This window comes from Xanthomonas sp. CFBP 8443 (assembly GCF_025666195.1).
Taxonomy (GTDB): domain Bacteria; phylum Pseudomonadota; class Gammaproteobacteria; order Xanthomonadales; family Xanthomonadaceae; genus Xanthomonas_A.
In genome coordinates this window covers 1,206,595-1,316,773 of record NZ_CP102592.1, presented here as the reverse complement: position 1 = coordinate 1,316,773, position 110,179 = coordinate 1,206,595, and the positions used below count along the sequence as shown (strand labels likewise).

Genomic DNA, 110,179 nt, shown 5'->3' with positions numbered 1-110,179 from the left:
GGCGCGCAATCGAACACCGTGCGCATCGACAGCGCCAGCGCCACCGCGTAGCCGCCGACGTCGCGTTGCACGCCCTTGGGCTTGCCGGTGGTGCCGGAGGTGTACAGCAGGTAGCTGGGTTCGTTGGATTCCAGCCAGGCGACCGGCACCTGCGCAGCGCCCACCTCCGCGCGCAGGTTGGCGTAGTCGACGTCGCGCCCGTCGATGCGCGGCTGCGCCGGATCCAGCCCGCGCGAGACGATCAGCACCTTCGGCGGCGGCGCGGCGGCTTCCGCGCAGGCGGCATCGATCAACGGCTTGTAGGGAATGATCTTGCCGCCGCGGCTGCCGGCATCGGCGGCGATCAGCAGCTTCGGCGCCGCATCGTCGATGCGCAGCGCCAGGTTGTGCGCGGCGAAGCCGCCGAACACCACCGAGTGCACCGCGCCGATGCGCGCGCAGGCCAGCATCGCGAACACCGCCTCGGCCATGTTCGGCATGTAGATGACCACGCGGTCGCCGCGCTGCACGTCCAGGCGCAGCAGCACCGCGGCGAACGCGTTGACCTCCGCGTGCAGCTGCGCATAGGTGAATTCGCGGGTCTGCCCGGTCTCGCTGGAGACCGCGACCAATGCCAGCTGCGCGGCGCGTTCGGGCAGGTGCCGGTCGACCGCGTTGTGGCACAGGTTGGTCAGCCCGCCGCCGAACCAGCGCCGGAACGGCGGGTGGTCGTATTCCAGGATCGCCTGCGGCGGCCGCTGCCAGTGGATGGCCTTGGCCTGCTCCGCCCAGAACTCCTCCGGCTGCTCGATCGAGCGCCGGTACAGCGTCGCGTAGTCCATGCAGCCCCTCCCAAGGCCATGCACCCGCCCCGAGCATAGTCCTTGCGCCGCGCTTGCGTCCTTCCGACCATGGTCGAAGTGGCGCAGGCGGCACCGTGTCCGCCTGCGCCATTGCCTTCCGCTACCGCTTCGGCGGGGTCGCCGCGGCCGCGGCCGGCGCCGCCTGCTTCACGTAGCGGTCGAACCACTCCAGCATCTCGGCCACCACGTCCTCGTTGGACTCGCGCGCGGTGTACCAGTGCGGCTCGAACGGCAGCAGCACCAGCCGCGCGGTGCCGCCGTTGCCGCGGATCGCCTGGAACAGCCGCGGCGCCTGGGTGGTCTCGGTGCCGGGATTGGCGTCGTCCATGCCGTGCACGATCAGCAACGGCTCGTTGATCTTGTCGGCGTGGAAGAACGTCGACGCCTGCGCGTAGACCTCCGGCGCGGCCCAGAACGAGCGCCGCTCGTTCTGGAAGCCGAACGGGGTCAGGGTCTTGTTGTAGCTGCCGCTGGTGGCCACGCCGGCGCGGAACAGGTCGGTGTGCGCCAGCAGGTTGGCCGCCATCAGCGCGCCGTGGCTGTGGCCGGTGACGCCGATCCGCTGGCGATCGACCACGCCCAGCTCCACCGCCTTGTCCACCGCGGCGGTGGCGTTGTCGACCAGTTGCTGCAAATAGGTGTCGTAGGCGGTCTTGGGATCGCCGACGATCGGGAACGCGGTGTCGTCGATGACCGCGTAGCCGGCCAGCAACAGCAGCTGATAGGAGCTCAGGCGGGTGAAGTCGCGCTCGTTGGCGCCGCTGACCTGGCCGGCCTTGGACGGATCGGCGTAGTCCAGCGGATACGCGTACAGGATCGCCGGCACCCGCGTGCCTTCCTTGTAGCCGGGCGGCGTGTACAGCGTGAACGACAGCTCCACCCCGTCCTTGCGCTTGTAGGTCACCAGCCGCTTCTTGATCTGCCGCACCAGCGGCGTCGGGTCGGGGAAACGGGTGACCGGCGCGAGGCTGGAGGCGTAGGCCGCCTCGCCCGCGGCCGCGCCGGGCTGCGCCTGGCCGAGCGTGCGCAGGTACACGTTCGGCGGGTCGGCCGGCGACTGCCGCCAGGTCAGCAGCCGGGTCGCGTCGTCGCCGGCGAACCCGGCGAACACCTCGTCGACGCTGGCGTCGCTGCGGAACAGGCGCTCGCTCTTGCCGCTGGCCAGATCGTAGCGGTCGAGGAAGGCGCGGTCGCCGGCGGGCGTGGCGCCCTGCCCGCTCAGGAACAGCGCGCCGTGGTCCTCGTGCAGCACCGCTTCGCCGTTGGCCAGCACGCGCAGTTCCGGCGTGCCGGGATCGGCGTACAGATCGTCGGTGGACAGGTCGAACAGCACCCGGCCAGGGCTACCGGGGCGATCCGCGTCCAGCAGCGTGGTGCGGCGCCAGTGGCGGTTCTCGTCGAATTCGTCCAGCAGCGCGCGCCCGCCCTCGGCGAACCAGGACAGCCCGGCATAGCGCTGGGTCACCCGCGCCAGTTCGCGCGGCTTGGCGGTGAACGGCGCCGCCAGGGTCAGCAGCTTGTCGCGCGCCGGCACGCTGGCCTTCCAGTCGCCGCCGTCCAGCGCCTCGGCCCAGACCAGCGTGGCCGGCTGGTTGGCCCGCCAGGAATACGCGCGCGGGCCGGTCGGCACGCCATGCACCGGCACCCGGTCGGCGACCGGCAGCTTGGCCAGCACGCGCTCGCTGCCATTGGCCAGGTCCAGCACCGCCACATCGCGCGCGAAGCGCGCATAGGTGGTGACGTAGGAATACGGCCGCTGCAGCCGCTCCACGCGCACGTGGCGGCCATCGGGCGCGCCATCCACCGCGGTGTAGACCGCCGGCGCGCCGATCTTGGCCTGACTGCCGCTGGCGGCATCCACCTTGAGCAGCTGCGAGGTGGCGTAGTAGGTGAACAAGGCCTCGTCCTCAGGACTGGACAGGGTGTCGCGCGCCTCGTAGGTGCTGCTCTCGCCCTTGCCCTGGATGGTTTCCTTCACCTCCGGACCCAGCGGCACCGCCGCCTTGCGCGGCGCCGCGCCCAGGTCCTGCGGCACGGTCTTGAGCAGCAGCGTGTCGCTGCCGCCCAGCCACTGGATCTCCCCGCCCAGCACCGGGTTCAGCTGCACGCCGTCGATCCGGCGCACGCTGCCTGTGGCGACGTCGCCCAACCACAGCTCGACGCGGTCGGCGGCGGTGTTGTTGAAGGCGAAGCGGCGCCCGTCCGGCGACCACACCGGCAACGCCGGGCAGGCGCCGGCCGGCAGGGTTACCGCGGTCTGTTTGCCGCTGGTCACATCGACCAGGGCGAAGCCGTCCAGGCAGGTGCGGATGCCGTAGCCGTTGGACATGTCGTGGCGGCTGTGGCTGCGCGGCTCCACCCGCACCCCGGCCAGCTTCAGATACGGCTCGGCGACGCGTGCGATTGGCGGATACTGATTGCGCTGCACCAGCAGCAGGGTCTTGCCGGTGGGGTCCAGCCGCGGCGACGGATTGAGCGGCGCGCGCATCACCCCCAGCAGCGGCTCGGGCGGCTGCCGATAGCCGTTGTCCGCAGCGACGGCGGCGAACGGCAATACGCTGGCGAGCGCCAGCGACGAGACCCACCGGTACGGCATGACCATAGAAATTGTCCCCTGGCGAATGGCTGCGGAAACGTAGCACACCGCACCAGGCTCCTACCGCTCTCCGAAGCCGGCATCTCTACCTTTCTCCCGATGGGAGAGGAGCTAATGGCTGTTCCCTTCTCCCCTCGGGAGAAGGTGCCCCGAAGGGGCGGATGAGGGTACGGACGCAGTCTCGCACACCCAACTCAGCGAGACGCTTCGCGCCGTACCCTCACCCCAACCCCTCTCCCGAGGGGAGAGGGGCTAGTGCTGTTCCCTTGTCCCATCGGGACCATGGCCCACTTTTCGGGGGAAGGTGGCCCGCAGGGCCGGATGAGGGTATGGGCACAGCCTCGTGCGCCTAACTCAGCGAGTCGCTTCGCGCCGCACCCTCACCCCAACCCCTCTCCCGAGGGGAGAGGGGCTATGGTTCCTTCTCCCACCTAGGGAAGTGGCCCACAGATTTGGAACCCCACAACGCAGAACGCCGGGCAGAGCCCGGCGTCCGGTGACGCGATCGCCGACGCGATCAGCCCAGCAGGTGCGCCACGCCGCTGCGCTCTTCTTCCAGCTCGGCCAGGGTCTTGTCGATGTACTTGCGGCTGAAGTCGTCGATCGGCAGGTCCTTGACCAGGGTGTACTCGCCGTTTTCGGTGGTCACCGCGAAGCCGAACATCACCCCTTCCGGAATGCCGTAGGAGCCGTCGGATGGAACGCCCATGGTCACCCACTTGCCGTTGCTGCCCAGCACCCAGTCGCGCACGTGGTCGATGGCGGCGTTGGCGGCCGAGGCGGCCGAGGACAGGCCGCGCGCTTCGATGATCGCCGCGCCGCGCTTGCCCACGGTCGGGATGAAGCTGCCGGCGTTCCAGTCCTGGTCGTTGATCGCATCGGCGACCGAGGCGCCGTCGGCGGTGGCGAAGCGATAGTCCGGATACATGGTCGGGCTGTGGTTGCCCCACACCACCAGCTTCTCGATGCCGCCGACCGGCTTGCCGAGCTTGAGCGCCAACTGGCTCAGCGCGCGGTTGTGGTCCAGGCGCAGCATGGCGGTGAAGTTCTTCGGGTTCAGGTCCGGCGCCGACTTCATCGCGATGTAGGCGTTGGTGTTGGCCGGGTTGCCGACCACCAGCACCTTGACGTTGCGGCTGGCGACCTTGTTCAGCGCCGCGCCCTGCGCGGTGAAGATCTTGGCGTTCTCCAGTAGCAGGTCCTTGCGCTCCATGCCCGGGCCGCGCGGACGCGCGCCGACCAGCAGGGCGATGTCGGCGTCCTTGAACGCCACTTCGGCGTCGTCGGTGCCGACCATGCCGGCCAGCAGCGGGAACGCGCAGTCTTCCAGCTCCATCATCACGCCCTTCAGCGCGGCCTGGGCCTTCTCCATCGGCAGCTCGAGCAGCTGCAGGATCACCGGCTGGTCCTTGCCCAGCATCTCGCCGGAGGCGATACGGAACAGCAGGGCATAGCCGATCTGGCCGGCGGCGCCGGTCACAGCAACACGTACGGGTGTCTTCATGGGGGGTTCCTCTGCTAAAAAAGGGATAAAGGGGTCAGTAGACGCGGTAGCCGAGCGGCTGCAGGTGCGCGTCCAGGGCAGCGGTGTCGTAGCCGTCGATCACGTGCTGGCCGATCACCGTGACCGGCACGCCTTCGCGGCCCAGCGCGGCGGCGGCCAGGCGGCCGTCCTCCTGCTCCACGTCGAGCACGCGGTAGCGGACCTGGGCACGTTCGAAATCGGCCTGTTGCCGGCGGCAGTAGCCGCACCAGTCGGCGGCCAGCATGACGATGCCGTCCTCGCCGGTGAGCCGCCGCGGGTCGCCGGCCGCCAGCGCTGCCGGCGTGGGCGCCTGGCCGCTGCGCCACCACGTATGCACGCCGCCGCCGATCCCGAGCAGCACCGTGCACAACAGAAGGGAACGCATCGTCATCGGGCTGGGAGCGCGGCAGTCAACCGGGAAATGTTAGCACGCAGGCCATCTGCGACCGGCCTGGACGGCCGGTCGCGGCGGCACTCAGGCGCTGAGCAGGCGGTTCCACTCGGCGACGCGGTCGGCCTTGGCCGCCAGCACCGCATCGGCGTCGCCTTCGATGGTGATCTTGTTGATCGCATCGCCCTGGGCGACGCTGTCCACCACGTCCAGCCCCTGGGTCACCTTGCCGAACACGGTGTGCTTGCCGTCCAGCCACGGGGTGGCGGTGTGGGTGATGAAGAACTGGCTGCCGTTGGTGCTGGGACCGGCATTGGCCATCGACAGCACGCCGCGCTCGTGGCGCACGCCGTTGTCGGTCTCGTCCTCGAAGCGGTAGCCCGGGCCGCCGCGGCCGGAGCCTTCCGGGCAACCGCCCTGGATCATGAAGTCGGCGATCACACGGTGGAAGCTCAGCCCGTCGTAAAAGCCGCGCTTGGCCAGGTTCACGAAGTTGGCCACGGTCAGCGGTGCCTTGTCGGGGTACAGCTCGATCGTGATCGGGCCGCGGGCGGTGTCGAAATGGGCGATCAGGGACATGGGATTCCTTGGAAACGGGGGCGTCATTTGGGGCGCATAGGATACACGGCGGCCTGTTTGGCCCGCTTCAGGCCCCCGCTTCGGCGGCTGAACGGCCCCGCCCCACGGCCGCCGAATCCTGAACCGGCAGGCGCGCCGGGATACAGGTATAATAGGGGGCTTACTCTCCTTCCTTTCTGGCGCCGGTTGGCCCCCTTTCGCATGTCCATCGAAAATCTTCGCAATATCGCCATCGTCGCCCACGTCGACCATGGCAAGACCACCCTCGTCGACTGCCTGCTGAAGCAGTCCGGCACCCTCTCCGAGCGCACGGTGCTGGCCGAGCGCGTGATGGACAGCAACGATCAGGAAAAGGAACGTGGCATCACGATCCTGGCCAAGAACACGGCCATCACCTGGCAGGGCAACCGCATCAACATCGTCGACACCCCCGGACACGCCGACTTCGGCGGCGAAGTGGAGCGCGTGCTGTCGATGGTGGACTCGGTGCTGATCCTGGTCGACGCGATGGACGGGCCGATGCCGCAGACCCGCTTCGTGACCCAGAAGGCCTTCGCGATGGGCTTCAAGCCGATCGTGGTGGTCAACAAGATCGACCGCCCGGGCGCGCGTCCGGACTGGGTGATCGACCAGGTGTTCGACCTGTTCGACAAGCTCGGCGCGACCAATGAGCAGCTCGACTTCCCGATCGTCTACGCCTCGGCGCTGCACGGCTACGCGAGCCTGGACGACAGCGCCCGCGAAGGCGACATGACTCCGCTGTACGAAGCGATCATGAAGCACGTGGCGCCGCCGCAGGTGGATCCGGACGGTGCGTTCCAGATGCGCATCAGCCAGCTCGACTACAACAACTTCGTCGGCCTGATCGGCATCGGCCGCATCCAGCGCGGCAAGGTCAAGAAGAACATGCCGGTCAGCATCGTCGACCGCGAAGGCAAGAAGCGCCAGGGCAAGATCCTGCAGGTGCTGGGCTTCATGGGCCTGGAGCGGGTGGAAGTGGAAGAGGCCGAGGCCGGCGACATCGTCGCCATCTCCGGCGTCGCCGACATGAGCATCTCCGACACCATCTGCGCGCTGGACACCCCGGAAGCGCTGCCGGCGCTGACCGTGGACGAGCCGACCATCTCGATGACCTTCCAGGTCAACAACTCGCCGTTCGCCGGCAGCAAGGAACACAGCGGCGGCAAGTTCATCACCAGCCGCCAGATCCGCGAGCGCCTGGAACGCGAGACCCTGCACAACGTCGCGCTGAAGGTCGAGGAAGGGTCGGACCCGGACAAGTTCCTGGTCTCCGGCCGCGGCGAGCTGCACCTGTCGGTGCTGATCGAGAACATGCGCCGCGAAGGCTTCGAACTGGCCGTGTCGCGCCCGGAAGTCATCGTCAAGGAAATCGACGGCAAGCTGATGGAGCCGGTCGAGCAGCTGGTGGTGGACATCGAAGAGCAGCACCAGGGCGGCGTGATGGAAAAGCTGGGCATCCGCAAGGGCCAGCTGAAGAACATGGAGCCGGACGGCAAGGGCCGCGTGCGCCTGGACTACATGATCCCGGCGCGTGGCCTGATCGGCTTCCAGAACGAGTTCCGCACCCTGACCCAGGGTTCGGGCCTGCTGTTCCACGTGTTCGACCATTACGGTCCGAAGGAACAGGGTGCCATCGCCAAGCGCCAGAACGGCGTGATGATCGCCAACGCCGCCGGCGCCACCCCCGCCTACTCGCTGGGGCCGCTGGAAGAGCGTGGCCGCCTGTTCGCCGCCGAAGGCGACAACGTGTACGAAGGCCAGCTGATCGGTATCCACTCCAAGGACAACGATCTGACCGTCAACGCGATCAAGACCAAGCCGCTGACCAACATGCGCGCCTCGGGCAAGGACGATGCGATCAAGCTGACCCCGGCGATCAAGTACACGCTGGAACAGGCGCTGGACTTCATCGAGGACGACGAGCTGGTCGAAGTCACCCCGAAGGAAATCCGCCTGCGCAAGAAGTTCCTGACCGAAAGCGATCGCAAGCGCGCCGGTCGCGGCGGCTGACCGCAGGCCTCCCGTGGCCCGCAAGAAGGCGTACAACCCGGATCCGCATGCGCATCCGGGCTTGCACCTGATCGCACTGCTGGAGGCCAGCAAGGGCCTGCTCGCGGTACTGGCCGCAACCGGTCTGGAGATCATGGGTCCGCTGCCGCTGCGTGCGGCGGTGGGCCGACTGATCGTCCGCTTCAGCCTGGACCCCGAGCACGGCGCGCTGCCGTCGCTGCTCACCATGATCAATCCCGGCGCGGTGCACCTGGCCGCCGCCGGCATGCTCGCCTACGGCGTGCTGCACATCGTCGAAGCCTGGGGCCTGTGGCGCGCCAAGGCCTGGGCGTCGATGCTGGGCTGCGTGTCCGCGGCCATCTACCTGCCGTTCGATATCTACGCGATCGTGCGCCATCCCGGCTGGGCCGCATGGGCGGTGCTGGCGATCAATCTCGCCGTGGTCGGCATCCTGGCCCGCGACCTGATCCGGCGCCGACGCCGCCCCGCGCTCTGAGCGCAATGCGGGCACGCGCCCGCACACCGGTTTGCCAATCCCCGTAGCGCTGCGTAGCCTCCTGGAGAACCATTCCCCGGGAACCTGCCGATGCGCGTGCTGCCCGTCCTGTTGCTGTGCGGCGCCCTCGCCGGCTGCCGGCACGCCGCCCTGCCCGACACCGCCGCCATCGCACCGCAGCCCGCGCCAGCGGCGTTCGCCCATGCCGAAGCCGACATCGCCACGCTGCAGGCGCAGATGGCGCGCGGCACGCTCGACAGCGCCGGCCTGACCGCGGCCTACCTGCAGCGGATCGATGCGCTGGACCGGCGCGGGCCGGCGCTGCACGCGATCATCGAACGCAATCCGCAGGCCATGGACGACGCGCGGCGGCTGGATGCCGAGCGCCGCGCCGGGCACCTGCGCGGCCCACTGCACGGCATCCCGCTCGTGCTGAAGGACAACATCGACGCGCGGCCGATGGCCAACTCGGCCGGCTCGTTGGCGCTGGCCGAGTTCCATCCGCCGCACGACGCGTTCCTGGTGCAGCGGCTGCGCCAGGCCGGCGCGGTGATCCTGGGCAAGAGCAACCTCAGCGAATGGGCCAACTTCCGCGCCAGCAAGTCCAGTTCCGGCTGGAGCGCGCGCGGCGGGCAGACCCGCAATCCCTACGTGCTCGACCGCAATCCCTGCGGCTCCAGCGCCGGCACCGGCGTGGCCGTGTCGGCGAACCTGGTCGCGGCAGGCATCGGCACCGAGACCGACGGCAGCATCGTCTGCCCGGCGGCGGTGAACGGCCTGGTCGGCTTGAAGCCGACCGTGGGCCTGGTCAGCCGCGACGGCATCATCCCGATCTCGGCCAGCCAGGACACCGCCGGGCCGATGACCCGCAGCGTCGCCGATGCCGCGGCGCTGCTGAGCGTGCTGGCCGCGCCCGACCCCGCCGACCCGGCCACCGCCGCGGCACCGCGCGCACCCGGCTACGACTACGCCGCGCACCTGCGCCGCGACGCGCTGCGCGGCGCGCGCATCGGCCTGCTGCCATCGCCGCTGACCCAGACCCCGGACATCGCCGCGGCGCAGGCGCGCGCGGTCGCCACGCTGCGTGCGGCCGGCGCCATCGTGGTCGATGCGCAGATCCCCACCGCCGGGCAATGGGACGACGCCGAACTGACCGTCCTGCTGACCGAGTTCAAGGCCGGGCTGGAGCGCTACCTCGATTCACGCAAGGCGCCGCTGCGTACGCTGGCGCAACTGATCGAGTTCAATCGCGCGCATGCCGCGCGCGAACTGGCCGCGTTCGACCAGGCGCTGTTCGAGCAGGCGCAGGCCACGCGCGGCCTCGACGACCCGGCCTACCTGCAAGCGCGGGAGAAGGCGAAACGCCTGGCCGGTCCGGACGGCATCGATGCGGCGCTGCGCGCGCAGCGGCTGGACGCACTGATCGCGCCGACCACCGGCCGCGCCTGGAAGACCGACCCGATCGGCGGCGACGACTTCCCCGGCGCCAGCTACGGTGCGGCCGCGGTGGCCGGCTATCCGAGCCTGACGGTGCCGATGGGCAGCAGCGACGGCCTGCCGCTGGGCCTGGTGTTCATCGGCAGCGCCTGGAGCGAGCCGCGCCTGATCGAACTGGGCTACGCCTACGAGCAACGCAGCCGCGCACGCACGCCGCCGACCTTCCTGCCGACACTGCCGGCCCAAGCCCAAGCTGCACGGGCGGCGGATGATCGGTGACGCGGGTAACGCCGCAAGAGCGCGGAAGAGACAATTGGCGAAGAGCACTTTTGTAGGAGCGGCTTCAGCCGCGACCGGGCGTTACCGGTAACGCCCCGGTCGCGGCTGAAGCCGCTCCTACATTCGTTGCCTGCGGCAGATGAGATAACACGCTGCAGCCCAGGCGCCAGCAACGACGCATGCGCGATGCAGTGCAACGCGACGACACGACACGACACGACAGCGCGCCACACCTCGAGGCTACGCCGTATCCGGCTTCTGCTCGCCCGCGTCAGGCGCCACTGTCGCCGCCGGCGCGCCGTCCTCGGCGCCCGGCGAGCGCATCGCCGCCGAGTCGCTGGGGACAGCCGGCGTCCGCGGCGCACGCGCCGGCTCTGACGCGATCTGCGCACGCAGCGTCGGCAAGGCGTAGGGATGCTCGCGGGTCAGGAAGTCGATCATGCGTTCGCGCACGATGCAGCGCAGGTCGAACGCATCGCCGGAGTTGCGCGCACTGACCAGCAGGCGCACCTGGATCGTGCTCTCGCTGGTCTCGGTCACCTGGGTCACGCAGACGCGTCCGTCCCACAACGGCTCGCTCTTGCAGATCCGCTCCAGTTCCGCGCGCAACTGCGCCATCGGCGTGCGGTAGTCCAGCCACAGGAACGCGGTACCGAGCAGATTGGCGCTGCTGCGCGTCCAGTTCTGGAACGGGTTCTCGATGAACCAGGTCAACGGCACCACCATGCGCCGCTCGTCCCAGATGCGCACCACCACGTAGGAACTGCCGATCTCCTCGATGCGGCCCCATTCGCCTTCGACGATGACCACGTCGTCGAGCCGGATCGGCTGGGTCAAGGCGATCTGCAGGCCGGCGATCAGGTTGCCGAACACCGGCTTGGCGGCGATACCGGCGACCAGGCCGATGATGCCGGCCGAGGCCAGCAGCGTGGTGCCGATCTGCCGCACCGCGGGAAAGGTCAGCAGCACCACCGAAGTGCCGAGCAGGATGATCGTGCCCATCGCCACGCGCGCCAGCACCCGGGTCTGGGTCTGGACGCGGCGCGCGGTCAGGTTGTCGGCCACCTCGATCGGATAGCTGCGCAGGATCGCCCGCTCCAGCGCGGCGACGCCGCGCACCAGCAGCCAGGTCACGCAGCCGATCATGCCGATGTGCAGCAGGTGCTGCAGGTCGGCCAGCGCGCGATCGTCCAGCGGCGTGGACTCCAGCGCGAAGCTGAGCATCAGCATCGGCAGCAGGAACGCCATCGGCACGCTGATCACGCCGATGATGCGGGCACGCCGATAGTCGCGCCCGCGCATGCGCTGCGCGATGCGCAGCAGCAACCACCAGGCGAGGAAGCCGAGCACCACCGCCGCACCGATCGGCAACGTGTAGGCCCGCCATGGGATCCAGTCTAGGTCCAGAGTCAAGATGCGCTCCTTGAAGGGGGGAGGAGTCGCGACAGTGTGACAAAGCAAGCATAAGCGCAGTGTCGAGCGCTGCGCCCCGGTACGAAGCGTGGCGTCATCGCGAGGCGTGCGGCACGGCGCGCATGCAGCGCTCGCTCATCGCGGAGGCGCAGCGCGTCGGCCTGGGGCACTCCATGACCGATGTGCGCGATCGCGCCATGCGCGGCTCCTGCCCGGCGGCAAGCAACCCGCACATGGCCCCGCAGCAGCCGCTGCAGACGATGCGTCTTCAGTTACATCCGAAGCTCTACGCAGCAGACGCGGCGCCTGCCGAGACCCTATGCGCCGACATCGCCAACCGGCACACGCAGCCCCCGTCGCGGGCCGCGATACCTGCGCATTGCAGGCCTGCATTTCGCGATGCCCGGCATCGACGACTGCCAGCGCGTCACCGAGACCCATCGCCACCACATCGACGCCCGGCGCACGCAGCGCACCGGCAAGTGCGCTGCGGCGGCCGCGAAGCGCGCGTCGTCAGTCCGTCGTCAGCGGCACGCTGCGCCCGTTCTGCTTGCGCACGATCGCCAGCGCGATCTCCAGCGACTGCTCGTAGTTCAGGCGCGGATCCACGCTGGAGCGGTAGGCGCGCTCCAGGTCGCGCTCGGTCAGCTCGCGCGCGCCGCCGGTGCATTCGGTGACGTCCTCGCCCGTCAATTCCAGGTGCACGCCGCCCAGCCGCGTGCCGACCGCGGCATGGATGTCGAACGACTGCTCCACCTCGCCCAGCACGTTGTCGTAGCGCCGCGTCTTGTAGCCGTTGCTGGTGCTCTCGGTATTGCCGTGCATCGCATCGCACACCCACAGCACGCGGCGGCCGTCGCGCTTCACCGCGTCCAGCAGCGGCGGCAGCTTCTGCGCGATCTGCGCCGCGCCCATGCGATGGATGAAGGTCAGCCGGCCCGGCTCGTCCTCGGGATTGAGCACATCGATCAGGCGCAGCAACTGGTCCGGCTGCGCCGAAGGCCCGACCTTGATCGCGATCGGATTGCGGATGCCGCGGAAATATTCCACGTGCGCGCCGTCCAGCGCGGCGGTGCGCATGCCGATCCACGGATAGTGCGTGCTGAGGTTGAACCAGCCCCACTGCCGCGGCACCTCGCGGGTCAACGCCTCCTCGTACGGCAGCAGCAGCGCTTCGTGCGAGGTGTAGAAATCGACCCGGTTGAGGTTGTACAGCTGCGCGCCGGACAGCGTCTCCATGAAGCGCACCGCGTCGCCGATCGAGGCCACCATCTTCTGGTAGTCCTCGGCCAGCGGCGAGTAGCCGACCCAGCTCAGGTTCCAGTATTCGGGATGGTGCAGGTCGGCGAAACCGCCATCGATCAGCGCGCGCACGAAATTCATCGTCATCGCCGAACGCGAGTGCGCGGTGATCATCCGCTGCGGGTCGGGCACGCGCGCCTGCGCGGTGAATTCCGGGCCGTTGACCACGTCGCCGCGATAGCTGGGCAGGGTCACGCCGTCGCGGGTTTCGGTATCGGCCGAGCGCGGCTTGGCGTACTGGCCGGCGTAGCGGCCGACCCGCACCACCGGCAGGCGCAGCCCGTGCACCAGCACCAGGCTCATCTGCAGCAGCACCTTGAGCCGGTTGGAGATGGTGCCCGACTCGCAATCGCTGAAGTTCTCCGCGCAATCGCCGCCCTGCAGCAGGAAGCGCTTGCCCTCCTGGGCCTCGGCCAGCTGCTTCTTCAGCGCGAAGATCTCCCACGAGGTAACCAGCGGCGGCAGATGGCGCAATTCGCCCAGCGTCGCTTCCAGCGCCTGCGCGTCCGGATACACCGGCATCTGCAGCGCGGGTTTGTCGCGCCAGCTGGCGGGCGTCCAGAGCGGCGGGACGGATTCGGGCGCGGCGGCGGGGACGGACAGGTTCATGAAAGGACTCCTAGGCAACCTGCGATGTTCGCAGAGCCTGGCCGCGACGCAAAGCACTTGCGCGTCGCCGGCGCCGCCATCGCAGCGCCGGTGCCGCAGACATGAACGGCAAGCAACACCGGCATGCCGCCATGACTTCCGGCCTACGCCAGGGTCGCTGCGGAAGCAGATTGTTACTTAATAACAAAACATTCCCCCACTCCCCCCGGTCCGCACTGCCATGACTCCTCGTCCCCTCTCCGCCGCCATCGCCCTGATCCTGCTAGCCGCCCCCGGCCTCGCGCTCGCCGCTGATGCGGCCATTGCCGATACCGGCCCCGAGCGCACCACCGACCTGGATGCGGTCAGCGTCACCGCCAAGCTCGAAGCCGCGCGCAACGCGCTGTCGCCGGATATCGGCAGCAGCCAATACACGATCAACGCCGAGGACATCGAACGGCTGCCGCTGGGCGCCTCCACCCCGCTCAACCAGGTGCTGCTGCAGGCGCCGGGCGTGGTCCAGGATTCCTACGGCGGCATCCACGTGCGCGGCGACCACGCCAACCTGCAGTACCGCATCAACGGCGTACTGATCCCCGAATCGATCTCCGGCTTCGGCCAGAGCCTGGACCCGCGCACGATCAAGAGCATCAAGCTGCTCGACGGCGCGCTGCCGGCGCAGTTCGGCGACCGCACCGCGGCGGTGGTGGACATCACCACCAAGAGCGGCGTGGAACTGGGCAACGGCGGCAGCGTCGGCCTCACCGGAGGCTCCTACGGCACGCTCAATCCGAACGCCTCCTGGTGGGGCAGCAGCGGCCGCTGGAGCTGGTTCGTCACCGGCGACTACGAGCAGAACAAGAACGGCCTGGAGAACCCGGTCGACAGCCGCAGTCCCGAGCACGACAAATCGCACCAGGGCAAGGGCTTCGCCGACCTCAGCTACCTGCTCGACGAGAACACCCGGCTCAGCCTGCTGGTCGGCTTCGCCAACAACCGCTTCCAGATCCCGAACAATCCCGGGCAGGCGCCCGCGTTCGACTACCTGGGCACCACCGATTTCGATTCGTCCAGGCTCGACGAAAACCAGCGCGAGAACACCCGCTTCGGCACCTTGGTGCTGCAAGGCTCGCTCGGCGCCACCAGCTACCAGCTGTCGGCCGGGCAGCGCTACAGCAGCGTGACGTTCTCGCCCGACATCGCCGGCGACCTGATCTTCAACGGCGTCGCCTCGCAAGTGGACCGCAGCAACCGCGCCAACACCGTGCAGGCCGATTTCTCCACCCCGCTCGGCGACACGCACACGCTGCGCTACGGCCTGTACGGCAACTTCGAACACGCTATCGCCGGCAACAATTCCTACGTGTTCCCGGCCGATGCCGACGGCAACCAGACCAGTAACGTGCCGCTGTTCATTCCCGACGCCAGCCGCTTCCACGCCAGCACCTACGCGCTGTATCTGCAGGACGAGTGGAAGATCGGCGACGACTGGACCGTGAATTACGGCGTGCGCGGCGACCGCTACAAGGCATTCGGCACTACCGAAGGCCAGCTCAGCCCGCGCCTGGGCGTGGTCTGGCAAGCCAGCGCCGACACCACCGTGCACGCCGGCTATGCGCGCTACTTCACCCCGCCGGCCAGCGAGCTGATCTCCACCAGCGACATCGCCCTGTACGACGGCACCACCAACCAGCAGTCCACCGCCGGCGGTGCGACCACGCCGCTGAGCGAGCGCAGCGACTACTACGACCTGGGCATCTCGCAGGTGGTCACCGATCACCTGACCCTGGGCCTGGACACGTATTACCGCAAGGCCGACCGGCTGCAGGACGAAGGCCAGTTCGGCGCCGCCTACGTCTATTCCACCTTCAACTACCGCTATGGCCGCATCCGCGGCGCCGAATTCAGCGCCGACTACAGCAACGGGCCGGTCACCGCCTACTTCAACGCCGCCTACAGCAAGGCGGTGGGCAAGCGGGTCATGACCAGCCTGTACAACTTCGACCCGGACGCGCTGGCCTACGCCTACGACAACTGGATCCACCTGGACCACGACCAGAAGTTCACCTCGTCCGGCGGCATCAGCTACGCGATCGACGACGCCAGCCGGGTCGGCGCCAACTACCTGTTCGGCAGCGGCCTGCGCACCGATACCGCCACCGTGCCCAACGGCGGCGAGCTGCCGTCGTACTTCCAGTTGAACCTCAGCGCCGGGCACGACTTCGCACTCGGCGCGCATCCGCTGCACACGCAACTGGCGGTGCTCAACGTGCTCGATCGCAGCTACCAGCTGCGCGACGGCGGCGGCATCGGCGTGTTCGCGCCGCAATGGGCGCCGCGCCGCGGCGTATACCTGAGCCTGCAGCAGGATTTCTGAGGCGGGATGGGAACAGGCCGCGCCCGGGAACACACGGGCCAGCCTGAATGCGCTGGCCGCAGCCAGCATATCCCTGTAGGAGCGACTTCAGTCGCGACGGGCTCTACCGGTAACGCCTGGTCGCGACTGAAGTCGCTCCTAAAGGGAGGCGACCGCCGCCCGCAGCGGCTATTGGCAACAGCGCACAGCGCCCCACGCAACACTCAGTGCAGCGAACGCCGCCTGGTCTTGAATCCGGCATACAGCGCGAACACCGCCAGCAGCACGAAGCAGATCAGGCACCACATCGGCATCGACAACCCCAGGAAGCGCCAGTCGATATTGCCGCAGTCGCCGGTCCCGGTCAGCACCCGGCGCAGCACCTCGAACGGTCCCAGCGTCTCGCGCAGGAAGCTCAGCGGCGGCCCGCAGGAGGCCATCGGATCGGGGAACAGCTGCACCGACACGTGCTTGGTGGAGATGCCGGCGCCGATCGCCGCGGCCAGGAACGTCAGCACCGCATAGATCTTGCGCCCGCCGCTGCGCGCCGGACCGTGCAAGGCGCCGAGCAGGAACAGCAGGCCCAGCGCGGCGAACGCGATGCGCTGGAAGATGCACAGCGGACAGGGTTCGATGCCGAGCTGCACCTGCACATAGATCGCGTAGCCCAGCAGCGCGGCGCAGATCAGAAAGCCGAGCAGGAACTGCGCGCGGAAACTCCAGCGTAACGGGTTCATCGGGTCGGGCTCACATGAACGATCCGGCATTATCCGCCATCGCCCGCCTCGCCACCATGTGCCGTGCGTCCACAGGTGCGGCGTGCCGCCGCGGCGCCCTTCGCGCAAAAACCCGCCGCCCAGACGCAAAAAAGCCCGGACATGCCGGGCTTTCTGCTGACGCGGTGCGGGCCGGATTTACTCGGCCACTTCCTCGGCGATCGCGGTCGGGCGATCGACCAGCTCGACGTACGCCATCGGCGCGTTGTCGCCGGCGCGGAAGCCGCACTTCAGGATGCGCAGGTAGCCGCCCGGACGCGACTGGTAACGCGGGCCCAGCTCGACGAACAGCTTGCCCACCGCTTCCTTGTCGCGCAGGCGCGAGAAGGCCAGACGGCGATTGGCGACGCCATCGACCTTGGCGATGGTGATCAGCGGCTCGGCGACGCGACGCAGCTCCTTGGCCTTCGGCAGGGTGGTCTTGATCAGCTCGTGCTTGAACAGCGAGGCCGCCATGTTGGAGAACATCGCCTGCCGATGGGCGCTGGTGCGGTTGAACTTGCGGCCGGATTTCTGGTGACGCATGGTCTTGATTCCTATGGAAAGTTGAAACTGCTGGAGATCGCTGTCGCCGTCCTGGCGTTGAACAATGGACTGCGGATGGTCCGAGCCGGCCGTCCCTGACCGGACAACGCCGCGGGCTTGAAGACCCGTCGGCGTAGTTGTGCAACTGATGCGGCGCGAGGCGCCGCGAAGGCGCCCCTGCTTCCATCCCTGGCGGTCTTACCCGGGCTCCGTGGAGCCCTGCCCGGCCATCCATGACCGGACCTGCAGCGTCCGTGGCCGATGCCGGTGCGGCATCGGCCAGGTGCGGCTGCTTAGCCGAGCATGCCGTGCTGGGCGACGCCGGCCGGCGGCCAGTTCTCCAGCTTCATGCCGAGCGACAGGCCACGCTGGGCCAGCACTTCCTTGATCTCGGTCAGCGACTTCTTGCCGAGGTTCGGGGTCTTGAGCAACTCCACTTCGGTCTTCTGGATCAGATCGCCGATGTAGTAGATGCTCTCGGCCTTCAGGCAGTTGGCCGAACGCACGGTCAGTTCCAGATCGTCGATCGGACGCAGCAGCACCGGATCCACGCCGTTGCTGGCCGGCTTGGCCGCGCCACGGTCGCGATGGGTGAAGTCGCCGAACACCGACAGCTGATCGCTGAGGATGTCGGCGGCGGTGCGCACGGCTTCCTCGGCATCGATGGTGCCGTTGGTCTCGATGTCCAGGACCAGCTTGTCCAGGTCGGTCCGCTGCTCGACGCGCGCGGATTCGACCGCGTAGGCGACGCGGCGCACCGGCGAGAACGACGCATCCAGGACCAGGCGGCCGATGGTGCGGGTTTCCTCGTCCGGACGGCGACGCGCGGCGGCCGGCTGGTAGCCGAAGCCACGCTCGATCTTCAGACGCATGTTGATCGCCGTATCCTTGGTCAGATGGCAGATGACATGATCGTTGTTGAGGATCTCGACGTTGTGGTCGACCTTGATATCGGCAGCGGTCACGACGCCCGGACCCTGCTTGGACAGCGACAGCGTGGCGCTGTCGCCGGTGTGCATGCGGATGGCCACGTCCTTGAGGTTGAGCAGGACTTCAAGCACATCTTCCTGCAGCCCTTCGACCGTGGTGTACTCGTGCAGCACGCCGTCGATCTCGACTTCGGTGATCGCGAAGCCGGGGATCGAGGACAGCAGCACGCGACGCAGGGCATTGCCCAGCGTGTGCCCATAACCACGCTCCAAGGGCTCGATTACGACCTTGGCGCGGTTGTCGGTAAGGCGTTCGATCTGCGGCCCACGGGGGCGCAGAACCTGGTTGGCGGTAACCGTCATGTTGCGGGTTCTCCTGACGAGCCTCCGTTGCCGGAGGCTCTCCAATGTGATTACTTCGAATACAACTCGACGATCAGCGCTTCGTTGATGTCAGCAGGCAGGTCCGCACGATCCGGCACGGCCTTGAAGATGCCGCTGAACTTCTTCGAATCGACCTCGACCCAGGACGGGTTCAGGTCGTGCGTTTCGGCAACGGTCAGCGCTTCCTGCACGCGAAGCTGCTTCTGGGCCTTTTCCGACAGGGCGATCGCGTCGCCGGCCTTGACCTGGTAAGAGGCCAGGTTCACCGACTTGCCGTTGACCAGCACGCCACGGTGCGACACCAGCTGGCGCGCGGCCGGGCGGGTGACGGCGAAGCCCATGCGGTAGACGACGTTGTCCAGGCGGGTTTCCAGCAGCTGCAGCAGGTTCTCGCCGGTGTTGCCCTTCTTGGTCGAGGCCTTCTTGTAGTAGTTGCGGAACTGACGCTCCAGCAGACCGTAGATACGCTTGACCTTCTGCTTCTCGCGCAGCTGGGTGGCGTAGTCGGACAGCTTGCCCTTGCGGGCGGTCGCGCCGTGCTGGCCGGGCTTCTGCTCCAGCTTGCACTTGGAGTCCAGCGCACGCGCCGGGCTCTTGAGGGAAAGATCGGCGCCTTCACGGCGCGCGAGCTTACAGGTAGGACCGATATAACGAGCCATTTCTTATCGCTCCTTTAGACGCGACGCTTCTTCGGCGGACGGCACCCGTTGTGCGGGATAGGCGTCACGTCGATGATGTTGGTGATCTTGTATCCGACGTTGTTCAACGAACGGACGGCGGACTCGCGACCCGGACCCGGGCCCTTGATGCGCACTTCCAGCGACTTCACGCCGTAGTCGAGCGCAGCGCGCCCGGCCTTCTCGGCGGCAACCTGCGCCGCGAACGGCGTGGACTTGCGCGAACCGCGGAAACCAGCGCCACCGGAGGTCGCCCAGGACAATGCATTGCCCTGACGGTCGGTGATGGTCACGATGGTGTTGTTGAACGAAGCGTGGACGTGGGCGACGCCGTCGGTGACGACGCGCTTGATCTTCTTCTTGGTCTTTGCTGCTGCGGGCTTAGCCATGTCTGTCCCTTACTTCCTGATCGCCTTGCGCGGGCCCTTGCGGGTGCGGGCGTTGGTGCGGGTGCGCTGACCACGCAGCGGCAGGCCACGACGATGACGCAGGCCGCGGTAGCAGCCCAGGTCCATCAGTCGCTTGATGGCGATGCCCACTTCGCGACGCAGGTCGCCTTCGACGATGTACTTGCCGACTTCGAGGCGCAGGCGCTCGATTTCCGGTTCGGACAGGTCACGGATCTTGGTGGTCGAGGTCACGCCTGCGGCTTCGCAGACCTTCTTCGAACGGGTACGGCCGATGCCGAAAATGCTTTGCAACCCGACCCAGACGTGCTTCTGGGCTGGCAGGTTGACGCCTGCAATACGCGCCATGACGCGGTTCTCCAACTGAGTGATGGCCCGACGGCGCACTGCGGCGCCATCCGGCAGGATGGATCAAAAAGTGAACTTGTAAGTCTAGCAAGGTCTCGGGTTACATGGAAGCCCGTGGAACCTTTCGGTTCCGCAGGCCCGGCATGGGGAGTGTGCCCATGCTCCGGCGCCGGACGTCGTTGGCCAAGGTGAGGATCCACCCCGGCCGCCCGCGCTACTCCAGCGCAGGACCACCACGTCGCACCCACGCACGAGACCGCTGCATGGGCCGCCCTTCAAGTCGGAAGACTGCGCCCGGGAACCGGGGCGTCTTCGCGGAAGGAAGTCAAATTATAGCAATCAACCGCGGGCGAAACCGCCGCCGCGCGAGCCACCCTTGAGGTTGGCCTTCTTCAACAGGCTTTCGTACTGGTGCGACATCAGGTGCGCCTGGATCTGCGCGATGAAGTCCATCACCACCACGACCGCGATCAACAGCGAGGTGCCGCCGAAATGGAACGAGGTGCCGAGCTGCGCGCGCATGATTTCCGGCAGCAGGCACACGATCACCAGGTACAGCGAGCCGGCCGCGGTCAACCGGGTCAGCACGCCGTCGACGTAGTCGGCGGTGGCCTTGCCCGGACGGATGCCCGGGATCAGCGCGCCGGACTTCTTCAGGTTGTCCGCGGTTTCCTGCGAGTTGAACACCAGCGCGGTATAGAAGAACGCGAAGCCGATGATCAGCGCGGCGAACACGATCATGTGCACCGGCTCGCCCGGGCCCAGCGCATTGGCGATGCGCTGCAGCCAGCTGCCGAAGGTGCTGTTGGAGGCGGCCTGGCCCGACCACATCGACAGCGTCGCCGGGAAGGCGAGGATGCTCGAGGCGAAGATCGGCGGAATCACGCCGGCCATGTTCAGCTTCAGCGGCAGGAACGAGGTCTGGTTCATGTACGCGTTGCGGCCGCCCTGGCGGCGCGCATAATTCACCGTGATTCGTCGCTGCCCGCGCTCGACGAACACCACGAACAAGGTGAAGGCGAGGATGGTCAGCACGATCAGCAGCAGCGAGATGAACTGCAGGTCGCCATTGCTGTAGGCCTCCAGCGTCTGGATCGCCGCCGCCGGCAGGCCGGCGACGATGCCGGCGAAGATGATCAGCGACACGCCGTTGCCGATGCCGCGCTCGGTGACCTGCTCGCCGACCCACATCAGGAAGATGGTGCCGGCGGTCAACGCGATCACCGCGGTGAGCACGAAGCCCATGCCCGGCGCGTACACCACCGGTGCGCCGCCCGGTGCGGTCTGGTTCTGCAGCGCCAGCGCGATACTGCCGCCCTGCACCACCGCCAGCAACACCGCGCCGATGCGCGAATACTGGGTGATCTTGCGTCGGCCGGATTCGCCTTCCTTCTGCATCGCCTTCAGCGACGGGAAGATGTGCGTGGCCAACTGGATCACGATCGATGCCGAGATGTACGGCATCACGTTCAGCGCGAAGATGCTGAAACGGTGCAGGGCGCCGCCCGAGAACATGTTGAACATGTCCACGATGCCGCCGCCCTGCGCCTGCATCAGCGCAAGCATGGCTTCGGGATTGACGCCCGGCACCGGCACATAGCAGCCGATGCGGTAGACGATCAATGCGCCGAGAACGAACAACAGGCGCTGGCGAAGTTCCGTGAACTTGCCGAGCCCGCCGCCGAGGTTACCCATGCCAGCCTGCGCCATCTGCGTGTTACTCCTGCACGCTGCCGCCGGCAGCTTCGATTGCCGCCTTGGCACCGGCGGTCGCGGCGATACCCTTGAGCACGAACTTCTTGCTCAGCTCGCCCTTGAGGACGACCTTGGCCTTCTTCGCGGTGCTCGGGACCAGCTTCGCAGCGCGCAGCGCGGCGAAATCGATCTCGCCTTCCGGCAGGTTGTCCAGCTGGTAGGACAGCACTTCGGCAGTGTCCTTGGCCATCTTGGAACGGAAGCCGATCTTCGGCAGACGGCGCTGCATGGGGGTCTGGCCGCCTTCGAAGCCGGCCTTGATCTTGCCGCCGCCCTTGCGCGCGAACGAACCCTTGTGGCCGCGGCCGCAGGTCTTGCCCAGGCCCGAACCGATGCCGCGGCCGACGCGGGTGCGCTCGGTACGCGCGCCTTCGGCGGGCTTCAGATCATTCAGATGCAAAGTCATGGTCGCTTACTCCTCAACCTGGACGAGGTACTGAACCTTGTTGATCAGGCCGCGTACCTGCGGGCTGTCCTTCAGTTCACGCACATCGTTGAGCTTGTTCAGGCCCAGCGCACGCACCGACAGGCGGTGACGCGACTGGGTACCACGAAGGCCGCGCACCAGGCGCACCTTCACCGTCTTGTTGGACTCATTAGCCATGGTTGAGTTCCTCCACCTTCTTGCCGCGCTTGGCCGCGATGCGCGACGGCGACTGCATGTCTTCCAGGCCGCGCAGTGTGGCGCGCACCAAGTTGATCGGGTTGCGCGAACCGACCGCCTTGGCCAGCACGTTCTTGACGCCGACCGCTTCCAGCACGGCGCGCATCGCGCCGCCGGCGATGACGCCGGTACCTTCCGAGGCGGGCATCATGAACACGCGCGCCGCGCCGTGGCCGGACTTCACCGGGTGCCACAGGGTGCCGTTGTTCAGGTCGATGTCGAGCATGCCCTTGCGCGCATATTCCATCGACTTCTGGATCGCGACCGGCACTTCGCGCGCCTTGCCGTAACCGAAACCGATCTTGCCGTTGCCGTCGCCGACCACGGTCAGCGCGGTGAAGGTGAACTGGCGACCGCCCTTGACCGTCTTGCTGACGCGGTTGACCGCGACCAGCTTTTCGATCATGCCATCGTCGACTTTCTCTTCGCGGTTGCGGTCGCGATCACGACCCCGCGGTGCACGCTGTTCTTCAGCCATTGTGTATTCCTTGGTAGTTGAAAGATTTACGGCTTGCATGCCGCTTGTAGTTGTTGACTGGAACCGTGTTCCCCGGACGCGCGCAGAAGGCGCGCCAAAGTCCGATGCGGCCCGCATCGGCAGGTCGGGCGCGGCGTGGACGCCGCACCCGCAAGGATCAGAACTGCAGGCCGCCTTCGCGCGCGGCGTCGGCCAGCGCCTTGATGCGGCCGTGGTAGCGGTAGCCCGAGCGGTCGAAGGCGACCTTCTCGATGCCCGCGGCCTTGGCGCGCTCGGCGATCAGCTTGCCGACCTTGACGGCCGCCTCGCTGTTCTTGCCGCTCTTCAGGCCGTCCTTGACGTCGGCCTGCAGGGTGTTCGCCGCAGCGATCACCTTGGAGCCGTCGGCAGTGAAGACCTGCGCGTACAGGTGCTGGCCGGTGCGCAGCACCGACAGGCGGGCGACGCCGAGTTCGCGGATGTGCGCACGGGTCGACTTGGCGCGGCGCAGGCGGGCGATGTTCTTGTTGATGGTCATGATATGTGTCCTACGGAAGCGGATCGACTTTGGGCGAGAGACCTGTCGGATTCCCGGCCATGAATGGCCGGGTTCCTAGCAGAGCAACCTGCCTTATGCCTTCTTGGCTTCCTTGCGAATGATGACTTCACCGGCGTACTTCACACCCTTGCCCTTATAGGGCTCCGGCGGACGGAAACCGCGGATCTTGGCGGCGACTTCGCCGACGCGCTGCTTGTCGGCGCCCTGTACCACGATCTCAGTCTGAGTCGGGGCGGTCAGGGTGATGCCTTCCGGCGCCTTGAACACGACCGGATGCGAGAAACCGAGCGCCAGGCTCAGGTCCTTGCCCTGCATCGTGGCACGGTAACCGACGCCGACCAGCTCGAGCTTGCGCTCGAAGCCTTCGGACACGCCGTGCACCATGTTCGCCAGGATCGCGCGGACGGTGCCGGTGATGGCGATCTGCGACGGGTCGTTCGCCGACAGCGTGGCGACACCGTTTTCCTGCTGGATTTCAACGCCAGCCGGCTTCGGCAGCGACAGGGTGCCCTTCGGGCCCTTGACGCTCACCAGCTCGGGCTGGACATTCAGTTCGACGCCCTTCGGGAGGGAGATCGGCTTCTTGGCTACGCGGGACATTTACTTGCTCCTTCCCTTAGGCCACGAAGCACAGGACTTCGCCACCGACGCCGGCCTGACGGGCCTGCGCATCGGTCATGATGCCCTTGGACGTGGAAATGATGGCAACGCCCAGGCCGCCGAGAACCTTCGGCAGCTCGGCCTTACCGCGATACTGGCGCAGACCCGAACGGGACACGCGCTTGAGCGTATCGATGACCGGACGGCCCTCGAAATACTTCAGCACGATTTCCAGCTCGGACTTGTTGTTCTCGATCGCGTTGACGCGCAGGTCGCTGATGTAGCCTTCGGCCTTCAGCACTTCTGCGATCGCAACCTTGATCTTGGAGGACGGCATTTTCACCGTCGGCTTGCCAACCGCGGCCGCATTCTTGATGCGGACCAGCAGGTCGGCGATGGGATCAGTCATGCTCATGGTGTCTACCTTTGAGTGCACCGATATCCGCTTTCGCGAAAATCTTGTGATGTGTAGCTGTGGAATGACGCAGTGATGTGCAGCGTGAAGCGTCCTGGAGAAGGCCAGGGCCTGGTCCCGCCATCACCCGCTGGGCGCAGGCAAGGAGCGGGATTATACGACAAAAAGTCCGACTTGCGTCGGACTCGTTGACTGAACAGCACGCGGGCGTGCGACCGCCCTGCCCCGGGCTCCGCGAACGGAGCCGGGACCGCCGGTTGTTACCAGCTGGCCTTGCGCAGGCCCGGCACGTCGCCGTTCATCGTCGCCTTGCGCAGCATGTTGCGGCCGAGGCCGAACTTGCGGTACACGGCGCGCGGACGACCGGACAGCTCGCAACGGGTGCGTTGGCGGCTCGGCGACGAATCGCGCGGCAGCTTCTGCAGCTTGACCACCGCGTCGGCCTTCTCGTCGTAGGACGAGCTGTCGGCGGCGATGATCTTCTTCAGCGCATCGCGCTTGTCGGCGAACTTCTTCGCCAGCTTCTTGCGCTTGATGTCGCGGTTGACCATGGAGGTCTTTGCCATCTGTAAATCCTCGGGATTCGAGATTGGGGATTGGAGATTCTCAGGAGCCGGGGCTTGGAGGGCGACGCCCTGCCAATCCCGAATCCCGAATCCCGAATCCCGGTTGTCAATCAGTTACGGAACGGGAACTTGAACGCTTCGAGCAACGCCTTCGCTTCGGCGTCGGTCTTGGCGGTGGTGGTGATGGCGATATCCATGCCGCGGATCGCATCGACGGCGTCGAAGTCGATTTCCGGGAAGATGATCTGTTCCTTCACACCCATGTTGAAGTTGCCGCGACCGTCGAACGAACGACCCGAGACACCGCGGAAGTCGCGCACGCGCGGCAGCGAGATGTTGATCAGGCGATCCAGGAACTCGTACATCTTGGCGCGACGCAGCGTGGTCTTGCAGCCGATCGGCCAACCATCGCGGATCTTGAACGACGCCACCGAGATACGCGACTTGGTGACGACCGGCTTCTGGCCGGAGACCTTGGCCATGTCGGCCACGGCGTTTTCCAGGATCTTCTTGTTCGTCGCCGCCTCGCCCACGCCCATGTTCAGCGTGACCTTGACCAGCTTCGGCACTTGCATCGGATTGGTGTAACCGAACTTCTTCATCAGAGCCGGTACCACTTCTTCCTTGTAGATCTTTTCGAGACGGGAATTCATTGTGTCATTCCTCAGGCGTCGAGCGCCTCACCGCTGGAGCGGAACACACGCAGTTTGCGTCCATCCTCCAGCACCTTGAAGCCAACGCGCTCGCCCTTGCCCGTTGCCGGGTTGACGATCGCCACGTTGGAAATATGGATCGACGCTTCACGCTCGACCACGCCGCCGGCAACGCCTGCCTGCGGGTTCGGCTTGGTGTGGCGCTTGACGATGTTCGCGTTGGAGACGATCACGCGATCGCCGTCGACGCGGACGATTTCGCCCTGCTTGCCCTTGTCCTTGCCGGTAGTGACGACGACCTGGTCGCCCTTCTTGATACGGTTAGCCATGTGTATGTCCTCCGCTCACAGCACTTCAGGAGCGAGCGAGACGATCTTCATGAACTTCTCGGAACGCAGCTCGCGGGTAACAGGCCCGAAGATACGCGTGCCGATCGGCTCCTGCTTGTTGTTGAGCAACACCGCAGCGTTGCCGTCGAAGCGGATCAGCGAACCGTCGGGACGACGCACACCCTTGCGGGTACGCACCACGACGGCGTCGTAGACTTCGCCCTTCTTGACCTTGCCGCGCGGGATCGCGTCCTTGACGGTGACCTTGATGATGTCGCCAATGTGCGCGTAGCGGCGCTTGGAGCCGCCGAGCACCTTGATGCACATCACTTCCTTGGCACCGGAATTGTCGGCGACGTCGAGGTAGCTCTGCATCTGGATCATGATTCAGATCTCCCTTATTCGGCCGAACGGGTGACGATTTCGACCACCCGCCAGTTCTTGGTCTTGGACATCGGCGCAATCTCGGTCACCCGCACCAAATCGCCTTCGTTGCAGGCGTTGTCGGCGTCGTGGGCGTGGAGCTTGGTCGAGCGCTTGATGTACTTGCCGTACAGCGCATGCTTGACCTGACGCTCCACCAGCACGGTGACGGTCTTGTCCATCTTGTTGCTGACGACGCGGCCTTCGACCGTGCGCAGCGTCTTGCTTTCGTTAGTGTCGCTCATGGCGGCCATCCTTACTTCGTGCTGCCGATCAGGTACTTCACGCGAGCAATCTCGCGGCGCACCCGGCGGGTTTCGTGGGTCTTCGGCAGCTGCCCGGTGACCTGCTGCATGCGCAGGGCGAACTGCTCCTTGCGCAGATCGGTCAGGTGGGACTTCAGATCGTCAGCCGACTTCTCGCGGAGTTGTTTGATGTCCATCAGCGTACCGTCCGGGTCACGAAGGTGGTGGTCACCGAAAGCTTGGCAGCGGCCAGGCGGAACGCCTCGCGCGCGACATCTTCGCCGACGCCTTCGATTTCATAGATCATGCGGCCGGGCTGGATCTGGGCGACCCAGTACTCGACGTTGCCCTTACCGGAGCCCATTCGCACTTCGATCGGCTTCTTGGTGATCGGCTTGTCCGGGAACACGCGGATCCACATCTTGCCGCCGCGCTTGACGTAGCGGCTGATCGAGCGGCGCGCCGCTTCGATCTGGCGCGCGGTCAGCTGACCGTGCGCGGTGGCCTTCAGCCCGTACTCGCCGAAGCTGACGGCGTTGCCGCTCCATGCCAGGCCGTCGTTACGGCCCTTGTGCATCTTGCGGTATTTGGTTCGCTTGGGTTGCAACATTGCCGTTACCTCGCTTCACGAGCCGGACGCGACGGACGGTCACCACGGTCGCCGCGATCGTTACGATCGTTGCGCGGGGAATCGTCCTGCTTTTCCTGGCCAACCTGGGAGAAATCGAAGATCTCGCCCTTGTAGATCCATACCTTGATGCCGATGATGCCGTAGGTCGTCTTGGCTTCAGCGAAGCCATAGTCGATGTCGGCACGCAGCGTATGCAGCGGCACGCGGCCCTCGCGGTACCACTCGGAACGGGCGATTTCCGCACCGTTCAAGCGGCCGGCGACGTTGACCTTGATGCCCAGGGCACCCAGGCGCATCGCGTTGCCGACCGAGCGCTTCATCGCGCGGCGGAACATGATGCGACGCTCCAGCTGCTGCGCGATCGACTCGGCGACCAGCTGCGCATCCAGCTCCGGCTTGCGCACTTCGGTGACGTTGATGTGGGCGGGGACGCCCATCATCTCGCTCACTTCCTTGCGCAGCTTCTCGATGTCCTCACCGCGCTTGCCGATCACCACGCCCGGACGGGCGGTGTGGATCGTCACGCGCGCGGTCTTGGCCGGACGCTCGATCAGGATCTTGCTGATGCCCGCCTGCGCCAACTTCTTGCGCAGCATTTCGCGAACCTTGAGGTCGGCTGCCAGGTAACCGGCGAACTCGCCCTTGTTGGCGTACCACTTGGAATTCCAGTCCTTGGAGACACCCAAGCGGATTCCAATCGGATGAACTTTATGACCCATCGTCTTTTCCTTTCCGCTTTACTTGGCGGCGCCCACAACCACAGTGATGTGGCTGGTGCGCTTGAGGATGCGGGTACCGCGGCCTTTCGCCCGCGCCATGAAACGCTTCAGGGTCGGACCTTCATCAACCATGATGGTCTTGACCTTCAGCTCGTCGACATCCGCGCCCTGGTTGTTCTCGGCATTGGCGATCGCCGACTCCACCACCTTCTTGATCAGGTGGGCAGCCTTCTTATCCGAGAACTTCAGCAGGTTGACCGCCCGCTCGGCGGAAAGACCGCGCACCTGGTCGGCGACCAGGCGGGCCTTCTGCGGGGAGATGCGCGCAGTGCGCAGGATTGCTTTCGCTTCCATCGTCATCTCTCCTTACCGGCTCGACTTCTTGTCGCCACCGTGACCCTTGAAGGTCCGGGTGACGGCAAATTCGCCGAGCTTGTGGCCGACCATGTTCTCGTTGACCAGCACCGGAACGTGGTTCTTGCCGTTGTGCACGGCGATGGTGAAACCCACCATCTCCGGCAGGATCATCGAGCGACGCGACCAGGTCTTGATCGGACGCTTGCTGCCGGCCGCGGCCTCCACCTTCTTGACGAGGTGGTGATCGACGAACGGGCCTTTCTTGAGTGAACGTGCCATGGTCGATTAGCCCCTACGATCGCGGACGATGAATTGTTCGGTGCGCTTGTTATGGCGCGTCTTGTAACCCTTGGTCGGCACGCCCCACGGGGTGACCGGATGCGGATTACCCTGACCGGCCTTCGCCTCACCACCACCGTGCGGGTGGTCGACGGGGTTCATGGCCGCACCGCGAACGGTCGGGCGAACGCCGCGCCAGCGCTTGGCGCCCGCCTTGCCCAGCTTCTCGAGGTTGTGCTCGTCGTTGCCGACTTCGCCGATCGTGGCGCGGCACTCGACCGGCACCTTGCGCATTTCGCCGGAGCGAAGACGCAGGGTGGCGTAGATGCCTTCACGCGCGACCAGCTGCACCGCGGCGCCGGCAGCGCGCGCGATCTGCGCGCCCTTGCCAGGCTTCAGCTCGATGCCGTGCACCGTCGTACCGACCGGGATGTTTCGCAGCGGCAGGGTATTGCCGGTCTTGATCGGCGCATCCGAACCCGCGATCACCTGATCGCCGGCCTTCAGGCCCTTCGGCGCGATGATGTAGCGGCGCTCGCCGTCGGCATAGCACAGCAGGGCGATATGGGCGGTGCGGTTCGGATCGTATTCGATCCGCTCCACGCGCGCCGGAATGCCTTCCTTGTTGCGCTTGAAGTCGATCAGGCGGTAATGCTGCTTGTGGCCACCGCCGACGTGACGGGTGGTGATGCGGCCGTGGTGGTTACGACCACCGGACTTGCTCTGCGGCTCCAGCAGTGCCGCGTGCGGCGCGCCCTTGTGCAGATCGGGCGTGACCACGCGCACGGCCGAACGACGGCCGGGAGAAGTGGGTTTGAATTTCATCAATGGCATGGGATGGACCTCAGGCCTTGGCCGTTACGTCGATGGACTGGCCTTCGGCCAGACGCACGTACGCCTTGCGCCAATCGCCGCGACGACCACTGCGCGAACGGAAGGACTTGTTCTTGCCCTTGACGTTCAACACGTTGACCGACTCGACCTTGACGTCGAACAGCTGCTCGACCGCGGCCTTGACATCGGCCTTGGTGGCTTCGCTCGAGATCTCGAAGACGTACTGATTGGAGAGTTCCTGCAGGCGGGCGGTCTTTTCGGAGACACGCGGGGCACGCAGCACACTGAAGATTTTTTCGTTGCTGCTCATGCCAGCCACTCCTCGACCTTCTTGACCGCATCGGCGGTGATCACGACCGTATCGGCCCCGACCAGCGACACCGGATCCAGGCCCTGCACGTCACGCACTTCCACGTAGGGAAGGTTGCGGGCCGACAGGTACAGATGCTCGGACGCCTCTTCGGTCACGATCAGCGGGCGCTTGCCCACTTCCAGACCCTTCAGCTTCTCGATCAGATCCTTGGTCTTGCTGGCCTCGACGTCAAACGCGTCGACGACCATCAGGCGACCCTGGCGGTTGAGCTCCGAAAGGATCGCGCAGATCGCGGCGCGATACATCTTGCGGTTCACCTTCTGCTCGAAGCTGCGCGGCTTGGCCGCGAAGGTCACGCCGCCGCCGACGAAGATCGGAGCGGTCAGCGCGCCGTGGCGAGCGCCACCGCCCTTCTGCTTCTTCGACTTCTTGGTGGTGCCGTTGACTTCCGAACGCGTCTTCTGCGCCTTGGTGCCGGCGCGGCCCGCGTTGCGATAGGCGACGACGACCTGGTGAACCAGATCCTCGCTGAAATCGCGACCGAACACGGCGTCGGAGACCGAGACCTTGTTGTTGCTACCCGTGATAACGAGTTCCATCGTCATCTCTCCTTATGCCTTGCTAGCCGGACGCACGATCACGTCGCCACCGGCAGCGCCAGGCACAGCGCCGCGAATGGCGATGAGGCCACGCTCGACGTCGACCTTGACCACTTCCAGATTCTGCGTGCTCTGCTGCACCGCGCCCATGTGGCCGGACATCTTCTTGCCCGGGAAAACGCGACCCGGGGTCTGGCGCTGACCCAGCGAACCCGGCGCGCGATGCGACAGCGAGTTACCGTGGGTGGCATCGCCCATGCGGAAGTTGTACCGCTTGATGGTGCCCTGGAAACCCTTGCCCTTGGTGACGCCCTGGACGTCGACCTTCTGGCCGACCTCGAAGATGTCCGCCTTGATCTCGCCGCCGATGGCGTAATCGCCCAGCTGCGCGTCTTCAACGCGGAACTCCCACAGGCCGCGACCGGCTTCGACCTTCGCCTTGGCGTAGTGGCCGGAGGCAGGCTTGTTGACCAGCGCGGCGCGACGGGCGCCCACGGTGATCTGCACGGCGCTGTAGCCGTCGCTATCGACGGTCTTGAGCTGGGTGATGCGGTTCGGGGTCGCTTCGATCAGGGTGACCGGAATGGAGCGGCCGTCTTCGGTGAAGACGCGGCTCATGCCGGCCTTGCGGCCCACGAAGCCCAACGAATATTTCTTCGTCATGGTCGTAGTCCTCAGGTCAACTTGATCTGGACATCGACGCCCGCCGCGAGCTCGAGCTTCATGAGCGCGTCCACGGTCTTGTCGTTAGGGCCGATGATGTCGAGCACGCGCTTGTGCGTGCGGGTCTCGTACTGGTCGCGCGCGTCCTTGTCGACGTGCGGAGAAACGAGAATGGTGTAGCGTTCGATCTTGGTCGGCAGCGGGATCGGGCCGCGCACTTGCGCGCCGGTCCGCTTCGCCGTCTCAACGATCTCGCTGGCCGAACGGTCGATCAAACGATGATCGAACGCCTTCAGCCGAATCCGGATCTTCTGATCCGCTTTCTGACCGGTCTTTTGCTCCGCCATGGCGGTGGGTTCCTTCGTTAAAAGAGCGACGGGCAAGGCCTCTGGGATACCTGCCCCGATTATTTCCTGATGTGTATACCGCCGAGCATCCAGCTGGCGAGGGCCATTCCTCCGCCCAAAAACTGAGGCAGACCAGTTACCCGGCCTGCCCAGACGGAAAAGTATAATGCGCAGCTACAGCACCGTCAACAGCGCGAGGCCGTTGAGTGCTCCATGCAACGCGACCTTCCCGGTCTGCGAACACGAGGGGCGTCCTGCCTCTCTTTTCGCGGTGTATCCGGCGCCCTACCCAGGAACGCCGAGCCGCGCATTATAGCGACTGTTTCACCCCCCCGCAACATCCCGCAGCCACGAATCGCACGCTCCGTATTCGTCCGCAAAAACCCACCGGCCACAAACGACGAAAGGCCGGCAGATGCCGACCCTTCGTTGCGACCGCCAGCCGAAGCCGCGGTCATTGTTGGCCGGACGCCCATCGAGGGCGGCCGGGACATCATCGTCAGACGCGCCCGGCGACCGAAGTCGCCGGAGCGGGCATTACTTGATGATCTTGGCGACCACGCCGGCGCCGACGGTGCGGCCACCTTCGCGGATCGCGAAACGCAGACCTTCGTCCATCGCCACCGGGTTGATCAGCGTGACCACCATCTTCACGTTGTCGCCCGGCATCACCATCTCCACACCTTCCGGCAGCTCGCAGGCGCCGGTGATGTCGGTGGTGCGGAAGTAGAACTGCGGACGGTAGCCCTTGAAGAACGGGGTGTGGCGGCCGCCCTCGTCCTTCGACAGCACGTACACCTCGGCTTCGAACTCGGTGTGCGGCTTGATCGAACCCGGCTTGCACAGCACCTGGCCGCGCTCCACGTCGTCACGCTTGGTGCCGCGCAGCAGCAGACCGGCGTTGTCGCCCGCCTGGCCCTGGTCCAGCAGCTTGCGGAACATTTCCACGCCGGTGACCGTGGTCTTCTGCGTGGCGCGGATGCCGACGATTTCGATTTCGTCGCCCACCTTGATGATGCCGCGCTCGATACGACCGGTCACCACGGTGCCGCGGCCGGAGATCGAGAACACGTCTTCCACCGGCATCAGGAACGGCTTGTCGACGTCGCGCTGCGGCTCGGGGATGAACGTATCCAGCGCCTCCACCAGCTTCAGGATCGACGGCACGCCGATCTCGCTCTGGTCGCCTTCCAGCGCCAGACGCGCCGAACCGTGGATGATCGGGGTGTCGTCGCCCGGGAAGTCGTACTTGCTCAGCAGCTCGCGCACTTCCATCTCGACCAGCTCGAGCAGCTCGGCGTCATCGACCATGTCGGCCTTGTTCAGGAACACCACGATGTGCGGCACGCCGACCTGGCGCGACAGCAGGATGTGCTCGCGGGTCTGCGGCATCGGGCCGTCAGCGGCCGAGCACACCAGGATCGCGCCGTCCATCTGCGCCGCACCGGTGATCATGTTCTTGACGTAGTCCGCGTGGCCCGGGCAATCGACGTGCGCGTAGTGGCGGTTCGGGGATTCGTACTCGACGTGCGCGGTCGAGATCGTGATGCCGCGCGCCTTCTCTTCCGGCGCCGCGTCGATCGCGTCATACGCCTTGAACTCGCCGCCGAAGCGCTCTGCGCCGATCTTGGTCAGCGCCGCGGTCAGCGTGGTCTTGCCGTGGTCGACGTGACCGATGGTGCCGACGTTGACGTGCGGCTTGGTGCGCTCGAACTTACCCTTTGCCATGGTGTTTTACCTTCTAATTCGTAATTGGGGGACAAGGGACAGGGATGCGGGACTGGCTACGCCGCGTCCCGAATCCCGTCTCGCTAATCTCAGCTCTTCTTGATGACCGACTCGGCGATGTTGGCCGGCGCTTCGGCGTAATGGTCGAACTCCATCGAGAACGTGGCGCGACCCTGCGACATCGAGCGCAGCGTGGTGGCGTAGCCGAACATTTCGCCCAGCGGCACCATCGCGTTGATCACCTTGCCGGACGGACTGTCGTCCTGGCCCTGCAGGATGCCGCGACGACGGCTGACGTCGCCCATCACGTCGCCCAGATAGTCTTCCGGGGTCACGACCTCGACCTTCATGATCGGCTCCAGCAGCACCGGGCTGGCCTTGTTGAAGCCTTCCTTGAAGCCCATCGAGCCGGCGATCTTGAACGCCATTTCCGAGGAGTCGACGTCATGGTACGAACCGTCGATCAGGCGCACCTTGACGTCCACGATCGGGTAGCCGGCCATCACGCCATTGGCCACCGCTTCCTGGATGCCCTTGTCCACCGCCGGGATGTATTCCTTCGGCACCACGCCGCCGACGATCGCATTCTCGAAGGTGTAGCCCAGGCCACGCTCCTGCGGCTCGATCTCGAGCACGACATGACCGTACTGGCCCTTACCGCCGGACTGGCGCACGAACTTGCCTTCCTGCTTGACCGCCTTGCGGATGGTCTCGCGGTAGGCCACCTGCGGCTTGCCGACGTTGGCTTCGACGTTGAACTCGCGCTTCATGCGGTCGACCATGATTTCCAGGTGCAACTCGCCCATGCCGCGGATGATGGTCTGGCCGGATTCTTCATCGGTGTTGACGCGGAACGAGGGATCTTCCTGCGCCAGACGGCTCAGCGCGATGCCCATCTTTTCCTGGTCCGACTTGGTCTTCGGCTCTACCGCCATCGAGATCACCGGCTCCGGGAACACCATGCGCTCCAGGATGATGATGTTGTCCTGCGCGCACAGCGTGTCGCCGGTGGTGACGTCCTTCAGGCCCACCGCCGCGGCGATGTCGCCCGCGCGCACTTCCTTGATCTCTTCGCGATTGTTGGAGTGCATCTGCAGGATGCGGCCCACGCGCTCCTTCTTCGACTTGACCGGGTTGTACACCTGGTCGCCGGAGTTCAGCGTGCCGGAGTAGACGCGGAAGAAGGTCAGCGAGCCGACGAACGGGTCGGTCATGATCTTGAACGCCAGCGCCGAGAACGGCGCGGTGTCGGTGGCCGGACGGCTGTCTTCCTTGTCGTCCTCGTCGATGCCCTTGACCGGCGGACGGTCGCTGGGCGACGGCAGCAGCTGGATCACGCCGTCGAGCATCGCCTGCACGCCCTTGTTCTTGAACGCGGTGCCGCAGTACACCGGCACCACTTCCACCTTCAGGGTGCGCTCGCGCAGGCCGCTGACGATTTCCTCTTCGGACAGCTCGCCCTCGTTGAGGTACTTGTCCATCAGCTCTTCGTTGGCTTCGGCCGCGGCCTCGACCATGAACGCGCGCGCCTCGACGGCCTTGTCGGCCAGATGGGCGGGGATCTCGCGGTACTCGAACACGGTGCCCTGCGAAGCGGTATCCCAATGGACCGCCTTCATCTTGATCAGGTCGACCACGCCCTCGAAGCCGTCTTCGGCGCCGATCGGCACCTGCATCGGCACCGGGTACGCGCCCAGGCGCGACTTCAGCTGCTCGACGACCTTGTCGAAGTTGGCGCCGGTACGGTCCATCTTGTTGACGAAGGCAAGACGCGGCACCGCGTACTTGTTGGCCTGGCGCCACACGGTCTCGGACTGCGGCTGCACGCCGCCGACCGCGCACAGCACGAATACCGCGCCGTCGAGCACGCGCAGCGAACGCTCGACTTCGATGGTGAAGTCGACGTGCCCGGGGGTGTCGATGATGTTGAAGCGGTGCTGCGGCAGCGACTTGTCCATGCCGCTCCAGAACGCAGTGGTCGCGGCGGAGGTGATGGTGATGCCACGCTCCTGCTCCTGCTCCATCCAGTCCATCGTCGCGGCACCGTCATGCACCTCGCCGATCTTGTGGCTGACGCCGGTGTAGAACAGGATGCGTTCGGAGGTGGTGGTCTTGCCGGCATCGATGTGGGCCATGATGCCGAAGTTGCGGTAACGCTCGATGGGAGTGTTGCGGGCCACAGGGAGCCTCTCAGAATTCTTGGATTGCGGATGGCCGAACGCCGCCTTGCGGCGGCCTTCGGATTTGTGCAGCGCTCAGCGGCGCCACTAGCAGCACATTTAGATTGTGCTGACGGGCCCTGTTTCCAAGGCCCGGAAGGTCACCAGCGGTAATGCGCGAACGCCTTGTTCGCTTCCGCCATGCGGTGGGTTTCTTCGCGCTTCTTGATGGCGCCACCACGGTTTTCCGAGGCGTCGACCAGCTCGGCCGCGAGCTTGCGCGGCATCGAGTTCTCGCCGCGCTTGCGCGCCGAGTCGATCAGCCAGCGCATGGCCAGCGCCATGCGACGGGAGGAACGCACCTCGACCGGCACCTGGTACGTGGCACCGCCGACGCGGCGCGACTTGACTTCGACCGCCGGAGCGACGTTGTCCAGCGCTTTCTGCACCAGCTCGACCGCATTCGGGTTTTTCTCGCCGATGACGTCCATTGCGCCGTAGACGATCTTTTCGGCGACCGACTTCTTGCCGCTCAGCATCACCATGTTGATGAAACGGGCGATGGTTTCGCTGCCGTGCTTGGGATCCGGCAGGACGGTGCGCTGCGGAGTAGAACCTTTACGAGACATTGTGCTTTCCCTTAGCTCTTCGGACGCTTGGCGCCGTACTTGGAACGACCCTGGCGACGCTTGGCGACGCCGGCGGCATCGAGCGAACCGCGCACGGTGTGGTAGCGCACGCCCGGCAGATCCTTGACGCGACCGCCGCGGATCAGGACCACGGAGTGCTCCTGCAGGTTGTGGCCTTCGCCGCCGATGTAGCTGATGACCTCTTCCTGGTTCGTCAGGCGCACCTTGGCGACCTTACGCAGGGCCGAGTTCGGCTTCTTCGGGGTGGTGGTGTACACGCGCGTGCAGACGCCACGGCGCTGCGGGCACTTGTCAAGCGCCGGGGAGGCGCTCTTGTAGGTGGTCGCCTGCCGCGGCTTGCGGACCAGCTGGTTGATCGTCGCCATCAGTGGATTCTTCTGATTGAGGCCGTGGGGCCTGGATGCGTGAAAACGAAGGCAGGCCGAAGGACGGCCTGCCGAGACAGGAAAGTATAGCGGGCAAGTAAAAGCTCCGTCAACTCAACGGAAACTTAACTTGCTGGCCCCTCCTGGGCCGGTACGGGGCGCATCCGCTGCGCCCCTTGTCGCTTGGAACGATCGGCCCCGCGGACGGGGCCGATCCGGCTCACTCTTCGCTGCTGGCAGCCGCCGGTGCGGGCGTTTCGACCGCCGGCTCGGCGTTGCCGCCGGACAGGGTCTGCATTTCCGACTCGGTCAGGCCGCTGGAGTTGCGACGGCGCAGGCTGTGGTAGGCCAGGCCGGTGCCGGCCGGGATCAGGCGGCCGACGATCACGTTTTCCTTCAGGCCGCGCAGCGTGTCGCTGGTGCCGCGGACCGCCGCCTCGGTGAGGACGCGGGTGGTCTCCTGGAACGAGGCCGCCGAGATGAACGACTCGGTGGCCAGCGAGGCCTTGGTGATGCCCAGCAGCACCGGGTCGTACTTGGCCGGCAGCTCGTTGCGGGTGGCCAGGCGGGCATTTTCCTCAATGACGCGCTGGCGCTCGGCCTGCTCACCGTTGAGGAACTTGCTGTTGCCCTGGTCGGTGATCTCGACCTTGCGCAGCATCTGCCGGGTGATGACCTCGATGTGCTTGTCGTTGATCTTCACGCCCTGCAGGCGGTACACGTCCTGGATTTCCTTGACCAGGTACGCGGCCAGCGGCTCCACGCCGAGCAGGCGCAGGATGTCCTGCGGGCTCGGCTCGCCGTCGACCACGGTCTCGCCCTTGGCCACGTGCTCGCCTTCGAACACGATGATCTGGCGGTACTTCGGGATCAGCTCTTCGTGTTCCGAACCATCGGTGTCCTTGATGATCAGGCGCTGCTTGCCCTTGGTGTCCTTGCCGAAGCTGATGATGCCCGAGCGCTCGGCCAGGATCGCAGGATCCTTCGGCTTGCGCGCTTCGAACAGATCGGCCACGCGCGGCAGACCACCGGTGATGTCGCGGGTCTTGGACGCTTCCTGCGGGATCTTGGCGACCACGTCGCCCACGCCCACCGCCGCACCATCCTGCAGGTTGACGATCGAGCGCGGCGGCAGCAGGTACTGCGCCGGCAGATCGGTGCCCGGGATGGTCAGGTCGTTGCCCTTGCCGTCGACGATGCGCACGATCGGGCGCAGGTCCTTGGCCTGGGTGCCGCGACGCTTCGGATCGGTGATCTCGCGCGAGGCCAGGCCGGTCAGATCGTCGGTCTTCTCGATGACGGTGACGCCGTCGATGAAGTCGATGAAGCGGATGAAACCGGCCACTTCCGACACGATCGGGTGGTTATGCGGATCCCAGTTGGCGACCGACTGGCCGGCCTTGACCGCGTCACCGTCCTTCGCGGTGATCGTGGCGCCGTAGGCCAGCTTGTAGCGCTCGCGCTCGCGGCCGTGGCCGTCGAGCACCGACAGTTCGCCCGAACGCGACACCGCCACCAGCGAACCGTTGGCGTGTTCGACCGACTTGAGGTTGTTGAACTTGATCGAACCGGTGGTCTTGACCGTGATGTTGTCCACCGCCGCCGCACGCGACGCCGCGCCGCCGATGTGGAAGGTACGCATGGTCAGCTGGGTACCGGGCTCGCCGATCGACTGCGCGGCGATGACGCCGACCGCTTCGCCGATGTTGACCAGGTGGCCACGCGCCAGGTCGCGGCCGTAGCAGCGGGCGCACACGCCGAACGAGGATTCGCAGGTGATCGTGGAGCGCACCTTCAGCGTCTGCACGCCGGCCTCTTCCAGCTTGGCCACCCACTGCTCGTCGAGCAGCGTGTTGCGGGTGACGATCGGATCCTCGTCGTTGCCCGGCAGGAACACGTCCTCGGCCACCACGCGGCCGAGCACGCGGTCGCGCAACGGCTCGACCACGTCGCCGCCTTCCACGATCGGGGTCATGGTCAGGCCGTCGGTGGTGCCGCAGTCCGGCTCGGTGATGACCACGTCCTGCGCCACGTCGACCAGGCGACGGGTCAGGTAACCGGAGTTCGCCGTCTTCAGCGCGGTATCGGCCAGACCCTTACGCGCGCCGTGGGTGGAGTTGAAGTACTCCTGCACGTTCAGGCCTTCGCGGAAGTTGGCCTTGATCGGGGTCTCGATGATCGAGCCGTCCGGACGCGCCATCAGGCCGCGCATACCGGCCAGCTGACGGATCTGCGCCTGGCTACCACGCGCACCGGAGTCGGCCATGATGTACAGCGAGTTCATCGACTTCTGGTCGATGGTCTCGCCCTTGGCGTTGACCACCTTCTCGGTGCCGATGGTATCCATCATCGCCTTGGCGATGCGCTCGTTGGTGCGCGACCAGATGTCCACGACCTTGTTGTAGCGCTCGCCGGCGGTGACCAGGCCCGACTGGTACTGCTCCTGAATTTCCAGCACTTCCTGCTCGGCTTCGCCGAGGATGCCCTTCTTCTCCGACGGGATCAGCATGTCGTCGATGCCGATCGACACGCCGGCGCGGGTCGCGTAGGCGAAGCCGGTGTACATCAGCTTGTCGGCGAACACGACGCTGTCCTTCAGACCCAGCTGGCGGTAGCTGGAGTTGATCAGGCGGCTGATGTTCTTCTTGGTCAGCTCAGTGTTGGCCAGCGCGAACGGCAGGCCTTCCGGCAGGATTTCGGCCAGCAGCGCGCGCCCGATCGTGGTGTCCACGATCGAGGTCTTCTTGCTGCGGTTGCCGTCCTCGTCGATCACCGTCTCGGTGATGCGGACCTTGACCTTGGCGTGCAGTTCCACCACGCGGTTGTCGTAGGCGCGCTTCACTTCGGCGATGTTGGCGAACACCATGCCCTCGCCCTTCTTGTTCTCCAGGGCGCGGCTCATGTAGTACAGGCCCAGCACCACGTCCTGCGACGGCACGATGATCGGCTCGCCGTTGGCCGGCGACAGGATGTTGTTGGTGGACATCATCAGCGCGCGCGCTTCCAGCTGCGCTTCCAGCGACAGCGGCACGTGCACGGCCATCTGGTCGCCGTCGAAGTCGGCGTTGAACGCGGTACACACCAGCGGATGCAGCTGGATCGCCTTGCCTTCGATCAGCACCGGCTCGAACGCCTGGATGCCCAGGCGGTGCAGGGTCGGCGCGCGGTTCAGCAGCACCGGATGCTCGCGGATGACCTCTTCCAGGATGTCCCAGACTTCGGCTTCTTCGCGCTCGACCAGCTTCTTGGCGGCCTTGATGGTGGTGGCCAGGCCGCGACGCTGCAGCTTGGCGAACACGAACGGCTTGAACAGCTCCAGCGCCATCTTCTTCGGCAGGCCGCACTCGTGCAGGCGCAGGGTCGGGCCGACCACGATGACCGAACGGCCGGAGTAGTCCACGCGCTTGCCCAGCAGGTTCTGGCGGAACCGGCCCTGCTTGCCCTTGATCATGTCGGCCAGCGACTTCAGCGGGCGCTTGTTGGTGCCGGTGATGGCACGGCCGCGACGGCCGTTGTCCAGCAGCGCATCCACCGACTCCTGCAGCATGCGCTTCTCGTTGCGCACGATGATGTCCGGCGCATTGAGTTCGAGCAGGCGACGCAGGCGGTTGTTGCGGTTGATGACGCGGCGGTACAGGTCGTTCAGATCGGAGGTCGCGAAGCGGCCGCCGTCCAGCGGCACCAGCGGACGCAGGTCCGGCGGCAGCACCGGCAGCACGGTCATCACCATCCACTCCGGACGGTTGCCCGACTCGAGGAAGGCTTCGACCAGCTTGATGCGCTTGGTCAGACGCTTGAGCTTGGTTTCCGAGCCGGTGCCGGCGATCTCTTCGCGCAGGCGGGTCATTTCCGACTGCAGGTCGATCGTGCGCAGCAGCTCGTACACCGCCTCGGCGCCCATGGCGGCGTCGAAGTCGTCGCCGTGCTCCTGGCGCGCGGTCAGGAACTGCTCTTCGGTCAGCAGCTGGCGGCGCTCCAGGGCGGTCAGGCCCGGCTCGGTCACCACGTAGGCTTCGAAGTACAGCACGCGCTCGATGTCGCGCAGGGTCATGTCCAGCATCAGGCCGATGCGCGACGGCAGCGACTTCAGGAACCAGATGTGCGCGACCGGCGAGGCCAGGTCGATGTGGCCCATGCGCTCGCGGCGCACCTTGGCCAGGGTGACCTCGGTGCCGCACTTCTCGCAGACCACGCCACGGTGCTTCATGCGCTTGTACTTGCCGCACAGGCACTCGTAGTCCTTGATCGGGCCGAAGATCGCGGCGCAGAACAGGCCGTCACGCTCCGGCTTGAAGGTACGGTAGTTGATGGTTTCCGGCTTCTTCACTTCGCCGAAGGACCACGAACGGATCAGGTCCGGCGAGGCCAACGCGATCTTGATCGCGTCGAAGTCCAGCGTCTGGCGCTGCTGGTTGAAGAGGTTGAGCAGGTCTTTCATTGGGTATCTCCGGGTCGGAGGAATTTCGTATCGAGGACGGGGCGGGAAGGCTTACTGCGGGACTCGGGACTCGGGACTCGGAAAGCAAGAGCGCTCGCGCTTCTCGCTTTTCCGAGTCCCGGGTCCCGGGTCCCGGCTCCTTAGTCTTCCAGTTCCATGTTGATGGCCAGCGAGCGGATTTCCTTCACCAGGACGTTGAAGGATTCCGGCATGCCCGCGACCATCTCGTGCTCGCCGTCGACGATGTTCTTGTACATCTGGTTGCGGCCCTGCACGTCGTCGGACTTCACCGTCAGCATTTCCTGCAGGGTGTAGGCCGCGCCGTAGGCTTCCAGCGCCCAGACTTCCATTTCACCGAAGCGCTGGCCGCCGAACTGCGCCTTGCCGCCCAGCGGCTGCTGGGTGACGAGCGAGTACGGACCGGTGGAGCGCGCGTGCATCTTGTCGTCGACCAGGTGGTTCAGCTTCAGCATGTGCATGTAGCCGACCGTGGTGTGGCGATCGAACGCCTCGCCGGTGCGGCCGTCGTACAGCTGGGTCTGGCCGCTGATCGGCAGGTCGGCGAGCTCGAGCATGTGCTTGATCTCCGCCTCCGTCGCACCGTCGAACACCGGGGTGGCCATCGGCACGCCGTCGGTCAGGTTGCCGGCCAGGCGCAGCAGCTCCGCGTCGCTGAACTGATCCAGGTCCACACGGTCCTCGCCCAGCTTCTGGTCGTGGTTGTAGATCTGGGTCAGGAACTTGCGCAGGTCGGCGACCTTGGTCTGCGCTTCGAGCATGTTCTGGATCTTGCGACCCAGGCCCTTGGCGGCCCAACCCAGATGCACTTCCAGCACCTGGCCGATGTTCATGCGCGACGGCACGCCCAGCGGGTTCAGCACGATGTCCACGGTCTCGCCGTTGGCCATGTACGGCATGTCCTCGATCGGCTGGATCATCGACACGACACCCTTGTTGCCGTGGCGACCGGCCATCTTGTCGCCGGGCTGGATGCGGCGCTTCACCGCCAGGAACACCTTGACCATCTTCAGCACGCCCGGGGCGAGGTCGTCGCCGGCGGTGATCTTGCCGCGCTTGTCGGCGAAGCGACGCTCGAATTCCTTCTCGTGCGCCTGGATCTGCTTCTGCGCGCGCTCGATCGCGTCCGACGGCTCCTCGTCCTTCATCCGCAGCGCGAACCAGTCGGCCTTCTTCAGCCCGTCCAGGTACGCGTCGGTGATGGTGTCGCCCTTCTTCAGGTTCGGACCGCCGTTGGCGACCTTACCGATCAGCTGGGCGCGCAGACGCGCGTAGATCGCGCTTTCCAGGATGCGGAACTGGTCGTCGAAGTCCTTCTTGACCCGCTTGATCTCGTTTTCCTCGATCTGGCGGGCGCGCTTGTCCTTCTCGATGCCGTCGCGGGTGAACACCTGCACGTCGATGACGGTGCCGTCCATGCCCGGCGGCACGCGCAGCGAGCTGTCCTTCACGTCCGAGGCCTTCTCGCCGAAGATCGCGCGCAGCAGCTTCTCTTCCGGAGTCAGCTGGCTCTCGCCCTTCGGCGTGACCTTGCCGACCATGATGTCGCCGGCGCGCACTTCGGCGCCGATGTACACCACGCCCGACTCGTCCAGGCGGTTCAGCGCCTGCTCGGACACGTTCGGGATGTCGGCGGAGATTTCCTCCGGCCCGAGCTTGGTGTCGCGCGCCACGCAGGTCAGCTCTTCGATGTGGATCGTGGTGTAGCGATCCTCTTCCACCACGCGCTCGGAAAGCAGGATGGAGTCTTCGAAGTTGTAGCCGTTCCACGGCATGAACGCGATCAGCATGTTCTGGCCCAGGGCCAGCTCGCCGATGTCGGTCGATGGACCGTCGGCCAGCACGTCGCCGCGCGCGATCACGTCGCCCACATTGACCAGCGGACGCTGGTTGATGCAGGTGTTCTGGTTGGAGCGCGTGTACTTGATCAGGTTGTAGATGTCCACGCCGGCATCGGTGCCGCCGCCGATCTCTTCCTCGTTGACCTTGACCACGATGCGCGCCGCGTCGATCTGCTCGATCACGCCGCCGCGCTTGGCGTTGACGGTCACGCCCGAGTCGCGCGCCACGGCGCGCTCGATGCCGGTACCGACCAGCGGCTTCTGCGCACGCAGCGTCGGCACGGCCTGGCGCTGCATGTTCGCGCCCATCAGCGCGCGGTTGGCGTCATCGTGCTCCAGGAACGGCACCAGCGCCGCCGCGATGGACACGGTCTGCATCGGCGACACGTCCATGAAGTGCACTTCGGCCGGCGGCTTCAGCAGCGACTCGCCCTGGTAGCGGCACGGCACGAACTGCTCGGTCAGGCGGCTCTTGGAATCGTGCAGCGCGTTGGCCTGCGCGATCACGTACTCGTTCTCCTCGATCGCCGACAGGTACTCGACGTCGTCGGTGATCTGGCCGTCCAGCACCTTGCGGTACGGCGTCTCCAGGAAGCCGTACTGGTTGGTGCGGGCATACACCGCCAGCGAGTTGATCAGGCCGATGTTCGGGCCTTCCGGCGTCTCGATGGTGCAGACGCGGCCGTAGTGGGTCGGATGCACGTCGCGCACTTCGAAGCCGGCGCGCTCGCGGGTCAGACCGCCCGGGCCCAGCGCGGAGACGCGACGCTTGTGCGTCACTTCCGACAGCGGGTTGTTCTGGTCCATGAACTGCGACAGCTGCGAGGAGCCGAAGAACTCCTTGATCGCGGCGGCCACCGGCTTGGCGTTGATCAGTTCCTGCGGGGTCAGGCCTTCGGACTCGGCCATCGACAGGCGCTCCTTGACCGCGCGCTCGACGCGGACCAGGCCCACGCGGAACACGTTCTCGGCCATTTCGCCGACCGAACGCACGCGACGGTTGCCGAGGTGGTCGATGTCGTCGACCACGCCGCGGCCGTTGCGGATCTCGGTCAGGACCTTGATCACTTCCAGGATGTCGGAGCTGTCGGCGTGCTCGGCGACCAGACGCTTGGACTCTTCGTCGTTGCGCTCGCCGAAGTACTTCTTGTCGTACAGCACCGACTCGCCGGTGACTTCCTTGCGGCCGACACGGCGGTTGAACTTCATGCGGCCGACAGTGGACAGGTCGTAGCGCTCGAAGGTGAAGAACAGGTTGTGGAACAGGTTCTGCGCGGCGTCCTTGGTCGGCGGCTCGCCGGGACGCATCATGCGGTAGATCTCGACCAGCGCTTCCAGCTGGGTCTTGGTCGGATCGATGCGCAGGGTGTTGGACAGGTACGGACCACGATCCAGGTCGTTGACCCACAGCGTGCCCACGGCGTCGACGCCGGCCTTGCGGAACGCGGTCAGCTGGTCTTCGCTGATCTCGTCGTTGGCGCTGGCCAGCAGTTCGCCGGTCGAGGCATCGACCACGTCGTGCGACAGGATGCGGCCGACCAGGTACTCGTCGGGGACGGCCAGCGCGGCGACGCCGGCGGCTTCCAGCTGCTTGACGTGGCGCGCGGTGATGCGCTTGCCGGCCTCGACGATGACCTTGTCGCCATCGGCCAGGTCGAAGTTCAGCGTCTCGCCGCGCAGGCGCTCGGGCACCAGCTCCAGCTGCACGCCTTCCTTGGGATCGATGTGGAAGGTGTTGATCTCGAAGAACTCGGCCAGCATCTCTTCGTTCGAGTATCCCAGCGCGCGCAGCAGGATCGACACCGGCAGCTTGCGGCGGCGGTCGATACGGGTGAACAGCGCGTCCTTCGGGTCGAACTCGAAGTCCAGCCAGGAACCGCGGTACGGAATGATGCGGGCGCTGTACAGCAGCTTGCCCGAGCTATGGGTCTTGCCGCGGTCGTGGTCGAAGAACACGCCCGGCGAGCGGTGCAGCTGCGAGACGATGACGCGCTCGGTGCCGTTGACGATGAAGGTGCCGTTGTCGGTCATCAGCGGGATCTCGCCGAGGTAGACCTCCTGCTCCTTCACGTACTTGATGGCCTTGGTCGACGACTCGCGGTCGTAGATCACCAGGCGCACGGTCACGCGCAGCGGGGCGCCGTAGCTCATGCCGCGCTGGCGGCATTCACGCTCGTCGAACACCGGGTCGCCCAGCTTGTAGCCGACGTACTCCAGGGCCGCGTTGCCGCTGTAGCTGGAGATCGGGAACACCGATTTCAGGGCCGCGTGCAGGCCGTGGTCCGAACGCTTGTTCGGCTCGGTGTTCTCCTGCAGGAACTCGCGGTAGGAATCCACCTGGATCGCCAGCAGGAACGGCACTTCGAGGATCGAGCGCTGCTTGCCGAAATCCTTGCGGATACGCTTCTTTTCGGTGAACGAATAAGACGTCATGAGGTATCACCTTGGCTGTGCGGGCCGCGCGTCCGCGGCCCTGAGTGAACATAAATTGTCAGTTGGAAGTCGCTGGTATTGCCGGCACCAGCACGCCTTCTCTTGCTACTTCCAACTACCAACTCGGTGTGGCCGAGACTGGGGATGACGGGATTCGGGATGGGCCAAACGAGCGCCATCGAATCCCCAATGCCGAATCTCCAATCCCGGCTTTGCAACAACGGCCAAAGGCCGGGGACTTGCGTCCCCAGCCTTCGATGCATCACCTGACACGCTGGCGATGCAAGATGCCGATTACTTGATTTCGACGGTCGCGCCGGCGGCCTCAAGATCCTTCTTGAACTTCTCGGAATCTTCCTTCGACACAGCTTCCTTGACGGTCTGCGGAGCACCTTCGACCAGGTCCTTCGCTTCCTTCAGGCCCAGGCCGGTGATGGCGCGGACGGCCTTAATGACTTCGACCTTCTTCTCGCCGACAGCCTTCAGGATGACGTTGAACTCGGTCTGCTCTTCGACCGGGGCGGCGGCAGCGGCCGGGCCGGCAGCGGCGACCGGGGCGGCGGCGGAGACGCCAAACTTCTCTTCGATGGCCTTGACCAGCTCCATCACTTCCATGAGGGACTTTTCGGCGATTGCGTCGACGATCTGTTCGTTAGACAGGGACATTGTGATTACCTTTGGAATTTTTTCTGGATGAGGTTCTAGTGAACCGTTTCAGGTGTCGCGAACTTAAGCCGTTTCGGCCGGGGCTTCTTCGGCTGCGGCGGGGGCTTCTTCGCCACCACCGAGCTTGTCGCCCACTGCCTTGACCGCGCGGGCGAACATGCTCGCCGGCTCGGCGAGGACACGTGCCAGCATGGCCAGCGCCTGCTCGCGGGTCGGCAGCGATGCCAGCACCTCGAGATGAGCGGCCGGATACAGCTGGCCACCCACAGACACGACCTTGGCCTGCAGCTTGTCGTTACCCTTGGCGAATTCCTTGATCAGACGACCGGCAGCGCCGGGTTCTTCCGTCGAGAACGCATACAGCAGCGGACCGACCAGCGCGTCCTGGACGCACTCGTATTCGGTACCGGCAACGGCACGCGAGGCCAGGGTGTTCTTGACAACACGCAAGTACACACCGGTTTCGCGCGCCTTCTTGCGCATCGCGGTCAGCTGGGCGACCGTGATGCCGGCGTACTCGGCAGCAACCAAGGAGTGAGCCTTCGCGGCAACGTCTGCCAGTTCGGCGACGACTTCTTGCTTCTGGGACAGATTGAGAGCCATTGCACTCCTCCGTTAAAGCCGGGCTCGAGGCCGATGGTTCGGGAGTCGCAGGAGCCGTGATGCGCTCTTGCCAATCCCCAATCCCGAATCCCGAATCCCTGCTTCAAACAAACTCCGCTCACGGCTCCTGCCGCTTGCGGTCCTGGGCGGCCTCCATCCTGGATGCCGGGGACGCCGAATGGCATCCCAGTTGGTGGCCGTTCCAGACCTGGAGTGAGCGCGCCCGGGAAACCCGAGTCGGCTTGAACCAGAAAAACTCCAGAAAGGCGGCACCATCTACGCCGGCCCGTCCCCGAGAGGACTGGATTAAGCGATCCCGCTGTACCGACGGCGACTCCTTGCCATATCGAGCTTCCGTGCCCGTCGTCGGTATGCGCCGACCGCGCCTGCGGTCTTTGACGGCTTCGCCTCGAGTTGCCCCTCGGCGACGCCTTCAAAAGGGTGGAACCGGCGGCGCCCCTCGCGGAGCGCCGCCGTGTCGCGATTACTTCAGGGACAGCGAAGCCTGATCGACGGTGACGCCCGGACCCATGGTCGAGCTCACCGAGATCTTCTGCAGGTAGGTGCCCTTGGAGGTCGCCGGCTTGGCCTTGACCAGGTCCATCAGCAGCGCCTGCAGGTTGTTCTTCAGCGCATCGTCTTCGAAGCTGGCCTTGCCGATGGTGCAGTGGATGATGCCGGCCTTGTCGGTGCGGTAGCGCACCTGACCCGACTTGGCGTTCTTCACCGCTTCGGCCGGATTGGCCGACACGGTGCCGACCTTCGGGTTCGGCATCAGGCCGCGCGGGCCCAGCAGCGTGCCCAGCTTGCCGACGACGCGCATCGCGTCCGGGGTGGCGATGACCACGTCGTAGTTCAGGTCGCCGGCCTGCATCTTCTCGGCCAGGTCGTCCATGCCGACGGCTTCGGCGCCAGCGGCCAGGGCTTCGTCAGCCTTGGCGCCGGCCGGGGCGAACACCGCCACGCGCACGCTCTTGCCGGTACCGGCCGGCAGCACGGTGGAACCGCGCACCTGCTGGTCGGACTTCTTGGCATCCACGCCCAGGCGCACGGCCACGTCGACGGCTTCGACGAACTTGGCCTTGCTGGTGGACTTGATGATCTTCAGCGCTTCGTCGATCGAATACGCCTTGCCCGGCTGCACGGCAGCACGGATTGCTTTCTGTCGCTTGGTCTGTGCCATCGCTTAACCCTCCACCGTCAGGCCCATGCTGCGGGCGGAACCCGCAATCGTACGCACCGCCGCTTCCAGCTCGGCTGCAGTCAGGTCGGCTTCCTTCGCCTTGGCGATCTCTTCGAGCTGCTTGCGGGTGACCTTACCCACCTTTTCGGTGTTCGGGCGCTTGGAACCGGAGGTGACGCCTGCGGCCTTCTTCAGCAGCACGCTCGCAGGAGTGCTCTTGGTGATGAAGGTGAAGGTACGGTCCGAATAGGCCGTGATGATGACCGGAGTGGGCAGGCCCGGCTCCAGCTTCTGCGTGGCGGCATTGAACGCCTTGCAGAATTCCATGATGTTCAGGCCGCGCTGACCCAGCGCAGGACCGACCGGCGGCGAGGGGTTGGCCTGACCGGCCTTCACCTGCAGCTTGATGTAACCGACTACTTTCTTTGCCATTTTAGTGGTCTCCGGGTGCTAGCGCCCAACCTGCAGGCTCCCCATCGCGACGGGAAAATCACGTGTCCCGCCATCACGTTTGAAGTGCGCAGAAAGCCGCCTTGCGGCGGCTTCCGGTCCTGCCAGGCGGCGAGCCTGGACAGCGAGCCGCGCAGTATAGCAGAGATTCTGGCGTCCGGCGCAGCCGCGCCGGCGCGGGCTCAGGCCTTCTCGACCTGGCCGAATTCCAGCTCCACCGGGGTGGAGCGGCCGAAGATCAGCACTGCGACGCGCAGGCGGCTCTTCTCGTAGTTGACTTCCTCGACCACGCCGTTGAAGTCGTTGAACGGACCATCGGTGACCCGGACCATCTGGCCCGGCTCGAACAGCACCTTCGGACGCGGCTTCTCCACGCCATCCTGAACGCGCTGCAGGATCGCATCGGCCTCTTCGTCGCGGATCGGCAGCGGGCGATCGGCGGTCCCGCCGATGAACCCCATCACCTTCGAGGTTTCCTTGACCAGATGCCAGCTTTCGTTGTCGATGCGCGGGATACCGGCTTCTTCGTGGGTCTCGATCTGCACCAGCACGTAGCCCGGGAAGAACTTGCGCTCGGAACGGCGCTTCTGGCCGGAGCGCATCTCGATCACTTCCTCGGTCGGCACCAGCACGTCGCCGAAGCGCTCCTGCATCTCGTCACGCACAATGCGGTCGCGCAGCGCTTGGGCCACGGACTTCTCGAAGCCTGAATAGGCGTGAACGACATACCAACGCTTCACTGCTGCACTCTCCTCAACGACTCACGAACCACTGCATCAGCTTCTGGATCAGGAAATCGAACCCGCCCAGCAGCAGACTCAGAATGATCACCACCACGATCACGACCCAGGTGGTGCGGATCGCTTCCTGACGGGTCGGCCAGACCACCTTGCGCAGTTCGAACCGGGATTCGGAAATGAACTCGCGGGACTCGCGCCCCTTGGCGGTCAGCAGAAACACCGCGGCCGCAGCGACCAGGCCGACGATGACCGCCAGGCCACGCAACGGACCGGACCAGCTCCCCAACTGCGTCGCACGACTCGGCTCGCCGAACCAGAACCAGACAAACAGGCCAGCGACCACCAGCAGTGCAGCGATGACGTACTTGACGATATCGCCGCCTGAGGAAGCGGTGGTGCCTTTGGAATGCTCGATCTTGCTGTTCATCCGACTCTTGCGGCTATGCGACCAAGGTCACTGGATAGGGAGCGGCAGATTGGCACGCCAGGAGGGACTCGAACCCCCAACCTGCGGTTTTGGAGACCGCTGCTCTGCCAATTGAGCTACTGGCGTGTAGTAACGAACGCTGCACTTCCCTTAGACGGCGAAGGCGGACCGAAGGTTCCGGCCCGCCCTTCGCTGAACCCGACGGCCGAAGCCGCCTGCACATCGTCAAACTCCGGCGACCGAAGTCGCCGGAGCGGGCATTACTTGATGATCTTGGCGACCACGCCGGCGCCGACGGTGCGGCCACCTTCGCGGATCGCGAAACGCAGGCCTTCGTCCATCGCCACCGGGTTGATCAGCGTGACCACCATCTTCACGTTGTCGCCCGGCATCACCATCTCCACACCTTCCGGCAGCTCGCAGGCGCCGGTGATGTCGGTGGTGCGGAAGTAGAACTGCGGACGGTAGCCCTTGAAGAACGGGGTGTGGCGGCCGCCCTCGTCCTTCGACAGCACGTACACCTCGGCTTCGAACTCGGTGTGCGGCTTGATCGAACCCGGCTTGCACAGCACCTGGCCGCGCTCCACGTCGTCACGCTTGGTGCCGCGCAGCAGCAGGCCGGCGTTGTCGCCCGCCTGGCCCTGGTCCAGCAGCTTGCGGAACATTTCCACGCCGGTGACCGTGGTCTTCTGCGTGGCGCGGATGCCGACGATTTCGATTTCGTCGCCCACCTTGATGATGCCGCGCTCGATACGACCGGTCACCACGGTGCCGCGGCCGGAGATCGAGAACACGTCTTCCACCGGCATCAGGAACGGCTTGTCGACGTCGCGCTGCGGCTCGGGGATGAACGTATCCAGCGCCTCCACCAGCTTCAGGATCGACGGCACGCCGATCTCGCTCTGGTCGCCTTCCAGCGCCAGACGCGCCGAACCGTGGATGATCGGGGTGTCGTCGCCCGGGAAGTCGTACTTGCTCAGCAGCTCGCGCACTTCCATCTCGACCAGCTCGAGCAGCTCGGCGTCATCGACCATGTCGGCCTTGTTCAGGAACACCACGATGTGCGGCACGCCGACCTGGCGCGACAGCAGGATGTGCTCGCGGGTCTGCGGCATCGGGCCGTCAGCGGCCGAGCACACCAGGATCGCGCCGTCCATCTGCGCCGCACCGGTGATCATGTTCTTGACGTAGTCCGCGTGGCCCGGGCAATCGACGTGCGCGTAGTGGCGGTTCGGGGATTCGTACTCGACGTGCGCGGTCGAGATCGTGATGCCGCGCGCCTTCTCTTCCGGCGCCGCGTCGATCGCGTCATACGCCTTGAACTCGCCGCCGAAGCGCTCTGCGCCGATCTTGGTCAGCGCCGCGGTCAGCGTGGTCTTGCCGTGGTCGACGTGACCGATGGTGCCGACGTTGACGTGCGGCTTGGTGCGCTCGAACTTACCCTTGGCCATGGCTGCTTCTTCTCGGTGATCGTAGAAAGATTTGAAGACTGAATATGGTGCTCACGAAAGGAATCGAACCTTCGACCTCCTCCTTACCAAGGAGGTGCTCTACCGACTGAGCTACGTGAGCGTAGTTCTATTGTGACACAAGCGCGTTCAATGGAGCGGGAGACGGGAATCGAACCCGCACCATCAGCTTGGAAGGCTGAGGTTCTACCGTTGAACTACTCCCGCTACGGGATGTCGCACTGCCACAACAAAAAAACTGGTGGAGGGAGGTGGATTCGAACCACCGAAGGCGTAAGCCAGCAGATTTACAGTCTGCCCCCGTTGGCCGCTTGGGTATCCCTCCATCTACCCGTCCCGATTAGGCCGCAAAGCCGAAATCAGACCGGGGTGAAACAGCCCGCTATTCTTCCCTGACATCCCTGCCTTGTCAACAGTATTTTGACGCGATGTCGCAGGAAACGCCCGATGCCCGCACAGCGCCCGCCACCGGGCGCAAGCGCGCACGTGCGGGTCAGACGTTGAAGCGGAAATGCAGCACGTCGCCTTCCTGCACGCGGTATTCCTTGCCTTCCAGACGCAGCCGCCCGGCCTCGCGCGCGCCGGCTTCGCCCTTGTACTTGATGAAGTCGTCGTAGGCGATGGTTTCGGCGCGGATGAAGCCCTTCTCGAAGTCGGTGTGGATCACCGCGGCGGCCTGCGGCGCGGTCGAGCCGGCCTTCACCGTCCAGGCGCGCACTTCCTTGACGCCGGCGGTGAAATAGGTCTGCAGCCCGAGCAGCGAATACGCCGCACGGATCACCCGGTTCAAGCCCGGCTCGGCCAGGCCCAGGTCGGCCAGGAAGGTGTCGCGGTCGGCATCGTCCAGCTGCGACAGCTCTTCCTCGATCGCCGCCGACACCGGCACCACTTCGGCGCCCTCGGTGGCGGCGCGCGCGCGCACCGCGTCCAGGTGCGGGTTGTTCTCGAACCCGTCCTCGAGCACGTTGGCGATGTACATCACCGGCTTGAGCGTGAGCAGGAACAGGTCGCGCACCAGCGCCTTTTCTTCCTCGTCCAGGCCCGCAGTGCGCCCGGCCTTGCCATCGGCCAGCGCGGCCTGCAGCTTGGCCAGCACCGGCTTGCGCGCGGCCGCATCCTTGTCGCCGCCCTTGGCGCTGCGCTCGGCGCGGTTCAGCGCCTTCTCGACGCTGTCCAGGTCGGCCAGGGCCAGCTCGGTATCGATGGTCTCGATGTCCGAGATCGGATCGACCTTGTTGTTGACGTGGATGACGTCGTCGTTCTCGAAGCAACGCACCACGTGGGTGATCGCATCGACCTCGCGGATGTGCGCCAGGAACTTGTTGCCCAGGCCTTCGCCGCTGGCCGCGCCGGCGACCAGGCCGGCGATGTCGACGAACTCGACCGCGGTCGGCACCACTTTCTGCGGGTTGATGATCTTGGCCAGTTCGCCCAGCCGCGGATCCGGCACCGGCACCACGCCGACGTTGGGCTCGATGGTGCAAAACGGGAAATTGGCCGCCGCGATGCCCGCCTTGGTCAGCGCATTGAACAGGGTCGACTTGCCGACGTTGGGCAGGCCGACGATGCCGCACTTGATGCCCATGGTTCACTTCCGGGATTTGGGATTCGGGATTGGAGATTCGCCATGCCGCACGGCCGCGAATCCCCAATCCCCAATCACGAATCCCTGCTCGTATGCAGCCGCTTCATCGCCTCGTTGAAATCGCCCTGCACCGCCAGCGGCAGTACGGCGATGGCGTCGTCGATGGCGCGGTCGATCAGGATCTGGTCGTCCTTGCTCGCGCGTCCCAACACCCAGGGGACGACCTTGTCCTTGTGCCCGGGATGGCCGATGCCGATGCGCAGCCGATGGAAGCCGGCATGCCCGAGCAGGCGGATGGTGTCGCGCAGCCCGTTCTGCCCGCCGTGGCCACCGTCGAACTTGAGCCGCACCGTACCCGGCGCCAGATCCAGTTCGTCGTGCGCCAGCAGCGCCTGCGCCGGTTCGATCTTCCAGTAGCGCAACGCGGCGGTCACCGCCTTGCCGCTGAGATTCATGAAGGTGGCCGGTTTCAACAGCCACACCGCCTGCCCGGCCACATCGACCTTGGCGGTTTCGCCGAACAGCTTGGCGTCCACGCTCCAGCGCGCGCCGGCCCGCTCGGCCAGGTGTTCGACAAAACGAAACCCGGCGTTGTGCCGGGTGTTCGCGTGTTCGGCTCCGGGATTGCCCAGACCGACGATCAGACGCAGACCAGTCATGCCGCAGCATCGCCGCAGCGCCCGGACCAGGACGGTCCGGGCGCTGCGCAGGCGATTACTTGCCGTCCTTCTTCGCCGGCTCGGCCGCCGCCGGGGCGTCGGTCGCTTCCGGCTCGGCTTCGACACGGCCGTGCTTGGCGATGACCACCGCCACGTCGTGCTCCTTGCCCAGCTTCAGCTCCGGCAGCTCGACGCCAGCCGGCAGCTTCAGGTCGGACAGGTGGATCACGTCGCCGACGGACAGCGAGGACAGGTCGACTTCGACGAACTCCGGCAGGTCCTTCGGCAGGCACACGACCTGGATCTCGTTCAGCTCGTGGGTGACGACGACTTCGGCCGACTTGCCGGCCGGCGAGGTGTCCTCGTTGAGGAAGTGCAGCGGCACCGAAGCGTGCAGCACTTCGTTGTCGTTCACGCGCTGGAAGTCCATGTGCAGGATCAGCTGCTTGAACGGGTGACGCTGCATATCGCGCAGCAGCACCTTCTGCACGTCGCCGTTCAGGCTCAGGCTCAGGATCGACGAATAGAACCAGTCGTTCTGGCTGGCGAGCCAGACTTCGTTGTGGTTGAGCTCGATGTTGACCGGCTTCAGTTCGCCACCGTAGACGATGGCGGGGATCAGGCCGTCGCGACGGAGGCGGCGGCTCGCACCCTTGCCCTCGACCTCGCGGCGCTGAACCTTGATTTCATGTGTGGTTGCCATTTGCGTTTACTACCTTGGTTGAATGAACCGCCTCGCGGCGGTTTTGAGGACTCTTCCGCGACCAGAAGAGTCGTTGGAAAGCCGGGATTCGGCATTCGGGATTGGGGATTCGCCAGAGCAGCGCCGCTGCGAATCCCCAATCCCGAACCCCCAATCCCCGCCCTTGATCAATCGACGTACAACGAACTCACCGACTCGCCGAAGGCGATGCGGCGAATGGTTTCGGCCAACAGCTCGGCGACGCTGAGCTGGCGGATCTTGCTGCAGCCGCGCGCGGCGTCCGACAGCGGGATGGTGTCGGTGACGACCAGTTCGTCGAGCTGCGAATTGCTGATGTTGCTGACCGCCGGACCGGACAGCACCGGATGGGTGCAGTACGCGGCGACCTTCAGCGCGCCCTGCGCCTTGAGCGCGGCCGCGGCGGCGCACAGGGTGCCGGCGGTATCGACGATGTCGTCGACCAGCACGCAGGTCTTGCCTTCGACGTCGCCGATGATGTTCATCACCGTGGACACGTTGGCGCGCGGGCGGCGCTTGTCGATGATCGCCAGGTCGGCGTCGTCCAGGCGCTTGGCCACGGCGCGGGCGCGGACCACGCCGCCCACGTCCGGCGACACCACGATCAGGTTGTCGGTGCCGTAGGCGCGCCAGATGTCGGCCAGCAGCAGCGGCGAGGCGTAGACGTTGTCGACCGGGATGTCGAAGAAACCCTGGATCTGGTCGGCGTGCAGGTCGACGGTGAGCACGCGGTCGGCATTGACCGCGGTGAACATCTTCGCCGCGACCTTAGCGGTGATCGGCACGCGCGAGGAGCGCATGCGCCGATCCTGCCGCGAGTAGCCGAAGTACGGCACCACTGCGGTGACGCTGGCGGCGCTAGCGCGCTTGAGCGCGTCGATCAGCACCAGCAGCTCCATCAGGTTCTCCGCGCTGGGCGCGCAGGTCGGCTGGATCACGAACACTTCCTGCCGGCGCACGTTCTCCTCGATCTCCACCTGCACTTCGCCATCGGAGAAGCGCGACACCATCGCCTTGCCCGGGCGCACGCCCAGTTCCTTGCAGATGCTCTTGGCAAGCGGCTTGTTGGCATTGCCGGAGAACACCAGCAGGTTGCGTTGATCTTGCATGAGAGTGTCTCGGGCGGCGGCGGCAAAGAACGTGCAACGAAGAAACAGCGTGAAACGTGGAAAACCCCAGGCGAAGCACGCTCCTACCTGTTGAACCCCCGCACATGGATGTGCGGGCTCTTGCAGAGGGATCTGCATACACAATTGGCAGGGGCGGTAGGATTCGAACCTACGAATGCCAGGATCAAAACCTGGTGCCTTGGGCCTCTTGGCGACGCCCCTGCATGGAACTGTTGCTATGCCTCCAGCGCGTCGAGCAGCGGCGAGCGGGTCACGCCGCCAGCCACCCAGGCGCGCATCCCATCCGGCAAGGCCGCCAGCGCGCGCACGGCGGCAGCGCGATCGGCGAACTCGACGAAACAACCGCTCCCCGACCCGGTAAGGCGCGGCGTGCCGATCTGCGCGAGCGCCTGGAACGTGGCCTGGATGGCCGGTTCGCGACGGAGCAGCACCGGCTCGAACGCATTGCCGAGCAGGAAACCTGAAACGAAGTCCGCCATTTTCGCGGGCGCGGCATCCCGCGTCAAATCCGGGGCCTGGAACAGCGCTGCGGTGGGCACGTGCACCCCCGGATCGGCCAGCACGTACCAGGCCGGCGGCAGGCGCAGCGGGGTCAGCCGCTCGCCCACTCCCTCGGCCCAGGCGTCGCGGCCGCGCACGAACACCGGCACGTCCGCGCCCAGGGTCAGGCCCAGGCCAGCCAGCGCATCCTCGTCCAGCCCGGCGCCCCACAAGGCGTTCAGCGCGACCAGCGCCGTCGCCGCATCGGACGAGCCGCCGCCAAAACCGCCGCCTGCCGGAATGCGCTTTTCGACGCGGATGTCGACACCTTCCGCAATCTTGGCTTCTTTTTGCAGCAATCGCGCAGCACGCACCAACAGGTCGTCGGCTTCGGCGACGCCGGCCACCGAGTCGCCGAGCCGCGCCACCACACCGTCGGCGCGCACGCGCAAATGCACCGTGTCGCCCCAGTCCAGCAGGCGGAACACGGTCTGCAACGCGTGGTAGCCGTCGGCACGGCGGCCGGTGATCTGCAGGAACAGGTTCAGCTTGGCCGGGGCCGGCCACGCCGACCAGCCGTCCTTCCGCACTGCGCTCATGGCGTGGCGAAGTCCCACTGGTCGAGCAGCAGCCGCACCTTGGCGTCGCCGTTGCGCGCCTCGATGCGCCGCGGCAGCGCCGGGCGGCCGTCGCTGGGCGCATACCACTCCTGGAACTGGATCTCCCAGCCCATCTGCCGCAGCGCCTGCAGCCGCCCGTCGGCGTCGTAGCCGACCTGCTCGGGCGCCTCGGCGTCCACCGCGACCCGCCCACGCACCCAGTCCGGCAGTAGATTGACCGGAATCTCCCAACCGGTGGCCTCGAGCAGCAGCTGCTGGGCGTCCTCGCCTTCGCGCGGGCCGCCCTCCAACCCTTCCAGGCGGCCGGCCTCGTGATGGCTGTCGCCGGTGAGACGCCAACTCTGGCGGGTCACCGGCGCGCTGAGCTCGACCTGGTATTGCCGCTGCTGCTGGGCCCAGTCGATGCGCCCGCTGCCGCCGTTGCGGCCCTTGGTGATCGCCACCCGGCCCTGGAACGACCATTGCGGATGCGCGTCCAGCCAGGCGGCGCGGTCCGCTTCGGCCTGGCGTGCGGCCTCGCCGAGCGGCGCCGTGGCGGCCGGCGGCGCCTGCCGCGGCGCCAGCGAGGTACAGCCGGCCAGCGCCAGCAGCATCGCCAGCGCCCAGCCTGCGCGCAATGCCGGCCTCACGGCGCGACCTTTTCCATCGCCCGCTGCAGCGCGCGATTCTTCGGATCCAGCTTGCGCGCCTCGTCGAAGTACTTGTTGGCCTCGTCCTTCTTACCCTGCTCCCACAGCACCTGGCCGATATGCGCGGCGATCTCCGGGTCCTTGAACAGGGTCCAGGCGCGGCGCAGCTGCACCAGCGCTTCCTGGGTCTTGCCCAGCCGGTACAGCACCCAGCCGTAGCTGTCGATGATCGCGGCGTTGTCCGGATCGGCGGTACGGGCGCGGTCGATCAGTTGCAGCGCCTCGCGGTAGCGGTGGGTGCGATCGGCCAGGGTGTAGCCGAGCGCATTGAGCGCGGCCACGTTCTCCGGCTCGGTGACCAGGATCTTGCGCAGGTCGGCCTCGGCGCGGTCGATGCGGTCGCGCCGTTCCCAGGCCAGGCCGCGCGCGTACAGCAGAGCGTTGTCGTCCGGATAGGCGGCCAGGCCGCGCGCGAACACCTGCAGCTCGCCGGCGTCGTCGCCGCTGCGCTGGCGCAGTTCCGCTTCCAGCACGTAGGCGTCGCGGCGCGCGGCGTCGTCGGCCTCGGCATCGTCCTGCAGCGCGCGCGCCTCGGTGAAGGCGGCATCCTTCTGCCCGAGCTCGTACAGCGCTCCGGCGGTGCGCAGCCGCGCCTCGCTGCGCAGCGGGCTGCCCGGCACGCCGCGATACCAGTCCACCGCTTCCTGATAGCGCTTGAGGAACTCGGCGATCTTGCCGAGCAGCAGGCGCCGCTCCGGATCGGGCTTGGTCGCGCCCTTGCGCAGCTCCTCGTACAGCGCGCCCAGCGCGGTATTGTCCTGCAGCTTGGCCAGCATTGAGGCGCGCAGGCCGTAATTCTGGGTGTCCTGCGGGCCCAGCGCCAGCACCCGCGCCGCCGCGGCGGTGTCGCCGATCGCGTCGTAGGCGTAGGCCAGCGCGCCGCGCAGCTCAGGGTCGCGCGGCGCCTTGGGCTCCACGCCCTGCAGCAAAGCGCGAGCCTGTTCGGTCTTGCCCGCCTGCTGCAGCTGGGTGGCGTGCAGCAAGGCCACCCGCGGCTCTTCCGGGAAGCGCTTGACCAGTTGGTCGACGATGCGCTCGGCCAGCTTGGGCTGTTCCAGGCGCAGCGCCAGGCGCCCGAATTCCTGCCAGGCCTCGAGCTGGTCGGGGATGGCATTGGCATCGAGCAACTGGTCCAGCACCTTCGCCGCCACTTCCGGGTCGCGGTTGCCGCCGACCAGCGCCACCAGCGCGTAGCGCCAGCCGCGCGTGTCTTTGTCGCGCAACAGCGCCACCAGCAGGCCGCGCGCCTGGCGCAGGTTGCCGTTGCGCAGCGCCAGCGAGGCCTCGGCGCTGCGCATCGCCAGCGACTCGGGCGCGCGCTGGCGCCACAGCGCCAGGGCCTTTGCCGCCGCCTCGGTGTCGTTGGCCAGCATCGCGATGCGGGTCGCGCGCTCGGCCAGGCCGGCATCGCCGGGGACCGCGTTGGCCGCTTCCAGGTACCAGTGCGAGGCATCGGCCAGCTGCCCGGCCTGCAGGGCGAATTCGCCGGCCAGGATCGGCGTCAGCGAGGACGGCGCGGCGCTCGGCGGCAGCTTGGCGGTGGCGGTCGGCGCGGCGGCGGCGGCGCCGATGGCCGGCAGCACGGCGAGCGCCGACAGCAATAGAACGATACGGATGCGAATCAATGCGGGCATCGGGGGCGACCGGGCCGTAAAATGGGGCCCTGAATGGCCAGCAGCTTATCGCAAGCAACTGAACAGATGACGTTGTGGGTGCTCGGATTGAACCACCAGACCGCGCCGGTCGACCTGCGCGAACGGGTGGCGTTCGCCGGCGATGCGCTGCCGCGCGCGCTGCAGTCGCTGCGTGCCTTGCCCGACGTCGCCGAGGCCGCGCTGCTGTCCACCTGCAACCGCACCGAGCTGTATGCGATCACCGACGACGCGCAGCGCCTGGCCGACTGGCTGGATGCGCACGCGGCCGGCCTGCACGGCTACCTGTACCAGCACCAGGACGCCGATGCGGTGCGGCATCTGTTCCGCGTCGCCACCGGGCTGGACTCGATGGTGCTGGGCGAGCCGCAGATCCTCGGCCAGGTCAAGGACGCCTGGGCGCTGGCGCGCGAGCATGGCGCCCTGGGCAGCCGCCTGGACCGGCTGTTCCAGCAGACCTTCTCGGTGGCCAAGCGCGCGCGCACCGACACCCGGGTCGGCGCCAACCCGGTATCGGTGGCGTCCACCGCGGTACGCCTGGCACAGAACTCCTTTGCCCGGCTCAGCGAATCGACGGTGCTGCTGGTCGGCGCCGGCGAGACCATCGAGCTGGCCGCCCGGCACCTGAGCGAAGGCCGCGTGCGGCGCCTGCTGATCGCCAACCGCACCCTCGCCCATGCCCAGGAACTGGCCAGCCGCCATGGCGGCGTGGCGCTGCCGCTCAGCGAACTGGAGCGGCATCTGCAGGAAGCCGACGTGGTGTTCTCGGCCACCTCCGCGCGCGAGCCCGTGGTGACCCGGGCGCAGGTCGAGCAGGCGCTGCGCGCGCGCAAGCACAAGCCGATGCTGCTGTTCGACCTGGCGGTGCCGCGCGACATCGAGGCCGGCGTGGCCGAACTGGCCGACGCCTATCTGTACACCGTCGACGACCTGGAGCGCGCGGTCGAGGACAATCGCCGCGGCCGCCGCGAAGCCGCCGAAGCCGCCGAAGCGATCATCGACCTGCAGGTGCTGCGCTACATCGAGACGCTGCAGGCCAGCGGCCGCCAGGCGCCGCTCAAGCGCCTGCGCGCGCATGGCGACAGCACCCGCGACGACGTGCTGGCCAAGGCGCGGCAGCAACTGGCCAACGGCAAGCCGGCCGATGAGGTGCTGGAATTTCTCGCCAATACCCTGACCAACCGCCTGCTGCATCCGCCCACCGCGGCGCTGCGCGAGGCGGCGCTGAGCGGCGATGCCGAACTGGCCCGCGCCGCCGAGCGCCTGTTCCCGGAAAAACCGGGCTACCACCACCCTATCCTGAAGACCGATGACACCGACCCTGCGCCGTAAGCTGGAGGCGCTGGCCGAGCGTCGCGAAGAACTCGAACGCCTGCTGTCCGATCCGGACGTGGTCGGCGACAACGCCCGCTTCCGCGACTACTCGCGCGAATTCGCGCAACTGGAGCCGGTCGCCGCGGCGCTGGCCGACGAGGCCGCGGCCAAGGCCGACCTGGCCGCCGCCGAGGCGATGCGCGGCGACCCGGAACTGCGCGAACTGGCCGAGGAGGAAATCGCCGCCGCGCAGGCGCGCCTGCTCGCGCTCGACGAACAGCTGGCGCTGCTGCTGGTGCCGCGCGATCCGCGCGACGACGGCAACCTGTTCCTGGAAGTGCGCGCCGGCACCGGCGGCGACGAGGCGGCGATCTTCGCCGGCGACCTGTTCCGCATGTATGCGCGCTACGCCGAGCGCCAGGGCTGGAAGGTGGAAGTGGAATCGGACAGCCCCGGCGAACACGGCGGCTACAAGGAGATCGTGGCGCGCATCGTCGGCCGCGGCGCGTATTCCAAGCTCAAGTTCGAATCCGGCACGCACCGCGTGCAGCGGGTGCCGGCGACCGAATCGCAGGGCCGCATCCATACCTCGGCGGCGACGGTGGCGATCATCCCCGAGGCCGACGACGTGGAGGAGATCACGCTCAACCCGGCCGACCTGAAGGTGGACACGTTCCGCTCCTCCGGCGCCGGCGGCCAGCACGTCAACAAGACCGAATCGGCGATCCGCATCACCCACCTGCCGAGCGGGGTGGTGGTCGAATGCCAGACCGAGCGCAGCCAGCACGCCAACCGCGACAAGGCGATGAAGCGGCTGAAGGCGCAGCTGCTCGACGCCGAGCGCAGCAAGCAGGCCGCGGCCGAAGCGCAGGACCGCAAGCTGCAGGTCGGCAGCGGCGACCGCAGCCAGCGCATCCGCACCTACAGCTTCCCGCAGGGCCGCATCACCGACCACCGGGTCGAAGGCCTGACCCTGTACGACCTGCCCAACGTGATCGAAGGCGACCTCGATGCGCTGATCGAGCGGCTGAGCCACGAGCACCAGGTCGACGAACTGGCGCGGCTGAGCGACAGCCCGTGAGCGTGCGCGTACGCCGCGCCGATGCGCACGTGCGGGCCGCCGCGCGCGCGTGAGCGGCAGCGCGCTGGACGAACTGCGCCAGCTGCAGGCCGCGGTGCGCCGCGACCCGCAGGATTTCATCGCCTGGGTGATGCTGGCCGACGCCGAACTCGGCGCCGGCGCGGTCGCCGCCGGCGAGCAGGCTGCCTTGCGCGCGTTGCAGCTGCGCCCGGCGCACCCCGAAGCGCTGGCGCGGCTGGGCCGGGTGCGCTGGACCCAGGGCCGCCATGCCGAGGCCGCCGCCGCCTTGCGCCAGGCGTTGCAGCATGCGCCGCAGCATCCGGGCATCGCCCTGTGGCTGGGCCATGCGCTGGAGGACAACGGCGAGGCCGAAGCCGCCGCGCACGCCTACGCCCATGCGCACGCGCTGCTGCCGCAGGAACCGTCGATCGCCGCGCACCTGCTGAACTGGCGGCGCAAGCTGTGCGACTGGCGCGAGCTGGATGCGCTGTCGCAGCAGGTGCGCGCCGCCGTGCGCCAGGGCCATCCGGCGATCGAACCGTTCGCGTTCCTCAACGAAGACGCCACCGCCGCCGAGCAGCTGCACTGCGCGCGCAACCGTGCGCTTGCATTGGCGCGGACGCTGGCGCCATTGCCGGCGGCAACGCTGCGTCGCGCCGGCCCCTTGCAGGTCGGCTTCCTGTCCAACGGCTTCGGCGCGCATCCCACCGGGTTGCTGACCGTGGCCCTGTTCGAACTGCTGCGCGCGCACGCCGACCTGCAGGTGCAGCTGTTCGCATCGAACCGCGGCGACGACAGCGCGATCCGCGCGCGCCTGCAGACCGCGGCGCACGCCTGGCACGACGTGGCCGGGCAGCCGCACCGGGCGATCGCGCAGCGCATCCGCGATGCCGGCATCGACCTGCTGTTCGACCTGCGCGGCTGGGGCGGCGGCGGTACGCCGGAAGTGCTGGCGCTGCGCCCGGCGCCGATGCAGATCAACTGGCTGGCCTATCCGGGCACGTCCGGTGCGCCGTGGATCGACTACGTCGTCGGCGATGCGTTCGCGCTGCCCGACGCGCTGGCCGCGCACTACAGCGAGCGCGTGCTGCGCCTGCCGCGCGCGTTCCAGCCGTCGGACGACAGCCGCCGCGTCGAGGCCCCGCCCTCGCGCAGCGCGTGCGGGCTGCCGGAGCACGGCACCGTGTTCTGCTGCTTCAACAACAGCTACAAGCTGACCCCGCGCAGCGTGGCGCGGATGCTGGCGGTGCTGCGCCAGGTGCCGGACAGCGTGCTGTGGCTGCTGTCCGGTCCCGGCCAGGCCGACGCGCGGCTGCGCGAGGCCGCGCGGCGCGCCGAGGTGGATCCGGCGCGGCTGCGCTTCATGCCCAAGCTGGCCCACGCCGACTACCTGGCCCGCTACCGGCATGCCGACCTGTTCCTGGACACGCATCCGTACAACGCCCACACCACCGCCTCCGATGCGCTGTGGGCCGGCTGTCCGCTGCTGACCTGCCCCGGCACGACCTTCGCCGCGCGCGTGGCCGGCAGCCTCAATCACCACCTGGGCATGGACGAGATGAACGTCGCCGACGACGCCGCCTTCGTCGCCAAGGCCGTGCAGTTGGGCCGCGACCCTGCCGCGCTGCGCGCATTGCGCGACACTCTGCAGCAGCGCCGCGCCAGCGCCGGCCTGTTCGACATGCACGGCTTCGCCGCGGACTTCGCCGCGCTGTTGCGCGACACCGCGCGCCGGCATGGCTGGAGCGGGCCACACTAGGTCGCCGATCGCTCGCCAGCGATATCCGACGCAGCGTGCAGTACAGCGGATCCCCGCGTGTCGGAATCCGCACCCCCACACCCAGGAACAACACAGCCGTTGGTCGCCGCATGCCTCGTCGCGGCGCAAAGGCGGCCGACTGCCCCTCGCAACGCCCACATCGCCACGACCTGCTGCGATGCACCCCCTGCGGACACACGCTTGACCTCAAGCATGGTCGAGGTTCGACACTGCGCGCCTTCCACTCGCGCACGCCCCGATGCCCGCACGCCTGTCGCCCGATCTCACCTCCCCGCATGCCCGCAGCGTGCTGGTCGCCCACGCCTCGGCGCCGGTCTGCGCAACGCTGCTCGCGCGATTGCGCGGCGCCCCTGGCGGCGACCTGCATGCCCTGGCCTGGCTGGAATCGCTGAGCGCAGCGCCGGACCTGCTGTACGCGCAATGCGGCGACGGCGCCACGCCGTTCGGCCGCGACTGGCGCCCGCGCGCGCCGTCGCCGCGGCTGACGCTGCACCGTTACCGGCGCATCCGCAGCGGGGTGTCCGATCCGCAGCGCCTGCCCGGCTGCATCGTGGTGACCAGGCTTGCGACCCGCGATGCGGCGCAGGCGCAGCGCCACGCCGATGCGGCATTCGCCGCGTTGCAGGACGGCGCGCATGCGCTGCGCGGCCTGATCGCCTCGCACCTGCATCTGGCCGACGACGGCCGCGGCCTGCTCGACTATGCCGAATGGAGTAGCGCCGAGGCGCAGCGGCGCGCGCTGCAGCGCGAACCCGAGCGGCTGCCGCTGGCCTCCCATCCCGCAGCGCGCGTGACTCATTACCGGCCGCGCGCGCTGGCACTGCCCGGCAGCCTGGCGCAGCCTGCGCATGGACACGCCTGAAGCGGCGCGCTCGCGACCTGGCTCGCGCCTGCTCGACAGGACGCGCGCGGTCGATCATTGCGAACAACCCATTCGCATTGGCGAAACACGGCAAGACGCCGATCCGCGCGCGGAACGCAGACAACGAACTAGCTGAAGCCCGACACCGACGCGACCGGCAGGCGGACCCCACGCCTCGCACGGCGAATCTGCGCCCCGACCCGCAGACGTCTCCGGCAAGACGCTGTAACGCAACGTACACGCATGCTGTCGCGACACGCACGCACCGGCACCGACACGGCTGGCCGACGCCGGGCGCAAGCCAACGCCGCACCACCCTCCCCCGACCTCTTCCCCAACCTTCGCTGCACGACCCGCGCCGATCCGCCGCGGCAGGCTGTACGCCGACCGGGCGAGCGGCTAGGCTGCCGGCATGAGCGCCAAAGCCGATTTCATTGCATTGAACCTGTGCGTGCTGACCGTCTCGGACACGCGCAGCCTGGCCGAGGACAGCTCGGGCGACTACCTGGTGTCGGTGCTCGGCGAGGCCGGCCACCGCCTGTACGCGCGCGAGCTGCTGCCCGACGACCGCTACCGGATGCGCGCGGTGGTGTCGGCGTGGATCGCCGACCCGCAGGTCGACGGCATCCTGGTCACCGGCGGCACCGGCTTCACCGGCCGCGACTCCACCCCCGAAGCGCTGCTGCCGCTGCTGGACAAGCAGATGCCCGGTTTCGGCGAACTGTTCCGCGCGATCAGCTTCGACGAGATCGGCACCTCCTCGCTGCAGTCGCGCGCCTTCGCCGGCCTGGCCAACGCCACCTTCGTGTTCTGCCTGCCCGGCTCGACCTCGGCCTGCCGCACCGCCTGGGAACGGATCGTCGCCGCGCAACTCGATGCGCGCACCAAGCCGTGCAACCTGGCGACGCTGCGTCCCCGCCTGAAGGAATGACCTGGAACCGCGCATGTCCCTGGACACCACCCTGCGCCTGCTGGCCAAGGCCAGCGGCATGACCGCGGCGGACATCGCCGCCGCCATCCCGCGCGCCGGCGCGGCCACGGTCAAGGCCTGGTTGGCCGGCGAAAAGATGCCCGGCCGCGACCAGCTCAACGCGCTGGCGCGCGCCTTCGGCGTTCCCGCTGGCGCCCTGCTCGGCGAACTGGCCAGTCAGCTCGACCCGGCCCGCACCCGCGGCGAACACGATCTGTTGCAGGCCTACCGCGCCCTCGACAGCCGCCAACAGGGCGCGCTGCTGGAAGTGGCGCGGAGCATGGCCGGCACCCGCGCCAGGCGCAGCAAATGAGCAAGCTCAAACGCAAGCACTACCAAGCGCTGATGCAGCCGTTGCAACTGGAGTTGGCGGCGCTGGCGCAGGCGCTGCAGCACAGCGGCGAACGCGTGCTGGTGCTGTTCGAGGGCCGCGACACCGCCGGCAAGGGCGGCGCGATCCAGGCCATCGCCGAACATCTGAACCCGCGCCAGTGCCGGGTGGTGGCGCTGCCCAAGCCGACCGACCGCGAAAGCACGCAGTGGTATTTCCAGCGCTACGCCACGCACCTGCCGGCCGCCGGCGAGATCGTGCTGATGGACCGCAGCTGGTACAACCGCGCCGGCGTGGAGCGGGTCATGGGCTATTGCAACGACGCGCAATACCACGCCTTCCTGCGCCAGGCGCCGCTGTTCGAGCGCTTGCTGGTCGACGACGGCATCCGCCTGTTCAAGTACTGGCTGTGCGTGGACCAGGACCAGCAGGAGAAGCGCTTCGCCGAACGCCTGCACGATCCGCTGAAGGGCTGGAAGCTGTCGCCGGTGGACCTGCAGTCGCGCGCCCAGTACGCCCACTACACCCGCGCCCGCGAGGCGATGCTGGACGCCACCCACAGCGAACACGCGCCGTGGACGCTGGTCGATTTCAACGATCAGAAACGCGGCCGCCTGACCCTGATCCGGCACCTGCTCGACCAATTGCCCGACACGCCGCTGCAGGAGCCGGGCCTGGCGCTGCCGCCACTGAAGCACAAGCCGCGCAAGGAGACGTTCGGCGTGCTGCAGCCGGTTGCGTCGTATCCGGTGTGAGGCCGGGGTTCGGGACTCGGGACTCGGGACTCGGGACTCGATGATCAACCCGCAAACTGACGGTGCAATACTTTTCTTGCATGCTCTTCTGTAGGAGCGGCTTCAGCCGCGACCGGACCTCTCCGCAAAGACGCGGCCCGGATTGACCCTTCTTCTGCAGTGGCATGCGCTTGTGGGAGGGACTTCAGTCCCGACGAAGCGTTATCGGTAAAGCATCGGGACTGAAGTCCCTACCACACAGGAATCCCCAGAATTTCGGGCTTCAGCCGATCGCGAAGCCCGCCGCCACCGGCTCCGGCCATGGCTCGCGCAACACCTGCGCGACCCGCGCCGCCGGCGGGCCGTGCTGCAGCCAGTCGGCCAGCGTCTCCAGTGCCGCGGCCTCGCCGGCGGCAATCACTTCGACGCGGCCGTCGGCCAGGTTGCGCGCCTGCCCGTCCAGCCCCAGCGCCAGCGCACGCTCGCGGGTGGAGGCGCGGAAGGACACGCCCTGCACCCGACCGGACACCAGGAAACGCGCCGCCGCCATCAGCGCGCGGCTTTCGCCTGGCCGGGCGCCGGGCCGCCCGCCGCGGCGATCGCCGCTTCGATGTCGTGCGCGTTGACCGGGCCCAGGAACTGCTTGGCCAGCTTGCCGTCCGGGGCGATCAGGTAGGTCATCGGCAACCCGCGCGGGGTGGCGAAGTCGGCCGGCGGCGCGTAGGTGTCGACGATGATCACCGGGTAGGCCACCGGGTGCTCCTTCAGGAACGCCTGCATCTCCGCCGGCTCGATGTCCTCGTAGGCCAGGCCGACCACTTCGATGTTGTCGCGCATCACGTGCAATGCCGACAGCTCCGGCATCTCCTTCAGGCACGGCGCGCACCAGGTGGCCCAGAAATTCACCACCACCCATTTACCGCGATGCGCGGCCAGGTCGTAGTCGCTGCCGTCCACCGCCTTCATCTTCAGCGTCGGTTGTGGGCGGGTTTCCTGCACGACCTGCGGCGCGGCGCCGGCGGCGGGCGCAGCCGCTGCCGTCGGCGCGGGGGGCGGCACCGGCGCGGCCGGAGCTGAGGCGGCCGGCGCGGCACCATCGGCGGGCGTCGGATGGCGATCGCAGCCGGCCAGCAACGCGGCGGCGGCGAACAACGGGAACAGGATGCGCGGGGTCATGCGAGGTCTCCGATATCGGTGTAAAGATCGCCGACGCGCCGTTTCAGCACGTCGCGCAGCGGCATGCGCAACTCATCCAGCGCGCGCCACGCCGCCTGCCCCAGCGCGTCGTCGCGGCACGGCAGGTAGGCTTCGGCGATGGGGATGCGCAGCTGACAGTTTTCGTAGAGTTCGGTCAGCGGCACGTCGGCCAGGTCGCGCGCCAGCAGCCATTCGCCCTGCTCGGCACGGTTGAGCAGGCGGATGCGCTCCAGCTCGCACAGCAACTCCTGCACCAGCGAATCGGTCAGCATCGGTTCCAGCTGCAGGATCTGGTCTTCCTGCAGGCCGTGGCCGTCCTTGCGCGCCTGCGCGAAACGCCCGAGCAGGCGCAGCAAGGCGTAGATCTCGTAGCCGGCCGGCAGCCGCATCGACGCCGGCTGATAGCGGAACGCCGCGATCGAGGAGGCCAGCGAGGCGCCGAGCAGGATCGCGATCCAGCTCAGATAGGTCCACAGCAGGAAGATCGGCACGAACGCGACCGTGCCGTAGATGCGCTGGTAGGACTGGAAGCTGCCCAGGTACAGGCTCAATCCGCCCTTCACCAGCTCCAGCAGGGCCACCGCCAGCAGCGCGCCCGGCACCGCGTGGCGCAGCTTGACCGTGTGGTGCGGCACCACCCGGTACACCAGGGTGATGCAGGCGAACTCGATCAGCACCGGCGCCAGGCCCAGCGCCATCTGCGCCAGCAGCCGGCCTTCGCTGGTGCGGAACAGCGGCAGCGCGAAGAACCGTGCCGACGCCGCCAGCGACGCCGCGGCCAGCAGCGCGCCCAGGGTCATCACCGTCCAGTACACCAGGAAGCGGGTCAGCCGCGGCCGCGCCGAGACCACCCGCCAGATCCGGTTGAAGGTCTGCTCGACGCTGTTCAAGGTGATCAGCAGCGACACCATCAGCGCGATCGTGCCGGCGCTGGTCAGCTGCCCGGCGCTGGCCGAGAACTGGCGCAGATAGGCTTCCACCGAACGCGCCGCGGCCGGTACGAAGTTGGAGAAGATGTAGTCGCTGAGCTTGTCGCTCCACTCGTCGAACACCGGGAACGCCGACAGCACGCCGAACACCACCATCGCCAGCGGCACCAGCGCGAAGATCGTGGTGTAGGCCAGCGAGGCGGCGGCCTGGAACAGGCGGTCGTCGAGGAAGCGGTGCCACAGGAAACTGGCGAAGCTGCGCATCCGCGCGCGGTCGCGTACCCGCTCCGTCCAGAGATTGACCGTGTCCAAAGGCTGCATCGGGCAAGGGTACCCGATGCGCGCAGGCGCCGGCATCGCCGATACTGGCGGCCGTTCTGGTGCAAGCAAGCGAGGGCCGCATGGCCGAGATCCTGGTCCTGTACTACAGCCGTGGCGGTTCGGTGGCGCGCCTGGCGCGGCAGATCGCGCGCGGCGTCGGCGAGGTGCCCGGCATGGCCGCGCGCCTGCGCACCGTGCCGCCGGTGGCCGCGGTCACCCAGGCCAGCGCGCCGCCGGTGCCCGACAGCGGCGCGCCGTACGTGGACGCCAGCGACCTGCGCGACTGCGTCGGCCTGGCGCTGGGCAGCCCCACCCGCTTCGGCAACATGGCCGCGCCGGTCAAACACTTCATCGACGGCCTCGGCGCCGAATGGGCCAGCGCCACCCTGGCCGGCAAGCCGGCGGCGGTGTTCACCTCGACCGCGTCGCTGCACGGCGGCCAGGAAGCGACCCTGCTGTCGATGCACCTGCCGCTGCTGCACCACGGCTGCGTGATCGTCGGCATTCCCTATACCGAGCCGCTGCTCAGCAGCACCCGCAGCGGCGGCACGCCGTACGGCGCCAGCCACGTCGCCGGCGCCGACGACGACCCGCAGCCCAGCGAAGAGGAAGCGCAGCTGGCGCGTGCGCTGGGGCGGCGCCTGGCCGGCATCGCGCAACGCCTGGCGGCGCCATGAGCGCGGCACGCCTGCGCCATGCGTTGGGGGCGACGCTGCTGGTCCTGGCGCTGCTGTACGCGGCCTGGTTCCACGACGACCGCCACCGTCTCGCCGCGCTGCTGGTGTTCGCGCTGCCGCCGCTGCTGATGGCGATCGGCGTGCTGCGCGGCTCGGCGGTGGCGCGCTTCTGGGCCGGCGTGTTCGGGCTGTTCTGGTTCAGCCACGGGGTGATGGCGGCCTGGAGCCATCCGCCGCAGCGCGCCTACGCCTGGGCCGAACTGCTGCTGGCGCTGCTGGCGATCGGCCTGTCCAGTGCGCCGGGCATTCGCGCACGCTTCGCGCGCAAGCGCGGCGCGGCGGCGGCCGGCGACGACAAGCCCTGAACGGCGGCCGCCGGGCTGCCGCTATCATGGCGGCCTGCGCGGCCACGGCGGCGCCCCGTCATGCTCTAGGAACCGGCAATGGAAGAACTCCTGATCGTCACCACCGGCGGCACGATCGACAAGATCTACTTCGACGACAAGTCCGACTACCAGATCGGCGATCCGCAGATCGGCCAGATCCTCAAGGAACTGGGCGTGACCTTCCGCTTCACCGTGATCCCGATCATCCGCAAGGACTCGCTGCACATCACCGACGAGGACCGCGAACTGATCCGCGCCACCGTCGCCGCGCAGTCCGCGCGCCACGTGCTGCTGACCCACGGCACCGACTCGATGGTGCAGACCGGCAAGGTGCTGCAGACCATCCCGGACAAGACCATCGTGATGACCGGCGCGCTGAATCCGGCGCGGTTCCGCGGCTCGGACGCGGAATTCAACATCGGCTGCGCGGTCGGCGCGGTGCAGTCGCTGCCGGCCGGTGTCTACATCGCCATGAACGGGCAGATCTGGGACCCGCAGAAGGTGCGCAAGAACGTGGCCGCGAACCGCTTCGAACCCGTCTGAGCCGCCATGTCCAAGGCCACCCGCGCAACCCGGGCGCTGGACGCCGCCGGCGTCGCCTACACCTTGCATCCCTACGACTACGAAGCCGAGGCCGGCGCGAAGGGCCTGCAGGCGGCGCAGGCGCTCGGCCTGCCGCCGGCGCGGGTGCTGAAGAGCCTGATGGCGTGGGTCGACAGCAGTGCGGTGTGCGTGGTGGTCCCGTCCGATCGCCGCGTGCAGCTGAAGAAGCTCGCCGCGGCCGGTGCCGGCAAATCGGCACGGATGATGGAGGTGGCCGAGGCCGAGCGCCGCACCGGCTACAAGGTCGGCGGCATCAGCCCGCTGGGCCAGCAGCGGCAGGCGCCGGTGCTGATCGAGCAGTCGGCGCTCGCTGCGGGCAGCGTGTGGTTCAACGCCGGGCAGCGCGGCCTGCTGCTGGAGATCGATGCCGGGCAGGTATTGGCCGTGTTGCAGGCGCGCGCCTGCGATCTGTGCGAATGACGCGCGCGCGGGGCCGCGCCGCCTACTGATTTCCGCGACACTGGCCAGGTCCGCGACACCGCAATCCTTCCTTGCATACCGATGCAGGCCGATGCGCCTGGCGCAGGTGCCGGCGTCGACCGCCTCGGCAAGCGAGGCAAAAAAAACCCGCGCCGGGGCGCGGGCAATCGCATTTTCCTATCTGTCTCGAACGCCGCAGGCCGCCGATTCCGTTCGGGGGACGTGCGGCGCTTGCGCGACGGCCGCGATGGCCGCCGCGCAGCGGGCGGATCAGTAGTTCGCGGTCAGGGTCACGCCCGAGAACGTGCTGTACGCCTTGACCCGCACGTAGTACGTGCCGGCGCTGGGCGCGTTGAAGGTGCAGGTCTCGTTGTTGCCGTTGAGGTACGGGCGGCAGCCGTAGGTGCTGTCGGTCGGCGCGCTGCCCAGGCGCACGTACAGGTCGGCATCGCCGCTTCCGCCGGCGATGGTGACGCTCAGCGAACTGGCCCCGCTCGGCACTACCACGGTGTAGTTCAGCTCGGCGCCGCTGCTGGCGCCCAGCCCGGTGACCGGCACGCCGTCCTGCAACTGGTTGCCGGGACCGGGGCCGGGACCGCCGCCGCCCAGCGCCGCGGTCACCGCGGCATTGGCGTCGAGCAGGCCGGCGCCGCAGCCCTGCGAGCACGAGAAGCTGGCGGCGGTGTTCTTGATCGTCGTCTCGACCTGCGCCGGGGTCAGCGGCGACGGCGCGACCGACTGCATCAGCGCGACCACGCCGGCCACGTGCGGCGCCGCCATCGAGGTGCCGTTGTAGGACGCGTAGCTGGCGCTGCCCGGCGTGGTGGTGCCGGAATTGAGCGTGGACAGGATGCTCGACCCCGGTGCGGAGATGTCGATGCCGGTGCCGTAGTTCGAATAGCTGGCCTTGGCGCGCGAGGAAGTGGTGGCCGCCACCGCGATCACGTTGGCGCAGTTCGCCGGCACCGAGCCGGACACGTTCGCGCCGCTGTTGCCGGCCGCCACCACCACCGTGGTGCCGCGGCCGACCGCGCCGTTGATCGCGTTCTGGTAGGTGGCCGAGCAGGTGCCGCCGCCGCCGAGCGACATGTTGATCACCTCGGCCGGGGTGGTGTTGGCCGGCACCCCGCTGACTGTGCCGCCGGAGGCCCAGACGATCGCATCGGCGATGTCGGAGGTGTAGCCGCCGCAGCGGCCCAGCACGCGCACCGGCAGCACCTTGGCGCCGAACGCGGTGCCGGCCACGCCGACCGCATTGTTGGTCTGCGCGGCGACGGTGCCGGCCACGTGGGTGCCGTGCCAGCTGGAATTGGTCACCGGCGAGCCGCTGTAGCACTCGTTGGCCACCGGGTTCCAGTCGCCCTCGTCGGCCGGGTTGGCGTCGCGGCCGTCGCCGTCGCGCGAGACGAAGGTGTCGCTGATGAAGTCGTAGCCGGGCAGGATGTTGGCGTTGAGATCGGCATGGTTGGTGATGCCGGTGTCGATCACCGCCACCACCACGCCGCTGCCGGTGGCCTGGTCCCAGGCCGGGCGCACGTTGATGCCGGCGGTGCCGGTGCCGAAGGCCCACTGCGAGGACAGGCTGGGGTCGTTCGGGGTCAGCGTCGCGGTCATGATCCGGTCGAGCTCGACGTACTCCACGTTCGGGTCGGCGGCGAGCCGGCGCATCAGCATCTCGGCTTCCTTGGCGTCGAGCACCCGGTTGGCCTTGACCACTTCCGGGCCGATCGCCAGGCGCCGCAGCGAGGTCAGGCCGAGCGCGCGGCCGCTCTTGGCCGGCACCGCGGTCGCGGCGGAGGAGAGCGCGCGCTGCAGCGACGCCGGCGCCGCCAGTTCGGTGCTGCCATCGCGGTACTTGACGATGAAACGCTGCAGGGTGGGTTCGGAGGACAGCCCGGACAGGTTGACCTCGCCGGCGAAGGCCGGGGTCGCCAACAGCAGCGAACTCAGTGCCGACGCGCCCACCACCACCAGCCACGTGCGCTGACGCGAACGACGTTGCGAAATATCGGTCATCGGAACTTCCTTATCGTTGAATGGCCGCGAAGCGGCGATAGTTCGACGACGATGCGTTCGACGACGGCTGAACGCAGCATCAAGCCGAGAGGCCGGACCAGCCCCCTGTTGCCGTCCGTTCATCGAACCTAGTCAATTGCGCCGGTCAATACAATGGCGTATGGAGGGCTACCACTAGGAAATGCGTCGTCCAAAATGCCGTTCCGTGACGACCATCAACTGCGTTCAGCTGACCATTCCGCACTCGGCGCTGCACTGCGCCACGCCAACGTCACGCAAGAGACATGGAATGACACGCTGCGACCAAGGCAGGACATCGGTCGGCAGGCGCTGAAGTAGGCGCCGCGGTCAGGACTGGTCAGCGTGCAACGGCCGCGCATGGCGCTACGCCTGCAGGCGCTGGCGATCTGCCGGCAGCGCGTGGTTGCGGCGATCCAACGGCAGCGAAGAACGAATGGCGGGCAGGACCGCCGCGCATCGGCGACGGTTTCACCGGCTCCAAGGGCCGATGCCGCGGCAGCATCGCCGCGGCATCGGCACGTGCCGCTCAACCGTCCAGGCGCACCAGCCAGCCATGGCGGTCGGGCACGCGGCCGTACTGGATGTCGGTCAGTTCCTGGCGCAGCGACAGGGTCACCGCGCCGGCCGGCGCGGCCAGATCGCCGACCGCGAAATCCTTGCCCTTCAGCTGCCCGATCGGGGTCACCACCGCGGCGGTGCCGCAGGCGAAGATCTCGGCGATCTCGCCGGAGGCCACGCCGTCGCGCCACTCGTCGATGGTCACCTGGCGCTCGACCACCTGCATGCCGCGATCGCGCGCCAGCTGCAGGATGCTGTCGCGGGTGATGCCCTCGAGGATGCTGCCGGACAGCGCCGGGGTGACCAGGCTGCCGTCGCGCATCACCAGGAACACGTTCATGCCGCCCAGTTCTTCCAGGTACTTGCCCTCGACCGGGTCCAGAAACAGCACCTGCGAGCAGCCCTGCGCCTGCGCCTGCTGCTGCGGCAGCAGCGAGGCGGCGTAGTTGCCGCCGCACTTGGCCGCGCCGGTGCCGCCCTTGGCCGCACGCGCGTAGTCGGTGGACAGCCAGATCGCCACCGGCGCCACACCCTTGGCGAAGTAGGCGCCGGCCGGGCTGGCGATGACGTAGTAGCCGGCCTTCTGCGCCGCGCGCACGCCCAGGAACGCCTCGTTGGCGATCATGAAGGGACGGAAGTACAGGCTGGTCTCCGGCGCCGACGGTACCCACGCGGCATCGACCGCGATCAGCTGGCGCAGCGATTCGACGAACAGCTCCACCGGCAGGTCCGGCAGCGCCAGGCGCTGCGCCGAGCGCTGCAGGCGCTTGCCGTTGGCCTCGGGGCGGAAGGTCCAGATCGAGCCGTCGGCATGGCGGTAGGCCTTGATGCCCTCGAAGATCTCCTGGCCGTAGTGCAGCACCGAGGCGGCCGGATCCAGCGCCAGCGGACCGTAGGCGCGGACCTGGGCGTCGTGCCAGCCCTGCTCGCGGTCCCATTCGATGGCGACCATGTGGTCGGTGAAGTAGTTGCCGAAGCCCGGCGCGGCGAGGATCTGCGCGCGCGCATCGGCGCTGCGTGCGGTCGTGGACGGGATCAGGCGGAACTGCGAAGACGGCTCGGTAGCGGACACCGGGGGTTTCCTGTGGTAGTCGAGGGACGGCCGTGCCGCTGCATCATCCGAGCAGCGGCGGCGCCTTGTCCCGGCCCCAGGTCGCGCAGTCGCGCGGGTCAGAGCATGCCGGTTTCGAGGCGCGCGGCCTCGGACATCATATGCCGGCCCCACGGCGGATCGAACACCAGCTCGACATCGGCCTCGGCGATGGTCGGGATCAGCTCCAGCTTGCTGCGCACGTCGTCGACCAGGATCTCGCCCATGCCGCAGCCCGGCGCGGTCAGCGTCATCTTGACCTCCACCAGGCGCTGGCCGTCCTCGCGCGGCTGCACGCCGACTTCGTAGACCAGGCCCAGGTCGACGATGTTGAACGGGATCTCCGGATCGAAGCAGGTGCGCAGCTGCTGCCAGATCAGCGCCTCGACCTGCTCGTCGCTGGCGCCCTCGGGCAGGTCCAGGCCCGGCGGCGGCTCCTTGCCGATCGCATCGCCGTCCTTGCCGGCGATGCGGAACAGGTTGCCCTCCACGAACACCGTGTAGCTGCCGCCCAGCGCCTGGGTGATGTAGCCGTAGCTGCCGGCCGGCAGGGTCACCGCGTCGCCCTGCGGCACCATGACCGCCGCGCAATCGCGTTCGAATTGGACAGGTTCACTGCTGCGTGAGTACATGGGGGCGATATGGGGGCAGGCCCCGCCGGTGCAAGTCGCCCAGTTTATCCGAGTGCGCGGGGTACGTGCCGGAGGGTATCCTGTGCGGATTCTTCGGGAACATCGCATGCCGCCCTCCTCCATGCCGGCCAGGACCACGCACTGGCTATGGCCCTTGCTGCTGTGCCTGGGCTGCTTCACCGCCCTGATCGCCTGGATGCTGGTCGCCTTGAGCCTGGGCCATCAGGCCGGCTGGATGGCGGTGCCGGTAGCGCTGGAGATCGCGTGGATGCTGCGCCTGGGCACGCTGCCGCGCGGCAAGCTGCGCATCGCCGTGGCGGTGCTGGCCACCGCGCTGGTCATCGCCGCCGCCAACTGGGGCATCGCCGCCGCGCACATGGGCGCGGGACTGGGCCTGGATCCGTGGGATTCGTCGCTGAAGATGGGCGCGCGCTACGCGTGGACGCTGACCGTGCTGGCCAACCGCCCCGGCGACGTGCTGTGGCTGGGCATCGGCTTGGTCGTGGCGTATTTCAGCGCGCGCTGAGAGTAGTGGTCGTGGCTGAAGCCGCTCCTACAGTCAGTGCTCCCGCCCCCCTGTAGGAGCGGCTTCAGCCGCGACCGACACCCGGCCGGAGCGGCCAAGCATCGGTCGCCAGCACAAGCTCAATGCCCGCCGTCCAGCGCCTTCAGTTCGCTGACCAGCGCGCCGGCCGCCTCGGCGCCGTCGCCGTACAGCATGCGCGTGTTGTCGGCATAGAACAGCGCGTTCTCGATGCCGGCGAACCCGGTGCCCTTGCCGCGCTTGATCACGATGACGTTCTTGGAATTGACCACGTCCAGGATCGGCATGCCGAAGATCGGGCTGGCCGGATCGGTCTTGGCCACCGGGTTGACCACGTCGTTGGCGCCGATCACCAGCGACACGTCGGTGCTGGGGAACTCGGGATTGATGTCGTCCATGTCGGCGATCAGGTCGTAGGGCACGCCGGCCTCGGCCAGCAGCACGTTCATGTGCCCGGGCATGCGCCCGGCCACCGGGTGGATCGCGAACTTGACCTTGACCCCGCGCTCGATCAACCGCTGCGCCAGCTCCCAGATCTTGTGCTGCGCCTGCGCCACCGCCATGCCGTAGCCGGGCACGATCACCACGCGCTCGGCGTAGGCCATCATCGCCGCCACGTCGCCGGCCTCGATCGGCTTCTGCGCGCCGCTGATCTCCTGCGCCTGGCCGCCGCCGCCGAAGTTGGAGAACAGCACGCCGCTGATCGGCCGGTTCATCGCCTTGGCCATCAGCCGGGTCAGCAGGATGCCGGCCGCGCCGACCATCATGCCGGCGATGATCAGCGCCTCGTTGCCGAGCACGTAGCCTTCGAACGCCACCGCCAGGCCGGTGAAGGCGTTGTACAGCGAGATCACCACCGGCATGTCGGCGCCGCCGATCGGCAGCGTCATCAGCACGCCCAGTGCCAGCGCGACCGCAAAGAAGGCCACGATCGCCACCGGGCTTAGGCTGATCGCCGCCCAAGCGCCCAGGCCCAGCATCGCCACGAACACCAGCAGGTTGAACGCCTGCTGGCCGGGGAAGGTCACGCGCTTGTCCAGCCGCCCGTCGAGCTTGGCCCAGGCGATGATCGAGCCGGACAGCGAGATCGCGCCGATCGCCGAACCGATGATGGCCAGCGCCAGCGTGGTCGCATCGGGCTGGCGCGCAGCCAGCGCGGCAATCGCGCTCTCGCTCCAGTGCGAGGTGTCGCGGTGCGCCAGGAACGAGAAGCGCAGCAGTTCCACCGCCCCGATTGCCGCCGCCGAGCCGCCGCCCATGCCGTTGTACAGCGCGACCATCTGCGGCATGTCGGTGATGGCGACCTTCTTGGCCGAGATCCACGCCGCGCCGGTGCCAATCACCAGCGCCAGCAGGATCAGGGTCAGGTTGTGCAGGCCGGGCAGGAAGAAGGTGGCGGCGGTCGCCAGCAGCATGCCGAACCCGGCCCAATGGATGCCGCTGCGCGCGGTCTTCGGCGAAGCCATGCGCTGCAGGCCGAGCAGGAACAGGGTAGCGGCCACCAGATAGCTGACCTTCACCAGCCAGGACAGTGCTTCGGTCGTGCTCATGCGTGTCCCCCGATCAGCATGTCCGCCGGATCGCGCGCGCGGTCCAGGCGATGGTGCTCGAACATCTCGATGGCGGTCTTCAGCAGCCCCACCATGCCCAGGCCGAACGCGACCAGACCCAGCGACAACTGGTTCAGCGGCGTGGAACTCGCCAGGTAGGCGCCGACCAGGCCGATCACGATCGGCACCAGCGCCTCGATCGAGAGCAGCCACAGCGCCAGGCGCCCCTTGCGCGGGTCCTGCCAGATCGAATGCGAGATCTTGTTCTGGGTGCGGGTGGGATCCTGCAGCGACGACAGGCCGACGCCCACGCCGGCGTACAGCAGCGCGTAGTTCCAGTCGTCGAACACGCCGGCCATGCCGTTGAACAGCGGCCTGGCGGCGTAGATGGCGGCGGCGACCATCGCCGGGTACTGCAGGTAGCTCAGCATCTGGAACCACGCCCTGGGCCCCAGCGGCCGCGCCGAGCTCATGGCTTGTCTCCGGGCTTCTTCGAGCTCTTGAACATCTCCAGCATGCGCTCGGTGACCACGTAGCCGCCGGCGGCATTGCCGGCGCCGAGCAGCACGGCGAGGAAGCCCACCGCCTTTTCCAGCGTGGTGTCGGCGTGGCCGAGCACCACCATCGCGCCGATCAGCACGATGCCGTGGATGAAGTTGGAACCGGACATCAGCGGGGTGTGCAGGATCACCGGCACCCGCGAGATGATCACATGTCCGGCGATGGCCGCCAGCATGAAGATGTACAACGCCACGAACCCGTCGCTCATTCTCGCTCTCCCGGGCGCCGCGCCCGACCGTCGCAATCATAACCGCGTGCTGAATCCATGGGCGACAGCTGTGCGCCTCCAGTTCAAGGCGCGCGGCCCGGCGCCGGTCAACCGCGACGGCGGCCAAGCGTTATCCACGGTATCCCCGCGCCAGGAAGCTAAGCTGTGCTGGTGAGCACTCCCGCCCTCGACCCCTCATCGACCGATCCGGAGACCGACGACGCGACGCGTCCGCTGCCGGTGTCGCTGGACGCGTTCCTGGCCGAGATCGGCCCACGCGCGTTCCGCTTCGCCGAGGCCGGGCTGCGCCAGCGCGAGGACGCGCTGGATGCGGTGCAGGACGCGATGATCAAGCTGCTCGCCTATCGGGAGCGGCCGGCGCAGGAATGGACGCCGCTGTTCTGGAGCATCCTGCGCCGGCGCATCATCGACCTGCAGCGCCGCCGCGGCTTCCGCATGCGCTTCTGGGCGCCCACCAGCGAGCGCAGCGAGGACAGCCAGCCGGACTGGGCCGACGAAGGGCCGAGCCCGGCACAACGCCACGAGCAGCGGCAGACCCATGCGCGGCTGGTGACGGCACTGCGCGCGTTGCCGGCGCGACAGCGCGAAGCCTTCACCCTGCGCGTGCTCGAGGAGCTGGACGTGGCCACCACCGCGCGCGCGATGGGCTGCTCCGAAGGCTCGGTCAAAACCCACCTGTCGCGCGCCCGCGAGGCGTTGCAGAAACACCTGGAGGACATCCGGTGAAACCCGACACCCCCCCTTCCGCCGCGTTCGATGCGCAGATGCGACGCGCGCACCAGGCCTCGCTGCAGGCCCTGCCGGCGCAGACCCTGGCGCAGCTGCGCGGCGCGCGCCACGACGCCGTCCGCCGCCACGCCGCCACGCCGCGGCGCTGGGGCTGGCTGCTGGCGGCGGCACCGGCGCTGCTGGGCGCCGCGTTCGGCATGCACCTGCTGCTGCGTCCGACACTGCCCCCGTCGCTGCCGGTGGCGAGCGTCGCCAGCGCTCCCGCGGCGGCCGCACTGCCCGCCGGCGCCACCGCGCAAGGCGATGGCGACGACGCCGTGGCCGGCCTGCTCGAAGAAAATCCCGACCTGTACCTGTGGCTGGGCTCCGATACCTCGCTGGCGATGGAATGAACACGATGAACCGCCTGATCCGCATGTCCCTGGCGCTGGCCCTGCTGGCCGGCGCCCCGCTGGCGGCCTTCGCCGCGCCGCCACCGCCACCGCCGCCTCCGGATGAAGAAGCCGACACGCGGCCGCCGCTGCCGGACTGGGAACACCTGAGCGCGCAGCAGCGCGAGCTGCTGATCGCGCCGATGCGCCAGCGCTGGAACGATGCGCCGCAGCAGCGGCGCCGGATGTTCGAACACGCGCAACGCTGGCAGGCGATGACGCCCGAGCAGCGCGAGCGCGCGCGCAAGGGCGCCCGCCGCTACGAGGACATGAGCCCGCAGCAGCGCGAAGAGGCGCGCGTGCTGTTCGAACGCATGCGCGCGTTGCCACCGGAACAGCGCAAGGCGCTGCGCGATCGCTGGGAAGCGATGACCCCGCAGCAGCGCGACGCCTGGATCAAGGCCAACGCCGGCCCCGACGCCAGACCTGCGCCGGGTTCCAGGTGAGCGTCCTGCGAGCGCATCGAGACGACCGCAGCGTTTTTCGGAGCCGTTTGCAGACTGTCGCTGCGACCGACGGGTGATCCCGGGCATCAGCCGCGACGGGGGCAACCGAGCGAACAAGGGCTGTCGCCGATCGAATCCGTCGCGATTAAAACCGCGACATCGCACCATCGTCCGGGTCGGAAATGCGCAAACCTGGCGATCCAACGGTTTCGCCCAGGAGCATGCTGCTGGGGCCAGTTGCAGGAGCGACTTCAGTCGCGACACTTCGCGGGAGATCCGCGGCCGGCGACTGGTGCGGTGTGGGAGCGACTGGTGTGGGAGCGACTTCAGTCGCGACGGGCGTTACCGGTAGAGCCTGTCGCGACTGAAGTCGCTCCCACAGGTATTTGCCGTCTGCTGCGTTGTTGGACGAAGACACTACCGCAGCGCCTGCCACGCCCGACATGCGCCGCTGCATCCAGATCAGCCGGTCCAGCGCGTCTTGGCCAGCAGCTCGTCGTCCCAGTCGTAGGCGATCGCGCCGTCCTTCAGGAACAGCGCGACGAAGTTGTAGACGTTGCGCGCGTACATCTCGCTGGCGTGCACGGCGCCCATGCTAGCCAGGTCGAGCGGGCCGGCGACGACCACGCCGCCGTGCTCGATGGTTTCGCCGGGGCGGGTCAGTTCGCAGTTGCCGCCGGTCTCGGCGGCCAGGTCCACCACCACGCTGCCCGGCTTCATGCCCTCGACCATCGCCGCGCTGAGGATCTTCGGTGCCGGCCGCCCGGGCACCGCGGCGGTGCACACCACCACGTCGATGCCCTTCAGGTGATCGGCCAGGCGCCGCTGCTGCTCGGCGCGCTCCTCCTCGGTCAGTTGCCGCGCGTAGCCGCCCTCGCCCGCGGCGCTGACGCCCAGGTCGAGGAACTTGCCGCCCAGCGACTCGATCTGCTCGCGCGTCTCCGGGCGCACGTCGAAACCCTCGACCTGCGCGCCCAGGCGCTTGGCGGTGGCGATGGCCTGCAGGCCGGCGACGCCGGCGCCGACGATCAACACCTTGGACGGGCGGATGGTGCCGGCGGCGGTGGTCAGCATCGGGAAGAAGCGCGGCGCCAGCTGCGCGGCGATCAGGGTGGCCTTGTAGCCGGCCATGCCGGCCTGCGAACTGAGCACGTCCATCGCCTGGGCACGCGTCGTGCGCGGCAGCCGCTCCAGCGGGAAGGCGACCAGTTCGCGCGCCTGCATCGCCTCTGCGCGCGCCGGATCGGCCTGCGGCTGCAGGATGCCGACCACGCCTGCGGCGGGCTTGAGCTGGTTCAGCGCCGCGACCGGCAACGGCTGCACGCACAGCACCAGGTCGGCCTGCGCCGGGGTCGCGGCATCGGCGAGCTGCGCGCCGGCCGCCAGATAGGCCGCATCGACGAAACCGGCCGACGCGCCGGCGCCGGGCTCGACGTGCACCTGCGCGCCGAGCGCGCCGAGCTTCTTCACCGTCTCCGGCGTCGCCGCCACGCGGCGTTCGCCGTGCGCCGATTCCTTCACCACCAGCACCTGCACTGCCATGCGATTCCCCGTGGGTTGCCCGCCTTAGTCGGCGCCGATGCTACAGGGTCCGCGCGGCGATGGCAGCGCCGGGCCGGCCGGCTGCGCGTCCTGGGCGGTCGCGCGCCGGGTGCGCAGGCGGGTAAGGGGGGAAGGATCCACCTTGTGGGAGCGACTCTGGGTGGCCTCGGCCATCAGTCGCGACGCATCGCCGGGAAAGCCCGTCGCGACTGATGGCCAGAGGCCACCCAGAGTCGCTCCCACATGAAATCGCCGCCCCACCGTCACCGTTGGTGGAGGCAACAGGCCTCTCAGTGCAAGGTCGCGTTCTGCGGATCGAGGCGATCGATGACGCCCTGCATCGCGCTGTCGAAGGCGCCGTCGTTGACGTGGCTGCGCAGCCGGCCCAGCCGCACCATCACCGCCAGCTCCTCCGGCGAGGCCACGCAGAAGCGCACGCCGCGGCGATTGACGAACAGCAGCCGCGCCGAGATCGGGCTCACCCACGACAGCTTGCCGGTCTGCACCTTGCCGTCGCGGTCGATGAAGTCCAGCCAGGTGCCGATCGGCATCGAGCGGAAGCGGTCGGCGTCGGCGTTGTCGTAGTCCTCGATCTTCTCCGCGGCGGCGACCTCCACCGACTGCGCCTCCTGCACCGGCGGTTGCGGCAAGGCCACCTGCGGCAGTTCCGGCAGCGGGCGCTCCAGTTCCGGACGCACTTCGGCCACGCCCTGCAGCGTGTCGTGCAGCACGTTGATCGCCGCGGCGGCAGCCTCGGCATGCAGGCCGACGCTGGCGAACACCTTCTGCAGCGGCCCTTGCCAGGCCTGCAGCCAGGGCTTGCCGACGATGTGCCGGCGCGCCTCGGCCGCTTCCTCGAGCACGCCGTCGGCCAGCGCCAGCGCATCGCGCACGCCCGCGCCTTCCTCGCCTTCGCGCAGCATGGCCATGGTCAGGTGGTGCTGCCAAGGCTGGCGCAGGAAGTCCTCCAGCGCCTGCGGCAATTGCAGGCCCTGCAGCCGCACCTGCAGTTCGGCCTCGGCGCGCTGCCGCGCCAGTTCCAGCTTCTCCTGCCCGCGCTGGGTCTCCGCGGCGCGGCGCTCGGCGATCTCGATGCGGCGCCGGTGCTGGCTCAGGAAATCGCGGAATTCCTCTTCCAGGGTCAGGAAGATCGCCAGGTTCTCGTTGAACTCGGCGACCAGCCGCTCGACGATTTCCTCGACCTTGCCCATCAGTACGCGTTCGGCCGGACTCTCGCCGGTATTGCCTTCGCAGGCCTCGGCCAGCGAATTGAGCAGGCGCCGCGCCGGATGGGTCTTCTGCACGAACATGCGCCGGTCGAGCAGCGCGACCTTGACGAACGGCACCACCAGGCGCCCGATCAGCTCGCGCGAGCGGCCTTCCAGATCGCGTTCGTCGAGCATCACGTCGAACAGCATGCCGACCAGGTCGATCGCATCCTCGTCGACCGGATCCAGCCGCGCATGCGCCGGATCCACGCCGAACTGGGTGGCGTTGGACAGCACTTCGCTCTTCAGCCGCTGCGCCAGCGATTCGCCGTCGTCGCCGATCGCCGCGCGCAGCGTGGCGCTGGGCGTGGCCTGCAGCAGCGACAGCACCGAAATCATCTCGCGCTGGCTCAGCGGCCGCTGCTGGCCGACCGCGGCGGTCGCCGCCGAGGTGGCGCTCTCGCGCACGCTGCGGGTCTGCTGCAGCAATTCGTGCAAGGCCTCCAGCAACACGCCCTGGCTGCCGCCGGGCAGGTTGGCGCCGGCCTCGGCGTAGCCTTCGCCGGCCTGCAGGCGGCCGCGGCTCTCGGCCCAGCGATTGACGAAGCGGCTGGCCCAGGCCGGCGCGTAGTGTTCGTCGTACTCGCCCGCCTCGCCGCCGGCGCCGCCGTCCTCGCCGGTGCCGGCACTGTCGTTGCGCGCCTGGCGCTCTTCCGGTGCCGGTGCGCGCCGCGGCGGCGGTGGCGGCCGTGGCCGCGAGATCTCCGGCATGACCCCGGCCTGCGCCAGGCTGTCGTCCAGTTGCTGGTAGAGCTTGCCGATGCCGGCGGTGAGGTCGCGCTCGCACAGCTTGATCAGCACCAGCCGCACTTCCGGGGCCAGGTCGCTGGTGGAGAACGCGGCATGCACCGCGACGCCGACGTGTTCGGGGCCGACCGGATTGGTGTCGGCGTCCAGTTCCAGGCCGCCGGCGATCCAGCCCAGGCGGCGGTCGATGCGGCTGAGCACCGGCTTCCATTCGCGCAGCAGCACGCTGGCCAGATTGCGCACCGCCAGCCGCGATTCCAGTTCGCTTTCGGATACCAGGCTCAGGCCCTGGCCGTAGCCGGCCAGCGCCACTTCCGCCGACAGCGGCGTGCCGGCTTCCAGCGCCTGCCAGGCCTGGTCCAGCTGCGCGCGGAAGCGCGCGGCGATCTCCTCGCGGCGGCGGCGCAGCTCGCGCATGCCGTCCAGGAACAGCAGCTGCGAGGCGCCGGCGCTCTCGGCGCGATCGAACAGCACGTCGTCGAAATGCGCCAGCGCGGCGGCGAACGCCTGCCCCAGCACCGGCAGCATGCCGTCGCGCGCCTGCACCAGCAGATGCGGAGCGCGCGCGGGATGTGCATGCGGCGAGCTGGGGCTGAAACTCATGCGCGAAGGCTCCGCGCCGCGAGCGGCGCTAGGGAAGAAGTAAAAGGAAGTCGAACGGACGCGGCCCCTGTTTCCGCCTCTGCATGGTAGGCAAGGTACCTGAACGACAACCGTGATGCATAGCGCATTTCATGCTCCGGACCGTGACTCGCCCTCATCGTAGGCCGTCTATACGTAACCCCGCCTGCAGCGGCGTGCCAAATCGAGGCGGCGCCGCGGGTCAGGCGGCGGCCGCGACCCGCTCCAGCCGGTCCACCGCGCCCTGCATCGCGCTATAGAACGCATCGTCGTCGCGATGCAGGCGCAACCGGTCCAGCCGCACCATCATCGCCAGCGCCTCCGGCGAGGCCACGCACAGGCGGCCGCCGCGGCGGTTCACGAACATCAGCCGCGCCGAGATCGGGCTCACCCAGGACAGCTTGCCCGGTTGCACGCGGCCCTCGCGATCGACGAAGTCCAGCCAGGTGCCCATCGCCAGCGTGCGGAAATAATCGGCGGTGACATGGTCGAAATCGGTGGCCTGCGCCGGTTCCGGCAGCGCCGGCACCGTCTCCGCCGCGGGCGCTTCGGGCGCGATCACGGCGGCCGGCGCCGGCGTCTGCAGCGGGCGCGCATGCGCCAGGTCGTCCAGCGCCGCGTGCAGCGCCAGCCACGCGGCCTCGGCGGCGGCTGCGTCCAGGCCGACGCTGGTCCACAGCCGCAACAGCTCGGCGCGCTGCGGCTGCAGCCAGCCGGCGGCTGGCATGCCGCCCCCGGCCTGCGCCTGGCGGCATTGCGCCAGCACCGCGTCGCCGAGCGCCAGCGCCGCGGTCACCGCCGCGCCGTGGCCGTCGTCGCGCAGCGCCGATTGCTGCAGGTACTGGCACCAGGGCTGGCGCAGGAAGGTTTCGATCGGTGCCGGCAGCGCGGTGCCGTGCGCGTCGCGCTGCAGGCGTTCGTCCACGGCCTGCGCGGCCAGGCGCCGCGCCCGGTCGCGGCGCTCCTCGGCGCGCTGCATTTCGGCCGCGCGGCGCTCGGCGATCTCCACCCGGCGCCGGTATTGCTCGTAGGCGCCGCCGAATTCCGCTTCCAGGCTCAGGAACACCGCCAGGTGCTCGTCGAAATCGCGCACCACCCGCTCCACCACCGCCTGCGCCTGCGCCAGCAGCGCCTGCTCGGCGGCGGTGTCGCCGGCGTTGCCGTCGCAGGCATCGGCGAGCAGGTTGAGCAGGCGCCGTGCCGGATGCCCGTCGCGCACGAACAGGCGGCCGTCGATCAGCGCCACCTTGGCCATCGGCACCAGCATCTGCCCGAGCAGTTCGCGTTGCGCCGGCTGCAGCACGCATTCGTCGAGCATGACTTCGAACAGCAGCCCGACCAGCTCCAGCGTGTCCGCATCGGCCGGCTCCAGCCGGGTGCCGGCCGGATCCAGACCCAGCGACGCGCCGACCGCCACCACCTGCTGGCGCAGCCCCTGCGCCAGCGGTCCGCCGTGTTCGCCGATGGCGGCGAAGCCGGCCAGCGGCGTGGTCTGCAGCAGCGACAGGATCGACAGCAGTTCGCGCGGCGACAGGCTGCGGCGCGCGTCGTCGGCGGTGTCGGCCGCAGCCGGCTGCGCCTCGTGCAGCAAGGCGCGCAACGCCGGCGGCAGCACCTCGTGGTCGTCGCGCGCATGCGCGTCCAGCGCGCGCGCGACGCGGCGCTGCGTGGCCGACAGCGGCGCGGCGGCGTTCCAGGTCTCGAAGAAGCGGCTGATCCAGTCCGGCGCCGCATCGTCATCGCCGCCAGCGCCGGCGCCGTTGCGCGGGATCGCGCGGCGGCGCGTGCGCCCCGTCGGCAGCGAGCGCGCCCGCGCGACTTGGTCCAGGCGCTGCTCCAGCCGCCCGTACAGCTCGCCGACCCGCTCCTGCAGTTCCTGCTCGCAGATCTTGACGATCGCCAGCTGCACCTGCGGCGCCAGCACCAGGCCGTGCAGCGCCGCGTAGACCGCCGCGCCGATGTGTTCGGGGCCGAACGGGTTGTTGTCGGCATCGATGCGCTGGCCGCCGGCGATGAAGCCGAGGAAGCGGTTGAGCCGCATCAGTTCCGGGCGCCAGCGGTGCTGGATCGCGCCGGCCAAGTTGCGCACCGCCAGGCGCACGTCCAGTTCCTGCTCGGACACCAAGCTCAGGTCGCCGCGCTCGCGCGCCAGGGTGCGCTCCACCGACAGCGGGCGACCGGCCTCCAGCGCCTGCCAGGCCTGTGCCAGATGGCCGCGGAAGCGCGCCGCGATCGGCTCGCGCTGCTGCCGCAGCAGCTGGATCGCCTCGAAATAGTCGTTCTGGGTCGGCCCGGCGCGCTCGGCCATGCGGAACAGCGCATCGGCGAGCACGTCCAGCACCTCGCCGAACGCACCGGCGAGCGGCACCGACACCACGTCCCGGACCTGGTCGAGCAGGTCCGAGTTGCGGCTTGGGAGCAACTCCTCGGCATATTCGGCGATTGTCATGGCAGTGTGATACGCAAGCGCAAGTGAGACCGACGTCAATTCGGAAGTTAGCGGCAGATCGAGGATGAAGCTTGACTCTCCGTGTAACCGCGGCATCCGCTGCCGCTGTTGGGCGCCCGACTATAATTCGGCGCCCGCCCCACGGAATCGAGACTATGCGCACACTTCACTCGCTGCAAGCGCTGGATGAGCGCCGCTCGGTGCCGTCCAAGCAATTGGGCGAGCCCGGACCCGACGCGGCGACCCTGCTGGCGATGCTGCGCTCGGCGGTGCGCGTGCCCGACCACGGCAAACTGGTGCCGTTCCGGTTCCTGCGCATCGCCGGCCCGGCGCGGCTGGCGCTGGGCGACTTCCTGGCCGAGCGCACGCTGCAGCGCGACCCCGACGCTCCGCCGGCCGCGGTGGAGAAGGACCGCGCGCGCTTCGCGCATGCGCCGCTGGCGGTCGCGGTGATCGTGCGCCTGCAGCGCGAGGAGAAGGTACCGGAGATCGAGCAGTGGCTGACCGCCGGCTCGGTCTGCTTCGCGCTGCTGCAGGCGGCGCAGGCCTACGGCTTCGGCGCGCAGTGGCTGACCGCGTGGATGGCCTACGACGCCGCGGTCGCCGCGCGGCTGGGCCTGGCCGAGAACGAGCGCATCGCCGGCTTCATCCATATCGGCACCCCGCGCCTGCAGGTGCCCGAGCGCGAGCGCCCGGATCCGCAGCACCTGCTCAGCGACTGGACGCCGTGAACGCAGCGCTGCCGAGCTCGCGGCCGCTGTACCTGGTCGACGCCAGCCTGTACGTGTTCCGCGCCTGGCATTCGATCCCGGACGAGTTCCAGGACGCGCAGGGCTGGCCGACCAACGCGGTGCACGGCTTCGCCCGGTTCCTGCTCGACCTGCTCGAACGCGAGCGCCCGCAGCACATCGCGATCGCCTTCGACGAAGCGCTGGACAGCTGTTTCCGCAATCGCCTCTATCCCGCCTACAAGGCCAACCGCGCGCCGGCGCCGGATGCGCTGCGCCGCCAGTTCGCGCACTGCAAGGCGCTGTGCGCGGCGCTGGGCCTGGGCGTGCTGGCGCACCACGACTACGAGGCCGACGACCTGATCGGCAGCGCGCTGCACAGCGTGCGCGGCGCCGGCTTCCACGGCGTGATCGTGTCCGCCGACAAGGACCTGTCGCAACTGCTGCTGCTCGAATTCGACGAGCAATGGGACTACGCCCGCGGCCAGCGCTGGGGCGCGGCCGGGGTCAAGGCGCGGCACGGCGTGCATGCCCACCAGATCGCCGACTACCTGGCGCTGACCGGCGATGCGATCGACAACATTCCCGGGGTCACCGGCATCGGCGCCAAGTCGGCGGCGATCCTGCTGGCGCATTTCGGCGACCTGGACACGCTGCTGCTGCGGATCGACGAGGTCGCGTTCCTGCGCCTGCGTGGCGCGGCGCAGATGGCCGTGCGCCTGCGCGAGCAGCGCGAGCACGCGCTGCTGTGGCGGCAACTGGCCACCATCGCGCTGGACGCGCCGCTGCACTCGGCCGCACCCGGCTTCGCCCGCGGTCAGGCCGACGCCGACATGCTGCACGGCCTGTGCGAAGCGCTGCGCTTCGGCCCGCTGACCCGGCGCAGATTGCTGCAGGCGGCGGGGCTGGCGACGGTCGGCGAGTAGATGGCCTGCGGGCACCGCCCGGGACGATCCTAGGTCGGTCGGAGTCGCTGCCCCGCTCGATCCATCGAATCGAACTGTGTGCGCATGAGCACCATGTAACGCTCCTCGGAGGCCTGCCGCCGCGCCGCCACCAGCGGCGATGTCCTCCCCCGATTCCGGGTTATGCCTCCACTCCCAGGCCACCGCCACATCCCGCCGCACTGCGCGCTTTCATCGCGGTGCTGCGCGAGCAGGACACTGCAGAGGCATCGCCGATGGGACCGTAGTGCCCGCTTCGCCGCGCCTGGATCTATGTCACGGTATCGCACGCCACGCCAGCACGTCGCGCGGCGTCTTGGCATCGTCGCGATGTCGATGGCCCTACACTTCAGCCATCCGGCGATCGCGATCCGCGCGCCGATCCTCCTTCCTCCTCATTCGAGCGAACGCCCATGCCCCGCCACGATTCCCCGCCCCGCATCGTCTACGAAGGCAAGTACCAGCGCATGGTCGTGCGCGGCACCTGGGAATATTCCGAACGCGTGCATGCCGGCGGCCTGGCCGCGATCATCGTCGCGGTGACGCCGGACGACGAGGTGCTGTTCGTCGAGCAGTTCCGCGTGCCGCTGCAGGCGCGCACCATCGAGATGCCGGCCGGGCTGGTCGGCGACATCGACGCCGGCGAATCGATCGAGGTGTCGGCGGTGCGCGAGCTGGAGGAAGAGACCGGTTGGACCGCCGACCACGCCGAAGTGCTGATGATCGGCCCGACCTCCTCCGGCGCCAGTAGCGAGAAGGTCGCCTTCGTCCGCGCCAGCGGCCTGCGCAAGATCGGCGACGGCGGCGGCGACGCCAGCGAGGACATCACCGTGCACGCCGTGCCGCGCGCCCGCGCCGCGGCCTGGCTGGTGCAGAAGATGGGCGAAGGCTACGAGCTGGACGCCAAGCTGTGGGCCGGGCTGTGGATGATCGAGCACCAGCTGGACGGCACCCCGCGTGGCTGACCCGGCCCCGCACGCGGGCAGTGCATCGGCGCTGCTCGGCGCCGGCGATCCGCCGCCCTACCGCGTCTACCAGGCGCAAGGCCGTTCGCCCTACCTGCTGATCGCCGACCACGCCGGGCAGCAGGTGCCGCAGGCGCTGGCCGGCCTGGGCCTGCCGCAACCCGAACTGGACCGGCACATCGGCTGGGACATCGGCATCGATGGCGTCACCCGCGAACTGGCGCAGGCGCTGGACGCGTTCGCGATCACCCAGACCTATTCGCGGCTGGTGATCGACTGCAACCGGCCGCTGGCGGCGCCAGGCTCGATCGCCGAGGCCAGCGACGGCACCGTGGTGCCGGGCAACCAAGGCCTGGACGCCGCCGCGCGCGCGGCGCGCGCCAGCGCGATCTTCGCGCCCTACCACGCGCGCATCGCCGCCGAGCTGGACCGGCGCCGCGACGCCGGGCTGCCCACCATCCTGATCGCCATGCACAGCTTCACCCCGTCGATGGCCGGCGTGGCCCGGCCCTGGCACGCCGGCGTGCTGTACCAGCGCGATGCCCGTTTCGCGCAGGCGCTGCTGGCGCAGCTGCGCGCCGAGCCGGGACTGGTGGTCGGCGACAACCAGCCGTATTCGGTCAGCGACGCCACCGACTACGCGATCCCGGTGCACGCCGAGGCGCGCGGCCTGGCCCACGTGGAACTGGAGATCCGCCAGGACCTGATCGCCGACCCCGCCGGGCAGCGGCAATGGGCGCAGCGCTTGCTCAGCATGCTGAATCGGTTGCAAGCTGCCTTCACACCGGGCTGAGCGCGCGCTGCGCACTCTCGGTGCACTCGCCGTCCGCCTGGACGCCCCCCAGCTGCACGCACCGGACGCCCCCATGCTCATCCGCCTCGGCTACGAGATCCGCTACCGCTTCCTGCAGCCGACCCCGGTGCTGGCCATGCTCGACATCCACGACAGCCGCCGCACCGACATCGTCGTGGCCACCGCGCTGCAGACCGAACCGGCGATCCCGCTGCGCGGCTATCGCGACCAGTTCGGCAACAGCTGCACGCGCATGCTGGCCCCGGCCGGCGTGCTGACCCTGCGCGCCGATGCGGTGGTGCGCGACAGCGGCCTGCCCGACCAGTACCGCTACGACGCGCCGCAGACGCCGGTGGAGCAGTTGCCCGACGACACCCTGATGTACCTGCTCGGCAGCCGCTACTGCGAGACCGACCTGCTCAGCGGCATGGCCTGGGACCTGTTCGGCAGCGCGCCGACCGGCTGGGCGCGGGTGCAGGCGATCTGCGACTACGTGCATGCGCAGATCGAATTCGGCTACGAGCACGCGCGGCCGACCAAGAGCGCCGCGCAGGCGTTGCAGGAAGGCCGCGGCGTATGCCGCGACTTCGCCCATTCGGCGATCGCGCTGTGCCGCTGCATGAACATCCCGGCGCGCTATTGCACCGGTTACCTGGGCGACATCGGCGTGCCCGCGTCGACCGCGCCGATGGATTTCTCCGGCTGGTTCGAGGCGTTCCTGGACGGGCAGTGGTACACCTTCGACGCGCGCCACAACCTGCCGCGCATCGGTCGGGTGCTGATCGCGCGCGGCCGCGACGCCGCCGACGTGGCGATCAGCAACACCTTCGGCTACAACACGCTGGAATCGTTCGTGGTGTGGACCGACGAGACCGATCAGGCGCGGCTGGACCCGCGCCCCGCCGCCCCGGCCAGCGCCGCCGGCACCGGCGCCGCGGCGCTGCGTACCGAAGGGCTCTATCTCTAGCCCCCTTCGCTCCCGCTGAAAGCCGCGTGCCGGTGTTGCGACGGCACGCGGCGCGGCGTCAGGCGAAGCCGTCGGTGGCGCGCACCAGGGCGTCGATGTTCTCCGCCTCGAACGCCGAATGGCCGGCGCTCGGGGTGATCTCCAAGGTCGCCTTCGGCCAGGCCTTGTGCAGCTCCCAGGCGCTCTGCACCGGGCAGACCACGTCGTAGCGCCCCTGCACGATCACCCCGGGGATGTCGGCGATCCTGCCGGCGTCGCGCAGCAACTGGTCTTCCACTTCGAAGAAGCCGCCGTTGACGAAGTAGTGGTTCTCGATGCGCGCGAACGCCAGCGCGAACTGCGCGTTCTCGTGGCCGCTGACGAAATCCGCATCCACGTGCAGGAAGCTGGTGGCGCCTTCCCACACGCTCCAGGCGCGGGCGGCGGCCAGGCGCGTGGCCTCGTCGTCGCTGGTGAGGCGGCGATGGAACGCGGAGATCAGGTCGGCGCGCTCCACCGGCGGGATCGCGGCGATGTAGTGTTCCCAGGCATCCGGGAACAGCCGGCTGGCGCCTTCCTGGTAGAACCATTCCAGCTCCCAGCGGCGCAGCATGAAGATGCCGCGCAGCACCAGCTCGGTGACGCGCTGCGGATGGGTCTGCGCGTAGGCCAGCGCCAGGGTCGAGCCCCAGCTGCCGCCGAACACCTGCCAGCGCTCGATGCCCAGCGTCTCGCGCAGCTTCTCGATGTCGGCCACCAGGTCCCAGGTGGTGTTGTCGACCAGGTCCGCATGCGGCGTGGAGCGGCCGGAACCGCGCTGGTCGAACAGCACGATGCGGTACTTGGCCGGATCGTGGAAGCGCCGCATCTTGGCGTTGTAGCCGCCGCCCGGCCCGCCGTGCAGCAGCACCACCGGCTTGCCCTGCGGGTTGCCGCACTGTTCGTAGTGCAGCGTATGCCGCGCGTCCACCGGCAGCGTGCCGCTGTCGAACGGTTCGATCTCGGGATATAGCGTGCGCATGGCGGCTCCTGCGGAAAATCGCGATTTTAGCGGGGAAGACGCAGCCCTGCCGCGTTCGCCGTCGCATCGCATTCCGCCGACCCGAGCGCCAGCGCGGCGTCCGCCACAGGCACGGCCGCTTGCAATCCGCTTCAGCCAGCCGACCGACGCCCCAGGCTGACCCGGTCGCGCGCTTCCAGGTCCTGGTGGGTCGCCACCGCGTCGAAGCCGGCGGCGGTCAGCAGCGCGCGTACCGCCTCGCCCTGGTCCCAGCCGTGTTCCAGCAGCAGCCAGCCGCCCGGCAGCAGGTGCGCGGGTGCGGCGGCGACGATCTGGCGGATGTCGTCCAAGCCATCGGCGCCGGAGGCCAGGGCGCTGGCCGGTTCGTAGCGCAGGTCGCCCTGGGCCAGGTGCGGGTCGCCGGCGGCGATGTAGGGCGGGTTGCTGGCGATCAGGTCGAAGCGCTGCCCGGCCAGCGGCGCCAGCCAGGGGCCGTGGGCGAACGCGACGTTGTCCAGGCGATGCGCGCGCGCATTGGCCTGCGCCACCGCCAGCGCCGCTTCGCTCAGGTCGGTGGCCAGCACCTGCGCCTGCGGCCGCTCGCTGGCCAGCGCCAGCGCGATCGCGCCGCTGCCGGTACCCAGGTCGGCGATGCGCCGGCCCGGCGCCGCGTCCACCCGCTCCAGCGCCAGCTCCACCAGCCGCTCGGTGTCCGCGCGCGGGATCAGCGTGGCCGGGCCGACCGCCAGGTCCAGGGTCCAGAAGCCGCGCCGTCCAGTCAGGTAGGCCACCGGCTCGCCCTGCGCGCGCCGCGCCAGCAGTTCGCCGAAGCCTTGCACGGCGCTGGCCGGCAGCGGGTCGCGGGCGTGCGCGAACAGCCAGGCGCGGTCGCGCTGCAGGGCGTGGATCAACAGGGCTTCGGCGTCGGCGCGCTCGATCTGCGTGCACGCCGCGCGCAGCAGGGACTCGGGGGTGGAGGCGTTCATCGACGTCACGATGCCGCAGCGGTCCGGAAAAGCCAACGTGGTAGAACTTCAGGACTGCGTGCGTCCCCCGCAGCGCAGCAAAGAGCCAGGCTTGAATAGCGATAGACAAAACCTATCTATTCAATTCCATCAATCGATTTGAGATATCTATCGCCCGCTCCTATGATGAGCCTCGTTCTAACCACCCGCCCCCTTCGCAACCACGAGGAAACTCCATGTCCCTGATCAACACCCCGGTCCAGCCGTTCAAGGCCAACGCTTACAAGAACGGCGAATTCATCGAAGTCACCGACGCGGACCTGAAGGGCAAGTGGTCGGTGCTGATCTTCATGCCGGCCGCCTTCACCTTCAACTGCCCCACCGAAGTGGAAGACGCCGCCGACAACTACGCCGAGTTCCAGAAGATCGGCGCCGAGGTCTACATCGTCACCACCGACACCCATTTCTCGCACAAGGTGTGGCACGAGACCTCGCCGGCCGTGGGCAAGGCGCAGTTCGCGCTGGTCGGCGATCCGACTCACCAGCTGACCCGCGCGTTCGGCGTGCACATCGAGGAAGAAGGCCTGGCCCTGCGCGGCACCTTCGTGATCAACCCGGAAGGCGTGATCAAGACTCTCGAGATCCACGACAACGCGATCGCCCGCGACGTCACCGAGACCCTGCGCAAGCTCAAGGCCGCGCAGTTCGTCGCCGCGCATCCGGGCGAAGTGTGCCCGGCCAAGTGGAAGGAAGGCGAAAAGACCCTGAAGCCGTCGCTGGACCTGGTCGGCAAGATCTAAGCCGCCACGCTCCCATCTCCGCCGTCCCGGCGGGGGTGGGGGTGAACCGCAGCCGGCATTGCGCTCGGCTCGCCCGCCACCGGCAGCGCCGGCTGCGGTTCACCCCTCCTCCCAATTCTTCACGGCGGTCTGCCCTCTGCGGCAGCAACGCCTTCCCCACGTTTTGCCCATCGTCAGGAGTCCGCCATGTTGGATGCCGATCTGAAAACCCAGTTGAAGGCTTACCTGGAGCGGGTCGTTCGGCCCATCCACATCACCGCGTCGGTCGACGACGGCGCCAAGTCGCGCGAGATGCTCGACCTGCTCGAAGACCTGGTCCTGCTGTCGGACAAGATCAGCCTGGACGTGCACCGCGACAGCGGCGAGCGCACCCCGTCGTTCGCGCTGGGCAGCCCCGGCCACGACATCCACCTGCGCTTTGCCGGACTGCCGCTGGGCCATGAGTTCACCTCGCTGGTGCTGGCGCTGCTGCAGGTCGGCGGGCACCCGTCCAAGGCCACCGCCGAGGTCATCGAGCAGGTGCGCAACCTGCCCGGCGAGTACGTGTTCGAAACCTATTTCTCGCTGTCCTGCCAGAACTGCCCGGACGTGGTGCAGGCGCTGAACCTGGCCGCGGTGCTGAACCCGAACATCAAGCACGTGGCGATCGACGGCGCGCTGTTCCAGGACGAGGTCGAGGCACGGCAGATCATGTCGGTACCTACTGTCTACCTCAACGGCGAAGTGTTCGACCAGGGCCGCATGAGCCTGGAGCAGATCGTGGCCAAGCTCGACACCGGCGCGGCCAAGCGCGACGCGGCCAGCATCGCCGCCAAGGCGCCGTTCGACGTGCTGGTGATCGGCGGCGGCCCGGCCGGCGCGGCGGCGGCGATCTATGCCGCGCGCAAGGGCATCCGCACCGGCGTGGCGGCCGAGCGCTTCGGCGGCCAGGTGCTGGACACCATGGCGATCGAGAACTTCATCTCGGTGCAGGAGACAGAAGGCCCGAAGATGGCCGCGGCGCTGGAGCAGCACGTGCGCCAGTACGAGGTGGACATCATGAACCTGCAGCGCGCCGAGCAGCTGATCCCGGCCGGCGCCGACGGCCTGGTCGAGATCAAGCTGGCCAACGGCGCGTCGCTGAAGAGCCGCACGGTGATCCTGTCCACCGGCGCGCGCTGGCGGCAGATGAACGTGCCCGGCGAGGACCAGTACCGCAACAAGGGCGTGGCCTATTGCCCGCACTGCGACGGCCCGCTGTTCAAGGGCAAGCGCGTGGCGGTGATCGGCGGCGGCAACTCCGGCGTGGAAGCGGCGATCGACCTGGCCGGCATCGTCAGCCACGTCACCCTGGTCGAGTTCGACGGCAAGCTGCGCGCCGACGAAGTCCTGCAGCGCAAGCTGCGCAGCCTGGGCAACGTGGACATCATCGTCAACGCGCAGAGCACCGAGGTCACCGGCGACGGGCAGAAGGTCACCGGGCTGGTCTACAAGGACCGCGTCGGCGGCGACATCCACCGGATCGCGCTGGAAGGCATCTTCGTGCAGATCGGCCTGCTGCCCAACACCGAGTGGCTGCAGGGCACGGTGGCGCTGTCGCCGCGCGGCGAGATCGTCGTCGACGACCGCGGGCAGACCTCGCTGCCCGGCGTGTTCGCCGCCGGCGACGCCACCACGGTGCCGTACAAGCAGATCGTCATCGCCATGGGCGAAGGCTCCAAGGCGGCGCTGAGCGCGTTCGACCACCTGATCCGCAGCAGTGCGCCGGTCAGCAACTCGGTCGCCGAAGCGGCCTGATCCGACCTGCCCCGCGCCGCGACCCGGCGCGGGGCCTATGCTGTTCCGGGGCGAGCAACCCCACGCCGCGCCGACCGCACCGCCAAGGAACCTGCCGATGAACCTGCGTGATCTGAAGTACCTGGTGGCGCTGGCCGATCACAAGCATTTCGGGCGCGCCGCGGCGGCGTGCTTCGTCAGCCAGCCGACGTTGTCCACGCAGATCAAGAAGCTCGAGGACGAACTGGGCGTGCCGCTGGTCGAGCGCGCGCCGCGCAAGGTCATGCTGACCCCGGCCGGGCGCGAGGCGGCCAGCCGCGCGCGCGGCATCGTCGCCGAGGTCGAGCAGATGAAGGAAGCGGCGCGGCGCAGCCAGGATCCGGAAGCGGGCACAGTGCGCCTGGGCATCTTCCCGACGCTGGGCCCGTACCTGCTGCCGCACGTGATCCCGAGCATCCGCGAGCGCTTCCCGCAGCTGGAACTGCTGCTGATCGAGGAAAAGAGCGACGTCCTGCTGAGCCGCCTGCGCGAAGGCCGGCTCGACGCGGCGCTGCTGGCGCTGCCGCTGCACGACGACCAGTTGCACAGCGAGTTCCTGTTCGAAGAACCGTTCGTCTTGGCGGTGCCGGAAAACCATCCGCTGGCCAAGCGCGATTCGCTGAGCCTGAGCGAGCTGCACCAGCAGCGGCTGCTGTTGCTGGAGGACGGGCATTGCCTGCGCGAACAGGCGCTGGACGTGTGCCACCTGTCCGGCGCGCTGGAAAAGGCCGAATTCCAGGCCACCAGCCTGGAGACGCTGCGGCAGATGGTCGCCGCCAACGTCGGCGTCACTCTGCTGCCGCTGCTGGCGGTGCAGCCGCCGGTGGCCAGCTCCTCCAATATCCATCTGCTGCGCTTCGACGACGCCGCCGGCCCGAGCCGGCGCATCGCGATGCTGTGGCGCCGCAGCTCGGCGATGAGCGATTTCCTGCAGCAGTTGGCGCAACTGTTCAAGGCCTTGCCCGAGGCGCTGCTGTCGGCCAAGGCCGCACCTGCGGCGGTCGCCGCGGTCACCACCGCGCCGCCGCCGGTTGCAGCGGCCTGAGCGATGCAGCGGCACGGGCGCAACCTGCCTGGGCGGCGCTAACGCCGGGTTGCTGCCGGGAGTGAGACAATCCCGCCCCATTACTTGGGAAAGGATTGCGATGACCTCCATCGGAACCGTGCTCGGCCGCCATCGCAACAATGCGACGCTGTCGATCCTGGTCATGCTGTTCGGCCTGGCGTTGCTGGCCTGCGGCGTGCTGCTGTTCGTGGTCCGCGACAAGGTCGCGCCGGAAGCGGCGCAGACGCTGCAATGGATCATGCTCGGCCTGGCATCGGTCGGCGTGCTGACGATCCTGCTGGGCTGGGCGATCCGCCGCGGCGGCTGGGAACAGGGCGAACTGGGCGTGCGCCGATTCCCCGAGCGCAGCGACGGCACCTACCTCTACGGCGACATCGTCGAGACCTGCCAGTTCTATCGCGCCGGCCTCTCGGTCAACCTCGGCTGGCGCCGCGAAGGCCAGGAACAGTGGCAAGCCGCCAACGGCAACATCGGCGGCTACCACAAGTTCCTCGACCGCTTCATGCAGGGTTATCTGCAGGCGCGCGTGCCGGTGCTGATGGCCCAGCTCGATGCCGGGCAGAGCGTGAGCTTCCGCATGGTCACCACGGCCGGTGCGATCGCCCGCGAATTTGCGGTCAACATGAAGGGCTTCACCCGCGGCCCGCTCGACACCGTGCAGCTGAGCCGCGAGCGCATCGCCTTCGCCGGCAACGAGATCCGTGTCGACGACATCGTCGGCATGGACGTGTCGGCGTGGACCTCGCGCCTGCAGTTCCAGCTGCGTGGCGGCAGCAAGGTCAGCGTCAGCTATACCGCCCTGTTCGACGGTCCGCTGTTGCTGGCGGTGCTGGAACAGCTGCTGCCGTCGCAGCACATCCCTACCGCTGTCTGAGCGCGGCCACCGGCCAGGCGGCCGGTGCCACGCGACAGCCAGCGCCATCCGGGCGGCGCCTCGCAGCGCCGCCTTTTTCGTGACCCAAGGAGTCTGTCATGTCCTCGCAACCGCAAAGCGGCCTGCCCCCCTCGTTGATCGTTTCCAGCCACGACCTGGCCCGTCTTGAGGCCTTGCTCGAATCCCCCGCCCTGAGCCAGCAACCGGCCGCGCTCGCGCTGGCCGCCGAACTCGGCCGCGCCACCGTGATGGCGCCCGAACAGATTCCCGCCGGCATCGTCACCATGCACTCGCGCGTGGAATGCGAGGACGAACTGCATGGCGAACGCCACCAGCTGACCCTGGTCTATCCGCACGAGGCCGATGCCGCGCAAGGCCGCGTCTCGGTGCTGGCGCCGGTCGGCAGCGCCCTGCTCGGCCTGGCGGTGGGCCAGTCGATCGACTGGCAGGGCCCCGGCGGCCGCGCGCTGCGCCTGCGCGTGACCGCGCTGCACTACCAGCCCGAAGCCGCGGGCGACTTCACGCACGCGGCGGGTTAACGTGCGCGGGCTTATCCTCCATTTCATCCGTTACGAGAACTGCCGATGACGTCTTCCGCTCCCTCCAAGTTGGCCCAGCTGCGCGAGTTGTCCGTGGTCGTGGCCGATACCGGCGACTACGATGCGATCAAGCGGCTCAAGCCGGTGGATTGCACCACCAACCCGACCCTGGTGAAGAAAGCCCTGGATCTGCCGGTCTACGCCGACCTGATCGACGAGGCTCTGGCCTGGGCCCACAGCCAGGACGGCGACCATGCCGCGCTGGTCGACGAGATCGCCGACCGCCTGACCATCGGCGTGGGCAGCAAGCTCAGCGCGCTGGTGCCCGGGCGCGTGTCCACCGAGGTGGACGCCGACCTGGCCCACGACACCGCCGCGACCATCGCCAAGGCGCACAAGTTCGTGGCGATGTACGCCGAGCGCGGCGTGTCCAAGGACAAGATCCTGATCAAGGTCGCCGCGACCTGGGAAGGCATCGAGGCCGCGCGCCAGCTGCAGAAGGACGGCATCGACTGCAACCTGACGCTGATCTTCAACCGCACCCAGGCGCTGGCCTGCGCCGAGGCCGGCGTGTTCCTGATTTCCCCGTTCGTCGGCCGCATCCTGGACTGGTACGTGGCCAACGGGCAGACCCCGGCGAACATCGACGAAGACCCGGGCGTGCAGTTCGTGCGCGGCGTCTATGCCGAGTTCAAGCGCCGCGGTTCGCAGACGGTGGTGATGGGCGCCTCGTTCCGTTCCACCGCGCAGATCGAAGCGCTGGCCGGCTGCGACCGCCTGACCATCTCACCGGAGTTGCTGGAAAAGCTCGACGCCGACCATGGCGAGCTGCCGCGCAAGCTCTCGCCCGAGCAGGCCGATGGCGCGGCGATCACGGCGATCGACGCACAGCAGTTCGCCGCCGACCTGGCCGCCGATCCGATGGCGACCGAGAAGCTGGCCAGTGGCATCGACACCTTCGCCAAGGACCTGCAGGCGCTGCGCGACACGATCCGGAAGAAGCTGGTCGGCTGACCGGCAGTTCCGCAACGGTGCGATCTCAGAGCGGCGGCGACGCCGCTCTTTTTTTGCCTGGCGCTTTCGCGGAACCGGGAATGAAAAATAGCGAATACGGAATGGGCAGGCGAATGGTCGCTTCGCCGCCGCCGTTGCGTTTCCCCGATTGGATCCGGCGCCGTCGATGCAAAGAGCGATGGCGCGCCGAACGCAGCTTCCATAACGACGGCCAACGCCGCGGACACGACGCGCATCGCCGACGGTATTCACGGCTCGGCGTTGGCGCCGTCGCAACTTTTGGCCGGCTATGCTGCCGGCTCGACAACAGAGGGGGCGGCAATGGCAACGATCGCGGTGGTGATGGTCGACGGCGTGGCGGACTGGGAAATCGGCACCATCCTGCCAGCGGCGCGAGCGTGGTTCGGCGACGAGATCCAGGTCGCCAGCATCGACGGCAAGCCGGTCGCCTCGATCGGCGGACTGAGCCTGCATCCGGACTACGCGCTGTCGGACCTGGCGCCGCTGGACGCGGACCTGTGGCTGCTGCCAGGCAGCGATCGCTGGCAGGCCGGCGAGATTCCCGGACTCAGCGCACTGCTGCAACAACGCCTCGACGCCAGCCGCGCGGTCGCGGCGATCTGCGGCGCGACCCTGGCCGCGGCCTATGCCGGACTGCTGGATACGCGGCCGCACACCAGCAATTCCGAAGCGTTCCTGCGCGAGCACGTCGGCGTCTACGCCGGTACCGCGCACTATCTGGACCAGAAGGTGGTGAGCGCGGGCGGGCTGATCACTGCGCCGGGTACCAGCCCGGTCGGCTTCGCGGTGGAATGCCTGCGCGTGCTGCATCCCGAACGCGAGGAACAGATCGCGCAGATGCGGCAGATGTTCGCCGCCGAATTCCTGTGACCGCGCGCGCCGGCCGAAACCGGCGCGCGCAGCATTGGCCGCGCCGGCTCAGGCCTCCAGGCCGAGCGGGCAGCTGATCCCGGTGCCGCCCAAGCCGCAGTAGCCGCCCGGGTTCTTGGCCAGGTACTGCTGATGCTCGTCCTCGGCGTAGTAGAACGGCGGCGCCGGGTACAGGATCTCGGTGGTGATCTCGCCATAGCCGGCCGCGCGCAGGCGCAGCTGGTAGGCGTCGCGGCTGGCGATCGCCGCGTCGTGCTGCGCCTGCGTGCTGCAGTAGATCGCCGAACGGTACTGGGTGCCGGTGTCGTTGCCCTGGCGCATGCCCTGGGTCGGGTCGTGGCTTTCCCAGAAGGTCTGCAGCAACTGTTCGAAGGTCACCGCGTGCGGGTCGTACACCACCAGCACCGCCTCGGTGTGACCGGTCTGGCCGGAGCACACTTCCCGGTAGGTGGCGTTGGGGGTCTGCCCGCCGGCATAGCCGACCGCCGTGCTGAACACGCCCGGCAGCGACCAGAACTTGCGCTCGGCGCCCCAGAAGCAGCCCAGGCCGAACTGCACCTGCTGCATGCCGGCGAAGGTGTCGCGCAGCGGGTGGCCATTGACGAAATGGCGGTTGTGCAGCGGCAGCGGCTCGCTGCGGCCGGGCAGGCTTTCGCCCGGGCGCGGCAGGCGCTGCTTGAAGGCACCGATTCCCAACATGGCGCGGACTCCTGGCATCGAAAGGGATGCCTTGTGGATGGCGCTGCCGGGGCCGGCTTTCAAGGTGCGCGGCGCGGCGTGCCCGCGGCGGCGGCACGCGCCGCCCGGCGGGCCTGGCCAAACCGCGCGCATGCGCCGCAGCGGCCGGCCGGTCAGTGCGCCGCGGTCTTGCTGCCGCCGCCCGCTTCGGGCATCGCCGAGCTGTGGTGGTTGATGATCAGCCACTGGCCGTCGCGCTTCTCGTACACGAAGGTGTAGCGCGCCTGCACCTTGCGGGTGCTGCCGTCGGGATTGGTCAGGGTGAAGGTGTAGACGCCGGCGTCGACGGCGCTGTCGTCGTCCAGCAGCCGCACCTGGCGGTAGTTGATGACGCCCCGCGGCTTGGCCGCCAGGAAATGGCTGAAGTAGTTCTCGATCTCGGCGCGGCTGGCGCGGACCTGGTTGGACACGGTCGGCAGCAGCACGCCGTCGCGCGCATACAGGTCGGCGACGCGTTCGGCGTTGCCGGTGGCCAGCGCCGCGTTCCAGCGGTCGAACAGGCCGGCGATCTCGCGCTCCTCGCCCGCCGTCGGCGGCGACGGCTGGCCGCTGTAGCTCATCGCCGGGGCCGCCAGCGCGGTGGTGGTGGTCAGGCTCAGTGCCAGGGTGAACAGGATGCGACGCATGGTGGATCTCCGCTGTGGGTGATGGGTGTGCCGTGTCAGGGCGAGGCCAGTATTGGCAGCGCCGGCTTGCGAAAAATCCGCCGGGCGGCATATCCTCGAATATGCCGTTCGGCATAGTGGAGAGCCCATGCAAAGCCCCCTCAACGCAGGCGATTGGCGCCAGGCGCTGCAACGCGACGCGGCCGACAGCGCGCGCTGGCAGGCGGTGGCCGAAGCGGCCGGCGCGGTCGCCGCGGCGCTCGATGCGGGGCAGGCCGGCATCGCCGCGCTGCGCGTGGCGCGGCAGCTGGTGGATGCGCCGCACGCGGCGGTGCTGGCGCTGCGCGGCGCCCGCAGCCTGGTGCTGGCCAGCCATGGCGACGCCTTGCCGCCCGGCGCGAGCGTGGCCATGGGCGGCGCGACGCTGCCCTGGCGATTGGCCGCGCGCGCCGGCGAGGCGAGCGAACTGTGCGTGCCGATCGCGGCGCTGGGCACGCCGCTGGGCATGCTGTGCCTAGGCTGGAACGCGCGTACCGCGCCGGCTGCGGGCGACGTGCAGGCGATCGCCACCATCGCCGCGCTGCTGGCGCCGGCGGTGGCCGAACCGGCGCGCGCGCCGCGGCGCAGGAAGCCCGCGCAACCGGACCGGCTCGGCGCGCTCAGCGCGCGCGAGCGGCAGGTGCTGGCGCTGCTGCCGCGCGGCCTGACCAATGCCGGTCTGGGCGCGGAACTGGGAATCTCCGCCGGCACCGCCAAAGTCCACGTGGAGCGCATCCTGCAGAAACTGCAGGTCGCCGATCGCACCCAGGCCGCGGTGTACGCGGTGCAGGCCGGGGTGGCGCTGTGAGGGCGCTGGCGCTGCGCTGGAACGATTGGCCGCTGACCCGCAAGAGCCTGGCGGTGGTCACCCTGCCGCTGTTGCTGATGGTGGCGGCGCTGGTGGCGATCTACAGCGTGGAACGGCAGAACATCGCCGCCGAGAACGACGTGCGCCAGACCCTGGAAGTGCTCAGCGACCTGTACGAGGCGCACGCGCTGCTGGCCGAGACCGCCGCCGGCGTGCGCGGCTACCGGCTGGTGCGGCAGGACGCGTTCCTGACCCCGTACCGCGATGCCGAGCCGCGCCTGCAGACGGTGGTGCAGCGCCTGTCACAGCGTATTACCGATCCGCTGCAGGCGCAGCGCTTCGCCCGCATCCGGCCGCTGTTCGCGGAGAAAATGCAAGGCTGGCGGCGGCTGCTGGCGCCGGACCTGAGCCGCGAGGAGGAGATCCGCCAGCTCAGCGAAGGCAAGGTCAAGCTCGACATCCTGCGCGCCGAGTTGCGCGAACTGCGCAACTACGAGACCGCGCAGCTGCAGGTCCGCACCGCCAAGGCGCAGGCGCTGCGCCAGCGCAACCTGATGATCACGCTGTGCGCGGCGATGCTCGGCGGGCTCGGCGCGGTGTTCGCCGTGGCCTGGTTCGCCTCGTCGCTGTCGCGGCGGCTGCGGGTGCTGTCGGCCAACGCCGACCGCCTGGGCGAAGGCCTGCCGCTGGCGCCGCAGCTGCGCACCGGCGACGAACTGGGCCAGGTCGCGCAGCGCCTGGACGAGGCCAGCACCCTGCTCGCCGCGCGCGCCGCCGAGGCGCAGTCGGCGCGGCGCGAGGCCGAGACCGCCAACCGCGCCAAGACCGAGTTCCTGTCGCGCAGCAGCCACGAGCTGCGCACCCCGCTCAACGCCATCCTCGGCTATGCGCAGGTGCTGGAGATGGACCTGCCCGACCCGGCGCAGCGCGGCCAGCTGCAGCACATCCTGGGCGCCGGGCGGCACCTGCTCGGGCTGATCACCGAGCTGCTGGACATCGCCCGCATCGAAGCCGACCAGCTCGACCTGAGCCCGCGGTCGGTGCCGGTGCGCGCGGCGGTCGAGGAGGCGCTGGGGCTGGTGGCGCCCGATGCCAAGGCGCATGGCATCGTCCTGCTGCCGCTGCGAATCCCGCCGACTTGGACCGTGCGCGCCGACGCGCAGCGCCTGCGCCAGGTGCTGATCAACCTGCTGTCCAACGCGATCAAGTTCAACCGCCCCGGCGGCGAGGTGCGGGTGACCGCCGAAGCGCAGGGCGAGTTCCTGGGTGTGGCGGTGCACGACCAGGGCCATGGCCTGTCGGCCGAGCAGGTGCAGCGCCTGTTCACCCCGTTCGAGCGGCTCGGCGCGGAACGTTCGGCGATCGAAGGCACCGGCCTGGGCCTGGCGCTGAGCAAGCGCCTGACCGAGGCGATGGGCGGGCGCATCGTGGTGGAGAGCAGCCCGGAAGGCTCGCGGTTCTGGGTCGCGCTGCCGCTGGACCGCCCGGCCGAGGCGCCGGCGCCGCTGGCCGCCATCGCCGCGACGCAGGCCGGCGCGGGCCAGCGCAGCGTGCTGAGCATCGAGGACAACCCGTCCAACCAGGCGTTGATCCGCACCCTGGTCGAGCGCCGCCCGCACTGGCACCTGCACGAGGCGGCGACGCTGGTGCAGGCGCGCGCGCAGTTGCAACAGGCCCGCCCCGACCTGATCCTGCTCGACCTGCACCTGAGCGACGGCAACGGCGAGGAACTGCTGCGGCAACTGCGCGAGCAGCCGCACACCGCGGCGATCCCGGTGGTGGTGGTCAGCGCCGACGCGACCGAGGCCACGCTGGCGCGGGTGCAGGGCGACAACGTGCGCGCCTACCTGACCAAGCCGCTGGACGTGGCCGAATTCTTCACCATCCTGGACCGGCAACTCGCATGACCCGCAACGATGTCCTGGCCTCGCGCATCCTGATCGTCGATGACGAACCGGCCAACGTCCGCCTGCTCGAGGACCTGCTGCAGCGCGAGGGCTTTCAGCAGGTGGTGGCGACCACCGACCCGCAGCGCGTGCTCGGCCTGGTCTCGGCGTTCGCGCCGGACCTGATCCTGCTCGACCTGATGATGCCGGAGCTGGACGGCTACGCGATCCTGGAACAGCTGGCGCGGCTGGCCGGGCCATCCAGCTTCCTGCCGGTGATCGTGCTCACCGCCGACCCCAGCCGCAGCGCGCGCCACCGCGCGCTCGGCCTGGGCGCCAAGGATTTCCTGACCAAGCCGCTGGACACCTTCGAAGTGGCGCTGCGGGTCTGGAACGTGGCCGAGACCACGGTGCTGTTCAAGCGCCTGCGCGCGCTGGCCGCCCAGGACGCCGCACCGCCGGGCTGGCGCGCAGGCTGAGTGGGGACCGGGATTGGGGATTCGGAATTGGAGATTCGCAACGGCACGTAACGCCCGCTTTTTCGAATCCCCAATCCCCAATCTCAAATCCCGGCCCCTCAACTACATCGCCCGCGTCACCTGCCCGCCCAACCCCAGCGTCATCAGCACGGCCTGCGCCTTCTCCAGCAGTTCGTCGGCCACGCATACCTGCACCACGCCGAACGGCAGTTCGCCGGCGCCGCCGAGCAGCGCCTCGCCGAATACGAACGCGGTGATGCCCGCATCCTCCAGCGCATGCTTGGCCAGGTGCGCATCGATCAGGTGCTGGGCGCGATAGGCGATCTGCATGGGCCGCCCTCAGCCGCGCGCCGCGGCGTCGGCAAGCGCGACTTCGGCGGCCGCGCCGACGCGCCATTCGCGCAGCGCCGGCAAGGCCTCCAGTGCGGCCAGGTACTCCGCGGCCTGCGCCGGCACCTCCACGCCGTAGCCGGCGAAGCGCACCGCCACCGGCGCGAACATCGCATCGACGATGCCGAACGCGCCGCACAGGAACGGGCCGCCGGCGCCATGCGCGCTGCGCAGCGTGTCCCACAGCTGCACGATGCGCTCGATGTCCTCCTGCGCCTCGGCGTCCCAGCGGCAACCGTCGGGCCGGCGGCAGGCCTGCATCGGCAGCTGCCGGCGCAGCGCCAGGAAACCGGAGTGCATCTCGCACGCCGCCGCGCGCGCCTGCGCCCGCACCGCCAGGTCGGCCGGCCAGCCGCGGCCGCCCAGCCAGCGCTCGTTGGCGTACTCGCAGATCGCCAGCGAATCCCAGATCTGCAGTGCGCCGTCCCACAGCGCCGGCACCCGCCCGGTCGGCGAATAGGTGCCGATGCACTCGGCGAACTCGGGCGTATCCAGCGGCAGCGGCACTTCCTCGAACGGCACCGCGAAGTGCCGCAGCAGCAGCCATGGCCGCAACGACCACGAGGACAGGTTCTTGTCGCCGATGACCAGACGGGGAAGCGGCATGACGGGATCTCGCGCATGGAAGGACCCGCAGCGTACGCGGCGGGGCGGCCAGCGGCCAGCTCGGCTAAACTGGCTGTCTACTTATTTGCTGAAGCGCGCATGTCCGACACCCCCGCCACCGACGCCACCGCCCCGGCCGAGAAGAAAGACTTCATCCGCCAGATCGTCCGCGAGGACCTGGCCAGCGGCAAGCACGCGGCCATCCGTACCCGCTTCCCGCCCGAGCCCAACGGCTACCTGCACATCGGCCACGCCAAGGCGATCTGTCTGGACTTCGGCCTCGCCGCCGAGTTCGCCGGACGCTGCAACCTGCGCTTCGACGACACCAACCCGGCCAAGGAAGACCCCGAGTTCGTCGCCGCGATCCAGGACGACGTGCGCTGGCTCGGCTTCGACTGGGCCGAGCTGCGCCACGCCTCGGACTATTTCGAGGTGTACTACCTGGCCGCCGAGAAGCTGATCGCCGACGGCCACGCCTTCGTCTGCGACCTGAGCGCCGAGCAGGTGCGCGAATACCGCGGCACGCTGACCGAGCCGGGCCGCAATTCGCCGTACCGCGAGCGCAGCGTCGCAGAGAACCTGGACCTGTTCCGGCGCATGCGCGCCGGCGAGTTCCCGGACGGCGCCCGTACGCTGCGCGCCAAGATCGACATGGCCAGCGGCAACATCAACCTGCGCGACCCGGCGCTGTACCGGATCAAGCACGTCGAGCACCAGAACACCGGCAACGCCTGGCCGATCTACCCGATGTACGACTTCGCCCACTCGCTGGGCGACGCGATCGAAGGCATCACCCACTCGCTGTGCACGCTGGAATTCGAGGACCACCGCCCGCTGTACGACTGGTGCGTGGACAAGGTCGACCTGGCCGCGCATCCGCAGCTGCTGCAGCCACTGCTGGACAAGGGCCTGCCGCGCGAAGCGGCCAAGCCGCGGCAGATCGAGTTCTCGCGCCTGAACATCAACTACACGGTGATGAGCAAGCGCAAGCTGACCCAACTGGTGGCCGAACAGCTGGTCGACGGCTGGGACGACCCGCGCATGTACACGCTGCAGGGCCTGCGCCGCCGCGGCTATACGCCGGCGGCGCTGCGCCTGCTGGTGGACCGGGTCGGCATCAGCAAGCAGAACTCGGTGATCGACTTCTCGGTGCTGGAAGGTTGCCTGCGCGAAGACCTGGACGCGGCCGCGCCGCGGCGCATGGCGGTGATCGACCCGCTCAAGCTGGTGCTGAGCAACCTGCCCGACGGCCACAGCGAGACGCTGACCTTCTCCAACCATCCCAAGGACGAGTCCCTCGGCCAGCGCGAGGTGCCGTTCTCGCGCGAACTGTGGATCGAGCGCGAGGATTTCGCCGAAGTGCCGCCCAAGGGCTGGAAGCGGCTGGTGCCGGGCGGCGAAGTGCGCCTGCGCGGCGCCGGCATCGCCCGCGTCGACGAGGTGATCAAGAACGACGCCGGCGAGATCGTCGAGCTGCGCGGCTGGCTGGATCCGGAATCGCGTCCGGGCATGGAAGGCGCCAACCGCAAGGTCAAGGGCACCATCCACTGGGTCAGCGCGGCGCACGCGGTGGAGGCGGAAATCCGCCTGTACGACCGCCTGTTCTCGGTGGAAAAGCCCGACGACGAGTCGGAAGGCAAGACCTACCGCGACTACCTCAACCCGCAGTCCAAGCGCAGCGTGCGCGGCTACGTCGAGCCGGCCGCGGCGCAGGCCGCGCCGGAGCAGGCGTTCCAGTTCGAGCGCAGCGGCTACTTCGTCGCCGACCGCTACGATCACAGCGCCGCCGCGCCGGTGTTCAACCGCAGCGTGACCCTGCGCGACACCTGGACCGGCGGCCAAAGCGCGGGCTGACGGGAGCACCATGCGCCGCACCTGCCGCTACTCGGTAGCGGCCGGCACGCGGCCCATCGCTGCCGCGCCACCGGCGCGGCTTGCGGACTGCAACATGCTTGCATCTGGCCGCAGGCGGCGCGGCGGCGCCCGGACGGCAGCCGGTGTCGCCCTTCCCCGCGACACGCCGCCGCGCTAGCGTAGCGTCCATGTCGCCCGCACCCACCCTGAGCCTGCGCAGCTACGGCCGCGACGGCCGTGCCCACCAGCACGCGCACGTGCAGATCGTGCTGCCGCTGCGCGGCGAACTGGAGATCGAGGTCGGCGGACGCGGCAGCCGCCTGGATGCGTTCCGTGCCGCCGTCATCGCACCGCACACGCGGCACGCGCAATCGGCGCACGGCGACAACCGTTTCCTGGTGCTGGACTGCGCCACGGCGGCGTTCGACGACGCCGCGCTGGAGCGCCTGCAACGCGCTCCCTTCCTCGACCTGCCGCCGGATCTGCAGCGCCTGCTGGCCTCGCTCGATCCTGCGCAGGCTGCAGATCGCGACGCCTGCGCCGCGCTGGCGCTGCAACAGCTGCGCATCCGGCACAGCCATTCGTGGACGCGGCTGCAGGCCTTGTGCCGGCGCATCGAGGACGCGCCTGGCCAGCCGTGGCCGGTGCAACGCATGGCGGAGACGGCGCACCTGAGCGTGAGCCGCCTGCATGCGCTGTTCCGCGAGGCGCTGGGGCGCACGCCGCAGGACTGGCTGTCGGCACGGCGGCTGGACTGGGTGCGCCGGCAACTGGCGCATGGCGCGCAACCGATCGCGCAGCTGGCGCTGGACAGCGGCTATGCCGACCAGAGCGCACTGACCCGCGCGCTACGCCGTGCGACCGGGCAAACCCCCGCCGCCTATCGCCGGCGCCATCGCGCCCCGCCCGCGTCGCCGGAACAGTAGCCTGGGACAAGCCGCGGTGGCATGCGCAGGCCATGCTGGCGCGGTACGAACCGGATGGGAACGAGACGGCATGCGTGAGCGTTTGTGGGCGGGAGTGGGCAGCGGCATCGCCGCGGGCGCGTTGTGGGGACTGGTGTTCCTGGCCCCGCAGCTGCTCGCCGGGTTCTCGCCGCTGCAGCTGTCGGTGTCGCGCTACCTGGCCTACGGCGCGGTGGCCTTGCTGGTGCTCGCGCCGCGCTGGCGCGCCGCCACCGGCGCGCTCGGCGCACCGGAATGGTGGGCGCTGCTGCGGCTGAGCCTGCTCGGCAACATCGTCTACTACGTGCTGCTGGGCAGCGCGGTGCAGTGGGCCGGCGGCGCGGCCACTGCGCTGATCATCGGCCTGCTGCCGGCGGTGGTCACGGTGCTCGGTTCGCGCGCGGCCGGGGCGATGCGGCTGCGCCGGCTGGCGGCGCCGTGTGCGCTGTGCGTGCTCGGGGTGGCGCTGGTGGCGGTGCAGACGCTGGGCGACACCCACACCGCGCAGACCAGCGTCGGCACGCGTGCAGCCGGACTGGCCTGCGCGGTGGGTGCGCTGGCGTGCTGGGCGGCGTACTCGGTCAACAATGCGCGCTGGCTTTCGCGCCGCCCCGACATCTCCGGGCGCGACTGGTCGCTGCTCACCGGCGTGGTCACCAGCGCATTGGCACTGGCCCTGGCGATCCCCGCGTTCGCGTTCGACGGCGGACACGCGGCGGCGGACTGGGCGCGGTTCTGGGGCGTGGCGATCGTGCTGGGCGTGTTCGCCTCGGTCATCGGCAACGCCTGCTGGAATCGCGCCAGCCGGCTGCTGCCGCTGACCCTGGTCGGGCAGATGATCGTGTTCGAAACCGTGTTCGCGCTGCTCTACGGTTTCCTGTGGGAAGCGCGCTGGCCTACGCCGCTGGAAGCCTTGGCGATCGCCTGCCTGCTGGTCGGCGTGCTGTGGTGCGCCTGGCTGCACGCGCCGCCGCAGGTGCGCAAGGCCGATGCAACATTGGGTTAAGGCGCGCTGCCTAGACTGCGGAGCTCGCTTCCCAGCATCAGGAGGTTCCGCATGCCCGCCGCCTTCCGCGCTTCCTGCAGCGGCCTCGCCCTGATCGTCCTGCTCACCGGCTGCGACATGGCGCCGTCTTCGGCCCCCTCGCACCCCGCCGCTGCCGCGCCTGCGCCGGCAGCGACGCCCGGCAAGTGCGACGCAATGCCCGACCATGCCTACGACCTGCCCGCCGCGCGCTTCGACGAAACCGCGCAACAGCTGGCCCACGCCACCGGCTGCGGCATCGTCTACGACGATCCGTCGCTGTCGCCGCTGCAGGTCAATGCGGTGAAGGGCCGGGTCAGCATCCGCCGGGCGATCCACCAGGCGATCGACGGCACCGCGCTCCAGATCACCCAGGAAAGCGCCGATACGATCGCGGTCGCTCGCCGCTGAGTTGCCGGCGCCGCGGCCATGCGCGCTACCATGGCCGCGGTCTCTCGCCAGGAAGGTCGCCATGTCCAGTCGTCTCGCGCTGTTGCTGTGCTGCCTGTGCCTGTTCGCCGGCACCCTCGTGTTCAGCGGATGCGCCCGCAGCGAAGGCGCCAAGGCCGCCGCGCCCGGTCTGCCGGTGAAGGTCGACACTAGCTGCCGCAGCGACGCCGACTGCACGGTCAAGAACGTCGGCAACTGCTGCGGCGCGATGCCGGCCTGCGTCAACCGCGACAGCCCGACCGATCCGCAGGGCGTGATGGCGCAATGCCAGGCCAGCGGCCGCATGAGCGTGTGCGGCTCGCGCGCGATCGTCGGCTGCCAGTGCGTGGCCGGGCAATGCAGCGCCCAGGGCGCGCAAGCCGATACACTGCGCGCCCCCCAGCCTGCCGAACCCGTCCGCTGATGCTCTACGCGCAAGTCCACCTCACCCTGCCCGCCTGGATCCACGACGCGGTCGACCCGCAGGCCGTCTATCCCGGCGATGCCGACAAGGTGGCGCTGGCGGTGGAACTGTCGCGATTGAACGTGGAAGCCGGCAGCGGCGGCCCGTTCGGCGCCGCCGTGTTCGGCCCGGACCATCGCATCATCTCGGTCGGGGTGAACCGGGTGGTGCCGCAGAACACCTCGCTGGCGCATGCCGAGAACATGGCCTACATGCTCGCCCAGCAGCGCCTGCAGACCCCGCGCCTGAATGCGGCGCTGGCGCCGGTGACCCTGGCGACCTCGGCGCAGCCGTGCTGCCAGTGCTATGGCGCGACCATCTGGGCCGGCATCGACCGGCTGCTGATCGGCGCCAGCGCCGAAGACGTGATGGCGTTGACCCCGTTCGACGAAGGCCCGCTGCCGGCGGACTGGATCGGCGAACTCGAACGCCGCGGCATCGACGTGGTGCGCGGCCTGCATCGTGATGCCGCCTGCGCCGTGCTGCGCCGCTACGGCGAACTCGACAGCCCCCGCTACTGACGCCGCCCGGCGAAGGCTTCATCCATGTCCTCCCTGAACGGCCTGCTGTGCTACTGCCGGCAAGGCTTCGAGCCCGAACTGGCGGCCGAACTCAACGACCGCGCCGTGCGCGCCGGCCTGCCGGCCTATGCGCGCACCGAACGCAACAGCGGCTACGCGCTGCTGGTCTGCGAGACGGCCCTGCCGCCGCGCGCGCTGCCGTGGCGCGGGCTGATCTTCGCGCGGCAGAAACTGCGCCTGCTGGCCGAGCTGCGCGAGCTGGATCCCAGCGACCGGATCGCGCCGATGCTGCAGGCGCTGGCCGGACAGGGCCGCTTCGGCGACCTGTGGGTCGAGCATCCGGATTCGGACGAAGGCAAGCAGCTGTCGGGCCTGGCGCGCAGCTTCGGCAACGCGCTGCGCCCGGCGCTGCGCAAGGCCGGCCTGCTCAGCGACAAGCCGCAGCCGAAACTGCCGCGCCTGCACGTGTGCTTCCTCGCCGGCACCCACGCCTTGCTGGCCATCGCCGACAGCGACGACAGCGCACCATGGCCGCTGGGCATCCCGCGCCTGAAACTGCTGTCGGAGGCGCCGTCGCGCTCGGCGCTGAAGCTGGAAGAAGCGCTGCTGGCGCTGCTGGCGCCGGAAGAGCGCGAGGCGCTGCTCAAGCCCGGCATGCGCGCGGCCGACCTGGGCGCCGCACCCGGCGGCTGGACCTGGGTGCTGACCCGCCAGCACCTGCACGTGACCAGCGTCGACAACGGCCCGCTGCGCCAGCACGTGCTCGACAGCGGCCTGGTCGATCACTTGCGCGCCGACGGTTTCCACTGGAAGCCGCCGCAGGCGCTGGACTGGATGGTCTGCGACATGGTCGAGCAGCCGCGCCGCGTCGCCGAGCGCATGGGCACCTGGTTCCGCGAAGGCTGGTGCCGGCACGCGATCTTCAACCTCAAGCTGCCGATGAAGAAGCGCTGGGACGAGACCCAGCTGTGCCTGGACCTGTTCGCCGAGCGCGCCGATCGGCCGCTGCAGATCCGCGCCAAGCAGCTGTACCACGACCG

114 protein-coding genes and 5 tRNA genes (2 of these 119 running past the window's edge) are annotated in these 110,179 nt (G+C 68.3%); 41 read left to right on the top strand and 78 right to left on the bottom strand.

Annotated elements, in window-relative coordinates; translation table 11 throughout:
- The 5 genes from prpE to NUG20_RS05595 all read right to left on the bottom strand — a co-directional run.
- Positions 1-821: the beginning of a propionate--CoA ligase gene (prpE, locus tag NUG20_RS05615; RefSeq protein WP_263397423.1), read on the bottom strand. Its footprint begins 1,051 nt before the window's first position; the window shows 821 of its 1,872 coding nt (coding positions 1-821); its start codon is at positions 819-821; its stop codon lies off the left edge, out of view.
- 121 nt (positions 822-942) lie between these two features.
- Positions 943-3,444, bottom strand: a complete 2,502-nt coding sequence (locus NUG20_RS05610) for a S9 family peptidase (protein ID WP_263397422.1) — start codon at positions 3,442-3,444, stop codon at positions 943-945.
- Between the two features lie 511 nt (positions 3,445-3,955).
- A complete protein-coding gene (locus tag NUG20_RS05605; protein WP_263397421.1) occupies positions 3,956-4,942 on the bottom strand; it encodes a malate dehydrogenase in 987 nt (328 codons plus the stop codon).
- A gap of 34 nt (positions 4,943-4,976) precedes the next feature.
- The gene (locus NUG20_RS05600) at positions 4,977-5,348 is read right to left on the bottom strand and encodes a glutaredoxin family protein (protein WP_263397420.1); all 372 of its coding nucleotides are present in this window, start codon (positions 5,346-5,348) and stop codon (positions 4,977-4,979) included.
- 90 nt (positions 5,349-5,438) lie between these two features.
- Entirely contained in the window at positions 5,439-5,933 is a 495-nt protein-coding gene (locus tag NUG20_RS05595; RefSeq protein ID WP_263397419.1) for a peptidylprolyl isomerase, read from the bottom strand.
- A gap of 201 nt (positions 5,934-6,134) precedes the next feature.
- Here NUG20_RS05595 and typA point away from each other — a divergent pair, with 201 nt between their 5' ends.
- The 3 genes from typA (at position 6,135) to NUG20_RS05580 (ending at position 10,176) form a co-directional block, all read left to right on the top strand.
- Positions 6,135-7,964 (top strand): translational GTPase TypA, encoded by a 1,830-nt coding sequence (typA, locus tag NUG20_RS05590; protein ID WP_263397418.1) that lies wholly within the window; start codon positions 6,135-6,137, stop codon positions 7,962-7,964.
- 13 nt (positions 7,965-7,977) lie between these two features.
- On the top strand, positions 7,978-8,460 hold the full coding sequence (locus tag NUG20_RS05585; RefSeq protein ID WP_263397417.1) for a DUF2127 domain-containing protein: 483 nt from the start codon (positions 7,978-7,980) through the stop codon (positions 8,458-8,460).
- A gap of 90 nt (positions 8,461-8,550) precedes the next feature.
- A complete protein-coding gene (locus NUG20_RS05580; protein ID WP_263397416.1) occupies positions 8,551-10,176 on the top strand; it encodes an amidase in 1,626 nt (541 codons plus the stop codon).
- Between the two features lie 240 nt (positions 10,177-10,416).
- Here NUG20_RS05580 and NUG20_RS05575 read toward each other — a convergent pair whose 3' ends face one another.
- Together NUG20_RS05575 and NUG20_RS05570 are read right to left on the bottom strand one after the other, a co-directional pair.
- Positions 10,417-11,583, bottom strand: coding sequence for a mechanosensitive ion channel family protein (locus NUG20_RS05575; RefSeq protein ID WP_263398399.1), 1,167 nt, complete (start codon positions 11,581-11,583; stop codon positions 10,417-10,419).
- A 519-nt stretch (positions 11,584-12,102) separates the two neighbouring features.
- On the bottom strand, positions 12,103-13,500 hold the full coding sequence (locus NUG20_RS05570) for a class II 3-deoxy-7-phosphoheptulonate synthase (RefSeq protein WP_263397415.1): 1,398 nt from the start codon (positions 13,498-13,500) through the stop codon (positions 12,103-12,105).
- 220 nt (positions 13,501-13,720) lie between these two features.
- On the opposite strand from NUG20_RS05570, the gene NUG20_RS05565 reads away from it, so the two are divergent.
- The gene (locus NUG20_RS05565; protein WP_263397414.1) at positions 13,721-15,856 is read left to right on the top strand and encodes a TonB-dependent receptor; all 2,136 of its coding nucleotides are present in this window, start codon (positions 13,721-13,723) and stop codon (positions 15,854-15,856) included.
- A gap of 203 nt (positions 15,857-16,059) precedes the next feature.
- On the opposite strand, the gene NUG20_RS05560 is transcribed toward NUG20_RS05565, so the two are convergent.
- The 53 genes from NUG20_RS05560 to NUG20_RS05300 form a co-directional block, all read right to left on the bottom strand.
- Complete coding sequence (locus NUG20_RS05560; RefSeq protein WP_263397413.1) at positions 16,060-16,572, bottom strand: disulfide bond formation protein B; 513 nt, start codon at positions 16,570-16,572, stop codon at positions 16,060-16,062.
- A 177-nt stretch (positions 16,573-16,749) separates the two neighbouring features.
- Entirely contained in the window at positions 16,750-17,136 is a 387-nt protein-coding gene (gene rplQ, locus NUG20_RS05555; RefSeq protein ID WP_003470628.1) for a 50S ribosomal protein L17, read from the bottom strand.
- A gap of 293 nt (positions 17,137-17,429) precedes the next feature.
- Entirely contained in the window at positions 17,430-18,428 is a 999-nt protein-coding gene (gene rpoA, locus NUG20_RS05550) for a DNA-directed RNA polymerase subunit alpha (protein WP_263397412.1), read from the bottom strand.
- Between the two features lie 50 nt (positions 18,429-18,478).
- Entirely contained in the window at positions 18,479-19,108 is a 630-nt protein-coding gene (gene rpsD / locus NUG20_RS05545) for a 30S ribosomal protein S4 (RefSeq protein WP_010340454.1), read from the bottom strand.
- A gap of 14 nt (positions 19,109-19,122) precedes the next feature.
- Entirely contained in the window at positions 19,123-19,515 is a 393-nt protein-coding gene (rpsK, locus tag NUG20_RS05540) for a 30S ribosomal protein S11 (RefSeq protein WP_003470632.1), read from the bottom strand.
- 9 nt (positions 19,516-19,524) lie between these two features.
- Positions 19,525-19,881: a 30S ribosomal protein S13 gene (rpsM, locus tag NUG20_RS05535; protein WP_145701687.1), complete on the bottom strand. Its 357-nt coding sequence runs from the start codon at positions 19,879-19,881 to the stop codon at positions 19,525-19,527.
- Positions 19,882-20,220: 339 nt separating this feature from the next.
- Positions 20,221-21,591, bottom strand: a complete 1,371-nt coding sequence (gene secY, locus NUG20_RS05530) for a preprotein translocase subunit SecY (protein ID WP_263397411.1) — start codon at positions 21,589-21,591, stop codon at positions 20,221-20,223.
- A gap of 7 nt (positions 21,592-21,598) precedes the next feature.
- Positions 21,599-22,042 carry a 50S ribosomal protein L15 gene (gene rplO / locus NUG20_RS05525; RefSeq protein ID WP_003470637.1) on the bottom strand — a complete coding sequence of 148 codons (444 nt, stop codon included), beginning with the start codon at positions 22,040-22,042 and terminating at the stop codon, positions 21,599-21,601.
- Positions 22,043-22,048: 6 nt separating this feature from the next.
- On the bottom strand, positions 22,049-22,240 hold the full coding sequence (gene rpmD, locus NUG20_RS05520; protein ID WP_005408214.1) for a 50S ribosomal protein L30: 192 nt from the start codon (positions 22,238-22,240) through the stop codon (positions 22,049-22,051).
- Positions 22,233-22,778 (bottom strand): 30S ribosomal protein S5, encoded by a 546-nt coding sequence (gene rpsE, locus NUG20_RS05515; protein ID WP_263397410.1) that lies wholly within the window; start codon positions 22,776-22,778, stop codon positions 22,233-22,235. Before rpsE ends, rpmD begins: the two co-directional genes overlap by 8 nt.
- A gap of 157 nt (positions 22,779-22,935) precedes the next feature.
- On the bottom strand, positions 22,936-23,295 hold the full coding sequence (gene rplR / locus NUG20_RS05510) for a 50S ribosomal protein L18 (protein WP_003470642.1): 360 nt from the start codon (positions 23,293-23,295) through the stop codon (positions 22,936-22,938).
- A gap of 93 nt (positions 23,296-23,388) precedes the next feature.
- Complete coding sequence (gene rplF / locus NUG20_RS05505) at positions 23,389-23,916, bottom strand: 50S ribosomal protein L6 (protein ID WP_263397409.1); 528 nt, start codon at positions 23,914-23,916, stop codon at positions 23,389-23,391.
- Between the two features lie 16 nt (positions 23,917-23,932).
- Entirely contained in the window at positions 23,933-24,331 is a 399-nt protein-coding gene (gene rpsH, locus NUG20_RS05500) for a 30S ribosomal protein S8 (protein WP_145701691.1), read from the bottom strand.
- A 260-nt stretch (positions 24,332-24,591) separates the two neighbouring features.
- Complete coding sequence (rpsN, locus tag NUG20_RS05495) at positions 24,592-24,897, bottom strand: 30S ribosomal protein S14 (RefSeq protein WP_179570573.1); 306 nt, start codon at positions 24,895-24,897, stop codon at positions 24,592-24,594.
- Between the two features lie 110 nt (positions 24,898-25,007).
- On the bottom strand, positions 25,008-25,550 hold the full coding sequence (gene rplE, locus NUG20_RS05490; RefSeq protein WP_145701692.1) for a 50S ribosomal protein L5: 543 nt from the start codon (positions 25,548-25,550) through the stop codon (positions 25,008-25,010).
- Between the two features lie 11 nt (positions 25,551-25,561).
- Positions 25,562-25,879, bottom strand: coding sequence for a 50S ribosomal protein L24 (rplX, locus tag NUG20_RS05485; RefSeq protein WP_009607346.1), 318 nt, complete (start codon positions 25,877-25,879; stop codon positions 25,562-25,564).
- 15 nt (positions 25,880-25,894) lie between these two features.
- On the bottom strand, positions 25,895-26,263 hold the full coding sequence (rplN, locus tag NUG20_RS05480) for a 50S ribosomal protein L14 (RefSeq protein WP_003486699.1): 369 nt from the start codon (positions 26,261-26,263) through the stop codon (positions 25,895-25,897).
- A gap of 14 nt (positions 26,264-26,277) precedes the next feature.
- Positions 26,278-26,547, bottom strand: coding sequence for a 30S ribosomal protein S17 (gene rpsQ, locus NUG20_RS05475; protein ID WP_263397408.1), 270 nt, complete (start codon positions 26,545-26,547; stop codon positions 26,278-26,280).
- Positions 26,548-26,558: 11 nt separating this feature from the next.
- Positions 26,559-26,744, bottom strand: coding sequence for a 50S ribosomal protein L29 (rpmC, locus tag NUG20_RS05470; RefSeq protein ID WP_145701693.1), 186 nt, complete (start codon positions 26,742-26,744; stop codon positions 26,559-26,561).
- A complete protein-coding gene (rplP, locus tag NUG20_RS05465; RefSeq protein WP_003470657.1) occupies positions 26,744-27,157 on the bottom strand; it encodes a 50S ribosomal protein L16 in 414 nt (137 codons plus the stop codon). Before rplP ends, rpmC begins: the two co-directional genes overlap by 1 nt.
- Before the next feature lie 5 nt (positions 27,158-27,162).
- Positions 27,163-27,897, bottom strand: a complete 735-nt coding sequence (gene rpsC, locus NUG20_RS05460) for a 30S ribosomal protein S3 (RefSeq protein ID WP_003470660.1) — start codon at positions 27,895-27,897, stop codon at positions 27,163-27,165.
- Positions 27,898-27,915: 18 nt separating this feature from the next.
- Complete coding sequence (rplV, locus tag NUG20_RS05455; RefSeq protein ID WP_003470663.1) at positions 27,916-28,251, bottom strand: 50S ribosomal protein L22; 336 nt, start codon at positions 28,249-28,251, stop codon at positions 27,916-27,918.
- A 12-nt stretch (positions 28,252-28,263) separates the two neighbouring features.
- On the bottom strand, positions 28,264-28,533 hold the full coding sequence (gene rpsS / locus NUG20_RS05450; RefSeq protein WP_003470666.1) for a 30S ribosomal protein S19: 270 nt from the start codon (positions 28,531-28,533) through the stop codon (positions 28,264-28,266).
- Between the two features lie 6 nt (positions 28,534-28,539).
- Positions 28,540-29,367 (bottom strand): 50S ribosomal protein L2, encoded by an 828-nt coding sequence (gene rplB, locus NUG20_RS05445; RefSeq protein WP_046979791.1) that lies wholly within the window; start codon positions 29,365-29,367, stop codon positions 28,540-28,542.
- Positions 29,368-29,377: 10 nt separating this feature from the next.
- A complete protein-coding gene (gene rplW / locus NUG20_RS05440) occupies positions 29,378-29,677 on the bottom strand; it encodes a 50S ribosomal protein L23 (RefSeq protein WP_003470672.1) in 300 nt (99 codons plus the stop codon).
- On the bottom strand, positions 29,674-30,279 hold the full coding sequence (rplD, locus tag NUG20_RS05435; protein WP_047325541.1) for a 50S ribosomal protein L4: 606 nt from the start codon (positions 30,277-30,279) through the stop codon (positions 29,674-29,676). The genes rplW and rplD overlap by 4 nt, the downstream gene beginning before the upstream one ends.
- Positions 30,280-30,291: 12 nt before the next feature.
- On the bottom strand, positions 30,292-30,942 hold the full coding sequence (gene rplC / locus NUG20_RS05430) for a 50S ribosomal protein L3 (RefSeq protein WP_263397407.1): 651 nt from the start codon (positions 30,940-30,942) through the stop codon (positions 30,292-30,294).
- An 11-nt stretch (positions 30,943-30,953) separates the two neighbouring features.
- A complete protein-coding gene (gene rpsJ, locus NUG20_RS05425) occupies positions 30,954-31,289 on the bottom strand; it encodes a 30S ribosomal protein S10 (RefSeq protein WP_003470680.1) in 336 nt (111 codons plus the stop codon).
- A 537-nt stretch (positions 31,290-31,826) separates the two neighbouring features.
- Complete coding sequence (gene tuf / locus NUG20_RS05420; RefSeq protein WP_060747701.1) at positions 31,827-33,017, bottom strand: elongation factor Tu; 1,191 nt, start codon at positions 33,015-33,017, stop codon at positions 31,827-31,829.
- 89 nt (positions 33,018-33,106) lie between these two features.
- On the bottom strand, positions 33,107-35,197 hold the full coding sequence (gene fusA, locus NUG20_RS05415; RefSeq protein WP_263397406.1) for an elongation factor G: 2,091 nt from the start codon (positions 35,195-35,197) through the stop codon (positions 33,107-33,109).
- A 140-nt stretch (positions 35,198-35,337) separates the two neighbouring features.
- A complete protein-coding gene (gene rpsG / locus NUG20_RS05410) occupies positions 35,338-35,805 on the bottom strand; it encodes a 30S ribosomal protein S7 (protein ID WP_003469159.1) in 468 nt (155 codons plus the stop codon).
- Between the two features lie 11 nt (positions 35,806-35,816).
- A complete protein-coding gene (gene rpsL / locus NUG20_RS05405; RefSeq protein ID WP_003469157.1) occupies positions 35,817-36,191 on the bottom strand; it encodes a 30S ribosomal protein S12 in 375 nt (124 codons plus the stop codon).
- 220 nt (positions 36,192-36,411) lie between these two features.
- Entirely contained in the window at positions 36,412-40,629 is a 4,218-nt protein-coding gene (gene rpoC, locus NUG20_RS05400; protein ID WP_263397405.1) for a DNA-directed RNA polymerase subunit beta', read from the bottom strand.
- A gap of 140 nt (positions 40,630-40,769) precedes the next feature.
- Positions 40,770-44,921: a DNA-directed RNA polymerase subunit beta gene (gene rpoB, locus NUG20_RS05395; protein ID WP_263397404.1), complete on the bottom strand. Its 4,152-nt coding sequence runs from the start codon at positions 44,919-44,921 to the stop codon at positions 40,770-40,772.
- Between the two features lie 294 nt (positions 44,922-45,215).
- Positions 45,216-45,587: a 50S ribosomal protein L7/L12 gene (gene rplL / locus NUG20_RS05390; RefSeq protein ID WP_128421188.1), complete on the bottom strand. Its 372-nt coding sequence runs from the start codon at positions 45,585-45,587 to the stop codon at positions 45,216-45,218.
- 63 nt (positions 45,588-45,650) lie between these two features.
- The gene (rplJ, locus tag NUG20_RS05385; protein ID WP_206234835.1) at positions 45,651-46,190 is read right to left on the bottom strand and encodes a 50S ribosomal protein L10; all 540 of its coding nucleotides are present in this window, start codon (positions 46,188-46,190) and stop codon (positions 45,651-45,653) included.
- Positions 46,191-46,674: 484 nt separating this feature from the next.
- Positions 46,675-47,373 (bottom strand): 50S ribosomal protein L1, encoded by a 699-nt coding sequence (gene rplA / locus NUG20_RS05380; RefSeq protein WP_179571231.1) that lies wholly within the window; start codon positions 47,371-47,373, stop codon positions 46,675-46,677.
- 3 nt (positions 47,374-47,376) lie between these two features.
- Positions 47,377-47,805, bottom strand: a complete 429-nt coding sequence (gene rplK / locus NUG20_RS05375) for a 50S ribosomal protein L11 (RefSeq protein WP_145699993.1) — start codon at positions 47,803-47,805, stop codon at positions 47,377-47,379.
- A 200-nt stretch (positions 47,806-48,005) separates the two neighbouring features.
- Entirely contained in the window at positions 48,006-48,563 is a 558-nt protein-coding gene (gene nusG / locus NUG20_RS05370; protein WP_185813745.1) for a transcription termination/antitermination protein NusG, read from the bottom strand.
- Positions 48,564-48,576: 13 nt separating this feature from the next.
- A complete protein-coding gene (secE, locus tag NUG20_RS05365; RefSeq protein WP_263397403.1) occupies positions 48,577-48,990 on the bottom strand; it encodes a preprotein translocase subunit SecE in 414 nt (137 codons plus the stop codon).
- A gap of 50 nt (positions 48,991-49,040) precedes the next feature.
- Positions 49,041-49,116 (bottom strand) — tRNA-Trp (locus NUG20_RS05360).
- A 134-nt stretch (positions 49,117-49,250) separates the two neighbouring features.
- On the bottom strand, positions 49,251-50,441 hold the full coding sequence (gene tuf, locus NUG20_RS05355) for an elongation factor Tu (RefSeq protein WP_060747701.1): 1,191 nt from the start codon (positions 50,439-50,441) through the stop codon (positions 49,251-49,253).
- Between the two features lie 45 nt (positions 50,442-50,486).
- Positions 50,487-50,562 (bottom strand) — tRNA-Thr (locus NUG20_RS05350).
- Between the two features lie 30 nt (positions 50,563-50,592).
- Positions 50,593-50,666, bottom strand: a tRNA-Gly gene (locus NUG20_RS05345).
- A 32-nt stretch (positions 50,667-50,698) separates the two neighbouring features.
- Positions 50,699-50,784 (bottom strand) — tRNA-Tyr (locus tag NUG20_RS05340).
- A gap of 168 nt (positions 50,785-50,952) precedes the next feature.
- Positions 50,953-52,044 carry a redox-regulated ATPase YchF gene (gene ychF / locus NUG20_RS05335; protein ID WP_263397402.1) on the bottom strand — a complete coding sequence of 364 codons (1,092 nt, stop codon included), beginning with the start codon at positions 52,042-52,044 and terminating at the stop codon, positions 50,953-50,955.
- 74 nt (positions 52,045-52,118) lie between these two features.
- Positions 52,119-52,703, bottom strand: coding sequence for an aminoacyl-tRNA hydrolase (pth, locus tag NUG20_RS05330; RefSeq protein ID WP_263397401.1), 585 nt, complete (start codon positions 52,701-52,703; stop codon positions 52,119-52,121).
- Positions 52,704-52,758: 55 nt separating this feature from the next.
- Positions 52,759-53,406 carry a 50S ribosomal protein L25/general stress protein Ctc gene (locus NUG20_RS05325; RefSeq protein ID WP_263397400.1) on the bottom strand — a complete coding sequence of 216 codons (648 nt, stop codon included), beginning with the start codon at positions 53,404-53,406 and terminating at the stop codon, positions 52,759-52,761.
- 167 nt (positions 53,407-53,573) lie between these two features.
- Positions 53,574-54,533 (bottom strand): ribose-phosphate diphosphokinase, encoded by a 960-nt coding sequence (locus NUG20_RS05320; RefSeq protein WP_179568115.1) that lies wholly within the window; start codon positions 54,531-54,533, stop codon positions 53,574-53,576.
- A gap of 145 nt (positions 54,534-54,678) precedes the next feature.
- Positions 54,679-54,755: transfer RNA gene (locus tag NUG20_RS05315), tRNA-Gln, on the bottom strand.
- Positions 54,756-54,769: 14 nt separating this feature from the next.
- Positions 54,770-55,633: a 4-(cytidine 5'-diphospho)-2-C-methyl-D-erythritol kinase gene (gene ispE / locus NUG20_RS05310; protein WP_263397399.1), complete on the bottom strand. Its 864-nt coding sequence runs from the start codon at positions 55,631-55,633 to the stop codon at positions 54,770-54,772.
- Entirely contained in the window at positions 55,630-56,247 is a 618-nt protein-coding gene (gene lolB / locus NUG20_RS05305; RefSeq protein ID WP_263398398.1) for a lipoprotein insertase outer membrane protein LolB, read from the bottom strand. The genes ispE and lolB overlap by 4 nt, the downstream gene beginning before the upstream one ends.
- Before the next feature lie 32 nt (positions 56,248-56,279).
- On the bottom strand, positions 56,280-57,977 hold the full coding sequence (locus NUG20_RS05300) for a tetratricopeptide repeat protein (protein ID WP_263397398.1): 1,698 nt from the start codon (positions 57,975-57,977) through the stop codon (positions 56,280-56,282).
- 66 nt (positions 57,978-58,043) lie between these two features.
- On the opposite strand from NUG20_RS05300, the gene hemA reads away from it, so the two are divergent.
- The 7 genes from hemA (at position 58,044) to ppk2 (ending at position 65,088) form a co-directional block, all read left to right on the top strand.
- Positions 58,044-59,327 (top strand): glutamyl-tRNA reductase, encoded by a 1,284-nt coding sequence (gene hemA, locus NUG20_RS05295; protein WP_263397397.1) that lies wholly within the window; start codon positions 58,044-58,046, stop codon positions 59,325-59,327.
- On the top strand, positions 59,305-60,390 hold the full coding sequence (gene prfA / locus NUG20_RS05290) for a peptide chain release factor 1 (RefSeq protein WP_263397396.1): 1,086 nt from the start codon (positions 59,305-59,307) through the stop codon (positions 60,388-60,390). Before hemA ends, prfA begins: the two co-directional genes overlap by 23 nt.
- A gap of 49 nt (positions 60,391-60,439) precedes the next feature.
- A complete protein-coding gene (locus NUG20_RS05285) occupies positions 60,440-62,149 on the top strand; it encodes an O-linked N-acetylglucosamine transferase, SPINDLY family protein (RefSeq protein WP_263397395.1) in 1,710 nt (569 codons plus the stop codon).
- Between the two features lie 259 nt (positions 62,150-62,408).
- A complete protein-coding gene (locus NUG20_RS05280; protein WP_263397394.1) occupies positions 62,409-63,032 on the top strand; it encodes an antibiotic biosynthesis monooxygenase in 624 nt (207 codons plus the stop codon).
- 412 nt (positions 63,033-63,444) lie between these two features.
- Positions 63,445-63,963 carry a molybdenum cofactor biosynthesis protein B gene (gene moaB / locus NUG20_RS05275; RefSeq protein WP_263397393.1) on the top strand — a complete coding sequence of 173 codons (519 nt, stop codon included), beginning with the start codon at positions 63,445-63,447 and terminating at the stop codon, positions 63,961-63,963.
- Between the two features lie 13 nt (positions 63,964-63,976).
- On the top strand, positions 63,977-64,315 hold the full coding sequence (locus NUG20_RS05270) for a helix-turn-helix domain-containing protein (protein ID WP_263397392.1): 339 nt from the start codon (positions 63,977-63,979) through the stop codon (positions 64,313-64,315).
- Entirely contained in the window at positions 64,312-65,088 is a 777-nt protein-coding gene (ppk2, locus tag NUG20_RS05265) for a polyphosphate kinase 2 (protein WP_263397391.1), read from the top strand. The genes NUG20_RS05270 and ppk2 overlap by 4 nt, the downstream gene beginning before the upstream one ends.
- 262 nt (positions 65,089-65,350) lie before the next feature.
- On the opposite strand, the gene NUG20_RS05260 is transcribed toward ppk2, so the two are convergent.
- Genes NUG20_RS05260 through NUG20_RS05250 form a run of 3 tightly spaced genes read right to left on the bottom strand, consistent with a single transcriptional unit; the run spans position 65,351 to position 67,514 of the window.
- Positions 65,351-65,617, bottom strand: coding sequence for an acylphosphatase (locus NUG20_RS05260; RefSeq protein ID WP_263397390.1), 267 nt, complete (start codon positions 65,615-65,617; stop codon positions 65,351-65,353).
- Entirely contained in the window at positions 65,617-66,219 is a 603-nt protein-coding gene (locus NUG20_RS05255; RefSeq protein WP_263398397.1) for a TlpA family protein disulfide reductase, read from the bottom strand. Before NUG20_RS05255 ends, NUG20_RS05260 begins: the two co-directional genes overlap by 1 nt.
- A gap of 20 nt (positions 66,220-66,239) precedes the next feature.
- Positions 66,240-67,514: a YihY family inner membrane protein gene (locus NUG20_RS05250; protein ID WP_263397389.1), complete on the bottom strand. Its 1,275-nt coding sequence runs from the start codon at positions 67,512-67,514 to the stop codon at positions 66,240-66,242.
- Positions 67,515-67,594: 80 nt separating this feature from the next.
- Here NUG20_RS05250 and wrbA point away from each other — a divergent pair, with 80 nt between their 5' ends.
- From wrbA to ybaK, 4 genes are all read left to right on the top strand, one after another.
- Positions 67,595-68,191 (top strand): NAD(P)H:quinone oxidoreductase, encoded by a 597-nt coding sequence (gene wrbA / locus NUG20_RS05245; protein ID WP_003472251.1) that lies wholly within the window; start codon positions 67,595-67,597, stop codon positions 68,189-68,191.
- On the top strand, positions 68,188-68,556 hold the full coding sequence (locus tag NUG20_RS05240; protein WP_263397388.1) for a DUF2069 domain-containing protein: 369 nt from the start codon (positions 68,188-68,190) through the stop codon (positions 68,554-68,556). Before wrbA ends, NUG20_RS05240 begins: the two co-directional genes overlap by 4 nt.
- A 78-nt stretch (positions 68,557-68,634) precedes the next feature.
- Positions 68,635-69,120, top strand: a complete 486-nt coding sequence (locus tag NUG20_RS05235; protein WP_179568138.1) for an asparaginase domain-containing protein — start codon at positions 68,635-68,637, stop codon at positions 69,118-69,120.
- 6 nt (positions 69,121-69,126) lie between these two features.
- Positions 69,127-69,600 carry a Cys-tRNA(Pro) deacylase gene (gene ybaK / locus NUG20_RS05230; RefSeq protein WP_263397387.1) on the top strand — a complete coding sequence of 158 codons (474 nt, stop codon included), beginning with the start codon at positions 69,127-69,129 and terminating at the stop codon, positions 69,598-69,600.
- Between the two features lie 270 nt (positions 69,601-69,870).
- On the opposite strand, the gene NUG20_RS05225 is transcribed toward ybaK, so the two are convergent.
- The 3 genes from NUG20_RS05225 to sufT form a co-directional block, all read right to left on the bottom strand.
- Positions 69,871-71,616 (bottom strand): serine protease ExpR, encoded by a 1,746-nt coding sequence (locus tag NUG20_RS05225; protein ID WP_263397386.1) that lies wholly within the window; start codon positions 71,614-71,616, stop codon positions 69,871-69,873.
- Positions 71,617-72,163: 547 nt separating this feature from the next.
- A complete protein-coding gene (locus NUG20_RS05220; RefSeq protein ID WP_263397385.1) occupies positions 72,164-73,267 on the bottom strand; it encodes a branched-chain amino acid aminotransferase in 1,104 nt (367 codons plus the stop codon).
- Positions 73,268-73,365: 98 nt separating this feature from the next.
- Entirely contained in the window at positions 73,366-73,917 is a 552-nt protein-coding gene (gene sufT, locus NUG20_RS05215; RefSeq protein WP_064539496.1) for a putative Fe-S cluster assembly protein SufT, read from the bottom strand.
- Positions 73,918-74,023: 106 nt separating this feature from the next.
- On the opposite strand from sufT, the gene NUG20_RS05210 reads away from it, so the two are divergent.
- Positions 74,024-74,443, top strand: a complete 420-nt coding sequence (locus tag NUG20_RS05210; protein ID WP_263397384.1) for a hypothetical protein — start codon at positions 74,024-74,026, stop codon at positions 74,441-74,443.
- Between the two features lie 119 nt (positions 74,444-74,562).
- On the opposite strand, the gene NUG20_RS05205 is transcribed toward NUG20_RS05210, so the two are convergent.
- The 3 genes from NUG20_RS05205 to NUG20_RS05195 are packed head-to-tail and all read right to left on the bottom strand — an operon-like array spanning position 74,563 to position 76,780.
- Positions 74,563-76,011, bottom strand: coding sequence for an NAD(P)(+) transhydrogenase (Re/Si-specific) subunit beta (locus NUG20_RS05205; RefSeq protein ID WP_263397383.1), 1,449 nt, complete (start codon positions 76,009-76,011; stop codon positions 74,563-74,565).
- Positions 76,008-76,484 (bottom strand): hypothetical protein, encoded by a 477-nt coding sequence (locus NUG20_RS05200; RefSeq protein WP_263397382.1) that lies wholly within the window; start codon positions 76,482-76,484, stop codon positions 76,008-76,010. Before NUG20_RS05200 ends, NUG20_RS05205 begins: the two co-directional genes overlap by 4 nt.
- Positions 76,481-76,780, bottom strand: coding sequence for an NAD(P) transhydrogenase subunit alpha part 2 (locus tag NUG20_RS05195; RefSeq protein ID WP_145705660.1), 300 nt, complete (start codon positions 76,778-76,780; stop codon positions 76,481-76,483). Before NUG20_RS05195 ends, NUG20_RS05200 begins: the two co-directional genes overlap by 4 nt.
- Positions 76,781-77,014: 234 nt before the next feature.
- On the opposite strand from NUG20_RS05195, the gene NUG20_RS05190 reads away from it, so the two are divergent.
- Genes NUG20_RS05190 through NUG20_RS05180 form a run of 3 tightly spaced genes read left to right on the top strand, consistent with a single transcriptional unit; the run spans position 77,015 to position 78,407 of the window.
- Entirely contained in the window at positions 77,015-77,527 is a 513-nt protein-coding gene (locus NUG20_RS05190; RefSeq protein ID WP_317852743.1) for an RNA polymerase sigma factor, read from the top strand.
- Positions 77,528-77,565: 38 nt separating this feature from the next.
- Positions 77,566-77,922 (top strand): hypothetical protein, encoded by a 357-nt coding sequence (locus tag NUG20_RS05185; RefSeq protein WP_263398396.1) that lies wholly within the window; start codon positions 77,566-77,568, stop codon positions 77,920-77,922.
- A 5-nt stretch (positions 77,923-77,927) separates the two neighbouring features.
- Positions 77,928-78,407, top strand: coding sequence for a DUF3106 domain-containing protein (locus tag NUG20_RS05180; protein WP_263397380.1), 480 nt, complete (start codon positions 77,928-77,930; stop codon positions 78,405-78,407).
- A 462-nt stretch (positions 78,408-78,869) separates the two neighbouring features.
- Here the strand turns inward: NUG20_RS05180 and NUG20_RS05175 are convergent, their stop codons facing one another.
- From NUG20_RS05175 to NUG20_RS05165, 3 genes are all read right to left on the bottom strand, one after another.
- Positions 78,870-79,949, bottom strand: coding sequence for an NAD(P) transhydrogenase subunit alpha (locus NUG20_RS05175; protein ID WP_263397379.1), 1,080 nt, complete (start codon positions 79,947-79,949; stop codon positions 78,870-78,872).
- A gap of 290 nt (positions 79,950-80,239) precedes the next feature.
- Positions 80,240-82,567, bottom strand: a complete 2,328-nt coding sequence (locus NUG20_RS05170) for a PacR family protein (RefSeq protein WP_263397378.1) — start codon at positions 82,565-82,567, stop codon at positions 80,240-80,242.
- Between the two features lie 220 nt (positions 82,568-82,787).
- Positions 82,788-85,034 (bottom strand): DUF1631 family protein, encoded by a 2,247-nt coding sequence (locus NUG20_RS05165; protein WP_263397377.1) that lies wholly within the window; start codon positions 85,032-85,034, stop codon positions 82,788-82,790.
- A gap of 155 nt (positions 85,035-85,189) precedes the next feature.
- Here NUG20_RS05165 and NUG20_RS05160 point away from each other — a divergent pair, with 155 nt between their 5' ends.
- The 5 genes from NUG20_RS05160 (at position 85,190) to NUG20_RS05140 (ending at position 89,431) form a co-directional block, all read left to right on the top strand.
- Positions 85,190-85,765: a nitroreductase family protein gene (locus NUG20_RS05160; protein ID WP_263397376.1), complete on the top strand. Its 576-nt coding sequence runs from the start codon at positions 85,190-85,192 to the stop codon at positions 85,763-85,765.
- On the top strand, positions 85,762-86,688 hold the full coding sequence (locus NUG20_RS05155; protein ID WP_263397375.1) for a 5'-3' exonuclease: 927 nt from the start codon (positions 85,762-85,764) through the stop codon (positions 86,686-86,688). The genes NUG20_RS05160 and NUG20_RS05155 overlap by 4 nt, the downstream gene beginning before the upstream one ends.
- 431 nt (positions 86,689-87,119) lie before the next feature.
- Positions 87,120-87,671: an NUDIX hydrolase gene (locus NUG20_RS05150; protein WP_263397374.1), complete on the top strand. Its 552-nt coding sequence runs from the start codon at positions 87,120-87,122 to the stop codon at positions 87,669-87,671.
- Positions 87,664-88,464 (top strand): N-formylglutamate amidohydrolase, encoded by an 801-nt coding sequence (locus NUG20_RS05145; protein WP_263397373.1) that lies wholly within the window; start codon positions 87,664-87,666, stop codon positions 88,462-88,464. Before NUG20_RS05150 ends, NUG20_RS05145 begins: the two co-directional genes overlap by 8 nt.
- 73 nt (positions 88,465-88,537) lie before the next feature.
- Positions 88,538-89,431 (top strand): transglutaminase-like domain-containing protein, encoded by an 894-nt coding sequence (locus tag NUG20_RS05140; RefSeq protein ID WP_263397372.1) that lies wholly within the window; start codon positions 88,538-88,540, stop codon positions 89,429-89,431.
- Between the two features lie 58 nt (positions 89,432-89,489).
- Here the strand turns inward: NUG20_RS05140 and pip are convergent, their stop codons facing one another.
- A complete protein-coding gene (pip, locus tag NUG20_RS05135) occupies positions 89,490-90,431 on the bottom strand; it encodes a prolyl aminopeptidase (protein ID WP_263397371.1) in 942 nt (313 codons plus the stop codon).
- Positions 90,432-90,562: 131 nt separating this feature from the next.
- Positions 90,563-91,396: a peptide chain release factor N(5)-glutamine methyltransferase gene (prmC, locus tag NUG20_RS05130; RefSeq protein WP_263397370.1), complete on the bottom strand. Its 834-nt coding sequence runs from the start codon at positions 91,394-91,396 to the stop codon at positions 90,563-90,565.
- 215 nt (positions 91,397-91,611) lie between these two features.
- Here prmC and ahpC point away from each other — a divergent pair, with 215 nt between their 5' ends.
- The 7 genes from ahpC to NUG20_RS05095 all read left to right on the top strand — a co-directional run bounded on the left by ahpC (position 91,612) and on the right by NUG20_RS05095 (position 98,353).
- Positions 91,612-92,175, top strand: coding sequence for an alkyl hydroperoxide reductase subunit C (gene ahpC, locus NUG20_RS05125; protein ID WP_263397369.1), 564 nt, complete (start codon positions 91,612-91,614; stop codon positions 92,173-92,175).
- A 186-nt stretch (positions 92,176-92,361) separates the two neighbouring features.
- On the top strand, positions 92,362-93,951 hold the full coding sequence (gene ahpF / locus NUG20_RS05120; protein WP_263397368.1) for an alkyl hydroperoxide reductase subunit F: 1,590 nt from the start codon (positions 92,362-92,364) through the stop codon (positions 93,949-93,951).
- Positions 93,952-94,048: 97 nt separating this feature from the next.
- Entirely contained in the window at positions 94,049-95,014 is a 966-nt protein-coding gene (locus NUG20_RS05115; protein ID WP_263397367.1) for a LysR substrate-binding domain-containing protein, read from the top strand.
- Between the two features lie 100 nt (positions 95,015-95,114).
- Positions 95,115-95,909, top strand: a complete 795-nt coding sequence (locus NUG20_RS05110) for a tetraspanin family protein (protein WP_263397366.1) — start codon at positions 95,115-95,117, stop codon at positions 95,907-95,909.
- A gap of 98 nt (positions 95,910-96,007) precedes the next feature.
- On the top strand, positions 96,008-96,448 hold the full coding sequence (gene rnk, locus NUG20_RS05105) for a nucleoside diphosphate kinase regulator (protein ID WP_263397365.1): 441 nt from the start codon (positions 96,008-96,010) through the stop codon (positions 96,446-96,448).
- A gap of 45 nt (positions 96,449-96,493) precedes the next feature.
- On the top strand, positions 96,494-97,462 hold the full coding sequence (tal, locus tag NUG20_RS05100) for a transaldolase (protein WP_263397364.1): 969 nt from the start codon (positions 96,494-96,496) through the stop codon (positions 97,460-97,462).
- 321 nt (positions 97,463-97,783) lie between these two features.
- Positions 97,784-98,353: a type 1 glutamine amidotransferase family protein gene (locus NUG20_RS05095; RefSeq protein ID WP_263397363.1), complete on the top strand. Its 570-nt coding sequence runs from the start codon at positions 97,784-97,786 to the stop codon at positions 98,351-98,353.
- 48 nt (positions 98,354-98,401) lie between these two features.
- On the opposite strand, the gene msrA is transcribed toward NUG20_RS05095, so the two are convergent.
- Both msrA and NUG20_RS05085 read right to left on the bottom strand, forming a co-directional pair.
- Positions 98,402-99,052: a peptide-methionine (S)-S-oxide reductase MsrA gene (gene msrA, locus NUG20_RS05090; protein ID WP_263397362.1), complete on the bottom strand. Its 651-nt coding sequence runs from the start codon at positions 99,050-99,052 to the stop codon at positions 98,402-98,404.
- A gap of 152 nt (positions 99,053-99,204) precedes the next feature.
- The gene (locus NUG20_RS05085) at positions 99,205-99,717 is read right to left on the bottom strand and encodes an SgcJ/EcaC family oxidoreductase (protein WP_263397361.1); all 513 of its coding nucleotides are present in this window, start codon (positions 99,715-99,717) and stop codon (positions 99,205-99,207) included.
- A gap of 127 nt (positions 99,718-99,844) precedes the next feature.
- Between NUG20_RS05085 and NUG20_RS05080 the strand changes: the two genes are divergently transcribed.
- From NUG20_RS05080 to NUG20_RS05070, 3 genes are read left to right on the top strand one after another with little or no spacing between them, the layout of a single operon-like run.
- Entirely contained in the window at positions 99,845-100,543 is a 699-nt protein-coding gene (locus NUG20_RS05080; protein WP_263397360.1) for a helix-turn-helix transcriptional regulator, read from the top strand.
- Positions 100,540-102,450 (top strand): ATP-binding protein, encoded by a 1,911-nt coding sequence (locus NUG20_RS05075; protein ID WP_263397359.1) that lies wholly within the window; start codon positions 100,540-100,542, stop codon positions 102,448-102,450. The genes NUG20_RS05080 and NUG20_RS05075 overlap by 4 nt, the downstream gene beginning before the upstream one ends.
- Positions 102,447-102,908, top strand: coding sequence for a response regulator (locus tag NUG20_RS05070; RefSeq protein WP_263397358.1), 462 nt, complete (start codon positions 102,447-102,449; stop codon positions 102,906-102,908). The genes NUG20_RS05075 and NUG20_RS05070 overlap by 4 nt, the downstream gene beginning before the upstream one ends.
- Positions 102,909-103,010: 102 nt before the next feature.
- Here NUG20_RS05070 and NUG20_RS05065 read toward each other — a convergent pair whose 3' ends face one another.
- Positions 103,011-103,238: a putative signal transducing protein gene (locus tag NUG20_RS05065; protein ID WP_263397357.1), complete on the bottom strand. Its 228-nt coding sequence runs from the start codon at positions 103,236-103,238 to the stop codon at positions 103,011-103,013.
- Between the two features lie 9 nt (positions 103,239-103,247).
- On the bottom strand, positions 103,248-103,904 hold the full coding sequence (locus NUG20_RS05060) for a glutathione S-transferase (RefSeq protein WP_263397356.1): 657 nt from the start codon (positions 103,902-103,904) through the stop codon (positions 103,248-103,250).
- Positions 103,905-104,003: 99 nt separating this feature from the next.
- On the opposite strand from NUG20_RS05060, the gene NUG20_RS05055 reads away from it, so the two are divergent.
- The 7 genes from NUG20_RS05055 to rlmM all read left to right on the top strand — a co-directional run.
- Positions 104,004-105,758 carry a glutamine--tRNA ligase/YqeY domain fusion protein gene (locus tag NUG20_RS05055; protein ID WP_263397355.1) on the top strand — a complete coding sequence of 585 codons (1,755 nt, stop codon included), beginning with the start codon at positions 104,004-104,006 and terminating at the stop codon, positions 105,756-105,758.
- 188 nt (positions 105,759-105,946) lie between these two features.
- Positions 105,947-106,684 (top strand): helix-turn-helix domain-containing protein, encoded by a 738-nt coding sequence (locus NUG20_RS05050; RefSeq protein ID WP_263397354.1) that lies wholly within the window; start codon positions 105,947-105,949, stop codon positions 106,682-106,684.
- 70 nt (positions 106,685-106,754) lie between these two features.
- Positions 106,755-107,708 carry a DMT family transporter gene (locus NUG20_RS05045; RefSeq protein ID WP_263397353.1) on the top strand — a complete coding sequence of 318 codons (954 nt, stop codon included), beginning with the start codon at positions 106,755-106,757 and terminating at the stop codon, positions 107,706-107,708.
- Between the two features lie 51 nt (positions 107,709-107,759).
- Entirely contained in the window at positions 107,760-108,137 is a 378-nt protein-coding gene (locus NUG20_RS05040) for an STN domain-containing protein (protein WP_263397352.1), read from the top strand.
- Positions 108,138-108,255: 118 nt separating this feature from the next.
- Positions 108,256-108,579: a hypothetical protein gene (locus tag NUG20_RS05035; protein ID WP_317852742.1), complete on the top strand. Its 324-nt coding sequence runs from the start codon at positions 108,256-108,258 to the stop codon at positions 108,577-108,579.
- Positions 108,579-109,139, top strand: a complete 561-nt coding sequence (locus NUG20_RS05030) for a nucleoside deaminase (RefSeq protein ID WP_263397350.1) — start codon at positions 108,579-108,581, stop codon at positions 109,137-109,139. Before NUG20_RS05035 ends, NUG20_RS05030 begins: the two co-directional genes overlap by 1 nt.
- Before the next feature lie 33 nt (positions 109,140-109,172).
- Positions 109,173-110,179: the 5' portion of a 23S rRNA (cytidine(2498)-2'-O)-methyltransferase RlmM gene (gene rlmM, locus NUG20_RS05025; protein ID WP_263398395.1), read on the top strand. Its footprint extends 34 nt past the window's final position; the window shows 1,007 of its 1,041 coding nt (coding positions 1-1,007); it begins with the start codon at positions 109,173-109,175; its stop codon lies off the right edge, out of view.

What these genes read in the sequence shown, in the direction of transcription:
- NUG20_RS05595 (WP_263397419.1), bottom strand. Translation starts at nt 5,933, where the DNA reads ATGTCCCTGATCGCCCATTTCGACACCGCCCGCGGCCCGATCACGATC.
- rpoC (WP_263397405.1), bottom strand. Translation starts at nt 40,629, where the DNA reads ATGAAAGACCTGCTCAACCTCTTCAACCAGCAGCGCCAGACGCTGGAC.
- rpsQ (WP_263397408.1), bottom strand. Translation starts at nt 26,547, where the DNA reads ATGAGCGACACTAACGAAAGCAAGACGCTGCGCACGGTCGAAGGCCGC.
- rpsJ (WP_003470680.1), bottom strand. Translation starts at nt 31,289, where the DNA reads ATGGCGGAGCAAAAGACCGGTCAGAAAGCGGATCAGAAGATCCGGATT.
- secY (WP_263397411.1), bottom strand. Translation starts at nt 21,591, where the DNA reads ATGGCGCAGGCTGGCATGGGTAACCTCGGCGGCGGGCTCGGCAAGTTC.
- rplJ (WP_206234835.1), bottom strand. Translation starts at nt 46,190, where the DNA reads ATGGCTCTCAATCTGTCCCAGAAGCAAGAAGTCGTCGCCGAACTGGCA.
- msrA (WP_263397362.1), bottom strand. Translation starts at nt 99,052, where the DNA reads ATGTTGGGAATCGGTGCCTTCAAGCAGCGCCTGCCGCGCCCGGGCGAA.
- tuf (WP_060747701.1), bottom strand. Translation starts at nt 50,441, where the DNA reads ATGGCCAAGGGTAAGTTCGAGCGCACCAAGCCGCACGTCAACGTCGGC.
- NUG20_RS05565 (WP_263397414.1), top strand. Translation starts at nt 13,721, where the DNA reads ATGACTCCTCGTCCCCTCTCCGCCGCCATCGCCCTGATCCTGCTAGCC.
- NUG20_RS05270 (WP_263397392.1), top strand. Translation starts at nt 63,977, where the DNA reads ATGTCCCTGGACACCACCCTGCGCCTGCTGGCCAAGGCCAGCGGCATG.
- NUG20_RS05600 (WP_263397420.1), bottom strand. Translation starts at nt 5,348, where the DNA reads ATGCGTTCCCTTCTGTTGTGCACGGTGCTGCTCGGGATCGGCGGCGGC.
- NUG20_RS05165 (WP_263397377.1), bottom strand. Translation starts at nt 85,034, where the DNA reads ATGACAATCGCCGAATATGCCGAGGAGTTGCTCCCAAGCCGCAACTCG.
- rplO (WP_003470637.1), bottom strand. Translation starts at nt 22,042, where the DNA reads ATGACTTTGCATCTGAATGATCTGAAGCCCGCCGAAGGCGCGCGTACC.
- ispE (WP_263397399.1), bottom strand. Translation starts at nt 55,633, where the DNA reads ATGAGCGCAGTGCGGAAGGACGGCTGGTCGGCGTGGCCGGCCCCGGCC.
- rpsG (WP_003469159.1), bottom strand. Translation starts at nt 35,805, where the DNA reads ATGTCTCGTAAAGGTTCTACTCCGCAGCGCACCGTCCTGCCGGATCCC.
- rplR (WP_003470642.1), bottom strand. Translation starts at nt 23,295, where the DNA reads ATGACCATCAACAAGAACATCGCCCGCCTGCGCCGCGCCAAGTCGACC.
- ychF (WP_263397402.1), bottom strand. Translation starts at nt 52,044, where the DNA reads ATGGGCATCAAGTGCGGCATCGTCGGCCTGCCCAACGTCGGCAAGTCG.
- tal (WP_263397364.1), top strand. Translation starts at nt 96,494, where the DNA reads ATGACGTCTTCCGCTCCCTCCAAGTTGGCCCAGCTGCGCGAGTTGTCC.
- rplW (WP_003470672.1), bottom strand. Translation starts at nt 29,677, where the DNA reads ATGAGCAGCAACGAAAAAATCTTCAGTGTGCTGCGTGCCCCGCGTGTC.
- NUG20_RS05225 (WP_263397386.1), bottom strand. Translation starts at nt 71,616, where the DNA reads ATGACCGATATTTCGCAACGTCGTTCGCGTCAGCGCACGTGGCTGGTG.
- prfA (WP_263397396.1), top strand. Translation starts at nt 59,305, where the DNA reads ATGACACCGACCCTGCGCCGTAAGCTGGAGGCGCTGGCCGAGCGTCGC.
- NUG20_RS05030 (WP_263397350.1), top strand. Translation starts at nt 108,579, where the DNA reads ATGCTCTACGCGCAAGTCCACCTCACCCTGCCCGCCTGGATCCACGAC.
- rpsM (WP_145701687.1), bottom strand. Translation starts at nt 19,881, where the DNA reads ATGGCGCGTATTGCAGGCGTCAACCTGCCAGCCCAGAAGCACGTCTGG.
- NUG20_RS05045 (WP_263397353.1), top strand. Translation starts at nt 106,755, where the DNA reads ATGCGTGAGCGTTTGTGGGCGGGAGTGGGCAGCGGCATCGCCGCGGGC.
- rpsN (WP_179570573.1), bottom strand. Translation starts at nt 24,897, where the DNA reads ATGGCAAAGACCTCCATGGTCAACCGCGACATCAAGCGCAAGAAGCTG.
- rpsK (WP_003470632.1), bottom strand. Translation starts at nt 19,515, where the DNA reads ATGGCTAAGCCCGCAGCAGCAAAGACCAAGAAGAAGATCAAGCGCGTC.
- rpoA (WP_263397412.1), bottom strand. Translation starts at nt 18,428, where the DNA reads ATGACGGTTACCGCCAACCAGGTTCTGCGCCCCCGTGGGCCGCAGATC.
- NUG20_RS05560 (WP_263397413.1), bottom strand. Translation starts at nt 16,572, where the DNA reads ATGAACCCGTTACGCTGGAGTTTCCGCGCGCAGTTCCTGCTCGGCTTT.
- rpsE (WP_263397410.1), bottom strand. Translation starts at nt 22,778, where the DNA reads ATGGCTGAAGAACAGCGTGCACCGCGGGGTCGTGATCGCGACCGCAAC.
- rpmD (WP_005408214.1), bottom strand. Translation starts at nt 22,240, where the DNA reads ATGGCTAATGAGTCCAACAAGACGGTGAAGGTGCGCCTGGTGCGCGGC.
- rplK (WP_145699993.1), bottom strand. Translation starts at nt 47,805, where the DNA reads ATGGCAAAGAAAGTAGTCGGTTACATCAAGCTGCAGGTGAAGGCCGGT.
- pip (WP_263397371.1), bottom strand. Translation starts at nt 90,431, where the DNA reads ATGCGCACGCTATATCCCGAGATCGAACCGTTCGACAGCGGCACGCTG.
- NUG20_RS05260 (WP_263397390.1), bottom strand. Translation starts at nt 65,617, where the DNA reads ATGGCGGCGGCGCGTTTCCTGGTGTCCGGTCGGGTGCAGGGCGTGTCC.
- rplB (WP_046979791.1), bottom strand. Translation starts at nt 29,367, where the DNA reads ATGCCATTGATGAAATTCAAACCCACTTCTCCCGGCCGTCGTTCGGCC.
- rpmC (WP_145701693.1), bottom strand. Translation starts at nt 26,744, where the DNA reads ATGGACATCAAACAACTCCGCGAGAAGTCGGCTGACGATCTGAAGTCC.
- typA (WP_263397418.1), top strand. Translation starts at nt 6,135, where the DNA reads ATGTCCATCGAAAATCTTCGCAATATCGCCATCGTCGCCCACGTCGAC.
- rpsL (WP_003469157.1), bottom strand. Translation starts at nt 36,191, where the DNA reads ATGGCGACGATCAACCAGCTGGTCCGCAAGCCGCGGCAGGCGACCACC.
- NUG20_RS05240 (WP_263397388.1), top strand. Translation starts at nt 68,188, where the DNA reads ATGAGCGCGGCACGCCTGCGCCATGCGTTGGGGGCGACGCTGCTGGTC.
- rpsH (WP_145701691.1), bottom strand. Translation starts at nt 24,331, where the DNA reads ATGAGCATGACTGATCCCATCGCCGACCTGCTGGTCCGCATCAAGAAT.
- rplN (WP_003486699.1), bottom strand. Translation starts at nt 26,263, where the DNA reads ATGATCCAGATGCAGAGCTACCTCGACGTCGCCGACAATTCCGGTGCC.
- rplL (WP_128421188.1), bottom strand. Translation starts at nt 45,587, where the DNA reads ATGTCCCTGTCTAACGAACAGATCGTCGACGCAATCGCCGAAAAGTCC.
- sufT (WP_064539496.1), bottom strand. Translation starts at nt 73,917, where the DNA reads ATGTACTCACGCAGCAGTGAACCTGTCCAATTCGAACGCGATTGCGCG.
- NUG20_RS05320 (WP_179568115.1), bottom strand. Translation starts at nt 54,533, where the DNA reads ATGCAAGATCAACGCAACCTGCTGGTGTTCTCCGGCAATGCCAACAAG.
- tuf (WP_060747701.1), bottom strand. Translation starts at nt 33,017, where the DNA reads ATGGCAAAGGGTAAGTTCGAGCGCACCAAGCCGCACGTCAACGTCGGC.
- NUG20_RS05210 (WP_263397384.1), top strand. Translation starts at nt 74,024, where the DNA reads ATGCCGCCCTCCTCCATGCCGGCCAGGACCACGCACTGGCTATGGCCC.
- rplA (WP_179571231.1), bottom strand. Translation starts at nt 47,373, where the DNA reads ATGGCACAGACCAAGCGACAGAAAGCAATCCGTGCTGCCGTGCAGCCG.
- secE (WP_263397403.1), bottom strand. Translation starts at nt 48,990, where the DNA reads ATGAACAGCAAGATCGAGCATTCCAAAGGCACCACCGCTTCCTCAGGC.
- rplQ (WP_003470628.1), bottom strand. Translation starts at nt 17,136, where the DNA reads ATGCGTCACCAGAAATCCGGCCGCAAGTTCAACCGCACCAGCGCCCAT.
- rplE (WP_145701692.1), bottom strand. Translation starts at nt 25,550, where the DNA reads ATGAATTCCCGTCTCGAAAAGATCTACAAGGAAGAAGTGGTACCGGCT.
- NUG20_RS05570 (WP_263397415.1), bottom strand. Translation starts at nt 13,500, where the DNA reads ATGAACCTGTCCGTCCCCGCCGCCGCGCCCGAATCCGTCCCGCCGCTC.
- NUG20_RS05070 (WP_263397358.1), top strand. Translation starts at nt 102,447, where the DNA reads ATGACCCGCAACGATGTCCTGGCCTCGCGCATCCTGATCGTCGATGAC.
- ppk2 (WP_263397391.1), top strand. Translation starts at nt 64,312, where the DNA reads ATGAGCAAGCTCAAACGCAAGCACTACCAAGCGCTGATGCAGCCGTTG.
- rpsS (WP_003470666.1), bottom strand. Translation starts at nt 28,533, where the DNA reads ATGGCACGTTCACTCAAGAAAGGCCCGTTCGTCGATCACCACCTCGTC.
- pth (WP_263397401.1), bottom strand. Translation starts at nt 52,703, where the DNA reads ATGACTGGTCTGCGTCTGATCGTCGGTCTGGGCAATCCCGGAGCCGAA.
- rpoB (WP_263397404.1), bottom strand. Translation starts at nt 44,921, where the DNA reads ATGACGTCTTATTCGTTCACCGAAAAGAAGCGTATCCGCAAGGATTTC.
- NUG20_RS05065 (WP_263397357.1), bottom strand. Translation starts at nt 103,238, where the DNA reads ATGCAGATCGCCTATCGCGCCCAGCACCTGATCGATGCGCACCTGGCC.
- NUG20_RS05055 (WP_263397355.1), top strand. Translation starts at nt 104,004, where the DNA reads ATGTCCGACACCCCCGCCACCGACGCCACCGCCCCGGCCGAGAAGAAA.
- NUG20_RS05325 (WP_263397400.1), bottom strand. Translation starts at nt 53,406, where the DNA reads ATGGCAACCACACATGAAATCAAGGTTCAGCGCCGCGAGGTCGAGGGC.
- rplF (WP_263397409.1), bottom strand. Translation starts at nt 23,916, where the DNA reads ATGTCCCGCGTAGCCAAGAAGCCGATCTCCCTCCCGAAGGGCGTCGAA.
- NUG20_RS05200 (WP_263397382.1), bottom strand. Translation starts at nt 76,484, where the DNA reads ATGAGCTCGGCGCGGCCGCTGGGGCCCAGGGCGTGGTTCCAGATGCTG.
- NUG20_RS05205 (WP_263397383.1), bottom strand. Translation starts at nt 76,011, where the DNA reads ATGAGCACGACCGAAGCACTGTCCTGGCTGGTGAAGGTCAGCTATCTG.
- NUG20_RS05195 (WP_145705660.1), bottom strand. Translation starts at nt 76,780, where the DNA reads ATGAGCGACGGGTTCGTGGCGTTGTACATCTTCATGCTGGCGGCCATC.
- ahpF (WP_263397368.1), top strand. Translation starts at nt 92,362, where the DNA reads ATGTTGGATGCCGATCTGAAAACCCAGTTGAAGGCTTACCTGGAGCGG.
- ybaK (WP_263397387.1), top strand. Translation starts at nt 69,127, where the DNA reads ATGTCCAAGGCCACCCGCGCAACCCGGGCGCTGGACGCCGCCGGCGTC.
- NUG20_RS05250 (WP_263397389.1), bottom strand. Translation starts at nt 67,514, where the DNA reads ATGCAGCCTTTGGACACGGTCAATCTCTGGACGGAGCGGGTACGCGAC.
- prmC (WP_263397370.1), bottom strand. Translation starts at nt 91,396, where the DNA reads ATGAACGCCTCCACCCCCGAGTCCCTGCTGCGCGCGGCGTGCACGCAG.
- moaB (WP_263397393.1), top strand. Translation starts at nt 63,445, where the DNA reads ATGAGCGCCAAAGCCGATTTCATTGCATTGAACCTGTGCGTGCTGACC.
- ahpC (WP_263397369.1), top strand. Translation starts at nt 91,612, where the DNA reads ATGTCCCTGATCAACACCCCGGTCCAGCCGTTCAAGGCCAACGCTTAC.
- NUG20_RS05050 (WP_263397354.1), top strand. Translation starts at nt 105,947, where the DNA reads ATGTCGCCCGCACCCACCCTGAGCCTGCGCAGCTACGGCCGCGACGGC.
- rplV (WP_003470663.1), bottom strand. Translation starts at nt 28,251, where the DNA reads ATGGAAGCGAAAGCAATCCTGCGCACTGCGCGCATCTCCCCGCAGAAG.
- NUG20_RS05280 (WP_263397394.1), top strand. Translation starts at nt 62,409, where the DNA reads ATGCCCGCACGCCTGTCGCCCGATCTCACCTCCCCGCATGCCCGCAGC.
- NUG20_RS05170 (WP_263397378.1), bottom strand. Translation starts at nt 82,567, where the DNA reads ATGAGTTTCAGCCCCAGCTCGCCGCATGCACATCCCGCGCGCGCTCCG.
- NUG20_RS05160 (WP_263397376.1), top strand. Translation starts at nt 85,190, where the DNA reads ATGCGCACACTTCACTCGCTGCAAGCGCTGGATGAGCGCCGCTCGGTG.
- NUG20_RS05150 (WP_263397374.1), top strand. Translation starts at nt 87,120, where the DNA reads ATGCCCCGCCACGATTCCCCGCCCCGCATCGTCTACGAAGGCAAGTAC.
- NUG20_RS05580 (WP_263397416.1), top strand. Translation starts at nt 8,551, where the DNA reads ATGCGCGTGCTGCCCGTCCTGTTGCTGTGCGGCGCCCTCGCCGGCTGC.
- rplX (WP_009607346.1), bottom strand. Translation starts at nt 25,879, where the DNA reads ATGGCTAACCGTATCAAGAAGGGCGACCAGGTCGTCGTCACTACCGGC.
- NUG20_RS05235 (WP_179568138.1), top strand. Translation starts at nt 68,635, where the DNA reads ATGGAAGAACTCCTGATCGTCACCACCGGCGGCACGATCGACAAGATC.
- NUG20_RS05085 (WP_263397361.1), bottom strand. Translation starts at nt 99,717, where the DNA reads ATGCGTCGCATCCTGTTCACCCTGGCACTGAGCCTGACCACCACCACC.
- rplD (WP_047325541.1), bottom strand. Translation starts at nt 30,279, where the DNA reads ATGGAACTCGTTATCACGGGTAGCAACAACAAGGTCTCGGTCTCCGAC.
- NUG20_RS05180 (WP_263397380.1), top strand. Translation starts at nt 77,928, where the DNA reads ATGAACCGCCTGATCCGCATGTCCCTGGCGCTGGCCCTGCTGGCCGGC.
- NUG20_RS05185 (WP_263398396.1), top strand. Translation starts at nt 77,566, where the DNA reads ATGCGACGCGCGCACCAGGCCTCGCTGCAGGCCCTGCCGGCGCAGACC.
- NUG20_RS05175 (WP_263397379.1), bottom strand. Translation starts at nt 79,949, where the DNA reads ATGGCAGTGCAGGTGCTGGTGGTGAAGGAATCGGCGCACGGCGAACGC.
- NUG20_RS05140 (WP_263397372.1), top strand. Translation starts at nt 88,538, where the DNA reads ATGCTCATCCGCCTCGGCTACGAGATCCGCTACCGCTTCCTGCAGCCG.
- hemA (WP_263397397.1), top strand. Translation starts at nt 58,044, where the DNA reads ATGACGTTGTGGGTGCTCGGATTGAACCACCAGACCGCGCCGGTCGAC.
- NUG20_RS05610 (WP_263397422.1), bottom strand. Translation starts at nt 3,444, where the DNA reads ATGGTCATGCCGTACCGGTGGGTCTCGTCGCTGGCGCTCGCCAGCGTA.
- NUG20_RS05300 (WP_263397398.1), bottom strand. Translation starts at nt 57,977, where the DNA reads ATGCCCGCATTGATTCGCATCCGTATCGTTCTATTGCTGTCGGCGCTC.
- lolB (WP_263398398.1), bottom strand. Translation starts at nt 56,247, where the DNA reads ATGCTGCTGGCGCTGGCCGGCTGTACCTCGCTGGCGCCGCGGCAGGCG.
- NUG20_RS05060 (WP_263397356.1), bottom strand. Translation starts at nt 103,904, where the DNA reads ATGCCGCTTCCCCGTCTGGTCATCGGCGACAAGAACCTGTCCTCGTGG.
- NUG20_RS05040 (WP_263397352.1), top strand. Translation starts at nt 107,760, where the DNA reads ATGCCCGCCGCCTTCCGCGCTTCCTGCAGCGGCCTCGCCCTGATCGTC.
- NUG20_RS05115 (WP_263397367.1), top strand. Translation starts at nt 94,049, where the DNA reads ATGAACCTGCGTGATCTGAAGTACCTGGTGGCGCTGGCCGATCACAAG.
- NUG20_RS05080 (WP_263397360.1), top strand. Translation starts at nt 99,845, where the DNA reads ATGCAAAGCCCCCTCAACGCAGGCGATTGGCGCCAGGCGCTGCAACGC.
- rpsD (WP_010340454.1), bottom strand. Translation starts at nt 19,108, where the DNA reads ATGGCTCGTTATATCGGTCCTACCTGTAAGCTCGCGCGCCGTGAAGGC.
- rplC (WP_263397407.1), bottom strand. Translation starts at nt 30,942, where the DNA reads ATGACGAAGAAATATTCGTTGGGCTTCGTGGGCCGCAAGGCCGGCATG.
- rnk (WP_263397365.1), top strand. Translation starts at nt 96,008, where the DNA reads ATGTCCTCGCAACCGCAAAGCGGCCTGCCCCCCTCGTTGATCGTTTCC.
- rplP (WP_003470657.1), bottom strand. Translation starts at nt 27,157, where the DNA reads ATGTTGCAACCCAAGCGAACCAAATACCGCAAGATGCACAAGGGCCGT.
- wrbA (WP_003472251.1), top strand. Translation starts at nt 67,595, where the DNA reads ATGGCCGAGATCCTGGTCCTGTACTACAGCCGTGGCGGTTCGGTGGCG.
- rpsC (WP_003470660.1), bottom strand. Translation starts at nt 27,897, where the DNA reads ATGGGTCATAAAGTTCATCCGATTGGAATCCGCTTGGGTGTCTCCAAG.
- NUG20_RS05110 (WP_263397366.1), top strand. Translation starts at nt 95,115, where the DNA reads ATGACCTCCATCGGAACCGTGCTCGGCCGCCATCGCAACAATGCGACG.
- NUG20_RS05605 (WP_263397421.1), bottom strand. Translation starts at nt 4,942, where the DNA reads ATGAAGACACCCGTACGTGTTGCTGTGACCGGCGCCGCCGGCCAGATC.
- NUG20_RS05095 (WP_263397363.1), top strand. Translation starts at nt 97,784, where the DNA reads ATGGCAACGATCGCGGTGGTGATGGTCGACGGCGTGGCGGACTGGGAA.